The sequence below is a fragment of the Cupriavidus sp. PET2-C1 genome (assembly GCF_054515855.1).
Window position 1 is genome coordinate 2,491,496 of sequence record NZ_CM137259.1, and the last position, 114,769, is coordinate 2,606,264.

Annotated in this window: 99 protein-coding genes, 3 tRNA genes and 3 rRNA genes (2 of these 105 cut by a window edge); 32 read left to right on the forward strand and 73 right to left on the reverse strand. The window is 64.4% G+C overall.

Features of this window, described 5'->3' with window-relative positions:
- Nucleotides 1-391: the 3' portion of a D-2-hydroxyacid dehydrogenase gene (locus ACX12D_RS11270; protein ID WP_459371211.1), read on the forward strand. The gene continues 587 nt to the left of window position 1, outside the view; the window shows 391 of its 978 coding nt (coding positions 588-978); the start codon falls outside the window, past its left edge; the stop codon is at nt 389-391.
- Nucleotides 392-613: 222 nt separating this feature from the next.
- Nucleotides 614-1,258 (forward strand): hypothetical protein, encoded by a 645-nt coding sequence (locus ACX12D_RS11275; protein WP_459371212.1) that lies wholly within the window; start codon nt 614-616, stop codon nt 1,256-1,258.
- Nucleotides 1,259-1,307: 49 nt separating this feature from the next.
- Here the strand turns inward: ACX12D_RS11275 and ACX12D_RS11280 are convergent, their stop codons facing one another.
- The 4 genes from ACX12D_RS11280 to ACX12D_RS11295 form a co-directional block, all read right to left on the reverse strand.
- The gene (locus ACX12D_RS11280) at nt 1,308-1,631 is read right to left on the reverse strand and encodes an FmdB family zinc ribbon protein (RefSeq protein ID WP_441630138.1); all 324 of its coding nucleotides are present in this window, start codon (nt 1,629-1,631) and stop codon (nt 1,308-1,310) included.
- Between the two features lie 106 nt (nt 1,632-1,737).
- On the reverse strand, nt 1,738-2,970 hold the full coding sequence (fmdA, locus tag ACX12D_RS11285) for a formamidase (protein WP_459371213.1): 1,233 nt from the start codon (nt 2,968-2,970) through the stop codon (nt 1,738-1,740).
- Between the two features lie 138 nt (nt 2,971-3,108).
- The gene (locus ACX12D_RS11290) at nt 3,109-3,621 is read right to left on the reverse strand and encodes an AmiS/UreI family transporter (protein ID WP_174427428.1); all 513 of its coding nucleotides are present in this window, start codon (nt 3,619-3,621) and stop codon (nt 3,109-3,111) included.
- Nucleotides 3,622-3,839: 218 nt separating this feature from the next.
- Nucleotides 3,840-5,072: a helix-turn-helix transcriptional regulator gene (locus ACX12D_RS11295; protein ID WP_459371214.1), complete on the reverse strand. Its 1,233-nt coding sequence runs from the start codon at nt 5,070-5,072 to the stop codon at nt 3,840-3,842.
- Between the two features lie 316 nt (nt 5,073-5,388).
- Here ACX12D_RS11295 and ACX12D_RS11300 point away from each other — a divergent pair, with 316 nt between their 5' ends.
- Nucleotides 5,389-8,139, forward strand: a complete 2,751-nt coding sequence (locus ACX12D_RS11300; protein WP_459371215.1) for an ATP-binding protein — start codon at nt 5,389-5,391, stop codon at nt 8,137-8,139.
- Nucleotides 8,136-9,434 carry an EAL domain-containing response regulator gene (locus ACX12D_RS11305; protein WP_459371216.1) on the forward strand — a complete coding sequence of 433 codons (1,299 nt, stop codon included), beginning with the start codon at nt 8,136-8,138 and terminating at the stop codon, nt 9,432-9,434. Before ACX12D_RS11300 ends, ACX12D_RS11305 begins: the two co-directional genes overlap by 4 nt.
- Before the next feature lie 149 nt (nt 9,435-9,583).
- Here the strand turns inward: ACX12D_RS11305 and ACX12D_RS11310 are convergent, their stop codons facing one another.
- The 4 genes from ACX12D_RS11310 to ACX12D_RS11325 form a co-directional block, all read right to left on the reverse strand.
- A complete protein-coding gene (locus ACX12D_RS11310; protein ID WP_459371217.1) occupies nt 9,584-10,846 on the reverse strand; it encodes a serine hydrolase domain-containing protein in 1,263 nt (420 codons plus the stop codon).
- A 306-nt stretch (nt 10,847-11,152) separates the two neighbouring features.
- Nucleotides 11,153-12,142, reverse strand: a complete 990-nt coding sequence (locus ACX12D_RS11315) for a Bug family tripartite tricarboxylate transporter substrate binding protein (RefSeq protein WP_459371218.1) — start codon at nt 12,140-12,142, stop codon at nt 11,153-11,155.
- 69 nt (nt 12,143-12,211) lie between these two features.
- Nucleotides 12,212-13,366, reverse strand: a complete 1,155-nt coding sequence (locus ACX12D_RS11320; RefSeq protein WP_459371219.1) for a CaiB/BaiF CoA transferase family protein — start codon at nt 13,364-13,366, stop codon at nt 12,212-12,214.
- Nucleotides 13,356-14,336, reverse strand: a complete 981-nt coding sequence (locus ACX12D_RS11325; protein ID WP_459371220.1) for a hydroxymethylglutaryl-CoA lyase — start codon at nt 14,334-14,336, stop codon at nt 13,356-13,358. The genes ACX12D_RS11320 and ACX12D_RS11325 overlap by 11 nt, the downstream gene beginning before the upstream one ends.
- Before the next feature lie 285 nt (nt 14,337-14,621).
- Here ACX12D_RS11325 and ACX12D_RS11330 point away from each other — a divergent pair, with 285 nt between their 5' ends.
- The 3 genes from ACX12D_RS11330 (at nt 14,622) to ACX12D_RS11340 (ending at nt 19,665) form a co-directional block, all read left to right on the forward strand.
- Nucleotides 14,622-15,524, forward strand: coding sequence for a LysR family transcriptional regulator (locus tag ACX12D_RS11330; RefSeq protein ID WP_459371221.1), 903 nt, complete (start codon nt 14,622-14,624; stop codon nt 15,522-15,524).
- A gap of 423 nt (nt 15,525-15,947) precedes the next feature.
- Nucleotides 15,948-18,677, forward strand: coding sequence for a UPF0182 family membrane protein (locus ACX12D_RS11335; RefSeq protein WP_459371222.1), 2,730 nt, complete (start codon nt 15,948-15,950; stop codon nt 18,675-18,677).
- Between the two features lie 124 nt (nt 18,678-18,801).
- Nucleotides 18,802-19,665, forward strand: a complete 864-nt coding sequence (locus tag ACX12D_RS11340) for a cytochrome c (RefSeq protein WP_459371223.1) — start codon at nt 18,802-18,804, stop codon at nt 19,663-19,665.
- 43 nt (nt 19,666-19,708) lie between these two features.
- On the opposite strand, the gene ACX12D_RS11345 is transcribed toward ACX12D_RS11340, so the two are convergent.
- The 5 genes from ACX12D_RS11345 to ACX12D_RS11365 all read right to left on the reverse strand — a co-directional run bounded on the left by ACX12D_RS11345 (nt 19,709) and on the right by ACX12D_RS11365 (nt 24,588).
- Entirely contained in the window at nt 19,709-20,833 is a 1,125-nt protein-coding gene (locus ACX12D_RS11345) for an AAA family ATPase (protein ID WP_459374001.1), read from the reverse strand.
- 77 nt (nt 20,834-20,910) lie between these two features.
- Nucleotides 20,911-21,621: an RNA ligase family protein gene (locus ACX12D_RS11350; RefSeq protein WP_459371224.1), complete on the reverse strand. Its 711-nt coding sequence runs from the start codon at nt 21,619-21,621 to the stop codon at nt 20,911-20,913.
- A 467-nt stretch (nt 21,622-22,088) separates the two neighbouring features.
- A complete protein-coding gene (locus tag ACX12D_RS11355; protein ID WP_459371225.1) occupies nt 22,089-22,487 on the reverse strand; it encodes an OsmC family protein in 399 nt (132 codons plus the stop codon).
- Between the two features lie 157 nt (nt 22,488-22,644).
- The gene (locus ACX12D_RS11360; protein WP_459371226.1) at nt 22,645-24,291 is read right to left on the reverse strand and encodes an NRAMP family divalent metal transporter; all 1,647 of its coding nucleotides are present in this window, start codon (nt 24,289-24,291) and stop codon (nt 22,645-22,647) included.
- Between the two features lie 66 nt (nt 24,292-24,357).
- Nucleotides 24,358-24,588 (reverse strand): hypothetical protein, encoded by a 231-nt coding sequence (locus tag ACX12D_RS11365; RefSeq protein ID WP_459371227.1) that lies wholly within the window; start codon nt 24,586-24,588, stop codon nt 24,358-24,360.
- Between the two features lie 585 nt (nt 24,589-25,173).
- On the opposite strand from ACX12D_RS11365, the gene ACX12D_RS11370 reads away from it, so the two are divergent.
- Complete coding sequence (locus ACX12D_RS11370) at nt 25,174-25,536, forward strand: hypothetical protein (RefSeq protein WP_459371228.1); 363 nt, start codon at nt 25,174-25,176, stop codon at nt 25,534-25,536.
- A 175-nt stretch (nt 25,537-25,711) separates the two neighbouring features.
- Here ACX12D_RS11370 and clpB read toward each other — a convergent pair whose 3' ends face one another.
- The 11 genes from clpB to ACX12D_RS11425 all read right to left on the reverse strand — a co-directional run bounded on the left by clpB (nt 25,712) and on the right by ACX12D_RS11425 (nt 39,810).
- Nucleotides 25,712-28,300, reverse strand: a complete 2,589-nt coding sequence (gene clpB, locus ACX12D_RS11375; RefSeq protein WP_459371229.1) for an ATP-dependent chaperone ClpB — start codon at nt 28,298-28,300, stop codon at nt 25,712-25,714.
- 196 nt (nt 28,301-28,496) lie between these two features.
- Nucleotides 28,497-29,426, reverse strand: coding sequence for a MaoC/PaaZ C-terminal domain-containing protein (locus ACX12D_RS11380; RefSeq protein WP_459371230.1), 930 nt, complete (start codon nt 29,424-29,426; stop codon nt 28,497-28,499).
- Nucleotides 29,426-31,588 (reverse strand): D-(-)-3-hydroxybutyrate oligomer hydrolase, encoded by a 2,163-nt coding sequence (locus ACX12D_RS11385; protein ID WP_459371231.1) that lies wholly within the window; start codon nt 31,586-31,588, stop codon nt 29,426-29,428. The genes ACX12D_RS11380 and ACX12D_RS11385 overlap by 1 nt, the downstream gene beginning before the upstream one ends.
- 121 nt (nt 31,589-31,709) lie before the next feature.
- Complete coding sequence (locus tag ACX12D_RS11390; RefSeq protein WP_459371232.1) at nt 31,710-33,257, reverse strand: acyl-CoA synthetase; 1,548 nt, start codon at nt 33,255-33,257, stop codon at nt 31,710-31,712.
- A 62-nt stretch (nt 33,258-33,319) separates the two neighbouring features.
- Entirely contained in the window at nt 33,320-34,396 is a 1,077-nt protein-coding gene (locus ACX12D_RS11395) for a branched-chain amino acid ABC transporter permease (RefSeq protein ID WP_043347191.1), read from the reverse strand.
- Between the two features lie 17 nt (nt 34,397-34,413).
- The gene (locus ACX12D_RS11400) at nt 34,414-35,445 is read right to left on the reverse strand and encodes a branched-chain amino acid ABC transporter permease (protein ID WP_441630102.1); all 1,032 of its coding nucleotides are present in this window, start codon (nt 35,443-35,445) and stop codon (nt 34,414-34,416) included.
- A 72-nt stretch (nt 35,446-35,517) separates the two neighbouring features.
- Nucleotides 35,518-36,273 carry an ABC transporter ATP-binding protein gene (locus ACX12D_RS11405; RefSeq protein WP_459371233.1) on the reverse strand — a complete coding sequence of 252 codons (756 nt, stop codon included), beginning with the start codon at nt 36,271-36,273 and terminating at the stop codon, nt 35,518-35,520.
- On the reverse strand, nt 36,266-37,111 hold the full coding sequence (locus ACX12D_RS11410; protein ID WP_082054893.1) for an ABC transporter ATP-binding protein: 846 nt from the start codon (nt 37,109-37,111) through the stop codon (nt 36,266-36,268). Before ACX12D_RS11410 ends, ACX12D_RS11405 begins: the two co-directional genes overlap by 8 nt.
- Nucleotides 37,111-38,295: a substrate-binding domain-containing protein gene (locus ACX12D_RS11415; protein ID WP_459371234.1), complete on the reverse strand. Its 1,185-nt coding sequence runs from the start codon at nt 38,293-38,295 to the stop codon at nt 37,111-37,113. The genes ACX12D_RS11410 and ACX12D_RS11415 overlap by 1 nt, the downstream gene beginning before the upstream one ends.
- A gap of 136 nt (nt 38,296-38,431) precedes the next feature.
- Nucleotides 38,432-39,208 carry an enoyl-CoA hydratase/isomerase family protein gene (locus tag ACX12D_RS11420; RefSeq protein WP_441630096.1) on the reverse strand — a complete coding sequence of 259 codons (777 nt, stop codon included), beginning with the start codon at nt 39,206-39,208 and terminating at the stop codon, nt 38,432-38,434.
- Complete coding sequence (locus tag ACX12D_RS11425; protein ID WP_441630094.1) at nt 39,205-39,810, reverse strand: TetR/AcrR family transcriptional regulator; 606 nt, start codon at nt 39,808-39,810, stop codon at nt 39,205-39,207. The genes ACX12D_RS11420 and ACX12D_RS11425 overlap by 4 nt, the downstream gene beginning before the upstream one ends.
- 229 nt (nt 39,811-40,039) lie before the next feature.
- Between ACX12D_RS11425 and ACX12D_RS11430 the strand changes: the two genes are divergently transcribed.
- Complete coding sequence (locus ACX12D_RS11430; protein ID WP_459371235.1) at nt 40,040-40,936, forward strand: alpha/beta fold hydrolase; 897 nt, start codon at nt 40,040-40,042, stop codon at nt 40,934-40,936.
- Here ACX12D_RS11430 and crcB read toward each other — a convergent pair.
- The 7 genes from crcB to ACX12D_RS11465 all read right to left on the reverse strand — a co-directional run bounded on the left by crcB (nt 40,918) and on the right by ACX12D_RS11465 (nt 47,594).
- Entirely contained in the window at nt 40,918-41,298 is a 381-nt protein-coding gene (gene crcB / locus ACX12D_RS11435; protein WP_459371236.1) for a fluoride efflux transporter CrcB, read from the reverse strand. The genes ACX12D_RS11430 and crcB overlap by 19 nt on opposite strands.
- A complete protein-coding gene (gene moaE, locus ACX12D_RS11440) occupies nt 41,298-41,807 on the reverse strand; it encodes a molybdopterin synthase catalytic subunit MoaE (protein WP_459371237.1) in 510 nt (169 codons plus the stop codon). Before moaE ends, crcB begins: the two co-directional genes overlap by 1 nt.
- 1 nt (nt 41,808) lies before the next feature.
- Nucleotides 41,809-42,066 carry a molybdopterin converting factor subunit 1 gene (gene moaD / locus ACX12D_RS11445; protein WP_459371238.1) on the reverse strand — a complete coding sequence of 86 codons (258 nt, stop codon included), beginning with the start codon at nt 42,064-42,066 and terminating at the stop codon, nt 41,809-41,811.
- Nucleotides 42,067-42,080: 14 nt separating this feature from the next.
- On the reverse strand, nt 42,081-43,322 hold the full coding sequence (locus ACX12D_RS11450; RefSeq protein ID WP_459371239.1) for a molybdopterin molybdotransferase MoeA: 1,242 nt from the start codon (nt 43,320-43,322) through the stop codon (nt 42,081-42,083).
- Nucleotides 43,323-43,539: 217 nt separating this feature from the next.
- The gene (gene thrC, locus ACX12D_RS11455; RefSeq protein WP_459371241.1) at nt 43,540-44,988 is read right to left on the reverse strand and encodes a threonine synthase; all 1,449 of its coding nucleotides are present in this window, start codon (nt 44,986-44,988) and stop codon (nt 43,540-43,542) included.
- Between the two features lie 8 nt (nt 44,989-44,996).
- Nucleotides 44,997-46,307, reverse strand: a complete 1,311-nt coding sequence (locus tag ACX12D_RS11460; protein ID WP_267603511.1) for a homoserine dehydrogenase — start codon at nt 46,305-46,307, stop codon at nt 44,997-44,999.
- A gap of 54 nt (nt 46,308-46,361) precedes the next feature.
- Nucleotides 46,362-47,594, reverse strand: coding sequence for a pyridoxal phosphate-dependent aminotransferase (locus tag ACX12D_RS11465; RefSeq protein WP_174427399.1), 1,233 nt, complete (start codon nt 47,592-47,594; stop codon nt 46,362-46,364).
- A 318-nt stretch (nt 47,595-47,912) separates the two neighbouring features.
- Here ACX12D_RS11465 and ACX12D_RS11470 point away from each other — a divergent pair, with 318 nt between their 5' ends.
- The 5 genes from ACX12D_RS11470 to ACX12D_RS11490 all read left to right on the forward strand — a co-directional run bounded on the left by ACX12D_RS11470 (nt 47,913) and on the right by ACX12D_RS11490 (nt 52,384).
- The gene (locus ACX12D_RS11470; RefSeq protein ID WP_441630077.1) at nt 47,913-48,293 is read left to right on the forward strand and encodes an Mth938-like domain-containing protein; all 381 of its coding nucleotides are present in this window, start codon (nt 47,913-47,915) and stop codon (nt 48,291-48,293) included.
- Between the two features lie 146 nt (nt 48,294-48,439).
- Nucleotides 48,440-48,904 (forward strand): peroxiredoxin, encoded by a 465-nt coding sequence (locus ACX12D_RS11475; RefSeq protein WP_150983651.1) that lies wholly within the window; start codon nt 48,440-48,442, stop codon nt 48,902-48,904.
- A gap of 371 nt (nt 48,905-49,275) precedes the next feature.
- A complete protein-coding gene (locus tag ACX12D_RS11480) occupies nt 49,276-50,997 on the forward strand; it encodes a PhoH family protein (RefSeq protein ID WP_459371242.1) in 1,722 nt (573 codons plus the stop codon).
- 212 nt (nt 50,998-51,209) lie between these two features.
- Entirely contained in the window at nt 51,210-51,632 is a 423-nt protein-coding gene (locus ACX12D_RS11485) for a hypothetical protein (RefSeq protein ID WP_459371244.1), read from the forward strand.
- A gap of 74 nt (nt 51,633-51,706) precedes the next feature.
- Complete coding sequence (locus tag ACX12D_RS11490; protein ID WP_459371245.1) at nt 51,707-52,384, forward strand: C40 family peptidase; 678 nt, start codon at nt 51,707-51,709, stop codon at nt 52,382-52,384.
- 93 nt (nt 52,385-52,477) lie between these two features.
- On the opposite strand, the gene ACX12D_RS11495 is transcribed toward ACX12D_RS11490, so the two are convergent.
- From ACX12D_RS11495 to ACX12D_RS11530, 8 genes are all read right to left on the reverse strand, one after another.
- On the reverse strand, nt 52,478-53,488 hold the full coding sequence (locus ACX12D_RS11495) for an inorganic phosphate transporter (RefSeq protein ID WP_459371247.1): 1,011 nt from the start codon (nt 53,486-53,488) through the stop codon (nt 52,478-52,480).
- 13 nt (nt 53,489-53,501) lie between these two features.
- Nucleotides 53,502-54,128, reverse strand: coding sequence for a DUF47 domain-containing protein (locus ACX12D_RS11500; protein ID WP_043347240.1), 627 nt, complete (start codon nt 54,126-54,128; stop codon nt 53,502-53,504).
- Between the two features lie 211 nt (nt 54,129-54,339).
- Nucleotides 54,340-55,731: a replicative DNA helicase gene (locus tag ACX12D_RS11505; RefSeq protein ID WP_043347242.1), complete on the reverse strand. Its 1,392-nt coding sequence runs from the start codon at nt 55,729-55,731 to the stop codon at nt 54,340-54,342.
- A gap of 264 nt (nt 55,732-55,995) precedes the next feature.
- A complete protein-coding gene (gene rplI / locus ACX12D_RS11510) occupies nt 55,996-56,448 on the reverse strand; it encodes a 50S ribosomal protein L9 (RefSeq protein ID WP_150983655.1) in 453 nt (150 codons plus the stop codon).
- Nucleotides 56,449-56,479: 31 nt separating this feature from the next.
- Nucleotides 56,480-56,758 carry a 30S ribosomal protein S18 gene (gene rpsR, locus ACX12D_RS11515; protein ID WP_006163606.1) on the reverse strand — a complete coding sequence of 93 codons (279 nt, stop codon included), beginning with the start codon at nt 56,756-56,758 and terminating at the stop codon, nt 56,480-56,482.
- 3 nt (nt 56,759-56,761) lie between these two features.
- Entirely contained in the window at nt 56,762-57,061 is a 300-nt protein-coding gene (gene priB, locus ACX12D_RS11520) for a primosomal replication protein N (protein WP_043352030.1), read from the reverse strand.
- A gap of 74 nt (nt 57,062-57,135) precedes the next feature.
- Complete coding sequence (rpsF, locus tag ACX12D_RS11525; RefSeq protein ID WP_006163598.1) at nt 57,136-57,510, reverse strand: 30S ribosomal protein S6; 375 nt, start codon at nt 57,508-57,510, stop codon at nt 57,136-57,138.
- Between the two features lie 101 nt (nt 57,511-57,611).
- Nucleotides 57,612-58,610, reverse strand: coding sequence for an asparaginase (locus tag ACX12D_RS11530; RefSeq protein ID WP_459371249.1), 999 nt, complete (start codon nt 58,608-58,610; stop codon nt 57,612-57,614).
- A gap of 258 nt (nt 58,611-58,868) precedes the next feature.
- On the opposite strand from ACX12D_RS11530, the gene lexA reads away from it, so the two are divergent.
- From lexA to ACX12D_RS11545, 3 genes are all read left to right on the forward strand, one after another.
- A complete protein-coding gene (gene lexA / locus ACX12D_RS11535) occupies nt 58,869-59,525 on the forward strand; it encodes a transcriptional repressor LexA (RefSeq protein WP_006163593.1) in 657 nt (218 codons plus the stop codon).
- Between the two features lie 108 nt (nt 59,526-59,633).
- The gene (locus ACX12D_RS11540) at nt 59,634-59,804 is read left to right on the forward strand and encodes a hypothetical protein (protein WP_170301734.1); all 171 of its coding nucleotides are present in this window, start codon (nt 59,634-59,636) and stop codon (nt 59,802-59,804) included.
- 105 nt (nt 59,805-59,909) lie between these two features.
- Nucleotides 59,910-59,985, forward strand: a tRNA-His gene (locus ACX12D_RS11545).
- 453 nt (nt 59,986-60,438) lie between these two features.
- Here the strand turns inward: ACX12D_RS11545 and ACX12D_RS11550 are convergent.
- The 7 genes from ACX12D_RS11550 to ACX12D_RS11580 form a co-directional block, all read right to left on the reverse strand.
- On the reverse strand, nt 60,439-60,717 hold the full coding sequence (locus tag ACX12D_RS11550; RefSeq protein WP_459371250.1) for a hypothetical protein: 279 nt from the start codon (nt 60,715-60,717) through the stop codon (nt 60,439-60,441).
- Between the two features lie 68 nt (nt 60,718-60,785).
- Nucleotides 60,786-61,391, reverse strand: a complete 606-nt coding sequence (locus tag ACX12D_RS11555; RefSeq protein ID WP_459374002.1) for a class I SAM-dependent methyltransferase — start codon at nt 61,389-61,391, stop codon at nt 60,786-60,788.
- 474 nt (nt 61,392-61,865) lie between these two features.
- A 5S ribosomal RNA gene (gene rrf, locus ACX12D_RS11560) occupies nt 61,866-61,978 on the reverse strand.
- 128 nt (nt 61,979-62,106) lie between these two features.
- Nucleotides 62,107-65,079, reverse strand: a 23S ribosomal RNA gene (locus tag ACX12D_RS11565).
- A 303-nt stretch (nt 65,080-65,382) separates the two neighbouring features.
- Nucleotides 65,383-65,458: transfer RNA gene (locus ACX12D_RS11570), tRNA-Ala, on the reverse strand.
- A 48-nt stretch (nt 65,459-65,506) separates the two neighbouring features.
- Nucleotides 65,507-65,583: transfer RNA gene (locus ACX12D_RS11575), tRNA-Ile, on the reverse strand.
- 61 nt (nt 65,584-65,644) lie between these two features.
- Nucleotides 65,645-67,176, reverse strand: a 16S ribosomal RNA gene (locus tag ACX12D_RS11580).
- The 16S, 23S and 5S rRNA genes sit together here with 2 tRNA genes alongside, the layout of an rRNA operon.
- A 1,222-nt stretch (nt 67,177-68,398) precedes the next feature.
- Here ACX12D_RS11580 and ACX12D_RS11585 point away from each other — a divergent pair.
- On the forward strand, nt 68,399-68,698 hold the full coding sequence (locus ACX12D_RS11585; protein ID WP_459371251.1) for a hypothetical protein: 300 nt from the start codon (nt 68,399-68,401) through the stop codon (nt 68,696-68,698).
- A 180-nt stretch (nt 68,699-68,878) separates the two neighbouring features.
- On the forward strand, nt 68,879-69,028 hold the full coding sequence (locus ACX12D_RS11590; RefSeq protein WP_441641413.1) for a hypothetical protein: 150 nt from the start codon (nt 68,879-68,881) through the stop codon (nt 69,026-69,028).
- Nucleotides 69,029-69,573: 545 nt separating this feature from the next.
- On the opposite strand, the gene dusA is transcribed toward ACX12D_RS11590, so the two are convergent.
- The 5 genes from dusA to ACX12D_RS11615 form a co-directional block, all read right to left on the reverse strand.
- Nucleotides 69,574-70,611 (reverse strand): tRNA dihydrouridine(20/20a) synthase DusA, encoded by a 1,038-nt coding sequence (gene dusA, locus ACX12D_RS11595; protein WP_459371252.1) that lies wholly within the window; start codon nt 70,609-70,611, stop codon nt 69,574-69,576.
- A gap of 652 nt (nt 70,612-71,263) precedes the next feature.
- Entirely contained in the window at nt 71,264-71,512 is a 249-nt protein-coding gene (locus ACX12D_RS11600; RefSeq protein ID WP_441641416.1) for a hypothetical protein, read from the reverse strand.
- A 297-nt stretch (nt 71,513-71,809) separates the two neighbouring features.
- Complete coding sequence (locus ACX12D_RS11605) at nt 71,810-72,055, reverse strand: hypothetical protein (protein WP_459374072.1); 246 nt, start codon at nt 72,053-72,055, stop codon at nt 71,810-71,812.
- Nucleotides 72,056-72,120: 65 nt separating this feature from the next.
- Complete coding sequence (locus tag ACX12D_RS11610) at nt 72,121-72,342, reverse strand: hypothetical protein (RefSeq protein ID WP_459371253.1); 222 nt, start codon at nt 72,340-72,342, stop codon at nt 72,121-72,123.
- A 107-nt stretch (nt 72,343-72,449) separates the two neighbouring features.
- The gene (locus ACX12D_RS11615) at nt 72,450-72,770 is read right to left on the reverse strand and encodes a hypothetical protein (RefSeq protein WP_459371254.1); all 321 of its coding nucleotides are present in this window, start codon (nt 72,768-72,770) and stop codon (nt 72,450-72,452) included.
- 532 nt (nt 72,771-73,302) lie between these two features.
- Here ACX12D_RS11615 and ACX12D_RS11620 point away from each other — a divergent pair.
- Both ACX12D_RS11620 and ACX12D_RS11625 read left to right on the forward strand, forming a co-directional pair.
- Nucleotides 73,303-73,590 (forward strand): hypothetical protein, encoded by a 288-nt coding sequence (locus ACX12D_RS11620; RefSeq protein WP_441641420.1) that lies wholly within the window; start codon nt 73,303-73,305, stop codon nt 73,588-73,590.
- A gap of 115 nt (nt 73,591-73,705) precedes the next feature.
- Nucleotides 73,706-74,476, forward strand: a complete 771-nt coding sequence (locus ACX12D_RS11625) for a PP2C family protein-serine/threonine phosphatase (protein ID WP_459371255.1) — start codon at nt 73,706-73,708, stop codon at nt 74,474-74,476.
- 61 nt (nt 74,477-74,537) lie between these two features.
- Here ACX12D_RS11625 and ACX12D_RS11630 read toward each other — a convergent pair whose 3' ends face one another.
- From ACX12D_RS11630 to ACX12D_RS11660, 7 genes are all read right to left on the reverse strand, one after another.
- On the reverse strand, nt 74,538-75,839 hold the full coding sequence (locus ACX12D_RS11630) for a sigma-54 interaction domain-containing protein (protein ID WP_459371256.1): 1,302 nt from the start codon (nt 75,837-75,839) through the stop codon (nt 74,538-74,540).
- A gap of 85 nt (nt 75,840-75,924) precedes the next feature.
- Nucleotides 75,925-78,984, reverse strand: a complete 3,060-nt coding sequence (locus ACX12D_RS11635) for an ABC transporter transmembrane domain-containing protein (RefSeq protein ID WP_459371257.1) — start codon at nt 78,982-78,984, stop codon at nt 75,925-75,927.
- Nucleotides 78,985-79,004: 20 nt separating this feature from the next.
- Complete coding sequence (locus ACX12D_RS11640) at nt 79,005-79,757, reverse strand: peptidylprolyl isomerase (protein ID WP_441641424.1); 753 nt, start codon at nt 79,755-79,757, stop codon at nt 79,005-79,007.
- Between the two features lie 109 nt (nt 79,758-79,866).
- Nucleotides 79,867-81,249: an HlyD family efflux transporter periplasmic adaptor subunit gene (locus ACX12D_RS11645; protein WP_174428604.1), complete on the reverse strand. Its 1,383-nt coding sequence runs from the start codon at nt 81,247-81,249 to the stop codon at nt 79,867-79,869.
- Nucleotides 81,218-83,806, reverse strand: a complete 2,589-nt coding sequence (locus ACX12D_RS11650; protein WP_459371258.1) for an FHA domain-containing protein — start codon at nt 83,804-83,806, stop codon at nt 81,218-81,220. Before ACX12D_RS11650 ends, ACX12D_RS11645 begins: the two co-directional genes overlap by 32 nt.
- A gap of 216 nt (nt 83,807-84,022) precedes the next feature.
- Nucleotides 84,023-85,426 carry an efflux transporter outer membrane subunit gene (locus ACX12D_RS11655; RefSeq protein ID WP_459374003.1) on the reverse strand — a complete coding sequence of 468 codons (1,404 nt, stop codon included), beginning with the start codon at nt 85,424-85,426 and terminating at the stop codon, nt 84,023-84,025.
- 305 nt (nt 85,427-85,731) lie between these two features.
- Complete coding sequence (locus ACX12D_RS11660; RefSeq protein ID WP_459371259.1) at nt 85,732-85,992, reverse strand: hypothetical protein; 261 nt, start codon at nt 85,990-85,992, stop codon at nt 85,732-85,734.
- A gap of 101 nt (nt 85,993-86,093) precedes the next feature.
- Here ACX12D_RS11660 and ACX12D_RS11665 point away from each other — a divergent pair, with 101 nt between their 5' ends.
- Nucleotides 86,094-86,333, forward strand: coding sequence for a hypothetical protein (locus tag ACX12D_RS11665; RefSeq protein ID WP_459371260.1), 240 nt, complete (start codon nt 86,094-86,096; stop codon nt 86,331-86,333).
- A gap of 85 nt (nt 86,334-86,418) precedes the next feature.
- Here the strand turns inward: ACX12D_RS11665 and ACX12D_RS11670 are convergent, their stop codons facing one another.
- Together ACX12D_RS11670 and ACX12D_RS11675 are read right to left on the reverse strand one after the other, a co-directional pair.
- Entirely contained in the window at nt 86,419-86,859 is a 441-nt protein-coding gene (locus tag ACX12D_RS11670; protein ID WP_459371261.1) for a DUF4399 domain-containing protein, read from the reverse strand.
- A gap of 44 nt (nt 86,860-86,903) precedes the next feature.
- Nucleotides 86,904-87,329 carry a DUF4399 domain-containing protein gene (locus ACX12D_RS11675; RefSeq protein ID WP_441641583.1) on the reverse strand — a complete coding sequence of 142 codons (426 nt, stop codon included), beginning with the start codon at nt 87,327-87,329 and terminating at the stop codon, nt 86,904-86,906.
- A 430-nt stretch (nt 87,330-87,759) separates the two neighbouring features.
- Between ACX12D_RS11675 and ACX12D_RS11680 the strand changes: the two genes are divergently transcribed.
- Nucleotides 87,760-89,778, forward strand: coding sequence for an SUMF1/EgtB/PvdO family nonheme iron enzyme (locus tag ACX12D_RS11680; RefSeq protein WP_459371262.1), 2,019 nt, complete (start codon nt 87,760-87,762; stop codon nt 89,776-89,778).
- A 25-nt stretch (nt 89,779-89,803) separates the two neighbouring features.
- Here ACX12D_RS11680 and ACX12D_RS11685 read toward each other — a convergent pair whose 3' ends face one another.
- Entirely contained in the window at nt 89,804-91,885 is a 2,082-nt protein-coding gene (locus tag ACX12D_RS11685) for a serine/threonine protein kinase (RefSeq protein WP_459371263.1), read from the reverse strand.
- 433 nt (nt 91,886-92,318) lie between these two features.
- Between ACX12D_RS11685 and ACX12D_RS11690 the strand changes: the two genes are divergently transcribed.
- The 4 genes from ACX12D_RS11690 (at nt 92,319) to ACX12D_RS11705 (ending at nt 93,654) form a co-directional block, all read left to right on the forward strand.
- Entirely contained in the window at nt 92,319-92,576 is a 258-nt protein-coding gene (locus tag ACX12D_RS11690) for a hypothetical protein (protein WP_459371264.1), read from the forward strand.
- Between the two features lie 58 nt (nt 92,577-92,634).
- Nucleotides 92,635-92,892 carry a hypothetical protein gene (locus ACX12D_RS11695; protein WP_459371265.1) on the forward strand — a complete coding sequence of 86 codons (258 nt, stop codon included), beginning with the start codon at nt 92,635-92,637 and terminating at the stop codon, nt 92,890-92,892.
- Nucleotides 92,893-92,992: 100 nt separating this feature from the next.
- Nucleotides 92,993-93,256, forward strand: coding sequence for a hypothetical protein (locus ACX12D_RS11700; protein WP_253933418.1), 264 nt, complete (start codon nt 92,993-92,995; stop codon nt 93,254-93,256).
- A 179-nt stretch (nt 93,257-93,435) separates the two neighbouring features.
- Nucleotides 93,436-93,654, forward strand: a complete 219-nt coding sequence (locus ACX12D_RS11705; protein WP_459371266.1) for a hypothetical protein — start codon at nt 93,436-93,438, stop codon at nt 93,652-93,654.
- A 130-nt stretch (nt 93,655-93,784) separates the two neighbouring features.
- Here ACX12D_RS11705 and ACX12D_RS11710 read toward each other — a convergent pair whose 3' ends face one another.
- The 3 genes from ACX12D_RS11710 to ACX12D_RS11720 form a co-directional block, all read right to left on the reverse strand.
- A complete protein-coding gene (locus tag ACX12D_RS11710; protein ID WP_441641133.1) occupies nt 93,785-94,345 on the reverse strand; it encodes an NADPH-dependent FMN reductase in 561 nt (186 codons plus the stop codon).
- 132 nt (nt 94,346-94,477) lie between these two features.
- Nucleotides 94,478-95,554 (reverse strand): enoyl-CoA hydratase/isomerase family protein, encoded by a 1,077-nt coding sequence (locus tag ACX12D_RS11715; protein ID WP_459371267.1) that lies wholly within the window; start codon nt 95,552-95,554, stop codon nt 94,478-94,480.
- Nucleotides 95,555-95,642: 88 nt separating this feature from the next.
- Entirely contained in the window at nt 95,643-97,205 is a 1,563-nt protein-coding gene (locus tag ACX12D_RS11720; protein ID WP_459371268.1) for a methyl-accepting chemotaxis protein, read from the reverse strand.
- 242 nt (nt 97,206-97,447) lie between these two features.
- Here ACX12D_RS11720 and ACX12D_RS11725 point away from each other — a divergent pair, with 242 nt between their 5' ends.
- On the forward strand, nt 97,448-98,344 hold the full coding sequence (locus ACX12D_RS11725; RefSeq protein ID WP_459371269.1) for a sterol desaturase family protein: 897 nt from the start codon (nt 97,448-97,450) through the stop codon (nt 98,342-98,344).
- A gap of 128 nt (nt 98,345-98,472) precedes the next feature.
- Here ACX12D_RS11725 and typA read toward each other — a convergent pair whose 3' ends face one another.
- Nucleotides 98,473-100,293 carry a translational GTPase TypA gene (typA, locus tag ACX12D_RS11730; protein ID WP_174428207.1) on the reverse strand — a complete coding sequence of 607 codons (1,821 nt, stop codon included), beginning with the start codon at nt 100,291-100,293 and terminating at the stop codon, nt 98,473-98,475.
- The gene (locus ACX12D_RS11735) at nt 100,290-100,472 is read right to left on the reverse strand and encodes a hypothetical protein (protein ID WP_459371270.1); all 183 of its coding nucleotides are present in this window, start codon (nt 100,470-100,472) and stop codon (nt 100,290-100,292) included. Before ACX12D_RS11735 ends, typA begins: the two co-directional genes overlap by 4 nt.
- 44 nt (nt 100,473-100,516) lie before the next feature.
- On the opposite strand from ACX12D_RS11735, the gene ACX12D_RS11740 reads away from it, so the two are divergent.
- From ACX12D_RS11740 to ACX12D_RS11755, 4 genes are all read left to right on the forward strand, one after another.
- Complete coding sequence (locus ACX12D_RS11740) at nt 100,517-100,996, forward strand: MarR family winged helix-turn-helix transcriptional regulator (protein WP_441641138.1); 480 nt, start codon at nt 100,517-100,519, stop codon at nt 100,994-100,996.
- A gap of 89 nt (nt 100,997-101,085) precedes the next feature.
- Nucleotides 101,086-102,606 (forward strand): efflux transporter outer membrane subunit, encoded by a 1,521-nt coding sequence (locus tag ACX12D_RS11745; RefSeq protein WP_459371271.1) that lies wholly within the window; start codon nt 101,086-101,088, stop codon nt 102,604-102,606.
- Between the two features lie 72 nt (nt 102,607-102,678).
- The gene (locus tag ACX12D_RS11750) at nt 102,679-103,926 is read left to right on the forward strand and encodes an HlyD family secretion protein (RefSeq protein WP_459371272.1); all 1,248 of its coding nucleotides are present in this window, start codon (nt 102,679-102,681) and stop codon (nt 103,924-103,926) included.
- A gap of 2 nt (nt 103,927-103,928) precedes the next feature.
- Nucleotides 103,929-105,533 (forward strand): DHA2 family efflux MFS transporter permease subunit, encoded by a 1,605-nt coding sequence (locus ACX12D_RS11755; RefSeq protein WP_459371273.1) that lies wholly within the window; start codon nt 103,929-103,931, stop codon nt 105,531-105,533.
- Nucleotides 105,534-105,705: 172 nt separating this feature from the next.
- Here ACX12D_RS11755 and truB read toward each other — a convergent pair whose 3' ends face one another.
- The 7 genes from truB to scpB all read right to left on the reverse strand — a co-directional run.
- The gene (truB, locus tag ACX12D_RS11760; protein WP_459371274.1) at nt 105,706-106,653 is read right to left on the reverse strand and encodes a tRNA pseudouridine(55) synthase TruB; all 948 of its coding nucleotides are present in this window, start codon (nt 106,651-106,653) and stop codon (nt 105,706-105,708) included.
- Nucleotides 106,654-106,770: 117 nt separating this feature from the next.
- Nucleotides 106,771-107,139, reverse strand: a complete 369-nt coding sequence (rbfA, locus tag ACX12D_RS11765; protein WP_006162086.1) for a 30S ribosome-binding factor RbfA — start codon at nt 107,137-107,139, stop codon at nt 106,771-106,773.
- Between the two features lie 63 nt (nt 107,140-107,202).
- Entirely contained in the window at nt 107,203-110,103 is a 2,901-nt protein-coding gene (gene infB / locus ACX12D_RS11770; protein WP_459371275.1) for a translation initiation factor IF-2, read from the reverse strand.
- A 94-nt stretch (nt 110,104-110,197) separates the two neighbouring features.
- Nucleotides 110,198-111,673 (reverse strand): transcription termination factor NusA, encoded by a 1,476-nt coding sequence (gene nusA, locus ACX12D_RS11775; protein ID WP_043347317.1) that lies wholly within the window; start codon nt 111,671-111,673, stop codon nt 110,198-110,200.
- Nucleotides 111,670-112,158, reverse strand: a complete 489-nt coding sequence (gene rimP / locus ACX12D_RS11780; RefSeq protein WP_043347318.1) for a ribosome maturation factor RimP — start codon at nt 112,156-112,158, stop codon at nt 111,670-111,672. Before rimP ends, nusA begins: the two co-directional genes overlap by 4 nt.
- Before the next feature lie 330 nt (nt 112,159-112,488).
- Nucleotides 112,489-114,462, reverse strand: coding sequence for a 23S rRNA pseudouridine(2605) synthase RluB (rluB, locus tag ACX12D_RS11785; RefSeq protein WP_459371276.1), 1,974 nt, complete (start codon nt 114,460-114,462; stop codon nt 112,489-112,491).
- A 5-nt stretch (nt 114,463-114,467) separates the two neighbouring features.
- Nucleotides 114,468-114,769: the final stretch of an SMC-Scp complex subunit ScpB gene (scpB, locus tag ACX12D_RS11790; RefSeq protein WP_459371277.1), read on the reverse strand. 775 nt of this gene lie beyond the right edge of the window; the window shows 302 of its 1,077 coding nt (coding positions 776-1,077); the start codon falls outside the window, past its right edge; its stop codon occupies nt 114,468-114,470.

Here is a 114,769-nt window from a genome sequence, read left to right on the forward strand (position 1 = left end):
CTTCGCGGACATGCTGCGCCTGAGCGACATCATCACGCTGCACTGCCCGCTGACCCCCGCCAACGTGGGGCTGATCGGCCGCGAGGAGTTCGCGCAGATGACGCGCCGCCCGCTGCTGATCAACACCGCGCGTGGCGGGCTGGTCGACGAGGCGGCGCTGGTCCAGGCGCTGCGGCAAGGACAGGTGTCCGGGGCCGGTTTCGACGTAGCCACCCAGGAGCCGCCCGGCCCCGGCCACCCGTTCCACGCACTGCGCGACCACCCCGCCTTCCTGCTCACGCCGCACGTGGCCTGGGCGAGCCGGGAGGCCATGCAGGCCCTGGCGGACCAGTTGATCGACAATATCGCGGCGTTCGCGGCTGGCTCGCCGCGCAATGTGGTCGCGGGCTGAGTCCTGTCCTACCCCGTCCCACCCTACCCTGCCATGCCCCGTCCGATTCGCATGGGACACGCCAGCCGCAGCGGCCGCCGGCATGCACCCCGGCGTCTGGCCGGGCAACAACCAAGGCGCTCGGGCGACGCCAGGATCCGTGCCGGATAGCCGCTTCGCGTCTATATTGTTTCTGTTCGGGATCACGACGGAGGGAGCATGCGTGCGCAATGCTGCAGGCTTGTGCTGGCGGCAGCGGCTGCCTGCGCGCTGGGCCTGGCCCTGAATGTCGCGCCGTGCTTCGCCCAGGCCGGTGGGGGCGAGCAAGCGCCTTTCGTGCAAATCAGGCTCGCCAGGCAGATTGCCGTTCAGGTTCCCAGGGACTGGACCATCCTGTCCGGCGCCCAAGGCCGGGCCCACGGCACTATCGCGGACGCGGTGGGGGGCGTCTCCATCGTCCCGGCGCCGCCGGGCCAAACGGTCAACCTCCTGCATGCCGTATCCAATGTGCGGAATCCGTACGCGGCCGTGATCGTCAACTCGATGGCGCAAGGGCCGGTCACGCCCGAGCAGGTCCGCCGGTTCGACAGGTCACTGCTTCTGGCATATGGCGCGAGCTTCGAGCGCAGGATGCGCGACTCCCTGAAGACATCGGGCAGGGAGATGCTCTCCATCGACGAGCCCCGCATCGAAAAAATCGGTGGCTGGCCGGCGATTGCAATCAACTACGTGCGCACCGGCGCGCAAGGCACGATCTTCGTCCAGCATTTCGACATCTATACGCCGGACCAGGAACTGCTGCTCATCCTCTCGTGCCGCGACACGGCGCGCGGCGCATGGCTGCCGCTGCTGGACCGGGTGCGCGGCTCGATCGTCGTTGACGAATAGCCTGGATGGCGATCGGCCCGGCTCCCATCGGGCCATCGGGCTGGTTCCCCTAGTGGCTGATCATCCAGGGCCGCGTGCCGGGAAAGGACTTGGCCGCGCCCGGCTTGCCGGCCAGGCCGACGCTGCCGCCCGAACAGCCACAACCTGGCCCATGGCGGTGCCCCTGGGAACTCAATGGCGCGTGGGCGCTGCGCTCGTTGCCCGCATGCGCGGCGCGGCGGGACGATGGCATCAGGGCCAGCATGGTCGCGGTGACCTGGCGCCGGGCTGCGTGGCCGCAGCCGGGGCATGGCTGCGGCGCGTCGCGCTCGTCGATGCGGCGCACCGCGGTGAAGCTGCCGCACGCCTCGCAGGCGTATTCATACATTGGCATACAGGTCTCTCCGCTCAGTGGAAAGTGGCAAGCGCGGGCCCCCGAGGAAGGCGGGAGCCCGCGCCCGCCGTGACTTCACATCTCTGGCTGGCGCTCAGGTCGGCATTCAGGCCACATCCTGCGAAAGCAGGACGTCGGCACCGCCCTTGATATGCACAATGGGCCCATTGGCCTGCGGCCGGATATCGAAGTCGAAGATCTGCGTCGGTATCCAGAGCGTGGCGCAGGAGTTCGGGATGTCCACGACGCCGCTGATATGCCCCTGCACCGGTGCCGTGCCCAGGATGGCGTAGGCCTGCGCGCGCGAGTAGCCGAACTTGGTCAGGTATTCGATCGCGTTCAGGCAAGCCTGGCGGTAGGCGACGTTCACGTCGAGGTAGTGCTGCTTGCCTTGTTCATCCACCGAGATACCCTCGAAGATCAGGTAGTCGTTGTAGGTCGGCGTGATCGGGCTGGGCTTGAAGATGGGGTTCTTGATGCCGTACTTCGCCATGCCGTCCTTGATCACGTTCACCCGCATGTGCACCCACCCCGCCATCTCGATGGCACCGCAGAAGGTAATCTCGCCGTCGCCCTGGCTGAAGTGCAGATCGCCGACCGACAGCCCCGCCCCATCCACATACACCGGGAAGTACACCTTGGAGCCACGTGACAGGTCCTTGATGTCGCAGTTGCCGCCATGCTCGCGCGGCGGCACGGTACGCGCGCCCTCGGCGGCCGCCCGCCTGCCGGCGTCCCCAACGAGCTTGCCCATATGGGCGGTCGCGGCAAACGGCGGGTTGGCCAGCGGCGGCACGCGGTCGGGGTCGGTCTTGATCAGCCCTGTCTCGCGTTCGTTCCAGGTATGGAGCAGCTTGGGGTCGGGCAGGCAGCCGATCAGCCCGGGATGGATCAGCCCGGCGAACTCCACGCCGGGCACATGGCGCGAAGTGGTGTAGACACCATGGAAGTCCCAGATGGATTTCTGCGCCAGCGGGAAATGGTCCGTCAGGAACCCGCCGCCGTTCTGCTTCGAGAAGAAGCCGTTGAAGCCCCACTGGCTTTCTGGCTTGGCGCCTACGTCCAGCAGGTCGACCACCAGCAGGTCGCCCGGCTTGACCCCGTGCACGCCCACCGGCCCGGAGAGAAAGTGGACGATGGACAGATCGATGTCCCGCACGTCATCCGCCGACTCGTTGTTCTTGATGAAGCCTCCGGTCCAGTCATAGGTTTCCAGGATGAACTCGTCGCCGGGGTTGACCCAGCAGGCCATGGGAATGTCCGGGTGCCAGCGGTTGTGGACCTGTTCGTTCTCGTACGCCGATTGCGCGAGATCGACCTTGATCAGGGTATCTGCCATATGCCTGTCTCCTTGGTGTGTGTCCGGTCAATCGCCGGATTGCGGCCGTGAAACGATGCAGCCGCCTTGGCTGCATGCCTGGATCAGCGTTGGTCGCGTGCGGCTGCCCGCCGCCGCTTTGGGGTCTATCGTTGGGGTCTATCTGAATGATTCGCTCAGCAGCAGATAGCCTGGCAGCCAGCCGGTGGCGATGCCTGCCAGCACAGTGGCAACGCCGGTGAACTTGAGGATCGGGCGCTGCATCGCCAGCAACAGGAAGTACAGGAACCACAGCACGCCCCAGCCGACCCAGCACCAGGCGAACCAGGTATCCCAGACGGAGTTGGCATGGCGCAGCGCATCAATGGCGACAGGAATCACCGTGACCGACACGAACAGGCTGAACCAGCCCAGGCCACGCCCGTCCGCACCGTTGAAGCGGTTGAGCGCAACCCACAGGTAGGTGAAGGTAAACAGCAGCGTCAGCGCACCGGCCTTGATGGATGCGCTATCCGCCTCGCCGCCGAAGATCAGCCGCAGCGACACCAGCATCGTCACCCCGCCGGCAAAGATATTGACGACCCAGATCTCGCGGTCGCCAATCTTGCCCAGCAACCACAAGCCGTTCAGGCACAGCACGGCTCCTACGTAAAGCAACGTCAGGCCTAGCATGGCGTATCTCCTCCGTGACGGATTCTGGTTGTTCTTTTTCTGTTGGCGCCGGCTGCCTCGCGGCACCGCGTGGCGACGGGTCAACTATAAGCAGGCCCGCGCGGATGCGAATCCTTCACGGCGAGGATTCCGCGCGTCATGCGGCTGGGTGAGGCTGCCTCACCCAATTGGATGAGCCGACGGATAAGGTGGCGGCGCGATGGCCAGGTGAGGGATGTTCAGGCCGGCGGGCAATGCTGCGCGTGCAGGCGCACCAATTCCATCTGGCCATGGGTGTTGGTCTTCTGGAAGATCTGCTTGAGGTGGCTGCGCACCGTGTTCTCGGACACGTGCAGTACCTGCGCCAGGCTGGCAATGGAGTGGCCGGCGAAGACCAGCGCGTTGACCCGCGCCTGGGCCTCGCTCAGCTTGAACTGGCGCGCGAACAGGCAATCGTGGTGCGCATGCTCCGCGCCCTGCCGGCGCGCGCTGACCACCACCAGCGCGCGCTCCTCGCCCAGCCCGTTGCGCATGGATGCGCCGGCGGGCTGCAGCGTGAGCGTCGTGGGCAAGGCAAAGCCGGGCGCGGAAACCGACAGCACCTGCGTGGGCACCAGCGCGGCCTGGCCCGGGTGGGCGTCGCGCGTGTCGCCGGCGTTGGGGGGAAGTCCTTGGGCAGCCCCGGCCAGCGTGGCCAGCATCTCGTGCAAGGTGCGGTGGTCGGTCGGCATCACCGCGGCAAGATACTCGCCATCCCGGTACAGGCCGCTGCCCTGCCCGCACAGCGCCTGCGCGCTGCGGTTGCAGTAGACGATGCGCCCATCCTGCTCGACCAGGAAGGTCGCGTTAGGATGGCCGTCGATGACGCACATCAGCGCCTGGCTCAGGTCGGCGGCGCTGTGGCGGTGCCAGCGGTTTTCCAGCGACAGCGCCATATGCGCCAGCAGGCCGCGGAACTCCGCCTTCTCCTTGCTGGCAAAGCGCCGCTGGTCTTCGCGCCGGTACAACTCAAGGTAGTAGACGACATCCGCCTCGCGCGCCACCACCCCGCACAAGCGATGCAGATAGCGATGGGGCCGCAGCAACGCCTGGTAGTAGTCCGTGCGGACCAGGTCGCCGCTGCCCAGCATGTCGTCGCCGCTGATCACCTGCAGGGGCTGGTAGGCCGTGCTGGAGAGGAACCACGGGTTGCGCGCGGAGTACTGCGCAAAGGTGCGAAAAAACGCCGGGTCCTCCGGGGCGCCGTGCAGCACCGCGCCCTGGCCGCCGGCCAGGTGCCGCCGCGCCAGCACGGCCATGCCCGCGGCGAACTGATCGCGCACCAGCGCAACCACGCCACGCCAGCCATCGTCGTCGCGCGCGGCGTGGATACGGTAGATCAGCTCCCCGGCCTGGCTATTGGGGCTATTGGGGCTATTGGGGCTATCGGCGCTATCGGCGCTATCGGCGCTATCGGTATTCTGGGCGGGCAACCGCGCATTCTCCTTGGCATCGGGCACAGCGGATTCGGGCAACAGCGAGCGCGATGCCGGCGGCTCCCGGCCTCTTCGATATGAGGACTGCCGGCCAGTGTTTGCGCTGGCACCCTAAATGTCAAGGCGCCGCGCCATGCTGCCGCGCAGCATCCCCGCGGCAGGTTGCGGCGCGCTTCGGCCCCTTCCAGCGCAGCGCGCATGTCATTGCGCGAGGGGCGGATTCAGACAATAATCGGAGCGCCCGCTGCCAGCCATCCCGACCCGGATCGCACCCCCCCTCCCGGAGCCGCATCGCACCCGACGCCACCACGCCATGCGCATCAAACGAGAATATCAATCCTGGGTCGCGAACGAAACGCTGGAGGATTACGCGCTGCGCTATGCGGCACGCTCTTACCGGCGCTGGTCGCCGTTCACGCTGGCCAACACGGCCATCGGCGGCGTCTCCTTCCTGGCGCTGGAAGCCATCGGCGCCAGCGTCACGCTCAGCTTTGGCTTCCAGAACGCGTTCCCGGCCATCCTGCTGGTCTGCGCGCTGATCTTCCTGATCGGGCTGCCGGTGGCATACCACGCCAGCGTGGCCAACGTGGACATCGACCTGCTCACGCGCGGCGCGGGCTTCGGCTATGCCGGGTCCACCATCACCTCGCTGATCTACGCGTCCTTCACCTTTATCTTCTTCGCGCTGGAGTCGGCCATCCTGGCCCAGGCGCTCGCCATTGCCACCGGCCTGAACCTGACAGTGGGCTACCTGGTCTGCTCGCTGGTGATCGTGCCGATGGTGTTCTTCGGCGTCACGCTGATCAACAAGCTGCAGATGTGGACACAGCCACTGTGGGCGGTGCTGCTGGTGCTGCCCTTCGCCTACATCCTGCGCCACGATCCGGGCGTGCTGGCGCAATGGGCGGCATTCACCGGGCGCGACGCGGCCTCGCCGGCGTTCAATGTGCTCGCGTTTGGCGCCGCCACCGGCGTGCTGTTCTCGCTGATGGGCCAGATCGGCGAGCAGGTGGACTACCTGCGCTTCCTGCCCGACCGCACGCCACAGAACCGCTGGAGCTGGTGGAGCGCGCTGCTGCTGGCCGGCCCGGGCTGGATCGTGATCGGCGGCCTCAAGGTGCTGGCGGGCAGCCTGCTGGCGGTGCTCGCGCTGCAAGCCGGCGTGCCCGCCAGTCGCGCGATGGAGCCGATCCACATGTACGTGTGGGCATACGGGCAGGTATTCGATCGGCCCGAGGTGGTGCTCGCGGTGGCGATGCTGTTCGTGCTCGTGTCGCAGATCAAGATCAACGTGACCAATGCCTATGCGGGCTCACTGGCCTGGTCCAATGTGTTCGTGCGGCTGGCGCACTACCATCCGGGCCGCGTGGTCTGGCTGGTGTTCAACGTGCTGATCGCGCTGTTGCTCACCCTGCTGGGCATCTTCAGCACGCTGGAGGCCGTGCTGAGCGTGTATTCCAACCTGGTGATCGCCTGGCTCGGCGCCCTGGTCGCTGACCTTGTCGTGCTCAAGCCGCTGGGCATCAGCCCGCGGCACATCGAGTTCCGCCGGGCCTACCTGCATGCGTTCAACCCGGTGGGCTGCGGCGCCATGCTGATCGCCTCGCTCGCCGGCATCGGCGCTTACTCCGGCTTGCTTGGCGCGCTGGCGCAAGCCTATTGCGCCTTTATCGCGCTGGGCGCTTCGTTCGCCAGCGCCATCCTGATCGCCTATGCGACCCGCGGCCGGTACTACATCGCGCGGGAGGACCCGCATCCGCTCGACAAGCACACCGACGAGCCGATCCGCTGCTGCATCTGCGAGCGCGACTACGAAGCGCCGGACATGGCGCACTGCCCCTTCTATGCGGGGCCGATCTGCTCGCTGTGCTGCGGCCTGGACAACCATTGCCACGATGCCTGCAAGGCGCCCGGCACCGCCGCGCAAATGCAGGCCGCGCCGTGGCAAAGCAGTTTCCTGCGGATACTGCCGCCGCATTTCCTGCGCAGGCTGGCGCGCTTCCTCGGCCTGTTCGTGATTGCCGCGGCGGCCATGGGCGCCGTGTTCCTGCTCGCCTACCGGCTGATCGGCGAAGGCCATGCCGCCCACGCCGACGGCATCGGCGGCCTGCTGCTGCGCGTGTATTCGGCCACCCTGCCGCTGCTGGCTTTCGGCGCGTGGTGGATCGTGCTGTCACACGAAAGCCGCGAGCTGGCACAGGCGGAACTGATGGAGTCGCTGCGCCATCTCGAGTCCGCGCGCAAGAACCTGGTGGACGCGGAAAAGATGGCCTCTCTCGGCGGACTGGTCGCGGGTGTCGCGCACGAGATCAACACGCCGGTGGGCATCGCCGTCAGCGCCGCCTCCTACCTGCAGGACCGCACCAGCGCCACGCAGGCGCTGGTGGCAAGCAACAGGCTGGCACCAGAGGCGCTGCAGCGCTACCTGTCGGATGCCGCGCAATCCGCCCGTTTGCTGTTGTCCAACGCCAACCGCGCGGCGGAGCTGGTGCAGAGCTTCAAGCAGATGGCGGTCGACCAGACCAGCGAGAAACGGCGCGGCTTCGACCTCGGCGACTATATCCGCGAGACCGTGGTCAGCCTCGATCCGCGCCTGCGCGACACGCACGTGCAATTGCTGATCGACTGCCCGGCCGGCATCGCCATGAACGGCTACCCCGGCGCGATCGCGCAGATCCTCACCAACCTGGTCATGAACTCGCTGGTGCACGCATTCGGCAGCGGCGACACAGGCCCTGTGCGCGGCACCATCCGCATCGCCGCCCGGCTCGCCGCCGGTGACGAAGTCGTGATCCGCTACGCCGACGACGGCAGCGGCATTCCCGATGCCCTGCATGAGAAGATCTTCGAGCCCTTCTTTACCTCGCGCCGCGGCAAGGGTGGCAGCGGCCTGGGCCTGCATCTGGTCTACAACCTGGTGACCCAGCGCCTGGGCGGCACCATCGCCGTGGGCCATGCGGGGCGTGCCGAGGGCGGCGGCACCGTCTTCACCCTGCGCATGCCCCGCATCACGCCCTCGGCGAAGGCCACCATCCCGATCGTATCCACCAGGACTCTGCCATGAACGCCCCCTTGTCGATGCCCGCGTGGCAGGTCCTGCTGGTCGATGACGACCCCGACGTGCACGAGATCACGCGCCTGGTGCTGATGGACCTGACCTTCTCCGGGCGCAAGATCCAGTTCCACAGCGTCTATTCCGGCGAAGCCTGCAGGGCCCACCTCGCCGCTCACCCCGATACGGCGCTCGTGCTGCTCGATGTCGTGATGGAAACCGACGATGCCGGCCTGGCCACGGTGCGCTACATCCGCGAGCAACTGCGCAACCCCGACCTCCAGATCGTGCTGCGCACCGGGCATCCCGGCATGGCGCCGGAGCGCGAGGTGGTGACCGGCTACGAGATCAATGGCTACTTCCTCAAGACGGAGATGACCGCGCAAAAGCTGACCTCCGTCGTCATCGGCGGCCTGCGCGCGTACCAGTACGTAAAGGCTTTGCAGCAAGCCCATGCCCTGCCCCAGCCGGCCCCGCACACGCAAGGCGCGCCGTGCGCGCCTGGGCGCCCAGCCACCGAGGCAGGTAGCGGCGCGCAGATCGAAGCTGCCATAGAACAAGCGCTGCACAGCGGCCAGTACCGGCTGCAAGCCGTCTCCCAGTTCGACCTGGGCTCCGCCGCCATCGCGGCCATCGCGCTGCTGCCGGCGTGGCCGGGCCCCACCGGCTGGATGCCGCATGCCGAGATCGCCAACCACGTGCGCAGCCCAAGCCTCATTGGCGCGATCAATGCCGCGCTGCTGCGCCGCGCCTGCGAACTCGCGCTAGCCTGGCACACGGATCCGCAAGCCGCCCTATCCAGCCCGGCCCGCGTCAGCGTCCCCATCCTGCTGCCGCTCATGGCCGGCGCCGAGGAGTCCGAATTGCTGGCGTTGCCGGAACTGCTCCGCCAATACCTGCGCGAGACCGCCCAAGCCGGCAACGTGCTCGACCTGCAGTTGCCGGGCATCCTGCTGGGCACCGCCACCGAAGCCGCCCGCCTGGCCTGCGCCCGCATCCAGGAGCAAGGCGCATCCGTCACGCTGGCCGACGTTGGCAACACGCCCATCTCGCTGGCCAACCTGCAGCGCTTGCTGCCCGACCGGCTGCAGATTCCCCAGGACTACGTGCGTAACGTGGCAACCGATGCCAAGCGCGCTGCCATCGCGCGTGCCGTGATCGCGCTGGCGCACACGCTCGGCATGCAGGTACTGGCCAATGGCCTGGCCAGCTCGGAAGAGCTGCAGTTCTTCAAATGGGAGGGTTGCGACGTTGGGCAGGGGGACGTGCTGGGCAGCGTTCGGGAGGCCACGGAGTGGAAGGCTTGAGGCGGTCCGGGCGCGGTGGCGCCGGCGCCGCCATCCACGCATGACGCCTGCTATCCGAGGCAGGTCAAAGGCCAACGTTGCGCGCCGCGTGCAATTGACCTTGCCCGAGCCTGGACATACCGACTCAGGCTTCACGTCCCGTGTTGCGCTTAGCGTGCCGCGGCACCCGGCTCGGTGATGGCGCTGTAGACCAGCGTGCGCAACTGGCGGCGCACCGGGTAGGCGGACGAGGGCAAGAGCTGGGTCAGGAACAGTCCGATCAGGTCCTCCTGCGGATCGACCCAGAAGAAGGTGCTGGCCGCGCCGCCCCAGAAGAAGTCGCCGGCGCTGCCGGGAATCAACGTGGTCGCCGGCGTCACCGTCGTGGCGAAGCCGAGCCCGAAGCCAACACCATCATAGGTGGCTTCGCTGAACATGGAGCGCGACATGCGCGGCAGGTCCACCCCGCCCGGCAGATGGTTGGCGGTCATCAGCGCCAGGGTCTTCGGCCCCAGCAGGCGCACCCCATCCAGCTCACCGCCTTGCAACAGCATGCGTGCGAAGCGCATGTAGTCAGCCGCGGTGGACACCAGGCCGCCGCCGCCGGAGATGAAGCTGGGCGGCTTCAGGTAGGGGCTGGTGCGGGGATCGTCCTGCAGGACCGGCGCGCGCGCGGATACCACCTTCGAACCGAGCGAGCCGACGGCGTAGCAGGCGCAAAAGCGCGAGGCCTTGTCTTCCGGCACGTGGAAGGCAGTGTCGACCATGCCCAGCGGATCGAATATGCGTTCCTTCAGGAAGGTCTCGAAAGGAATTCCGCTGATCTTGCCGACAAGGTAGCCCAGCACGTCGGTGGCGACCGAGTAGTTCCAGGCCTCGCCCGGCGAGAACTCGAGCGGCAGCTTGGCCAGCTTCTCGATCATGTCGTCCAGCGTGCCGCCGGTGGCGAGTTCGCCCAGCATCTGCTTGCGGTAAGCGGCGTCGACGTTGGTGTTCTGCTGGAAACCATAGGTCAGGCCGGACGTGTGGCGCAGCAGGTCGACCACCAGCATCGGGCGCGCGGCCGGGCGCGTCTGGAAGCTCTCCATGAAGCCCCCGGCGTAGACGCCCAGGTTTTCCCATGCCGGGATGTACTTGCTGACCGGATCGTCCAGGGCGATCTTGCATTCCTCGACCAGCATCATGACCGCCACCGAGGTGATGGGCTTGCTCATCGAGTAGATGCGGAAGATCGAATCCTCGGCCAACGGCACCTGGCGCTCGCGGTCAGCCAGGCCCAGCACCGAGTTCAGGACCAACTCGCCGCGCCGCCACACCTGGATGAGGGTGCCGGGCAACTTGCCGGTCGCGACATAGGCGTCGTCGATGAACCGTTCGACCCGCCCAAGCCGCTCGCCGGACATCCCCTGCGTTTGCCTGCCTTGCATATCCATGTCTCCTCATTGTCATTGCATTGATGCCCGCACCGCCAGCGCATGGCCGGGGCAGCCTCCCGATGTCCCGAACCGGCAGGGCACGGCGATCTTGGTCGCGCCTACCGTGCCGACCCAAGGATACCGTAGGTGAAATGCCGGCTCGCCATCATGACATCGGCGCCTCCCCACGCCAAGCGGGCTGCACGGGCTGGGCAACGTTCGATGAAACCGGAGAGGCAGTGAACGCCACGGCGTGGGCCGGCGTCTACCGCACGGATTGCCTCGATGCACCGAACAATGCGATGCGCTATGCGGCCTCTACCCTTACTCCAGGGTCACATTGGCCTTCTTGACCAGGGCCGCATAGCGCGCCGCTTCGCTCTGGAAGAACTTCGCGGCGGCCTCCGGCGTGCCGGGATTGATCATGTTGCCCTGCTTCTTCATCGCTTCCAGCACGTCCGGGCTGGTGAATGCCTTGGCGAACAACGTGTTGAGGCGCTTGACCTCGGCCGGCGGCAGCCCTGCGGGACCCACCACGGCAAACCAGCCCTCGACCGCGTAGTTGGGCGGGCCCTGTTCGGCGATCGTGGGAATCTCCGGTGCGGCGGGTGAGCGCGTCGCGCCGCACAGTCCGATTGCACGTAGCATGCCGCTCTTCAGATGCGGCGCCACGGCATTCAAGGCCACGACACCCATCTCCACCTGGCCCGCGATCAGGTCGGTCATCATCGGCCCGGTGCCTTTGTAGGGCACATGGCGAGCCTTGACATGCGCCTCGTCGAGGAACATTTCAGCGGCGAGCTGCAAAATGGTGCCGTTGCCCGACGATGCATAGTTGAGCGAATCGGGCTTGGCCTTGAGCAAGGCAATGAGCTCCTGCACGTTCCTGGCGGGAACCTTGGGGTTGACCACCAGGACCAGCGACGTGAAGCCGATCACGCTGATGGGCGTGAAGTCCTTGATCGCGTCGAACGGCATCTTCTTGTACACGCTCGGGTTGATCACATGGTTGTTGGAGAACAGCCCCAGCGTGGTGCCATCGGGTGGCGCCTTGGCCACCACCGCCGCGCCGGTAATGCCGCCGGCGCCGGGAAGATTCTCGATCACCACCGGCTGGCCCAGGCTCTTGCCCAGCGAAGGCCCGGCAGCGCGTGCGATCGCGTCCACGCCCGAGCCAGCGCTGATCGGCAGGATCAGGCGCACCGGCCGGCCCGAGCCTTGGGCCAGCACGGTGCCGGCCGGCAAGGCAAGCGTGAGTGCGATCGCCGAAGCGGCCATGCCGAGCGCGGCCCGGCGCGAAAGGAGGAATGCCATGTCTGTCTCCGTATGTTTATCGTTCTAGTCCGCGTGGCCGTCCGAAGCCACGTGGCAAAGCGCGAAGCTTCAGTCCGGGATATGCGCGCCCAGGCCGGACAGGATTTCGTCGTTGTGCTCGCCAATGGCCGGCAGCGGCATGCGCACGCCAGGCCTGCGCCCGCCCATCAACAGCGGCAGCAGCACAACGTCCGTGGTGCCGCCGTCCTCGGTCTGCATCGGCACCAGGCCACCGCTTGCCTTGAGGTGCGGATCCTCCAGCAGTTGCTCCGGACGCATGATGGCCGCGTAGGGAATGCCCGCGGCTTCGAGCTTCGGCGAAAGCGCTTCCACGCGATGGTCCTTGAGAATCTCGCCCAGCCGCTCCAGCAATGCCGGACGGACCGCAACGCGCATGGCGTTGGTGGCAAGTGCCGGATCGGCCGCCAGGTCGGGACGTTGCAGCACGTCGCACAAGGTGTTGAACTGCTTGTCGCTGACGGCCCCGATGAAGAGCTGCTCGCCTTCGGCCAGCGTGAACACGTCGTAGACGCTCCAGGCGGACACGCGCGACGGCATCGGCGGCGGCGGCTCGCTGGTCATCGAGAACTGCTGCATATGCTGGGACGACAGGAACACGCAATTCTCGAACAGCGCGCTCTGCACTTCCTGTCCCTTGCCGGTGCGGTCGCGTTCCCGCAAGGCAGCCATCACGCCGATGGCGCCGAACATGCCGCCCATGATGTCGTTGACCGAGGTGCCGGCGCGCAGCGGGCGGCCCTTGGGCCCGGTCATGTAGGACAGGCCGCCCATCATCTGCACGACTTCGTCGAGCGCCAGGCGGTGTTCATAGGGCCCGGGCAGGAAGCCCTTGTGCGAGACGTAGATCAGCCTGGGAAACCTGGCGGACAGCGTGGCGTAGTCCAGCCCGCATTTCGCCATCAGCCCCGGGCGGAAGTTCTCCAGCAGCACGTCGCACTGGCCAGCCAGCTCCGCTGCCGTGGCCTGCCCTTGCGGGGTGGTGATATCGATGACGACGCTCTTCTTGTTGCGGTTGAACGAGCGGAAAAAGCCAATGCCAAGGCCGGGCAGGTTGCGGGTCTTGTCGCCACCGGGCGGCTCGACCTTGATGACTTCGGCGCCCAGGTCCGCGAGGATCATGCCGCAGGTCGGGCCCATCACCATATGCGTGAACTCAACCACGCGGACGCCGGCGAGCGGCAAGGAAGCATGTTCAGTGTGCATTGTTCTCTCTCAGGCGGAACGCCGCATCGGCAACTGACGCGGGAAATGTCTTGGGCAAGCCGGCGCGCCACAACGTGCCGTGCAGGGTTTCATGGGTCAGCCAGCCGGCCACGCGCTCGCGCAGCGCCAGCAGCCGGCCGATATCAATGCCGGTATCGAAGCCCATGCTGCCCAGCAGGTAGGCCAGGTCTTCCGTGGCGACATTGCCGCTGGCGCCGGGCGCGTGCGGGCAGCCGCCGATGCCGGCGAGGCAGGCATCGAAACGGGTCACCCCGGCTTCCAGGGCAGCATGGACATTGGCCAGGCCAAGCCCGCGCGTGTCGTGGAAGTGGCCGCACCAGAAACGGTCGCCGGCAATTGCCGTGGCGCGTTCGAACAGGCGGCGGACCATGGCGGGGTCGGCATAGCCCACCGTGTCGGCCAGGCTGACGCGATCCGCGCCGGCATCCAGCAGGGCCTGCATCAGGCGCAGCACCTCGTCCGAATCCACATGGCCCTGGATCGTGCAGCCGAAGGCCGTGCCCACGCCACCTTCGATCAATGTCTTGGAGCCGGCCGCGTCACGAGCGGCACGGATCCTCGCGACCTCAGCCACCACGTCGTCGGGTGTCTTGCGCAGGTTGGCCAGGCTATGCGCATGGCTGGCGGAAAGCGGCATCAGCATCAGGTCCGCGCCGCTGGCGATGGCGTTCTCCGCGCCTCGCAGGTTCGGCACCAGGACCGAGACGAACAGCCCCGGCAGCGACTTGGCAAAGTCCACGAGTTCCGCGGTATCGGCAAGTTGCGGCAACAGCTTCGCCGGGACGAAGGAGCCCACTTCGATCTCCCGCTGGCCTGCCGCGTAGGCCGCCTGGATCCACTCGCGCTTGGCGGAAGTCGGCAGGATGGTGGCGATGCTTTGCAGCCCGTCACGCAGCCCGACCTCGCGGATCACGGCTTGGCGCGGTGCCGATGGCGTGTGCGTTGTCATTGGATCTGTGTCCCCTCGGAGGTTGGTGCTTTGGTTTGGCCTATGCACTCTATGTTGTTCCGGCCTGAGCCAGAAGCGGTAATCAAGAAGCGCCAGCATTCCGGATTGGAACTTCTAAGCGAATCACCCCGATGCATGCCCAAGCCAGCGGCCCGCCAGCTGCCGCGCACGAGGTGCCAAGTGCCGCCGCTTGCGGCCATCCCGGGGAATTTCCGGTTATGACAAAAAACGTTAAGATAACCGCACTAAATTTCCAGATTGGAAATCCTCTGTTGAAGGCTCTCGATGCGTGATCTAGACCTCACCTCCCTGCGCCTGTTTGTTGCGGTTTGCGAGACACGCAACATGGCGCGCGCCGGCGAACAGCAGCACATCGTGGCTTCGGCCATCAGCAAGCGGCTGGCGCAACTGGAAGACACGGTGGGCGTCACGCTGTTCGAGCGGCGCAGGCGCGGCGTGATCCCGACCGCGGCGGGTGAGATCCTGCTTGAGCACGCTCGCGCCATGCTGGCCGCGGCTGATCGCGTGGAGCGCGACATGGCCGACTACGGCACCGGCGTCAAGGGGCAGGTCCGCTTGCTGGCCACCGTATCGTGCATGGCCGAGTCGCTGCCCGACGATATCGCGAGCTTCCTGCAAGTGCCCGCGCATCGGGACATCCGCGTCACCGTCGAGGAAAGCCTCAGCCGCGATCTCGTCCGCTCGTTGCGTGAAGGATCCGCATCGCTGGGTATCTGCTGGGATGCCGCGGATCTGGAAGGATTCCAGACCCGGCCCTATCGCAGCGATACCCTGGCGGCCATCGTGCATCCCGAGCACCCGCTCGCTAGCCAGGCGGATTGCACGTTCGAGCAAACGCTGGCGTTCGACCACATCGGGCTGCCCGGGCAGACGGCTGTGCACACCATGCTCGCGCGCGCCGCGGCCATCATCGGCAAGCCGATGGCGTACCGCGTGGTGGTTTCCTCGTTCGATGCGTCCCTGCGCTGCGTGCGCGCGAATCTGGGTCTTACCATCGTACCCCGCGAGGTGGTTGAGCCCATGTACGCCAGCTTTGGCGTACGGGTGATCCCGCTCACCGATCGCTGGGCGCAGCGCCGCTTCGCGATCTGCTTGCGCGACGAGGCAAGCCTCTCGCCGGCGGCAAGACTGCTGGTGGACTACCTGGAACAAAAGGCGGCAGGCTGACAGCCCGCCGGTCCTTCATCCCAGGCTTCATCTCAAGCTTCATCCCAGGCTTCAGCGCATGGCGTTGCGCAGTCGGCGCAGGCTGGATTCACGATGACAAGGCGTACAACAAACCGAGGGCCAGCAGGCATCCGGTCAGTTTCAGGTAGTACCCGCCACCGTGATGAAGTTGGCCTGTGCGTGGTGCATTGCGGCTGTGCGGCATCATGTTGCTCACCGGATTGGACAACCCACAGGTTAAGAACTCGTCCATGCAAATGGCGTAGAAAGCTATCAGCCAGGCATAAACAGCCCGTAAATGTCCATCAGCCGCCAGATGATTCCCCACCTACAATGAATTGTCGGGCGGGGCCGGCTTGGACCTTTGCCTTGTTGCGGGCAGCCGCAGGCCACGGATGACGGTCCGGCAAAGGAGCATGATCGATGCGCTCGCCAGGGATATCCGGCCTGCGCCTGAGGCGCATTGCCGCCAGGGTTGCGGTTGGCATCATCGGCCTGATCGTCATCGGCCGCCTCACCGGCATGCTGATCGACTGGCTGTGGTTTTCCTCCATCGGCTATGTCAGCGTTTTCTGGACGGTCCTTGTCACCAAGGTGCTTCTGTTTGCCGCCGTCTTCGCTGCGTCGGCGGGCGCGATCTGGGTATCGGGATCGCTGGCGCACCGCTATGCGAGCCCGCCTGGCTCCTGGAAGGCGGAGGTCTTGAGCGAGCTGGTCGGCGAAGTCGCGCCGCACCTGCCCTGGCACGCCGCCATCGCCGGTGCCGCCGTCCTCCTGGGCCTGCTCCTCGCCACCAGCGCAATCCCGGACTGGGACCTCGTGCTTCGCTACTTCAACCAGGTGCCCTTTGGCAAGGCCGATCCGATCTTCGGCAAGGACATCGGCTTCTATCTCTTCTCGCTGCCTGCCTATCTTGCACTGAGGAACTGGCTGCTACTGCTGCTGTGCTGCAGCGCGGCGGCCGCCGCCGTGGTGTACGGGATGCGCGGCGACATCGCCTGCATGCGCTCGCCGCGCGGGCTTTCGCCTGCGGCCGCCGTCCACGGCTCGGCCCTGCTGGGCTTGTTCTTCCTGCTGCAGGCCTGGTCCTACTGGCTCGACCGCTTTCTGCTGCTCTATGGGGACAACGGCGTGGTGGTGGGCGCCAGCTATACCGATATCCATGTGGGCCTGCCAGTCCTGTGGCCGCTGATCGGCCTGGCCACCGCGGCCGCAGCCGCTTCATGGGCCAATATGCGCTGGCGGGGCTATCGCATTCCTGCCGCCTCGGCACTGGCCGTGTTCGGCAGCGCATTGGTACTGGTGCTGATCTACCCGGCGCTGTTCCAGCGTTTCTATGTCAAGCCGAACGAACTGCAGCTGGAGACGCCCTATATCGCCCACAATATTGCGCTGACGCGCGACGCCTATGGCCTGGCGCAGATAGCGGTAAAGCCGTTTCCCGCCGACCAGAACCTGGATCTCGCCGCGCTGCAGGCCAATCGCCCGACCATCGACAATATCCGCCTGTGGGATCTGCAGCCGTTGCGGGATACCTACGCGCAGTTGCAGGAGATCAGGACCTATTACAAATTCCTGGCGACGGACATCGACCGCTACCGGTTCGACGCCCGTTACCAGCAGGTGATGCTCTCGGCGCGGGAGTTGGAACCGTCGCTGCTTCCTGCCAATGCCCAGACCTGGGTCAACCTGCATCTGCTGTTCACCCACGGCAATGGCGTCGTGATGTCGCCGGTCACGGAGAAATCCACGGAAGGCCTGCCTACGCTTTACCTGAAGGATATTCCGCCCGTCTCCAACGGCGGCCCGCGCATGGTTGAGCCGCGCCTGTACTTTGGTGAAGGCGGCAAGGGCTATGTGATCGTCAACGGCAACGCCCCCGAATTCGATTACCCCAAAGGCGATGAGAACGTCTATACGACCTATCACGGGCGCGACGGCATCGCGATCGGCAGCCTGGCGCTGCAGGCCCTCTTCGCCTGGCAATTCGACGATCCCAACATCCTGGTGACCAGCTACATCACGCCCGCGAGCCGAATCCTGCTTCATCGCAATATCCAGGACCGGGTGCGCACGATCGCCCCGTTCCTCAGCCTCGACCATGACCCCTACATTGTCGTGAGCGGCGGGCGGCTTTTCTGGATCCAGGATGCCTACACCACCAGCCGGTGGTTCCCGTACTCCCAGCCTGGCACCGGTGACGGCGACAATTACATCCGCAACGCGGTCAAGGTAGTGATCGATGCGTACGACGGGACTGCCGATTTCTACGTCAGCGATCCGGCCGATCCCGTCGTGCGGACGTACCAGCGCATCTTCCCGGGCCTGTTCAAGCCGCTGGGCGCGATGCCGCAAGACCTGCAGTTGCATATCCGCTACCCCGAAGACCTGTTCCTGATCCAGGCGCAGGTCTACCGCGCCTATCACATGGAAACGCCGGAAGTCTTCTACAACCGCGAGGATCTCTGGCAGTTCCCGCGCAAACAGGCCGACATCGATGCGGGCACCGGCCCTGGCTCGCCCATGACGCCCTACTACATGATCGTGCGGCTACCCGCGCAGCCGCGCGCCGAATTCGTGCTGATGCTGCCGATGGTGCCCAGCCAGCGCGAGAACATGATTGCGTGGCTGGCGGCGCGTTGCGATCCGCCTGACTACGGCAAGCTCGTCGTCTATGCCTTTCCCAAGGACAAGCTGGTCTATGGGCCATTCCAGATCGAGGCGCGCATCCAGCAAAACACCGAGATCTCGCAGCAGATTTCGCTGTGGAACCAGATGGGTTCGCGCGTCATCCGCGGCCACCTCCAGGTCGTGCCCATCGACAACTCGATTCTCTACGTCTCGCCGCTCTACTTGCGCGCGGAGTCCGGCCAGCTGCCCGAGCTGAAACGGGTGATCGCCGCCTATGGCGACCATGTGGTGATGGAGGAATCCTTGGGCGCGGCCCTGGCGGCGCTCTTCAAGGAAGCGGCCCCGGTGGCGGCCGCGCCCGGTGGCGCGCCAGACGGCCGCGCCCGCGAGGCACTCGCCCACTATGAGCGCGCCATGGAGCGATTGAAGGCAGGCGACTGGGGCGGCTTTGGCGCGGAACTCGATGCACTGAAGCCACTGCTCGAAGCGCTCGGCGCCAGGCGCGCCGATGCGCAGAAATGACGAACGATCATGCAAACGACCGCGCCGGCCGCCACGCCGGCGATAAAGCCGACGCGCGCTTGCAACGGCTAGAATGAGCGGCTACGACCGCCGCACAATGTTCGCTTGCTCTGGAGGAAGACCCATGAAAGCCTGGATCGCAATGGCCGTTGGCGCGCTTGGCTGCGCAATGGCGTTCCTGGCGGGTCCGGCTTGCGCCGCGGACACGGCGACGCTGACCATTGCCGCCGGTGCGCAACAGCGCAACTACACGCGGGATGCGCTGCTGAAAGACCGTCGCCTGACCGACGTGACGGTGGACGACGACAACCTGAAACGCCGCCTGACATTCAAGGCGATCCCCTTGGCCGCCTTGCTGCGCGGCATGCCGGTGACGGCCGACGCGAGCGCGACGACCGCAGCCAGCGATGGCTATGTCTCTCACCTGCCGACGCGCCTGTTGCTGGCCGAAAGCGCCGACGAGCCGCGCGCCTGGCTCGCGGTGGAAAATCCTGCCGCGCCGTGGCCGACGCTCAAGGGCCAGGACATCGGGCCGTTCCGCCTGATCTGGACAGTGCCGGCGGGCCGCGCCGCTTCCCTTGTCAACGAGAGCCTCTGGACGTACAGCATCGTGCGCATCGACATCACCACGCCGCCGGCGGAGCGCTTTGCGGCCATCCGGCCCGCCCCCGGCCTGCCGGCGGACGGCGCGGTCATGCGCGGCTTCGCGACATTCCAGCGCGTTTGCTTCTCGTGCCACTCCCTCAACCGGGTCGGCGACGCGCACCTTGGCCCCGACTTGAATGTGCCGCACAGCGCCGTCGATTATCTGGGCGACGACAAGCTGGCCACGCTGATCCGCGACCCGCAGTCGCTGCGCTGGTGGCCCAACGCGCGCATGTCGGCGATCGACGAAAAAACGCTGTCCGACGCGGATCTGAAGGACTTGCTGGCGTATCTGCATCACATGTCTGGACGCAAGGCGGCGGCGCCTGCGGCGGGTTCCTGAGCCCTGCTGCACCCGTGCCGGATGGCACGGTCCGGCATCCGGTTCAATTGGCGATGTGATAGATGACCGAGTGCGCCTCAACCGGCGACACCACCTCCCACCTGTGGAGCATTCTCCCGATGGCCGCGTTGGTCAGCGTGGTGTCGCGCTTGCGGTTGCGCGACAGGATGGTCTGCTCCGCGGCCTCCAGATAGACGACATTGACTTCGGCGCCGTACGCGAACAGCAAGTCGAGGGTTTTCGCGCGCATCTGCCGGCTCAGGTGCGTCGCGTTCCAGACGAACGGCCTGCCCTCGCGCAGCAGCGCTTTTGCCTGGTCGACGGCAAAGTGCATCGCCGCGCCCTCGTTCTTCCCGTACTTCAGCCCGAGGGCCTCGCGTGCGTCGTCAAACCCCACAACCGGCAGACCGGCGCAGCATGTCTTGATCCAGGTGCTCTTGCCTGTGGCCGGCAGGCCGCTCAGGACCGTCACGGTGGAGCCCGCCTCGCGGTGGTAAGCATAGTCCGGATGGACGTCTTCTCCCCGGAGGTAGCGCATCCGAGTCCAGCGGTCCGCGAAGGCGCGCGGCTGGCCGTAGCATCCCTCCTCGCGCGCCAGCTCGCGAAACAGCGCGATGTCGACCAGCACGTCTTCGCTGTCGGCGCAAACCCGCCCACGCATGTCGGCCTCGGCCAGCGCCGCCAGCTCGCGTATATCGAGTTCCAGCGACAGGCGCCGCACCACCATCTCCGCGGACTCGCCGGACCGGCTTCCCCGGATGGCATAGAACGGCAGCTGATGCACGTGGATCAGCCGGCAAACCGCTTCGCGCAAGGCAAAGGGCACACCGCTGCGCCACAGCAGCACGCGGGCATCGACAGCGCCGCGCGCCGAGTGGCCCGGCTGGCCAATCGCCCCGGTTTGCGGGTCTACCCGCGTGGTGGCGGGCTTTGCGATGTCGTGCAGCAGCGCCGCATGGAACAGGACGAAACGGCGCTCGGGCGTGGCCATCGCATAGTCATCCAGCCCCACCAGGGACTGGACCACCAGCTTTGTATGGGTCCAGACGTCGCCCTCCGCGTGATAGCGCGGATCCTGCGGCGTGCGGCGCAACGGCTCCAGGCATGGGAGTGCCGCCATCAAGGCCTGCCAGTCCGGGTCAACGCCCGGGGCAGGCACAAGTGCCATCAGGCTCGCGTAGGCAGACGCCCGCAGCACGGATGCCGTGCGCAGCGATTGCAGGTTCGCTGCGGTCAACAGCTCGGTCATTTCCATTGCGGCTCTCCTGCGTGTTCACGCATGTGGTTCTGCTCGAACGCGTGGTTGTGCATCCAGTGCGCGTCCGTCTGCACATGCCCGCTGCGCACGAACTTCGCCACGCAGCGTTTGAAACCGGCATAGGGAAACTCGCCCGCGATCCGGACCACATAGCCCTCCATCCGCTCGCGCTCACGTTCGCGCCAGAGGGCCTGGATCGCCGCGGCGTCGAACACGCCGTCGTAAAGCACCGGCACCGGCTCGATACCGAGCAGGGCAAACCACTCCAGCGTTTCATCCCAACCGAGGCATACGTTGCGCGCGTTCCAGATCGAGAACCCAAGGAAGAACGAGGCCAGCTCCCGGTAACGGATCGAATGCGTGGCGAACAGGTTCTCGCCGCAGACGCGCCAACGCTGCGGGATATCCATGCGCATCGCGCCCCAGAATCCCTTGAGCCAGTCACGGCTTGGATGATGGCGGCTGTCCAGGCTCCTGGCGTGCATGCCCGTGCGGTAGAGCGAGGTGTTTTCTCCGTCCATCTTGGACGTGACAATCACACGGCAGCCCTGGAAGGCATCCAGGGACTCGATCCTCCGGTCATCGTCGCTAAGTCCTGGCGACCACGGCAAATGCGGCGTGCGCGGATATTTCACGCGATCGGCAACCGGGTCGGCAGGGTTGGTTTCCCGAAGCACTTCGGGTTGTTGCATAGTCATTTCGAACTCCAGAAGACATTGGAGCCGACGATGGGATGGCGCGTGGCGGTATTGGTGGTGCCGGCAGGCAACTCAGGCCTGGGACAGCGTAAGCGCTTGAGGCAAGCACAGCAGGCGAAGAGCGCGGGCGCGCCATCGGCACTCTGCGTGTGCAGGTGTCGTCGGCATCAGAGGGTGATGGCGAACATGCGGGGCACTTTGCTCTCCAGGAACAAGGGGGGAACGATCAGCAGCACAGGCGCTGCAGGTGCCGGATATTACACAGGCGGCGCGGCTGCGTAAATCGTGCGTTGTTCGCTTTCCACACCACGCACGCCCGGACCTGCGGCCCGATTGGCGCTTTGCAGCGGGGACAGTCGTTCATGTTTTGCGCAGGCTCGTATAGGTATCTCTTGCCGATGATGCCGCGATTGGCCGTGCGGCTACGCACGCAGGCAACCGCCGGCACGTGTCTTCTGGTCCTTACACTACTGGAAAATCGTTTCTATGCTGGTGGTGCCTTTCAAGAACAATGTCACTGGCGTTTGCTCACAGACTTTAGCGAGCTGGGCACGTTCAGCTTCACCGAGTTCGCTGCCCACCGCGACCTCTCTGAGGATGAAGCGCACGTGGCCGAGTGTCTCGAACGTGGCATAGACGCGTATCTGTCCAAGGTCCCACTTCTTATGCTCCGCAAACATCTTCAATGTGGTTGCGGTGCACGCGACGAGCCCGGAAAGGATGAACGCAAAAGGCTCGGGGCCACGGTCCCCGCCTCCACGCGTCGCCGATTCGTCGCCAGTGAGAACGTGCGTGTCTACCTGCAGATTAACTAGATAGTTGGGGGCGCCGGCTTCAATCGTGGCGATTGCTTGCGTGGTATGCATAGCCTATCTCCCAAAAGCATCATTGCGCATTTCTTGTGGGCTGTGGCATTCCAATAGGATGCGCCCGGTTTCGCCAGTAGTCCATGGGCAGGCATCGCCAGGCCCAAAGAGCGCGTAGCCGTGACGCACCTTCGCGGAAATCGCACCACCAGTCGCACTATGCTGTTACCAGCGTGACAATACGCACGAGTACCAACCCAGCCGCGACAAGCAGATAACCGCGCAAGGCTAGCATCCATGTGCGATTCAGCAGGGTGAGTTTTAGCGCCGGTAGCTCGGCTAGCGGCGGCATCGCCCACGCTGCCTTGTCGGTCACCGATGGTGGCGCCGATGGCAGTGGCATGAAGAGACGGCGCTTCTCATAGAGCATCACAAAGAGAGAGAGCACCAGCGCGAGGACCGTTCCGCCTAGCAGGATGCCCAGAATCTCCCGCTCGCCCATCTGCGGGAACAGGACCGATGCCGTCAGGATGATGGAGAGCATGACGAGGCCTGCCACCACCGTTCCCGTGAACAGGTTTGTCCAGCGCCCATTCACCCACGGTCCAAGGACAGCCTTGTCATTGCAAAGCAACAGCAGGAATACCGTGGCACTGGGCAAGAGAATGCCAGCCAATGACTGGACCGCGTTGGTTAGCAGCCCAAGCGGCATTCCTGGCGTCAGTACCAGTCCTGCCGCCAGCATGGTCAAGCCGAAGTAGACCGCATAGAAGCCTTTGGCTTCAGTTGGCTTGCGGTGCAGGGAATGGCGCACGGCAAAGACATCCCCCAGCGCATACGCCGTTGACAGGGAGACGGCGCAGGCGCCAATGATGCTTGCGTCCAGCAAGGCGATGGCGAACAAGACGCCGCTCAGCCGTCCCGAATGTTTCTCGAGCCCGACCGCCGTGCCAAGCGCATCGGTGTAGTTGCCAAATTCCGCCGTGCCGCGGAACGCTTCGGCGCTGAAGGCAATCATGGCCACTGCGCCAGCAATGACGAGCGCAATGCCCAGCCAGAGGTCAGCCTTCTCATAGCGAATGAAGCGTGTCGTAATCCGCTTGTCGATGACGTAGCTCTGCTGGAAAAAGAGTTGCCACGGTGCCACGGTAGTGCCGGCGATAGCGATGATGAGCAGCATGACCTCGCTGAGCGGCGCATGCGCAGGCATTGCGGGTGCAAAAAAATCCCGGGCGACCTGGCCCAGGGGCGGATGGACAAGGAGGAAGACAGGAATCAGTGTGAGGCTCCCGACCACGAGTCCCATGGCGAACCGCTCAAAGCGCCGAAAATCTCCGGTCGAGGCGGCCAGCATCACCAGCAGCGCCGAAGCGCACACGCCCCAGTGACGGGGGATACCCAGGTACTCCAGCGCGAGGCTGATGCCGATGAACTCGGTCACCAGCGTCAGCGCATTGACAAGAAACAGGTCAATGACGCTGAAGCTGCCCCATAGCTTGCCAAAGCGCTCAAAGATGAGGCGCGCATGGCCCACCCGGGCCACGGTGCCAAGCCGCACCACCATCTCCTGATTGACGTAGAGCACGGGTATCAACAACAGGAGCGTCCACAACAATGTCGTACCGTAGTTTTGCCCCGCCTGCGTGTAGGTGCCAAAGGCGCCGGCGTCGTTGTCCCCGACCATGACAATGAGGCCGGGGCCAACAATGGCGAGCAGAGTGCTGAATCTCTGGCGCCATCCAGTGCGAGGGCCGGTGTCGTGCTGGGCGATGGTGCCCAGCGCGCCTCGAATGTCGCCAACGTGCGCCTCATCAAGCCCGCCATGTTGTGGTGGCCCTGCCAATTCCGTCGTAAGGTTTGCCATTTTGTTCTCCTCGCGGTCTTTGTATGTGCTCTTTCGTCATAGCGGCATTGAGGCGTGCAAAGGCAGTTACCAGAGCGTCCGAGATAACCGGATGGCGGCGTCGGCAAATTCCCGGTTGGTCCGTGGCGCATGTGCGTCCCGATTCCGCAAATCCAGGTCTTTTGTTGGCGCCATGCTGGCGGTGCCTGGTTCAATCCGGTGCAGGAATGGGGATGCCAGCCGCGCGGCGAGGGCCGTGAGGGCGGAGAGGGCGGTGAGGGCGGTCATCCAGCTGGATGGCATGAGAATCTTACGCATGCTTGACTCCTCGCCGCCCTGTAGCGCGGTTCGCAGGACAGCACGGCGCCAGACGGTTCTGGCGAGATAACACAAAGGAGCGGAGCTGGCCGAATGGCCGGATGACACCGCTGCCTTACCTGTCAGGCAAGACAGCGGTCGGAGAACGACTGATGGCTTGCCTAGAAACGATACAAAGGTCGACTAGAACAACTGTCCACTTGAATCCCTCTTTCGGGTCGCAAAGCCAAGCCCGGGTCGCCTGAAGGAGCGCGAACCCGCACTTAAGGTTTGACGTCTATGGCGTCTCAAAATTCCCCATGGAATTGCATGCCCACGAATTTCGCCGGACCCCGGCCACGGTTGTAGCCGGGGTTCTGGATAAGCTGAAAACCGGGACTCAGCATCTTCCGGCGGGTGGAAAGCAAATCGGCCTCAGACGCTTGCGTCAGGGAGCTGATGCCCCTGTGCCGCCTCACCAACGAGCGCTCGGCCTGATGCCCCCTTGCGTCCGGTACGCCGTGAAATATCGTTACAGTTGTAATCCCCGGCAGTGCGGCGGCATGGCTAGAGTCAGCTTATTGCGACTGCAAGAAGAGGATCGACATGCAGCAAGGTAACTTCTACGCGCTGGGGCTTGGCGCATTTGTCCTGGCGCTCGCCCAGCCCGCATTGGCACGCGTCGATGTGGACCTGAACGTCGGCGTGCCTGCGCCGGTGGTGGTAGCGCCGGCCTACCCCGCGCCCGTGTATCAAGCGCCGCCCGCTTATCCCGCGCCCCCGCCGCCCGCGGCCTATCCTGCGCCGGCTCCGGTCTATGGGCCGCCTCCCGGGTATGTCGGATATGGGCCGCCAGTGGTAGTGGCGCCGGCGGTGGTGATCGGTTGGCACGGTGAGCGCTACTGGGATGGAAGGCGCTGGTGGGGCCGCCGCGACTGGTATGCCTACCATCACCCCTACCGGCGCTGACAAGCGGATGTCCGGGATGCGCGTGATGCGTGTGATGCGTGTGATGCGTGTGATGCAGACGTGACCTGAGGGTGGCGCGGATGCAACGGCCCGGCCCGCATTTTATTAACGTTGATTACAAAGAAAAACCGCCCCGGCAAAGGGGCGGTTTTCCGTTTTGGCGTGATGCCGTGCCTCAGTGGCCTTTCGGGCCGAAGGTGTACTCCCCATCGTGGTAATCCACCGGCACCACATCCTTGGCGGCGAACTTGCCTTCGAGGATGAGGCGCGCCACTGGGTTCTCGATCTGTTGCTGGATCGCGCGCTTGAGCGGACGCGCCCCGAACACCGGATCGTAGCCAGCACTGGCGATCTTGGCGAGCGCTGCCTCGCTCACCTCCAGCGTCATGTCCATGCGCGCCAGCCGTGCCGTCAACCGCTCCAGCTGGATGCGGGCGATCGACTCGATATGCTGCTGGTCGAGCGAATGGAACACCACCACCTCGTCGATACGGTTCAGGAACTCGGGCCGGAAATGCGTCTTCACTTCCTGCCATACCGCGCCCTTGACCGCTTCGTGCGGCTCGCCGGCCATCGCCTGGATGATGTGCGAGCCCAGGTTCGAGGTCATCACGATCACCGTGTTCTTGAAGTCCACCGTGCGGCCCTGGCCGTCGGTCAGGCGGCCATCGTCCAGCACTTGCAGCAGCACGTTGAAGACGTCCGGGTGGGCCTTCTCGACTTCGTCGAGCAGGATCACGCTGTACGGCTTGCGGCGCACGGCCTCGGTCAGGTAACCGCCCTCTTCATAGCCCACGTATCCCGGCGGCGCGCCGATCAGCCGGCTCACGCTGTGCTTCTCCATGAACTCGCTCATGTCGATGCGGATCAGGTGGTCCTGCGAATCGAACAGGAACTCGGCCAGCGCCTTGCACAGCTCGGTCTTGCCCACGCCGGTGGGGCCGAGGAACAGGAACGAGCCGTAGGGCTTGTTCTCGTCCGACAGGCCGGCACGCGAGCGCCGGATGGCGTCCGACACCAGGCGCACGGCCTCGTCCTGGCCCACTACGCGGCGGTGCAGGTAGTCCTCCATCTGGATCAGCTTCTCGCGCTCGCCCTGCATCATCCGGGACACCGGGATGCCGGTCGCGCGGCTTACCACTTCGGCGATCTCCTCGGCGCCCACCTGCGTGCGCAGCAGCTTGTTGGGCTGCTTCTGCTCGCTGGCTTCGGCAACCGTGGCGGCCTTGAGCTTGCCTTCCAGTTCAGGCAGCTTGCCGTACTGCAGCTCAGCCACTTTGTCGAGCTTGCCTTCGCGCTGCAGGCGCGTGATCTCCAGGCGGATCTTGTCGATCTCCTCCTTGAGCGCGGCCGCGCCCTGGGCGGCACCCTTCTCGGCCTTCCAGATCTCTTCGAGGTCGGCGTATTCCTTCTCCAGGCGGCCGATTTCCTGCTCGATCAGTTCGAGCCGCTTCTTCGACGCCTCATCGGTTTCCCGCTTGACGGCCTCGCGCTCGATCTTGAGCTGGATGGTGCGGCGCTCGAGCTTGTCCATCACCTCCGGCTTGGAGTCGATTTCCATCTTGATGCGCGCACCGGCTTCGTCGATCAGGTCGATGGCCTTGTCGGGCAGGAAGCGGTCGGTGATATAGCGATGCGACAGCTCCGCCGCCGCGACGATGGCCGGGTCGGTGATTTCCACGCCGTGGTGCAGCTCGTACTTCTCTTGCAAGCCGCGCAGGATGGCGATGGTGGCCTCCACGCTGGGTTCGTCGACCAGCACCTTCTGGAAGCGGCGCTCCAGCGCGGCGTCCTTCTCGATGTACTTGCGGTACTCGTCCAGCGTGGTGGCGCCGATGCAATGCAGCTCACCGCGCGCGAGAGCCGGCTTGAGCATGTTGCCGGCGTCGATGGCGCCCTCGGCCTTGCCGGCGCCGACCATGGTGTGTAGCTCATCGATAAAGACGATGGTCTGCCCTTCGTCCTTGGCGATGTCCGACAGCACGGCCTTGAGGCGTTCCTCGAACTCGCCGCGGTACTTGGCGCCGGCCAGCAGCCCCGCCATGTCGAGCACCAGCACGCGCTTGCTCTTGAGGCTTTCCGGCACTTCGCCGTTGACGATGCGCTGGGCCAGGCCTTCCACGATGGCGGTCTTGCCCACGCCCGGCTCGCCGATCAGCACGGGATTGTTCTTGGTGCGGCGCTGCAGGATCTGGATGGTGCGGCGGATTTCGTCGTCACGGCCGATCACCGGGTCGAGCTTGCCGATGCGGGCGCGCTCGGTGAGGTCCACGGTGTACTTCTTCAGCGCTTCGCGCTGGGTTTCGGCATCGGCGCTGTTGACCGAATCGCCACCGCGCACGGCTTCGATGGCGGTCTCGAGCGATTTGCGCGAGAGGCCGTTTTCACGCGCGATGCGGCCGGCCTCGCCCTTGTCATCGGCCACCGCGAGCAGGAACAGCTCGCTGGCGATGAACTGGTCGCCGCGCTTGATGGCCTCTTTCTCGGTGGCGTTGAACAGCGCGCTGAGTTCGCGCCCGACCTGGACCTCGCTGGTGCCCTGCACCTGCGGCAGGCGCTTGATGGCAGCATCCAGCGCGGTGGTCAGGCCGCCGACGTTGACGCCGGCACGCGCCAGCAGCGCGCGGGCGGCGCCGTCGTTCTGCGCCAGCAAGGCGCGCAGCACGTGCAGCGGGTCGATGTATTGGTTGTCGTTGCCGATCGCCAGGCTCTGGGCATCGGCCAGCGCTTCCTGGAATCGGGTAGTCAGTTTGTCAAGTCGCATATAGGAGCCCTCTTTTTCGGATGAGTGCCCGATGCGGTAGGCAGGGTGCTTGCGCCCCGGCCTGCCGATCCCGCCACGCGGGCCGGACACTGGTGTCTGATCGAAAGATAAGGCTTTGCGCGTGCATTTCAAGGCCTGACTGCACGGCCCTTGATGTGGCGCAGGAAATACGTTGCGCCTTGGCCGCCACGCGGCCTCAGGCGGCCGCCAGCGACCGCTTGTCTTCCAGGTTGCGCACCAGCACCAGCGCCTCCCCGGCCAGCACCACGCGGCCATCGTCGCCGGTGACCACCGTGGCCAGGTTGACCAGGTCCTTGTCGCTGCGCAGGCGCACGATGCGCACCGATGCGGTCAGCAGCTCGCCCAGCCGCGCGGGCGAGCGCAGCCGCAGCGACTGCTTCATCCAGCCAGTGCCGCGGCCCGGCAAGCGCGTGCCCAGCAGATCCGAGAACATACCGGCCAGCAACGGCAGCGGCACGATGGTGCCCTCGAAGCCGCGGCTGTGGGCGAACACCGGGTCGGTATAAAAGGCATTGCCATCGTCGGTCAACGCCACGTATTCATCGATATCGCCCGCACTGAAGCTGCGTACCGCCGAAGCCTCCTGGCCCACGCTCAGGTGATAGAGCGTACGGTCGCCGGCGGGCTGCACCACACGGTGCCCGGCGGATTGCCCAGCTTCGTCGGCATCCTGGCGCTGGGCCTCGGCCAGCGATTCCGCGCTGGCATCGACCAGCAGCACCGCGTCGCCATGTGCCGTAATCTGCTCATCGGTGACGGGCGTGCGATTGCGCCCGCGCTGCACGCAGCGGACCGAAGTGTCCAGCGCGATCCGGTCCCGCCCGGGCGTTTCATTCAACACCAGCACGGCGGCCACACCATCGCCGACAAAGGTGGGACGCGGGAACATCAGCGTTTGCGCGATGGGCAGCACCGGCCGGGGGTTGCTGCGCTGCATCTGCGCGCACAGCAGCGAGAACAGGAACATGCCATGCGCGACCGTGGCGCCGAAATGCGTCGTGCGGGCGAACGCCGGATCGCAGTGGATGGGGTTGTCATCGCGCGAGAGCGAGGCGAAACGGTCGAAGTCTTCTTGCGTCAGAACGCGTGGGCGGGATGCCTTCATCAGTTGGGTACCTCTACGGTGCTGCCGTTGACCGTGATCCGGTCCGCATCGGCGGGCGTTGCGGCAAACGGCGGCAGATTGGTGGGCAAGATGGTGGGTGCCGGCGACGCGGTGCCGCCGCGCGCGACCGTGCGCACCACCTGCGAGGGTGGCAGCGCGCGGCCGTTGGCGAGGTTGTCGTAGACCGCGTCGAGCGCCCGGTTCAGGTAGACGTGGAGCGGGATGAAGCGGTTGTCGTAGCCCGCTACCGCGCCGATGAAACTATCGAAATGCTGGCCATTGGTGACTTCCATATAGGACAGCTTGCTGGCGCTGCCCTCCTGGAGCCGGTTGTAGCCGAGATACGGCCGCGACGTATGGTTGACCGGCAGCAGCGCATCGCTGCGCCCATGCACGATGATGGCCGGCTTGCCGTGCAGGTTGCCCGAGCGCAGGGTCTGGGCCAGGCCCGCCTGCAGCGCCTGGGCCTGCGCGCCGGTGCCGGTGAGCAGCCCGCGCAGGCAGCGCGCGCCGTCAAGGTTGGCGTCGGCCACATTGCTGCCCGGCGACTGGGAATAGATGTCGCGCAGCGGGCCACCGGGATTGTTGTCGTTGATCAGCTGCACACCGGCCGCCGGCGGCACGCCATTGCCAGTCGCGTACAGCACATTGAGCGTAGCCGGCGCAATCGCCGCCGGGGTCAGGACTGCCGTGCCGGTCGCGGCAAAGCTGAAGCCGCACAAGCGATCCGCCACGCCGGCCCGCGCGAGCGCGTTGGCAAAGGTCACCGAGACCGCATTGGCCACCTCGAACAGGGCCAGCGACGGATGGAGCGCATCGGACTCGGGCTCCCAGCCAAAGGCGTGCAGCGCCTGCAACGCGCTGGCGGCCTGGCTGGCGGCATCCGGCCCGGTCACCAGGCCCGCGTTGGCCAGCGACTGGCAGCGGTTGAGCGCCGGCTGCGCCAGCCCGACGGTGGGCAGCGCGTACAGCGCCACACCCGGCGCATTCACCAGCGCGGCCGCCTGCGAGGTGCACAGCTGCAGCAGGTTGGCCGTGGTGGTGTAGTCATACAGCGGGCGCCCGGACAGGCTGACCGGCACGCCGCCACGGGTGACGGTGACGCCCGTGTTGCTGGGCAGGTTGAGGTTCGGCTCGCCCACCGCCACGCCGTCGATCAGGCCCTGGGTGTCCTGCTCCGCCGCGGCAATCGCCGCGCCGCCGCCGTTGGACACGCTGGACGCGATCACCACGACCTTGTCCGGGCCCAGGCTGAGCTGGCGCGTGCCATCCGGGGCCACGTTGCCAAAGCGGTCGTTGATGGCCCAGATGGCGAAACTGGCGGCCTGCAGCGTGAACGTGCCCCAGTCCTTCTCGGGGTTGCGCTGCGAGTGCGCGTGCTTGAACGCCAAGCGGTGCGGCGCCAGCGCATTGAACGCGGCCAGGCTGGTGTTGGGAAATGGCGCGGCAAACTGCGCGTTGGCGCCGGCCGCGGCGCGGCTGGCGCGCGTGCCGTCGATCAGCGCAACGGTGTCGGTGTCCAGGTCGTGCGGCGCGGCGCCGGTGCCTTTGTCCGTGTAGGCAACGGCGCAGCCGCGCTTGAGTGCCCACTCGCCGGTGGAGATCGCGCCATAGGCGCCGCGCGAGCCGGACGACGTGGCAGTGATCAGGCACGGCTTGGCCACATTGAAGCTGTCGGGAATCTGCACCAGCATGGTTACGTTCTGCTGGCCGCTGCCATCGTCGGAGAAGGCCAGGTACTCGCGCCCGGCGACCTTGCCCTGCCCCGTCGTGATGTTGCCTTGCGCGTCCACATTGGGGCCATACAGCGAGCCATAGCCACCGCCCGCCGTGGTGTCCACCAGCGCGCGGTAGTTGGTGTAGATGGCGTAGCGGCGCAGCTCGGCCGCCGTGGGCGCGGCCGGATTCAGCGGCAACGGCGCGGTGGCGGAGCCCAGGCCATCCTTGCCGAGGCCAGCGGTGAGCAGGTCGTCCGTGTTGCCGTCGTAGGTCTTGATCGTGACCGTGCCGATATTGGCCGGCTTGGTATTCGGATTGGTGCTGCTGCTGGTGTTGTGATCGCCCGAGCCGCACGCCGCCAGCAACAGGCCCGCTGCTCCTGCCAGCGCCAGGCGCGCGCCGTATCTGGTCAAATCGCTATGCCCTGCAAGTCCGCGCAACATGTTGTGCTCCCTTATTGCATGCCGGCCCGGCATGCTGGATCGATCGGAACGCAATACAGAAACGGCAGAAACAAGATTTTCACGAGACAGCCACTGCATGACTTCACACTGCGCGCCGCCCTCACTGCGGCTGGAAGCGCGCGCGCAGCTTGTGCTTTTCCACCTTGCCCGACGGCGTGCGCGGCAGCGCCTCGATCATCCGCACGTGGCGCGGCACCTTGTAGCTTGCCAGCGCGGCGCGGCAATGCGCGAGCACGCCTTCGGCATCGAGCGCCATGCCGGGCTTTGCCACCACCAGCGCCATGCCGACCTCGCCCCAGCGCGCATCGGGCACGCCGATGACGGCGGCCTCGGATACGGCAGCAAGCTGAAACAGCACATTCTCCACTTCGGCCGGGTAGACGTTCTCACCGCCGGAGATATACATGTCCTTGGCGCGGTCGACGATGTAGTAGTCGCCCTCCTCATCCATGTAAGCGATATCGCCCGAGTGCAGCCAGCCGCCACGGATGGCAGCGCCGGTGGCCTCGGGCAGGTTCCAGTAGCCGGGCGTGACGCCGGGCCCCTTGATCAGCAGCTCGCCGCGCTCGCCGGGCGCCACGTCGCGGCCCTGCGGATCCACCACCCGCGTCAGCATGGAGCCGACCGGCTTGCCGATGGTGCCGATCTTGCGGCGCGCCGTGGCTTCGTCGCACACGAACACGGTTGGCCCGGTCTCGGTCATGCCAAAGCCGAAGCAGATCGTCACGCCCTTGGCCAGGTAGGCCTCCAGCAGCGGCCGCGGCACCGCGGAACCGCCCGCGGCCATATTGCGCACACGGGAAAAGTCCGCCGCCGCGAAGCCGGCATGCTGGCTCAGGAACAGGTAGACCGCGGGCACGGCGAAGAACATGGTGATGCCCTCCCCGGCACTGGCATCGAGCTTGCGCAGCGTCACCTCGGCGTCGAACTGCCGCATGATGTGCACGGTGCCGCCGGCATGCAGCACGGGATTGGCGTACAGGTTCAGCCCGCCGGTATGGAAGAACGGCAGCACGTTCAGGAACACGTCGTCGCGCGTGATCTTGTTGGCCAGCATGGCGTTGACGGCATTGAAGAACACCATGCCGTAGGTCTGGATCACGCCCTTGGGCTGTCCCGTGGTGCCCGAGGTGTAAAGCAGGTGCCAGACCTCGTGCTCGTCGCGGCACGGCATCTCGATGACGCGCCCGGAACTACCCGCCAGCATCGCCTCATACTCGGTCCAGCCGCCCGGCACGTCCGCGCTCTCGTCGTCGGCCAGGTGCAATACCGCGCGCAGCGGCAAGGCGTCGGCAAGCGCGGCAGCGGCGGCGAGAAAGCCGTCGCCGGCCACCAGCACGTCGGGCGAGCAGTCGCGCAGGATCGGCAGCAGCTCCGCCGCCGCCAGCCGCCAGTTCAGGCAGACCATCACCATGCCGGCCTTGGCACAGCCATAGAGCATCTCGAAATAGTCCGAGCTGTTGTGGGCCAGCACGGCCACGCGGGCCCCGGGCGCCAGCCGCAGGCGCTCGCCCAGGTATTCCGCGAAGCGGCTGGCGCGCTCGTCGAATTGCCGGTAGGTCACCGTGCGGCCGCTCTCCACGTCGACCAGCGCGACTTTGTCCGGCATATGGAGGGCATTCTTGTGCAGCCAGTCGACTACGTACATGGCCTGGAATCTCCGCTTGTGGATGTTCTTGTTATCTTGCTAGCTTTGTATCGCATGCAGGTCTACGACGCCACCTCGTGCTCGGCGCGGTCGCCGCGCAGCCGCCCGACAATGCCTTGCGGGAAGTAATACACGCTGAGGATGAACAGCAGGCCGAGCCACAGCAGCCAGCGGTCCGGATGCAGCAGCCCCGACAGCAGCGGGATCGCCGCGGTGGCATCGCTCGCCAGCTTCATCACGTCCTGCAGGTAGGTCTGCGCCACCAGGAACAGCGTGGTGCCGATCAGCGCGCCATACAGCGTGCCCATGCCGCCGATCACCACGATCAGCAGGATGTCGACCATGATCTCGAAGGACAATGACGTGTCCGGGCCGTTGTAGCGCAGCCAGAGCGCCATCAGCACCCCGGCCAGCGTGGCAAACCCGGCCGACAGCACGGTGGACACGGTACGGTACACCACAGTGCGGTAGCCGATGGCCTCGGCCCGGAAATCGTTCTCGCGGATCGCCTGCAGCACCCGGCCGAACGGCGAGTTCACCACGCGCAGCAGCAGCAGGAACAGCACCAGCGCGCTGGCGAACACGAAGTAATACGAAAACAGCTTGCCGTTGAGCGGCACGCCAAGCCACTCGGCGTCGCCCAGCGAAAAGCCCGGCGTGAACACCTCCGGCACCTTGAAGCTGATGCCATCCTCGCCGCCGGTCCACTCGGAGAGCTGCGACACCAACGTGGCAAAGGCGGTGGCCACCGCCAGCGTGATCATGGCAAAGAAGATCGCCCTGACCCGCAGCGAGAACAGCCCGATCAGGAAGGCCAGCAGCATCGACACCAGCAGCGCGCCCAGCGTGCCGAGCGCCAGCGCGCCCCACCCCGGCTCCAGCCGCGACATGGCGATCGCCACGCCATAGCCGCCAATGCCGAAGAACATGGTGTGGGCAAAGGAGACGATGCCGGTATAGCCGAGCAGCAGGTCGTAGCTGGCCACCAGCACCACGAAGATGCAGATCTTGGCCGCCATATTGAGCGCGCGCGCACCGGGAAACAGGAAAGGCGCGCACGCCAGCGCCAGCAGCATGGCCACCAGGATCACGGTCAGCACGCGGCTTCGTGGCAGGTCGCCGGAAAGCAGTCGGGTCATGGTATTTTCCTGGGCGCTCAGCGCTTGGCTACCGGGTAAAGGCCCTGCGGACGCCACAGCAGGATCATCACCATCAGCAGGATGTTCGAGAACAGTGCCACCTTGGGAAACAGGAAGCCGGTGTAGTTGGCCATCAGGCCCACCAGCAAGGCGCCGACAAAGCAGCCGGTGGTGGAGCCAAGCCCGCCGATGATGATCACGATAAAGATCAGCACATTGACCTGGGCACCGATGGACGCGGTAATGTTCTGCTGGTACAGCCCCCACAGCACGCCGCCCATGCCGGCCAGCCCTGCCCCCACCACGAACACGCCGATGAACAAGAGCCGGATGCGGTAGCCGAGCGACTCCACCATCTCGCGGTTCTCCACCCCGGCGCGGATCAGCAGGCCGATGCGCGTGCGGTTAAGCACCAGCACCATGGAGATAAAGATCACCAGCCCGAGCACCACGGCGATGAGCCGGTACTTCTCGATGGCCGCGTCGCCCAGCAGCACCGCGCCGCGGAAGGTGGTGGGCACCTGCAGCGCGATGGTCTCGGCACCCCAGATCGCCTTGATCAGCTGCTCGGCCACGATCATGCCGCCCATGGTGATCAGGATCTGCTTGAGGTGCTGGCCGTAGACCGGGCGCACCACGATGCGCTCGAACAGCAAGCCGATGGCGCCCGCCGCCGCCATCGCCGCCAGGATGGCCAGGCCAAACACCGCCAGGTTGAGCCACAGGCTGTCTGCCTCGACCCAGGCGCCCAGCGGCAGCAGCACGGATGCTGCCACATAGGCCCCCAGCGCGATAAACGCGCCGTGCCCAAAGTTGAGCACGTCCATCAGCCCAAACACCAGCGTCAGGCCCGACGACACCACGAACACGATCATGCCCATGGCAAGGCCGGCGATGGTCAGCGTAAGCCAGGTCGAACCGCTGCCGATCAAGGGATAGGCCAGCAGCATCAGCAGCGGCGCCAGCGCCAGCGGGGTCCAGTCGAGCCGGACCTTGGGCAGATCAGCCGGCGTTGCCGGGGTGGTGGGTAAGGAGCTTGTACTCGCCATTGTCTCGGTCCTGACGATATCTTGTTATGTGTCTTGTCTTGCTGGCCGCTATCGATGCGCACCGATGACGCGCTACTGGTGCGCCGCCAGCGACAAGCCGAGCAGCCGCTGCTGCAGGCTTTCGTCCCCCGCCAGCGCTGCCATCGTGCCCGTATGCACCACGCGCCCGTCATCCATCACGGCAACGGTGTCCCCCACCGACTTTGCCATGTGGAAGTTCTGCTCCACCAGCAGGATCGATACGTCCGTCTGCTTGAGCTCGCGGAACACCGTGATCATGTTCTGGATGATGGCAGGCGCCAGGCCCTTGGTCGGCTCGTCCACGATCAACAGCTTGCGCGGCTCGATGATGGCGCGCGCCACCGACAGCATCTGCTTCTGCCCGCCGGACAGCACGCCGGCGCGCTGGTGCCAGAAGATCTTCAGCGCGGGAAACATGCGGAATACCCAGTCAAGCCGCTGCCCGTCGATCGCGCCGCTGCGCGCGGCCAGCCGCATGTTCTCGGCCACCGTCAGCTCGGAGAACACGCTCATGTTCTCCGGCACATAGGCGATGCCGGCCTGCGCGATGGCGGGCGTGCCGCGGCGCGTGATGTCGGCCCCGTCGAACACGATCCGCCCTTCGCTAGCCAGCCACAGGTTCATGATGGTGCGCAGCGTGGTGGTCTTGCCCGCGCCGTTGCGCCCCAGCAGCATGGTCACGCCGCCGCGCGGCACGGCAAAGCTCACGCCGTGCAGGATGTGATACGGCCCGATATGCGTCTGCACGCCATCCAGGCTCAGGATGGCTGCTGCGGGTGCTGCGGGTGCTGCCGGTGCTTCAGCCATGACTGCCCTCCTGCTGCGCGCTTTCGTCGCCGGCAGCGATTCCCAGGTACGCCTGCTGCACGATCGGCGAGGCGATCACCTCGGCCGGATCGCCGTCGGCCATCAGGTTGCCGTTATGCAGCACGATGATGCGGTCGGCCAGCGAGCGCACCACATCCATCTTGTGCTCCACCAGCAGCACCGTCTTGCTCTTGTCGCGCTTGATCTCCTGGATCAGGCCCAGGATCACCGGCACCTCGTCCACGCTCATGCCGGCGGTCGGCTCGTCGAACATGAAGATGCGCGGCTGCAGCGCCAGCAGGATGCCCACCTCCAGCTTGCGCTGGTCGCCGTGCGGCAGAGAGGCCACCGGCAGGTGGCGCTTGTCGGCCAGGGCCACCCGTTCGAGACAGTCCTCGGCCTGCTCGCGGACCGCGCGGTTTGCGCTCCACACGCTCCACAGATCCAGCCCGATGCGCCGGCGCGACTGCACCGCCAGGCGCACGTTCTCGAACACTGACAGATTGGGAAACAGGCTGGTGAGCTGGAAGGCGCGGCCAATGCCGCGCAGCGCCTTGTGCGGCACCGGCAGGCGCGTCACGTCCTCGCCGCCGAGCAGGATCTGCCCGGCGCTGGGCGGCAACTGGCCCGAGATCAGGTTGAAGTACGTGGTCTTGCCGGCCCCGTTGGGGCCGACGATGCAGGTCAGCTCGCCAGGATGAAACGCGCAGGACACCGCGTTGACCGCCACGTGGCCGCCAAAGCGGATGGTGAGATCCCGCGTCTCGAGCGCGGGCGGCCCCGCCACCGCCCGCGAGAGCGCTGCCGTTGTATCGATGGAAGCGGCGCCCACTGTCATCACCGCTTGTTGCGGATCGGCACGTTCATTTCTTCCGGCTTGATCTCGCGGACCAGCTCGGGCACCCCCCAGGCGAACGCGGGATCGACCTTGATCTTGAAGTGGTACATCGACTGCAGCGCCTGGTGGTCTTCCTTGCGGAAGGTCATCTTGCCCTTGGGCGTCTCGAACGACATGCCCTCCATCGCGCCGATCAGCTTCTCGGTGCTGGTGTCGCCATTGGTCTTCTTGAGCGCCTCGACCAGCGCGATGCCAGCCGTCATGCCGCCGGCGGTGAAGAAATCGGGTGGCGACTTGAACTTGGTGTAGTGGTTGGACACCAGCCACTCGTTGGCCTTGTTCTTGGGAATGCCGAAGTAGTAATACGTCGCGCCTTCCATGCCGGGGAAGTTCTTGTAGTTGCTCATGGCGGGCAGGATATTGCCGCCGGTGGCGATCTCAATGCCATAGCGCTTGGGATCGAGGTCGGCAATCTTGAACGGGTTGCCGGCGCCCGCCCAGATGATGAAGATGATCTTGCGGCCCGGCTTGTCCTTGAGCGAATCAAACAAGCGCTGCGCCCCGGCGGTAAAGTCCGTCGTGTTGGTCGGCAGGTATTCCTCGTGGACGATCTTGGCGTTCTTGAGCGCGCCCTTGAAGGCCTTCACGCCGTCACGGCCGAAGGCGTAGTCCTGCGCCAGGGTGGCGATCTGCACGCCGGGCTTGTCCAGCGCCACGGCGTTGGAGATGGCATCCTGCGACGAATTGCGGCCCGTGCGGAAGATATAGCGGTTCCACTTCTCGCCGGTGATGGAATCCGCCACGGCGGGCTCGACCAGCAGGATCTTCTTGTACTCCTCGGCCACCGGCAGCATCGCCAGCGCCGTGCCGGAGGACGTCGGCCCCACGGCGATGTCCGCGCGATCGTCGCTATACGCCGCGGCAAGCTGGGCCTTGGCCACGTCGGGCTTGCCTTGGGTGTCCTTCTCCATCACCACCAGCTTGTTGCCGTTGACCATCATGGTGCCGTTGGTGGCGTAATCCAGCCCCATCATCAGCCCGGTCTGGGTCTGCTTGGCGTAGGCCTCGAGCGCCCCGGTCTTGTCGTAGACGTGGGCGATGCGGATATCCTTGGCAAGGGCGCCGCCGGCGGCCAGCAGGCTGGCCAGTGCGATGACGCCAGCGGCTTGGTGCTTGAATTGCATTCTTGTCTCCTCTAAGGGTGTCGCTTGTCGTTGCAAGTGCAGATCCTGCCTGCTTGTTGCTGCTTCGCTTTCCTGTACTCTTTCCTGCGCTCTTTCCTGCGCTCCTTCCTGCCGTCCTGCCTTTCCGTTTGCAGCCTTAGCCTGGCCCATCGCCAAGGAAGCGGCGCATGCCTGCCGCCGCCTCGGCGCTCGTTACCTGCGCCACGAACGCCACGCGCTCGCGCTCAAGCCCAGCGGCCAGCGCATCGGCATCCCAGCGCAGCAGCGCGCGCGTATGCGCCACGCTGCCGGGCACCTTGTCCTTCAGGCCGGCCGCCAGCGACAGCGCCATCGCCTCGGCCTCGCGGGCTGGCGCGAGATGCGTCGCCAGGCCCAGTGCCACGGCCTGGCTGGCCGTCAGCGTGGTGTTCTCAAGCTGGATCGCCCGCGAGCGCGCGGCGCCGATCAGTTGCGGCAGCATCGCCGTCCAGCCACCGTCCGGGCTGAATCCCACCACAGTGTAGTAAGGCGCAATGCGCGTGCCCTCGCCCAGCACCGTCATGTCGCAGGCCAACACCAAACCCAGCGAGCCCCCCGTCAGCCAGCCCTCCACCGCCGCGATCACCGGGCAGCGCAGCGCCGCCAGGCGCAGGATGGCTGCATTGAGCAGGCCGAGCAGGCGCTGCGCATACTGCGCCAACTCCGCGCTTTGCGGCACGAAGGCGGCAAAAGCACCGACATCGCCGCCCGTGGAGAACGAGCGCCCCGCATGGCTCAGCACCACGGCGCGCACATCCGGGTCCGCCTCCGTGCGCGCCAGCGCGGCCAGCAGCGCTTCAAGCAGTTCCGGCACCAGGCTGTTGTGCCGCTCGGCGCGATTGAGCCGGAGCACGGCCGTGCTGCCAACACGTTCGACCAGCACCAACGCGCTCATCGCGCCGCCAGCCCGTGCGAGATCATGTCGAAGGCCGTATCGACCACCTTGTCCATCGACGCCGGCCGTTTCCACAGCGCGTAGCGCATGCCCAGGAAATTACTGATGCCGATCAGGCACCACGCCCGCACTTCAGCGTCGCCCGGCGAGATCTCGCCCTGCTCCTCGGCCTTGCCCAGGCGCCGGCTGTAGACGTCGGCAAACACCTGGAAGTAACTGCTGTAGATGGTCTCGTCAACCGAGTAGGAATCGAGCACGATGCGGTACAGATTCTTGTGGCGCGCGACAAAGGACAGGAAAGCCTTGAGCCCGAGCCGCTCGGCCTCGATCTGCGTCTGCGCCGGCCCCACGTGCTTGCGCAGGTGCGCCCGCACCAGTTCCAGCATGTGCTGCACCAGCGCGCGGAAGATGTCTTCCTTGTCCTTGAAATAGAGATAAAAGGTGCCCATGGCCACCTCTGCCTCCTGCGTGATCTCGGAGATCGAAGCCACGTAGTAGCCCTTCTCGCCGAACACTTTCTCGGCGGCGCGCAGCAGCGCTTCGCGGGTCTTCTGGCCGCGCGCGGTCTTGGGCTGGCTTACGCCGGATTCGGTAAGGGACATCGGGGCTCCGCAGTGGCTGGTCAGGCCGGAAAACAGCAGTCAGGCAGCGGTATTGCACCGCGGAAACTGCCTCCTCCGGCGACCCTCAAAACATGATAACTGATTCATGTTTCATGATATAAAGTTAGCGATCCGTATGTCAACACATGGCTTACCCGGAGCCTTGGCCACACACGTGGCCAGGCCCGATGCCCAGACTGCAAGTTCGCCATTGGATGCTTCGCACGCGATGACTAACGCCGAGCCCGCCCCCGCCTTCGATAGCCACCCTGCCTGCGGTTCGCGGCCCGGCTGGCGGGAGGCCGGCACTGGCCGGGCACTGCTATTGCTGCATGGCTGGTCGCTATCCGGCGAGGCGTTCGACGGCCAGCGCGCGCTGGCGCGTGACGGCTATCGTGTCATCGCCCCGGATCATGCGGGGCATGGCTTGTCTGCTGCACTGCCGCACGCCGGGCAAGCCAGCCTGGCGCAGCTTGCCGCCGATGCCGCCGGGTTGATCGGGCACCTGGGGTTGCGGGACGTGGTGGTGATTGGGTGGTCGATGGGCGCCATGGTGGCCTGGGAATTGATGCGCGGGGACCCCGCCCTGCCGCTGGCGGCAATCGGCGCCATCGACATGACACCGCGGCTGGCCAGCGCGGCGGACTGGCCGCATGGCCTGCATGCGCACTACGACACCGCGCAGGCAGCCCACATGGCCGCGCATGTGCGCCGGGACTGGCCGCGCCTGATCGATTCGGTGCGCGCCGGCTTGTGGGCCACCGGCAGCAAGCCCGATGCGCGCGAGACAGGCCGCATCGCCCGCATCATGCGCCAGTGCGCGCCGGATGCGCTTGCCGCGTTGTGGGAAGACATGGCCCGCCAGGATTACCGCCCGGCATTGCGCCAGGCTCGCCTGCCTTTATTCCATCTGGTTGGGGAGCGCAGCCGCCTCTACGCGCCGGCGGTGGGACAGGCCACGCTGGCACTGCAGCCGGCTGCCCGGCTTGTCACCCTCGACGGCACCGGCCATGCCCCGCACATGGAACGGCCGGCCGCCTTCAACGCCGCGCTGGCGGAGATGCTTGCGTGGCTGGATTCATTGGATTCATTGGATTCAACGGGCGTTCAGGCCAGCAGCCGGTAGGTCCACAGGCCCAGCACGGTCAGCAGCAGCGAGCCGCCAAGGTGCGCCAGCAGGTGCACCGCTGCCCAGCCATAGTCGCCAGCCATCAGGTTGCCCACGACCTCGCTGGAGAACGTGGAGAACGTGGTCAATCCGCCCAGGAAGCCAGTCACCGCCAGCAAGCGCCATTCGGGCGACAACTCAACATGCGCGCCGAAGAATCCCACCGCCAGCCCGATCAGGTAGCCGCCGACCAGGTTGGCCGCCAGTGTCCCATAGGGCAATGCCGGGTTGGCGGCATTCCACAGCACAGAGAACGCCCAGCGCAGCCAAGCCCCCGCCGCGGCCCCGACCCCGACCGCCACAAAACCAAGCGCGCCCATCAGCGCTTGAGACCCGAGGGTTCCGCCGGCTCCGCCTCGCCGCTGGCATTGAGCGAGCGAATGCCCCATCGCGCCAGCGCGGACGCGTCGGTCACGCGCGCGTCGACCCAGCGCGCGCCCTCCGGCGTCTGCTCCTTCTTCCAGAACGGTGCTTCCGACTTGAGGTAATCCATGATGAATTCGCAGGCGGCAAAGGCATTGCCGCGATGAGCGGAGGCCACCGCCACCAGCACGATCTGGTCCAGCGGCATCAAGGGGCCAACGCGGTGCACGATGGTGACGCCAAGCAGCGCCCAGCGCTCCCGCGCCACCGCTTCGATCCGGGCCAGCGCCTTTTCGGTCATGCCGGGATAGTGTTCCAGCTCCATCGCGCTGACCGCGCTGCCGTCGTTCATGTCGCGCACCGTGCCAACAAAGCTGGCCACCGCGCCCACGCCTGGCTGATCACGGCGCAGCGCCGCCACCTCGGCGCCCAGGTCGAAATCCTCTCGCTGTACTCTGACGCTCATCTCAGCCTCCGGTCACGGGGGGGAAAAACGCCACTTCGCAGCCCTCGGCCAGCACGCTGTCCGCACTGGCCACCTCATGGTCCACGGCCATGCGCAAGGCACGGCCCTCGGCCAGCACCTCGGCCCAGGCGCCGCCGCGGGCGCCGAGCCAACGGCGCAGGTCCGCCACGGTAGCCACCTCGGCCGGCACCGCGACGCGCTCCTGCCCCAGGCCCAGCTGCTCGCGCACGCTGGCAAAAAAACGGAGTTCGATGTTCATGGCGGTCTCGCTCCTCATGCCAGCAGGCCGTCGAAGCCGATGAACTGCACGGTATCGCCCCGCGCGATCGGCTGGTTGGGCGGGTTGTCGACCAGGCCCTCGCCCCACACCGTGGAAGTGAGCACACCCGAGCTCTGGTTGGGGAACAGGTCTAGCCCGCCGGCCTGGTTCAGGCGCACGCGCAGGAACTCGTTGCGGCGGTCGCCCTTGGGCAGGTCGAAATCGGCACGCAGCGGCAGCCGGCGCGGCATCACGTCCTGCACGCCTTGCAGCCGCAGGATGAAAGGCCGCACGAACAGCAGGAAGGTGACGAAGCTCGAGACCGGATTGCCCGGCAGCCCCAGGAAAAATGCCGGCGCCTGCTCACCGCGCGCCACCTCGCCGAACGCCAGCGGCTTGCCCGGCTTGATAGCGATCTGCCACAGGTTGAGCCGGCCTTCGGCCTCGACTGCCGGTTTGATATGGTCTTCCTCGCCCACCGAGACGCCGCCCGAGGTGATGATCAGGTCGTGCCCCTGGGCGGCCCGGCGCAGGGTGTCTCGCGTGGCAGCCAGGGTGTCGGGCACGATGCCGAAATCGCTGACCTCGCAGCCGAGGTTTTCCAGCAGCCCGCGCAGCGTGAATCGGTTGGAGTTGTAGATGGCGCCCGGCTTGAGCGGCTCGCCCGGCATGGCGAGCTCGTCGCCGGTAAAGAACACAGCCACCTTGACGCGCCGCACCACGTCCAGCGACGCCTGCCCCACCGAGGCCGCCAGACCCAGCGCCTGCGGCGTCAGCCGCGTGCCGGCAGGCAGGATCACGCTGCCGGCGCGGATGTCCTCGCCGGCCCGGCGGATCCACTCGCCCGGCTGCGGCATGTGATTGACGATCACATCCTCATCCTGCGCCACGCACTGCTCCTGCATGACCACCGCGTCGGCCCCCGGCGGAATCAGCCCACCGGTAAAGATGCGCGCCGCCGTGCCGGCCGCCAGCGCCGTGCCGACATGGCCGGCGGGGATGCGCTGGGCCACCCGCAGGCGGGTGCCGGGCGCCGCCAGGTCGGCGCTGCGCACCGCGTAGCCGTCCATCGAGGTGTTGTCAGCCGGCGGCACGTCCAGCGTGCTCGACACCGGCGCGGCCAGCACGCGGCCATTGGCATCGAGCGTGGCGATGCGCTCTGCCTCGGCGAGCGGGCGGGCGCCAGCCAGCAGGGCTTCGAGGGCCTGAGCCATGGTCAACATTGGGGGATGGGCGGGCGCGGCGGCTTGGGTCATGAGGAAAACGGGTAAGTGAGACAGCGTAGTCAGCGTAAGCAGCGTAGGCAGTGTCAGACCGCAAACCCATGACCATGCAGCGCCCATGGGAAACGGCCCGCGTACCGCCCCCGATACATCCGGAGCAATGCGAGGGCCGTGCGATTTCTGCTCGGCAAGTCTGATTGTAGCGAGTTGGCGCGCTGCCGGCAGGAACACCGCCGGCAGCGGCCGGGGCTTAAAGGCCGGTGTGGCCGGCGATGTAGGCCTTGATCCGGTCGGCATCCGCCGGCATCACCTCGAAGCGCTGCGGCAGGTTTTCGATGCCTTCGAAGGCTGCCGGACGCTCCGGCTCATGGCCAAGCGCCTCGCGGATGGTATCGGCGAACTTGGCCGGCAGCGCGGTCTCCAGCACCAGCATCGGCACGCCGGGCGTGAGATGCTCGCGCGCGACCTTGATGCCATCGGCGGTGTGCGTGTCGATGGTGATACCGTAGCGCTCTGCCAGGTCGCGGATGGTGGCGAGGCGATCTTCGTGCGTGCTGCGGCCCGAGACAAAGCCGAAGGCGCGGATGCGCTCGAATTCCGGCGTGCCGGACAGGTCGAAGCCGCCCTTGGTGTCGACGTCTTCGCGGAACATCTTGGCCAGCTTGTCGCCATCGCGGCCCAGCAGGTCGAAGACAAAGCGCTCGAAGTTCGACGCCTTCGAGATGTCCATGCTCGGGCTGGAGGTGTGATACGTCTCGGCCGACTTGCGCACGCGGTAGGTACCGGTGCGGAAGAACTCGTCGAGCACGTCGTTCTCGTTGGTGGCAACCACCAGCTTGTCGATCGGCAGGCCCATCATGCGCGCGATATGGCCGGCGCAGACGTTGCCGAAATTGCCCGACGGCACGCAGAACGAGACCTTCTGGCCCGGTCCGTCGGTCGCCAGCAGCCAGCCCTTGAAGTAGTACACCACCTGGGCCACCACGCGCGCCCAGTTGATCGAGTTGACCGTGCCGATCTTCTGGCGAGCCTTGTAGCCGAGGTCGTTGGAAACCGCCTTGACGATGTCCTGGCAGTCGTCGAACACCCCTTCCACCGCCAGGTTGAAGATGTTCGGGTCTTGCAGGCTGAACATCTGCGCGGTCTGGAACGCGCTCATCTTGCGGTGCGGGCTGAGCATGAACACGCGAATGCCGCGCTTGCCCCGCATGGCGTATTCCGCCGCGCTGCCGGTATCGCCGGAGGTAGCGCCCAGGATGTTCAGCTCCTGTCCGGCACGCGCGAGCGCGTACTCGAACAGGTTGCCGAGCAACTGCATGGCCATGTCCTTGAAGGCCAGCGTGGGGCCGTTGGACAGGCCCAGCAGCTGCAGCTGCGTGCCGCCCTCTTCGCCCAGCGTGCGCAGCGGGGTGATGTCGGCGGTGTTGTCGCCGGGGCGGGCGTTGCAGTACACCTCGGCGGTGTAGGTCTTGCGCGTCAGGGCGCGCAGGTCCTCGGCCGGGATGTCGTCGCAGAAGCGGGACAGGACTTCGAAGGCGAGATCGGCGTATGACAGCTTGCGCCAGGCTTCCAGCTCGTCGGCCGTGACCTGCGGGTACTCCCGGGGCAGGTACAGGCCGCCGTCCGGCGCCAGGCCGCCCAGCAGGATCTCGGAGAAGGTTTGCGGCATCTCATGGCCGCGCGTCGACTGGTATTTCATCGGTGCGTTCAGTTCAGTTCTTCCATGCGCAGGCGCGTGACGGCCGACAGCACGGTCGGCAGCGCCTCGATCTTGGCGATGGCGGCGTTGACCTGCTTCTCGAGCGTGAGGTGCGAGAGCATGATGATGTCGGTCTGCGGCTCGCCTTCGCGCGATTCCTTCTGCAGCATGGCATCGATGGAGATGCCGGCATCAGCCAGGATGCGGGTGATGTCGGCCAGCACGCCGGTCTCGTCCGCCACGCGCATGCGCAGGTAGTACGAGCTGGTGACTTCCTCGATCGGCAGCACCGGCACGCTCGACAGCGCATCCGGCTGGAACGCCAGATGCGGCACGCGGTGCTCGGGGTCGGCGGTGTGCAGGCGGGTCACGTCGACCAGGTCGGCGATCACGGCCGACGCGGTCGGCTCGGCGCCAGCGCCCTTGCCGTAGTACAGCGTGGCGCCCACGGCGTCACCTTGCACCAGCACGGCGTTCATGGCGCCTTCCACGTTGGCGATCAGGCGCTTGGCCGGCACCAGCGTCGGGTGCACGCGCAGCTCGATGCCGTTTTCGCGGCGGCGCGTCAGGCCCAGCAGCTTGATGCGGTAGCCCAGCTCTTCCGCATAGCGGATATCCACGGCCGACAGCTTGGTGATGCCTTCCACGTAGGCCTTGTCGAACTGCACCGGCATGCCGAAGGCGATCGAGCTCATCAACGTGATCTTGTGCGCGGCGTCGATGCCTTCGATGTCGAAGGTGGGATCGGCCTCGGCATAGCCCAGCGCTTGCGCTTGCTTGAGCACGGTGTCGAAGTCCAGGCCCTTGTCGCGCATTTCCGACAAGATGAAGTTGGTGGTGCCGTTGATGATGCCGGCGATCCATTCAATGCGGTTGGCGGTCAGGCCTTCGCGCAGCGCCTTGATGATGGGGATGCCACCGGCCACCGCGGCTTCGAAGGCGACGATCACGCCCTTCTTGCGCGCGGCTTCGAAGATCTCGTTGCCATGCACGGCCAGCAGCGCCTTGTTGGCGGTGACCACGTGCTTGCCGTTCTCGATGGCCTTGAGCACCAGCTCGCGGGCGATGCCGTAGCCGCCGATCAGCTCGATCACGATGTCGATCTCGGGGCGGGTGACGACCTCGTTGGCGTCGGCCACCACCTCGACCTGCCCACCGGTCAGCTCGCGGGCGCGCTCGGTGTTGAGGTCGGCCACCATGGCAATCTCGATGCCGCGTCCGGCGCGGCGGCGGATTTCTTCCTGGTTACGTTGCAGCACATTGAACGTGCCGCTACCGACGGTACCGATGCCAAGCAGGCCTACTTTGATGGGATTCATGGACGATCTGACTCTGAGTTGCTGAAAAATGGATTGCGCCGCAAGCGTGCCGGCTCAGGCCGCGCGGCCGTGGCGTTTGCGGTAGGTCTCGAGGAAGCGCCCGACGCGGCTGATGGCCTCGCGCAGGTCTTCCTCGTGGGGCAGGAACACGATACGGAAATGGTCGGGCTTGCCCCAGTTGAAGCCAGTGCCCTGCACCAGCAGCACCTTGGACTCCTGCAGCAGCTCATAAATGAACTCCTGGTCGTCCTGGATCGGGTACATCGACAGGTCGAGCTTGGGGAACAGGTACAGCGCGGCCTTGGGCTTGACGCAGGTGACACCCGGGATCTGCGTGATCAGCTCATGGGCAAGATCGCGCTGGCGGCGCAGGCGCCCGCCTTCGCCCACCAGGTCATTGATGCTCTGGTAGCCGCCCAGCGCGGTCTGGATGGCCCACTGGGCCGGCACGTTGGCGCACAGACGCATCGAGGACAGCATGTTCAGCCCCTCGATATAGTCCAGCGCGGGCCGCTTGTCGCCCGACACCACCATCCAGCCGGCGCGGTAGCCGCACGAGCGGTAGTTCTTGGACAGGCCGTTGAAGGTCACGGTCAGCACATCGGTCGACAACGCGGCGATGGACGTATGGCTATGGCCGTCATACAGCACCTTGTCGTAGATCTCGTCGGCAAAGATGATCAGGCCGTGTTCGCGCGCGATCGCCACGATGGACTTGAGCAGCTCATCCGAATACAGCGCGCCGGTGGGGTTGTTCGGGTTGATGACGACGATGGCCTTGGTATTCGGCGTGATCTTGGCGCGGATATCGTCCAGGTCGGGCATCCACTCGTTAGCCTCGTCGCACACATAGTGCACCGGGGTGCCGCCCGACAGGCTCACCGCCGCGGTCCACAACGGATAGTCCGGCGCTGGCACCAGCACTTCGTCGCCGCTGTTGAGCAGCGCGTTCATGGACATCACGATCAACTCGGAGGCACCGTTGCCGACGTAGATGTCGTCCAGGCCCACGCCCTCGATATTCTTCTGCTGCGTGTAGTGCATGATCGCCTTGCGCGCGGCGAAAATGCCCTTGGAGTCCGAATACCCGGCCGAATTGGGCAGGTTGCGCATCATGTCCTGCTGGATCTCTTCCGGCGCATCGAAGCCGAAGACGGCCAGGTTGCCGATGTTCAGCTTGATGATCTTGTGGCCTTCCTCTTCCATCTGCTTGGCCTTCTCCAGCACCGGGCCGCGGATGTCATAGCAAACATTGTTGAGCTTGTTGGATTTCTGGATCGGTTTCACGGCGATGTTGGCAGGAGGCAAGCGCCACCGGGTAGCGGCGGCTATCTAGGGAATCTGGGTGGAAATGGAGCGGCCCGGGTAGCCTGTGCGCTGCGTTGCAACGCAAAACGTGGCAGGCAGGGAGGCAAAAGCTATAATTTATCGGATTATGACAGACTTCGGCAGGGATTCTTGCATTGCAGCGTACGCCGCCGGTACCACGGGGCCGCAGCAAAGCCGCCCGGCCCGCCTGCCCCAAAATGCTCTCAACCCGCCCTGCGCTGCCCCGGCCGAGTCGCCGCGCGCGCCGCGAAGGGCAGCGCCAGATAAGGTTCGCCCTTGAAACTCCACGCTGACCAGCCCAATGCCCTGAATACGGTAACGTCGTACGGCCCGGGCTATATCGAAATCAATATGGTGCGCCACACGGAATCCGTGCTGGTCATGCCCGAAGGCGAGATCCGGCCCTGGCCGGTGCAACGCTTCGAAGACCTGGAACCCGCGCATTTCGAGAGCCTGCTGGCGCACTCGCCCGAGGTGGTGCTGCTGGGCACCGGCAGCCGCCTGCGCTTCCCACACCCCCGGCTGACCGCCTCGCTGGCGCGCCTGCATGTCGGGGTGGACGCCATGGATCTGCAGGCCGCCTGCCGCACATACAACATCCTGATGGCTGAAGGGCGCAAAGTGGCGGCCATCTTGCTGCTGGAGGAGCCTGCCTGAGCCCGCCCGGGCGGCCCGGGAGGCCGGTTCGCGCAAGTTAAGCACACGCCTCGCTTGAAGTTGGCCACCCCGCCCCCATCTGCCGCCACCATGGTGGCCGCACTCACGCAGCCACCCCCTTCCTGTCCCTCCCAGGAGCCATAAGAATGACAACAGCCAGTCTCAGCCAGCCCGTACCCGATTTCAGCGCGCCCGCCACCGGCGGCACGTTCAGCCTTGCCGCCCAGCGTGGCAAGACCGTCGTCCTGTATTTCTACCCCAAGGACAACACCCCGGGCTGCACCACCGAAGCCATGAACTTCCGCGACCAGCATGACGATTTCGTCAAGGCGGGCACGGTGGTCTTCGGCATCTCGCGCGACAGCCTGAAGTCGCACGAGAACTTCAAGGCCAAGCTGGAACTGCCCTTCGAGTTGATCTCCGATGGCGATGAAGCCGTGTGCCATCTGTTCGATGTCATCAAGATGAAGAAAATGTATGGCAAGGAAGTGCGCGGCATCGAGCGCAGCACCTTCATCATCGACGGCAAGGGCATCCTGCGCCATGCGCTGCGCGGCATCAAGGTGCCCAACCACGTCGACGAGGTGCTGGAAATCGTGCGCGGACTCTGATCCGGGGCGTGATCCACGGTGATTCGGCCCGGCGCTTTAATGCGGCGCAGCAACACCTTCAAAAGTCCTCTCGGCAAGCGATTGCAAAAGAGAAAACCTTCGGATACATTGGCCTTTAATGAGTTCAAGATCCGGATGCCACGCTGCTTCATCGTCCCGGCCCAGGCGCACCCTGCCACAGGCCGGTAGCGGACCTGCCGTGTCTCCGGTCCGAAAGAAAGCCGCCAAACCTGCTACCCAGGTTGGCGGCTTTTTTGTTTGTGTGTTTTGTACGCACAGGACACGATCCCCATGTACGCGGCGCCATGCGGCCGCGCCAGTGTCCTGCGCCGTTTTCCAGCCGTCTTCTCCCCCTGAAAGGAAAGCCTAGCATGCCGCTGCCGACCATGCCCGCCAAGCCTGCCCAATTGCTTGACCCGAGCGAATTCGCCCCGGTGACCAAGCTGACTAAGGCCAAATCAGCGTCGCAGGGTAAGAAACCTGTGCCGGCGCTGGAGCGAGTGGCCTTGCTGGAAACCGGAACTAGCAAAGCGGAGAATGCGCCGGCCGTGGTGGCCAGCGCCAGCGGTTCGACGCGAGCGCGCACCAAGGATGCGCCGCCGTCCGCGCTGAAGTCCGTGCCATCGCTGGCCGCCGTGCCCAAGGCTCCCGCCAAGGCCCCCGGCACGACCAACCGTCGCCTGCAGAAACACACCGGCCCCAGCAAGCTGTTCGTGCTGGACACCAATGTGTTGATGCACGACCCGTCCTCGCTGTTCCGCTTCGAAGAGCACGACGTCTATCTGCCGATGATGACGCTCGAGGAGTTGGACAACCACAAGAAGGGGATGAGCGAAGTCGCGCGCAACGCCCGCACCGTCAGCCGCACGCTCGATGCGCTGGTGGGCGGCACCGACGGCGTGCTCGACGACGGCTTGCCGCTAGCCAAGCTGGGCAACCGCGACGCGCAGGGCAAGCTGTTCCTGCAAACCAGGCTCAATGAGATCAAGCTGCCCGACGGCCTGCCGCAGGGCAAGGCGGACAACCAGATCCTGGGCGTGGTCAGCGCCCTGCAGCAGCAGTTCCCGGAGCGCCAGGTCGTGCTGGTGTCGAAAGACATCAACATGCGCATCAAGGCGCGCGCGCTCGGCCTGCCCGCCGAGGATTACTTCAACGACCAGGTCCTCGAGGACAAGGACCTGCTGTACTCGGGCGTGATGCTGCTGCCCAACGACTTCTGGGCCAAGCATGGCAAGGGGGTGGAAAGCTGGCAGGACCCGAAGTCCGGCGCGATGTTCTATCGCCTGACGGGCCCGCTGGTGCCCTCCTTCCTGGTCAACCAGTTTGTCTTCCTGGAACCCAGCGACGGCAGCCTGCCGCTGTACGCCCAGGTCAAGGAGATCAACGGCAAGACCGCGCTGCTGCAAACGCTCAAGGACTACACGCACCACAAGAACAATGTGTGGAGCGTGACCGCCCGCAACCGCGAGCAGAACTTCGCGCTCAACCTTCTGATGCATCCGGAGATCGACTTCGTCACCTTGCTGGGCCAGGCCGGTACCGGCAAGACCCTGCTGGCGCTGGCTGCCGGCCTGGAGCAGGTGCTCGACCAGAAGCTCTACAACGAGATCATCGTCACCCGCGCCACCGTGCCGGTCGGCGAAGACATCGGCTTCCTGCCGGGCACCGAGGAAGAAAAGATGCAGCCCTGGATGGGTGCCTTCGACGACAACCTGGAAGTGCTGCAAAAGAGCGACGACAGCGCCGGCGAGTGGGGCCGCGCCGCCACCCAGGAACTGATCCGCTCGCGCATCAAGGTCAAGAGCATGAACTTCATGCGCGGACGCACCTTCGTCAACAAGTTCGTCATCATCGATGAGGCCCAGAACCTGACGCCCAAGCAGATGAAGACGCTGGTAACGCGTGCCGGCCCCGGCACCAAGATCATCTGCCTGGGCAACATCGCGCAGATCGATACGCCTTACCTGACCGAAGGATCGTCCGGCCTTACCTACGTGGTCGACCGGTTCAAGGGCTGGAGCCACAGTGGCCATGTGACGCTGGCGCGCGGCGAGCGCTCGCGCCTGGCCGACCATGCGGCGGACGTCCTTTAAGGAGGGGCGCATCGTCGCCAAAGACCAAGCCGTCGCAACCTCTGGAACCGTCGGATGCCTTGTAGGACCACGACCGGCAGATTTGCCTGCCGGCGTGGCCTAGCATCAAGGCATCCGGAGCGCCCGCCATTTCGGCATCTCGCGTGCCGGCGCTTGGCGGGCGCTTTTTTTTGCCCCCCGCCCCCCGGCTTGTTGGATCGATGGAGACATTGATGGACAACCACCTGCACCACACACCGTTGCGGCTCGCGCTGGCCAGCAGCGTCGCGATTGCCGCGGCCTCGCTGCTTGCGGGTCCCGCGCTCGCCGCCGACGAAATGGTGATCCGCACCATGGGCCCCGTCAGCTACGTCTGCGGCGGCATTGGAGCGGACGAACTACAGCAACTGGCCGCGCAGCAGAAGAACTTCAACATCGGCCTGCTGTTTACCCAGGGCGAGCGCGGCGAATTCCTTGCCGACGTAGCCGTCAAGATGACGCGCGAAGGCCACGAAGTGGCCAGCTTTACCGCTTCCGGGCCCAAGTGCCTGATCAAGGCCCCGCAAGGCAGCTACAATATCGAAGCGACTTATAAGGGACAGGCCAAGTCGGTCAACGTGAGCACGGGCACCTACAACGCGCAACTGCGCTGGTAAGGCGCCAGGGCAGCCCCCTCGCCGGGCGGCTCCCCTCACGCCACGGCTCCTGGCCCGGGATCGAACCGAGAAGGATGCCTCTGCGCCAGATAGCCCCTGCCGGAAAACATGCGCCCAGCCCGGCCCACGTCTTCCACACTGCCCGCCTGCCCCTGCTTTGCGCGGCGGCATTGCTGCTCGCCGCCTGCGCCTCGACGCCGCCTGGGCGCTATAGCGCCCAGCCGCGTCCGGCAGGCACCCCCATGGTGGATCCCAGCGCCGGGCTGGAAGAAGTCTCCATCCAGGCAATGTCGCTGGTGGGCACGCCCTATCGCTACGGCGGCAATACGCCTGACTCGGGCTTCGACTGCAGCGGCCTGGTCCGCTATGTGGTGCTGCGCGCCGCCAACGTCAACCTGCCACGCACCACCGAAGCCATGGGCGACCGCGGCGTCTCGCTGGAGCGCAGCCAGGTGGCCTCGGGCGACCTGGTTTTCTTCAATACCACCGGCCGGGCCAATTCGCATGTCGGCATCTATGTCGGGCAGAACCGCTTTGTCCACGCCCCCTCCACCGGCGGCACGGTACGGCTCGAAGACATGACCAAGTCATACTGGGCTTCCCGGTACAACGGCGCGCGGCGGGTTGCGTCGGGCATCAACCAGGCGCCGGCATCGGCCGCACCTCCGGCGGCACCAGCAGCACCGCCAGCTTCCGTTGCGCCCCCGGCCCCCGTGGATGACGATCCGATTGCCGCGTTCGCCAACCGATAGCCATCGGCTCCGGCCTTCCCAACAAGCAAAAAGCCAGGCATTGCGCCTGGCTTTTTGTTGGCTTGTCGAACGAGAATCCGATGGCCCGGAGGCTTAGAGGATCTGCCGGCCAATCCACCATGCGATGGCGGCCATGAAGGCGGATGCGGGAATCGTCAGCACCCAGGCCCAGACGATGTTGCCGGCCACGCCCCAGCGCACCGCCGACATCTTCTGCACCGAGCCCACGCCGACGATGGCGCCGGTGATGGTATGGGTGGTCGATACCGGCACGCCCAGCGCCGAGGCGATGAACAGCGTGATGGCGCCGCCCGTCTCCGCGCAAAAGCCGCCTACCGGCTTGAGCTTGGTGATCTTCTGGCCCATGGTGCGCACGATGCGCCAGCCGCCAAACATGGTACCCATGCCGATCGCCACGTAGCAGGAAACGATGACCCAGATCGGCGGTTCCGCACCGCCCTGCGCCACGTGGCCGCTGGCGATCAGCAACATCCAGATGATGCCGATGGTCTTCTGCGCGTCATTGCCGCCATGGCCCAGGCTGTACAGCGATGCCGAGATCAGTTGCAGCCGGCGGAACCAGCGATCGACCCGCGACGGCGGCGTACGGAAGAATGTCCAGGCTACGATCACCATCATCAGCGAGCCGAGCAGGAAGCCCAGCAGCGGCGAAATGACGATAAAAGCCACGGTCTTGAGAAGACCGCCGCCCACCAGGGCGCTGGTGCCGCTCTTGGCCACCGCAGCCCCAACCAAGCCACCGATCAGCGCGTGCGAGGACGACGAGGGAATGCCGTAGTACCAGGTGATCAGGTTCCAGGCAATGGCACCCATCAGGGCACCGAAGATCACGTAGTGATCGACGATGTTGACGTCGATCGTGCCAGTGCCGACGGTTGCCGCCACCTTCAGGTGGAAGATGAAAATCGCCACCACGTTGCACATGGCCGCCATGGCCACCGCGTGGTGCGGCTTGAGCACGCCCGTCGACACCACCGTGGCAATCGAGTTGGCGGCATCGTGAAAGCCGTTCATGAAATCGAACAGCAGGGCGAGAGCCACCAGCAGGCCAATGACCCACAGGCTCATTTGTATTGTTTGCATGCCGATTTGTGCCTCAGGCGTTTTCCAGGACGATGCCTTCGAGAATGTTGGCGACGTCCTCGCACTTGTCGGTAATGGTTTCGAGCTGCTCGTAGATCGCCTTCAGCTTGATCAGGCGCTTGACGTCCGTTTCGTCGCGGAACAGCTTGGACATGGCGGCGCGCATCACGCGATCGGCCTCGGACTCGAGCTGGTCGATCTGCTGCGCCGTCTTCAGGATGGCACCGGCATTGCTCATGTCCTCGAGCAGGCCGACCGCGATCTTGACCTGGTCGCAACACTGCACGCAGATCGAAGCCAGCTTGCGCGCCTCGTCGGTCAGGCTGGTCACGTCGTACAGCGAGATGGTTTCAGCCACGTCTTCCATCAGGTCGAGGATGTCGTCCATGGTGGTGATGAGCTTGTGGATCTCATCGCGGTCCAGCGGCGTGATGAATGTCTTGTGCAGCAGGTCGATCGTGTCGTGCGTGATGCGATCGGCTTTCTTTTCCGTGGCTTGCACGCGGCGGGCGTGGGCCTCGGCATTGGGCAGGTCGTTGACCAGCACTTCCAGCTCGCGGGCGGCGGTCACCGCGCAATCCGCATGCTGGTTGAAGTATTCGAAGAACTTGCCCTCAGTGGGCATGAATCGGCCGAACATGGAATGTTCCTTGTCGAAGCGCGGGGGCGCCGCGGGTAGTTACTGAATCAGGCGGATACGCATTAAACGACAGCCGCCCGAGGGCGGCTGTCATCAAAACGCAATATTTTACAGGTTTGTGCGGCGATGCCGGGGGACTTTGACATGCGGCAAGCACGATCAACTGTGGCCACCGAGCCACGATGCCCGGCAAGCCGCGCCAAGACTGGCTTCAGTTGTCGTTGTCGAAGAAGGCGGGGCCACCGCTGAAGTTGTCGAACTTGGTGAACTGGCCCAGGAACGTCAGCCGTACGGTGCCAATTGGGCCATTACGCTGCTTGCCGATGATGATCTCGGACGTGCCCTTGTCCTGCGAATCGGGGTTGTAGACCTCATCGCGGTAAATAAACAGGATCACGTCGGCATCCTGCTCGATAGCGCCGGATTCGCGCAAGTCGGACATCACCGGGCGCTTGTTCGGGCGCTGTTCCAGGCTTCGGTTCAGCTGCGACAGTGCAATCACCGGACAGTTGAGTTCCTTGGCCAGGCCCTTGAGCGAGCGCGAGATTTCCGAGATTTCGGTAGCGCGGTTTTCACCGCCGCCCGAGCCCGACATCAGCTGCAGGTAGTCGATGACGATCAGTCCGAGCTGGCCGCACTGGCGCGCCAGCCGGCGCGAACGGGCGCGCAGCTCCATCGAGCTCAGCGCCGGTGTTTCGTCGATGAACAATTGCGCATCGTTCATGCGCTGGATGGCGTGCGTGAGCCGCGGCCAGTCTTCGTCGAGCAGACGGCCGGTACGCAGGCGGTGCTGGTCAAGCCGGCCGACCGAGCCCAGCATACGCATGGCCAGCTGCGTGCCTGCCATTTCCATCGAGAACACAGCCACCGGCAGGCCCTGCTCCACCGCCACGTGCTCGCCGATATTCAGCGAGAAAGCGGTCTTACCCATGGAGGGGCGCCCCGCCACGATGATCAGGTCGCCGGCCTGCATGCCACTGGTCATGCGGTCCAAGTCGATAAAGCCGGTAGGCACGCCGGTGACGTCGGTGCTCGAGTCACGGTGGTACAGCTCGTCGATGCGCTCGACCACCTGGGTCAGCAGCGGCTGGATTTCCTGGAACCCCTTCTGCCCGCGCGAGCCTTCCTCGGCGATGGCGAACACCTTGGATTCCGCCTCGTCGAGCAGTTCCCGCACCTCGCGCCCTTTGGGGGCGAAGGCCGCCGTAGCGATATCGTCGGCCACGGTCACCAGCTTGCGCAGCACCGAGCGCTCGCGCACGATCTCCGCATAGCGGCGGATATTAGCCGCGCTAGGCGTGTTCTGCGCCAGGGAATTCAGATAGGCCAGGCCGCCCACCTCTTCCGCCTTGCCAGCGCCTTGCAGCGACTCGTAGACGGTGATGACGTCGGCGGGCTTGGTGGCGGCGATCAACCGGGAGATGCTCTGGAAGATCATCCGGTGATCGAAGCGATAGAAATCGGCTTCGTTCAGGAAGTCGGCGATACGGTCCCAGGCGGCGTTGTCCAGCAGCAGGCCACCCAGCACCGATTGCTCGGCCTCGATGGAATGCGGCGGTACCTTGAGATTGTCTAGTTGGGGGTCTGCGACAGGCGCGTTCATAGGGGGGGATTATAACGGTCGGCGCCAGCGAGCCGGCGGAGAATTCGCAGCCGGCTGCTGGGGCATCCTGCCATGTGATGGCGGGACAACCGGCCCCGCCCTGTAGCAATCAGCCAATACGCCGATCAGGCAAGCAAGGGGCGCGGCCAAACAAAAAGGCAGGAGCGCGATGCTCCTGCCTTTTTGTTTGGTCAAGCAAGCGGCGCTGGCATCCGGCTCCCACCAGCCCGAAGGACAAGTGGGAACCGGCAGCAAGGCCGATGCTTAGGCGTGTTCGCCCAGGACGGAAACCGTCACGTCGACCAGCACGTCGGTGTGCAGCGAGACGCTGACCGGGTGGTCGCCAACAACCTTCAGCGGACCATTCGGCAGGCGCACTTGCGCCTTCTCGACCTTGAAGCCTTGGCCAGCCAGAGCTTCAGCGATGTCGGCGTTGGTCACCGAGCCGAACAGGCGGCCGTCCACACCCGACTTCTGGGTGATCTGCACGGTCAGGCCATTCAGCTTTTCGCCTTCGGCTTGCGAAGCTGCCAGCTTTTCAGCGGCTGCCTTTTCCAGTTCGGCGCGCTTGACTTCGAACTCGCTGATAGCGGTCTGGGTAGCGCGGCGGGCCTTCTTGTTCGGGATCAGGAAGTTACGGGCGTAGCCGTCCTTCACGCGAACGATGTCACCCAGGTTGCCCAGGTTGATGACTTTTTCAAGCAGAATAATTTGCATCGTGTTTTCTCCTTAACGGACCTAAGGCCGATCAGTTCTTGTGCAGGTCGGTGTAGGGCATCAGCGCGAGGAAACGCGCGCGCTTGATGGCCGTGTCGAGCTGACGCTGATAGTGCGCCTTGGTGCCGGTCAGGCGGGCCGGCGTGATCTTGCCGTTGTCGCCGATGAAATCCTTCAGGGTGTCCAGATCCTTGTAGTCGATCTGTTCCACGCCAGCCACGGTGAAGCGGCAGAAGCGCTTGCGCTTGAACAGCGGGTTTTGCTGTTGGAAGCGCTTCTTGTTCTTGTTGTCACGTTTGACGAATGCCATGATTCAATCCTTTTCGAATGCTTTACATCCAGTGATGTGAAAGACGAGAGCCTTGCTGTTGCGGTGCCTGCGGGCCAGGAATCCTTCGCAGTCGAGCATCGCGCCGAGCGGGGTACGCTCAAGCCGCTGGCCGATCTGACCAATTCCCATGGCGGCGATGGCGAACTCCACCTGCCTGGGCGTTTGCGCCTCGACCGTCTCGCCCGCGTACTGCAAGATGCAGTTGACCACGGGGACCCCGGCCGGGGTGTAACGCAAGGCATCGCGTTCCGCGAGCGTTGCGCAGAGCCTTAACTGGTTCAACGCACTCTCCCGCACCGATGCCCGCACTTGCCGCCGCGGCGATCAACGCCGGCGGCAACCACAACAGTCCGCACTTAGGCGGCCTGGACTTCGCTGGTCTGTTGCGCGGCCTTGCGAGCTTCTTCGCGCTGCACTTCCTTCATCATCGGGGACGGTGCGGTTTCAGCCTTCTTGGTCTGAACGATGAGGTGGCGCAGCACTGCATCGTTGAACTTGAACGCGTGTTCGAGTTCAGCCAGGGTTTCCTTGCCGCATTCGATGTTCAGGCAAACGTAATGAGCCTTGGCCAGCTTCTGGATCATGTAGGCCATCTGACGGCGACCCCAGTCTTCCACGCGGTGGATCTGGCCTTCCTGGGACGTGACCAGCGTCTTGTAACGCTCGATCATGGCCGGGACTTGTTCGCTCTGGTCCGGATGGACGATAAATACGATTTCGTAATGACGCATTGACGCTCCTTTTGGATAAGCTGCCCGAGCGCCATGTCCGGTGCAGCAAGGTTGAATAGCCTTAGAGTATAGCGTGCTTTTGCTATCGGGAGCAAGCCGCCTCAGTTTTCGGTGAATAGCGCCTGCAGCGCCGCCGGATCCTTTGCCAGTCCTGGCTCCGCGGCCAGAGCCAGCGCCAGGAGCACGCGCGCTTTATAAGGATTGAGGTCGCCGGCCGAAACAAAAACGCCCGCGGCCGGCTTGGGAGGCGCTGGAATCGCCACATGCCCCGCCCCGGTGCGCGAACTGCGCACCACTGCCACGCCGGCGCTGGCAGCATCAGTTAGCGCCTCCACCAGCGACTGGTGGACCGACCCGTTGCCAGCGGCCGCCACGACCAGGCCCGACACGCCCGCCTGCGCCAAGGCATCCACCACGATCCGGCCCGGTTCCGCATAGCTAGCCACGATCTCGACCTGCGGCCATGCACCTGGAACCGGCCAGGCCTTGGCCGGCAAGCGGCCGGGGGTGCGCACAAAGCGCACGAGGTTGTCCTGGACAAAACCAATCGGCCCGGTTACCGGCGACACAAACGCATTCACCGCCGACGTGTGCGCCTTCATCACATCGCGCCCTGCGTGAATCTCCTGATTGATCACCAGCAGCACGCCCTTCGCCGTCGCGCCGGCATCCGCCGCTACGCGCACCGCATCCAGCAGGTTCAACGGACCATCCGCCGACAACGAGGTCGACGGCCGCATTGCAGCCGTCAGCACAACCGGCACCGTACCCACGCAAGCCAGGTGCAGCAGCATGGCCGTCTCCTCCAGGGTATCGGTGCCGTGCGTAATGACAATGCCCGACACATCGGGCTGCGCGGACCAGTACGCCACGCGCCCCACCAGCCTGGACCAGAGCGCGAACGACATGTCCTTGCTATCCACCTGCGCAACCTGCTCGGCCTCGATCCGCGCCACCGCCCCCAGCGCCGGCACCGCGTCGAGCAGCGCCGTCACCGGCACCGTCGCCGCCTGGTACTTCGCGCTGCTGGCTGGGTTGGACGACGAACCGGCAATGGTGCCACCGGTAGCGAGCACGACGACACGAGGCAGGAGAGACATGGCGGGAAAGTGGGAAAGTGGGAAAGTGGGAAAGTGGGACCGTGGCCGGGAGCCAGAAAAGTTGAACAGTACGCAACGCAAGACGCTTCAGTGCCGCGGATTGTAACCCTCCGCCCACCCGCCACGGCACGCGCCAAGACCCGTGGGACGCACCTGTCAATGCGCAAACTCCCAAAAATTCCGCTTGCACTTCACTCGATACTGTATAAAATCACAGCATACTGTTTAAACATACAGTGCTTTCAAACACCGGCGACCATGGCGACCCTGACACCGCGACAGCAGCAGATTTTCGACTTGATCCGCAGCAGCCTCCAGCACACGGGCTTCCCGCCCACGCGCGCAGAGATCGCCGCCAAGTTCGGCTTCTCCTCACCCAATGCAGCCGAGGAACATTTACGTGCCCTGGCCCGCAAAGGCGTGATCGAGCTCACCCCCGGCGCCTCACGCGGCATTCGCCTCAAGGTCTCCCGCAGCGACTCCGAGCTACCCGACCAGTTCTCGCTGCCTATGGCGGGCGTCATGCAGCTAACCCTGCCATTGGTAGGGCGCGTCGCAGCCGGCAGCCCGATCCTCGCCGCCGAACACATCGACCGCCAATACCAGGTCGACGCCTCGGTGTTCGACGTGCAGCCCGATTACCTCCTGCGGGTGCGTGGTCTCAGCATGCGCGACGCCGGCATCCTCGATGGCGACCTGCTCGCCGTCAAGCGCGCCAGCGAAGCCGCCAACGGCAAGATCGTTGTAGCGCGCCTGGGCGACGACGTCACCGTCAAACGCCTCAACCGCCGCGGCGACACCATCGAGCTGATCGCCGAGAACCCCGACTTCCCCAGCATCATCGTGCAAGCCGGCCGTGAAGAGTTCTCACTAGAAGGCATCGCTGTCGGTCTCATCCGCCCCGGCGCCTTCTGACGAGTGCGGCTGAGGCGGGCGAACCCCGTACAAGCCGACACCCGATTGTGCCAACGCACCCGCGTAGCGGGTACCGCTAACTGTTGTTGCAAGTCACCAGGTGTAGCCATGCTGCCAGCCAACCGCCTCTCCGCCCGCCGCCCCGTCAAGCCCGTGCCCTTCCGCCAGTCCAAAGGCGTACGCATCTACCAGGGCGCACAACGACGCACCATGGTTGGCAGCATGGCCGCCATCTGCCGAATGCTCGAGTTGGAGGAATCCTCCAAGCTGGCTGGTTAAGCAGGTGGCACTGAAAAAAATTTGTGCAGAGTACTAGCCATCCTGCTCTTGGCATTGTATGATCTTGTTCTTCGTCGTTCGGCACCAAGCAGAACGACATCGACGGTGGCTGTAGCTCAGTTGGTAGAGTCCAGGATTGTGATTCCTGTCGTCGTGGGTTCGAGTCCCATCAGCCACCCCAAGAATTTTCTTTACAAAACAGCGACTTAGCCAAGTCGCTGTTTTTGTTTGTGGACTCAACGCACGTTGAAAGGTCCCGCAGCGGTAATTCGGATCAAGGGCATTGCGACCCAAGCTCGCAACGCAAGCAGAGGTATCGCTATGCCGGGCCGCCCATGTGCGCCGCGCGCTCCTACCCTCCCCCCGCAATCCCATCACACGTTCTTGCCCGGCGAAACCATCCGTTGACAATTCGGCGCTCTGCTTTCTACGCTCGCATTCGGATTCACTGCGAATCCGCACAGTAGCTGTGCACTGCAATGCCCCCGCCCGATACTCGTTGCCTGGAGACGTGAGTGATGCACTGACTCTTGGGCGCGCCGGCGTGTCCAGCAACGAATATTGGCATCGAATTTGGATAAAGATATTTTAATTCTGCCTATAAGGCCTTCATTGCCTCAAAGTGAAAAACCAACTAATCGGCAAGAGGGAAGCCAAAGACATCCTGCAGCAGGTCTTGCTCGAACGCCGCTATCCACGAAGACCCCGCCCCGTCTGGATAGCGCCGAACTTCGCTTCCGATTACACGGGTGACGGTGATTTCCCGCAGCGTGTGATTCAGGCTGTCGGCCAGCGGAGTGCCCTCCTCTGCTGCGACATCGAAATCCTCTGGTACAAATCCGTGCCGCGCGCAAGCGGACTCGAAATTCTCACGCTCGTCCGCGGGTAGTTCGTAGAATAACTTTTGAACCATGGCCATCTCCCAGAGCCTCGCTGAGATCCTAACATGGCCAATCCGCGCATCCCTGAGCAGTTCGTCGGCTACCCCATCTGCAATGCAATCACGCTCCAGGAGACCGAGTCGCGGCCCTGCGTATCCTTGCGCTGCCCGATATAGCGTTCAACCAAGCCGATCGCTCGGCCAAGTTCCAGCGTCTCATCGGCAGACACGTCAAACATCCTTCGACCATGGGGAATAGGCCCATGTCTGAGCGACATGATGACACTAGCGCCCGGCGCCAGCAGTTCCGCGATGGCACGCATTGCAATCGCTCGCTCAGCCGCGTCAAGATGCATCCATACGGCAGTTAGCAATATGAGATCAAAATGCTCACGCCTGGCTCGCATCGCCGATAGGCACGGCAGCGCGTCATCCACCCATTCAATGGGCAAAGCCGCGTGAATACGCTGCCCCTCTTGACGCAGTTCAAGGGTGGGTTCCAGAGCCACAACGCGATGTCCCAACCGAGTAAGCGCGGCTGCATCGCGGCCCGATCCAGCGCCGATGTCCAGAATGCCGCTGGGCGTATGTGGAAACAGGTGCAGAACGTCGCGATGGACATCCTCGAACAGAATGTGCTCGTATTGTTGCGCCAACGCGAGTGCGTTGGCGCTATAGCCTGCGGTACCCGCCACTGTTCTACGCATGTGGATCCCTGTTTTCACCCCACCAACGGCGTATAGGAAGCTTCCGCGCCCCTTGGCATATTGCAATTGCTCGTTGACTGACCCCGACGAGACTTCCCGTAGACCGCCTTGCCATCGCGCCGGCGGCCTTCTTTTTTGCCGGACGCCGCGGTTGCCTTGATGTTCATCCGGAACGGCCGGACTGACCATGGCCTGCATCGAAGGCGACGCCTGTGGCACAGCATCGTGCGTGCCACCTCGGCGTGAAGAGACACGCGTTTTAACCTGCGGAGCTGTGGATATGGCCGGCACCAGCCTGCTTCTGCTGATGTCACGGCTGTGGTCGCCGTTGCAAGACTTGGAACGCGGACCCTGCGGCCGTCGACGGAATAGATCCACGCTTGTCTTCTGAAGCCGTTCTAAATCGTTGCCACAAACCGCAGCCATAAAAGCAAAACCCCCCAGTACTTTCGTACTGGGGGGTTTCAAGGGAGAGCCTGGCGATTACCTACTTTCACACGGGTATCCGCACTATCATCGGCGTGGAGTCGTTTCACGGTCCTGTTCGGGATGGGAAGGGGTGGTTCCAACTCGCTATGGTCACCAGGCATAAACGGTGGCCGCGCTGAGGAATGCTCAACGCAGCGAATAGGGATGTAGTAGGGGTTGTGCGTATCGGCCTAGCTGCTGGGCAGCGGCACGCGACACTCACACCAGGTAGAAACACACTGGTTATAGGATCAAGCCTTACGGGCAATTAGTACTGGTTAGCTTAACGCATTACTGCGCTTCCACACCCAGCCTATCAACGTCCTGGTCTCGAACGACCCTTCAAGGAGCTCAAGGCTCCAGGGAATCCTCATCTTCAGGCGAGTTTCCCGCTTAGATGCTTTCAGCGGTTATCTCTTCCGTACATAGCTACCCTGCGATGCCTCTGGCGAGACAACAGGTACACCAGCGGTACGTCCACTCCGGTCCTCTCGTACTAGGAGCAGCCCCCGTCAAGATTCCAACGCCCACGGCAGATAGGGACCAAACTGTCTCACGACGTTTTAAACCCAGCTCACGTACCTCTTTAAATGGCGAACAGCCATACCCTTGGGACCGGCTACAGCCCCAGGATGAGATGAGCCGACATCGAGGTGCCAAACACCGCCGTCGATATGAACTCTTGGGCGGTATCAGCCTGTTATCCCCAGAGTACCTTTTATCCGTTGAGCGATGGCCCTTCCATTCAGAACCACCGGATCACTATGTCCTGCTTTCGCACCTGCTCGACTTGTCGGTCTCGCAGTTAAGCACGCTTTTGCCATTGCACTTTAGGTACGATGTCCGACCGTACCAAGCGTACCTTCGAACTCCTCCGTTACACTTTGGGAGGAGACCGCCCCAGTCAAACTGCCTACCATGCACTGTCCCCGATCCGGATTCACGGACCAAGGTTAGAACCTCAAACAAACCAGGGTGGTATTTCAAGGACGGCTCCACGCAGACTAGCGTCCACGCTTCAAAGCCTCCCACCTATCCTACACAGATCGGTTCAAAGTCCAATGCAAAGCTACAGTAAAGGTTCATGGGGTCTTTCCGTCTAGCCGCGGGGAGATTGCATCATCACAAACACTTCAACTTCGCTGAGTCTCGGGAGGAGACAGTGTGGCCATCGTTACGCCATTCGTGCAGGTCGGAACTTACCCGACAAGGAATTTCGCTACCTTAGGACCGTTATAGTTACGGCCGCCGTTTACCGGGACTTCAATCAAGAGCTTGCACCCCATCATTTAATCTTCCGGCACCGGGCAGGCGTCACACCCTATACGTCCACTTTCGTGTTTGCAGAGTGCTGTGTTTTTATTAAACAGTCGCAGCCACCATTTTATTGCAACCCCTTCACCCTCCTGGCGCAGGCCAGTCAAGCTACAAGGGCGTACCTTATCCCGAAGTTACGGTACCAATTTGCCGAGTTCCTTCTCCCGAGTTCTCTCAAGCGCCTTAGAATACTCATCTCGCCCACCTGTGTCGGTTTGCGGTACGGTCTCGTATGACTGAAGCTTAGAGGCTTTTCTTGGAACCACTTCCAATTGCTTCGCAGCACTAGGCCGCTCGCCCCACATCCTTGAATTCCGCGCCCGGATTTGCCTAAGCGCCTTCTCCAATGCAGGGACCGGGACTTCCAACACCCGGACAACCTTCCGCGATCCGTCCCCCCATCGCATCATACGACGGTGCAGGAATATTAACCTGCTTCCCATCAGCTACGCATCTCTGCCTCGCCTTAGGGGCCGACTCACCCTACGCCGATGAACGTTGCGTAGGAAACCTTGGGCTTACGGCGAGGGGGCTTTTCACCCCCTTTATCGCTACTCATGTCAGCATTCGCACTTCTGATACCTCCAGCATCCTTTACAAGACACCTTCACAGGCTTACAGAACGCTCTCCTACCATGCGTGCACTCCTTTAAATCCACTCTACTTGCATCCCAACGATCTCTGTTGGGCGCTTTGTCGATGCGCAGCATCGACAAGCAAGGTGCACTTAAAGGAATGCACGCATCCGCAGCTTCGGTGACTGGCTTAGCCCCGTTACATCTTCCGCGCAGGACGACTCGATCAGTGAGCTATTACGCTTTCTTTAAAGGATGGCTGCTTCTAAGCCAACCTCCTGACTGTTTTAGCCTTCCCACTTCGTTTCCCACTTAGCCAATCTTAGGGACCTTAGCTGGCGGTCTGGGTTGTTTCCCTCTTGACACCGGACGTTAGCACCCGATGTCTGTCTCCCGTGATTGCACTCTTCGGTATTCGGAGTTTGCTATGGCGGGGTAATCAGCAATAGACCCCCCAACCATGACAGTGCTCTACCCCCGAAGGTGAGACACGAGGCACTACCTAAATAGTTTTCGGAGAGAACCAGCTATTTCCAGACTTGTTTAGCCTTTCACCCCTATCCACAGCTCATCCCCTAACTTTTCAACGTTAGTGGGTTCGGTCCTCCAGTACGTGTTACCGCACCTTCAACCTGGCCATGGATAGATCGTCTGGTTTCGGGTCTACACCCAGCGACTGAACGCCCTATTCGGACTCGCTTTCGCTACGCCTTCCCTAATCGGTTAAGCTTGCCACTGAATGTAAGTCGCTGACCCATTATACAAAAGGTACGCCGTCACCCGTTTCCAGGCTCCGACTGTTTGTATGCATGCGGTTTCAGGATCTATTTCACTCCCCTCCCGGGGTTCTTTTCGCCTTTCCCTCACGGTACTGGTTCACTATCGGTCGATCACGAGTATTTAGCCTTGGAGGATGGTCCCCCCATCTTCAGACAGGATTTCACGTGTCCCGCCCTACTTGTCGTACACCTAGTTCCACAACGCTGTTTTCGCATACAGGGCTATCACCTGCTAGGGCCGGGCTTTCCATCCCGTTCTGCTAACAATGCTGCTAAAGAGTACAAGGCTCTTCCCATTTCGTTCGCCACTACTCTGGGAATCTCGGTTGATTTCTGTTCCTGCAGCTACTTAGATGTTTCAGTTCGCCGCGTTCGCTTCCCTGACCTATGTATTCAGTCAGGGATGACCCATTCGGGCCGGGTTTCCCCATTCGGACATCTCCGGATCAAAGCTTGTTTGCCAGCTCCCCGAAGCTTTTCGCAGGCTACCGCGTCCTTCATCGCCTGTGATCGCCAAGGCATCCACCACATGCACTTGTTCGCTTGACCCTATAACGAGTGTGTCTCAAACTTGCGTTCAAGCCGTGCTCGCTACAGGATGAGTTCTCGCATTTGTGCCGTATTCCAAGTCATCTTTCGATCACTTAAATACATTTCGGTTGATACAATCACAACCCGGTATCGTGTTTTTACTACAGCGTCTCATCAACGCTCACGACACCTTTACTACATCCCATATTGTTAAAGAACAGCCGTGCGAGACTTGGTCTCGCAACGTCTTGGCCAAGGCCAAAGGCAAACGCTCAATCCTAAGCGCTTGCCTTTGACGACCAATCCAAGGTACCAGGTAATTGGTGGAGGATGACGGGATCGAACCGACGACCCCCTGCTTGCAAAGCAGGTGCTCTCCCAGCTGAGCTAATCCCCCAAATACTACTGACGCCGGAAGCTCAACATCGAACCACCGTCTATAACTTGGTGGGTCTGGTAGGACTTGAACCTACGACCCCCGCCTTATCAAGACGGTGCTCTAACCACCTGAGCTACAGACCCTTGGCTGTAACAGCAAACAAACCGATAAGTGTGAACGCTCGACTTAAGATGCACGCTCTTGAAAGGAGGTGATCCAGCCGCACCTTCCGATACGGCTACCTTGTTACGACTTCACCCCAGTCATGAACCCTGCCGTGGTAATCGCCCTCCTTGCGGTTAGGCTAACTACTTCTGGCAAAACCCACTCCCATGGTGTGACGGGCGGTGTGTACAAGACCCGGGAACGTATTCACCGCGGCATGCTGATCCGCGATTACTAGCGATTCCAGCTTCACGTAGTCGAGTTGCAGACTACGATCCGGACTACGATGCGTTTTCTGGGATTAGCTCCCCCTCGCGGGTTGGCAACCCTCTGTACGCACCATTGTATGACGTGTGAAGCCCTACCCATAAGGGCCATGAGGACTTGACGTCATCCCCACCTTCCTCCGGTTTGTCACCGGCAGTCTCTCTAGAGTGCTCTTGCGTAGCAACTAAAGACAAGGGTTGCGCTCGTTGCGGGACTTAACCCAACATCTCACGACACGAGCTGACGACAGCCATGCAGCACCTGTGTCCACTTTCCCTTTCGGGCACCTAATGCATCTCTGCTTCGTTAGTGGCATGTCAAGGGTAGGTAAGGTTTTTCGCGTTGCATCGAATTAATCCACATCATCCACCGCTTGTGCGGGTCCCCGTCAATTCCTTTGAGTTTTAATCTTGCGACCGTACTCCCCAGGCGGTCAACTTCACGCGTTAGCTACGTTACTGAAGAAATGAATCCCCAACAACTAGTTGACATCGTTTAGGGCGTGGACTACCAGGGTATCTAATCCTGTTTGCTCCCCACGCTTTCGTGCATGAGCGTCAGTGACGTCCCAGGGGGCTGCCTTCGCCATCGGTATTCCTCCACATCTCTACGCATTTCACTGCTACACGTGGAATTCTACCCCCCTCTGACATACTCTAGCCTTGCAGTCACAAGCGCCATTCCCAAGTTGAGCTCGGGGATTTCACGCCTGTCTTACAAAACCGCCTGCGCACGCTTTACGCCCAGTAATTCCGATTAACGCTCGCACCCTACGTATTACCGCGGCTGCTGGCACGTAGTTAGCCGGTGCTTATTCTTCCGGTACCGTCATCCCCCCGCCGTATTAGGGCAGGGGATTTCTTTCCGGACAAAAGTGCTTTACAACCCGAAGGCCTTCTTCACACACGCGGCATTGCTGGATCAGGGTTGCCCCCATTGTCCAAAATTCCCCACTGCTGCCTCCCGTAGGAGTCTGGGCCGTGTCTCAGTCCCAGTGTGGCTGATCGTCCTCTCAGACCAGCTACTGATCGTCGCCTTGGTGGGCCTTTACCCCACCAACTAGCTAATCAGACATCGGCCGCTCCTATCGCGCGAGGCCTTGCGGTCCCCCGCTTTCACCCTCAGGTCGTATGCGGTATTAGCTAATCTTTCGACTAGTTATCCCCCACGACAGGGCACGTTCCGATGTATTACTCACCCGTTCGCCACTCGCCACCAGGATTGCTCCCGTGCTGCCGTTCGACTTGCATGTGTAAGGCATGCCGCCAGCGTTCAATCTGAGCCAGGATCAAACTCTTCAGTTTAATACCTGTGTGGTTCCGAAGAACCTCGCTCTTTCGAGCGGTCGCTCACTCTCAGAAAACTGACTGGTTACGTCCGAAGACATAACCAACATGTTTTACTGTGCGAGCACTTTATAACTTGTAAGCTAAAAGACCGAAGTCTTCCGCATCCGCTATCAAGCGCCCACACTTATCGGTTGTTTGTTTGTTAAAGAACTGGCCACGGTTCGCTTTGCTTACCGCGTCGCTGCGTTTGCTGCAGCAGAGAAACGAGATTATGAAGCGTGATCATCGTTTCGTCAACAGGTTTTTTTCCTTCAGTTTGCTGCGCCATCCGCGCCGCCAACCACCCCTGCCGACCCCGCAACCCTTGTCCCGTCTGCTTTGCAGCGGTGTTTCGTGTTGCGAGGGGGCGAATCATAGGCGCCGCCCTCGGCCTTGGCAAGCGTTTTCTTGAGCGAATCTTTCGAGAGGAATAAAGTTGATCATAAGTAACATCCAAGATCAAATCCGCTCGTATGCCTACGCTAGCAAAGCATCACAACTCACAAACAATGAGATAGCCGGGATGACGCGGCCCCGTCGCGTGGCCCACACGAGTTCGCTCAAATCGTCTATTCAGGGTTGCGGCGGGCCTTGTGCCGCTCGCAGCAGAGGCACCCGAACGCCAGCAAGGCACCCAGCACAAGCACGCCAATGGCCAAGCCCTTGGCGGCACACCCCCCTGCGGAACATTCCCCATCCAAATCACACTTTCCCATAACCATCTCCTCAAACCCGTGCCAGGAAGATCTGACGGTTCCATGCTAGATCACAGCAAAGGGAGATCAAAGTGCACACCACCAGTCATCAGCCGCGCGGTGTAACTGGCCAGCGCACGGAGTCTTGGTGGCCTCCGCCGGCCCCCAGCATCCAACGCAGGACGTCTTCCGCAATGACGCCCCCGCCACAAACCGTACTCCAGTGCACCGCCCCACCGCTTATGCGCCCTAGCGTCGAATCTGGGCCAAGAAACGGCGGAGGGTGACAACATGCTTGCACCGACCCGGCCACGCAAAACCGCAAACAATTGCATACGCCGCCAAGTGCGCTGTCAGCCGCCTCGATTCGACTTAATTCTGACTTAGAAAAGTCTCAGTCGGTTTGGGTGCAGTTTGCGCTATTTTCACAAACATTCTTGGCATGCGCCGAGCGCCCTACCCGGCACACCGTGGGGCTCACAATCCAAGTGGAAAGAACAACGATGCGGTCCTTCAGCACCAAACTCACCCTCAAGCTAGCCGCCACGCTTTGCCTGGTCGTCCTTCTGTTCGGGAGTGCGTACGGACTCTTTGGCCCGCATAGCGGAAGCGAAGTGTCGCAGGCCACGAACGCCGACCACGCCGATACCCTGCTTTCCTTGCTGATGCATATCCTTGGTCCGATTGCGGCCATCCCCGCCCTGATCGGTATGTGGTCGCAACGATTCCCCGCACTGGGCGGACTGGTCCTCGCCTGCCCGGCCATTGCGACGTTGCTGCTACACCGATTTGTCATCGGATAAGCCAGACGTCCGACGCTCGCAAGGCAGCAACCCCCTCCTCCTCCCCGCCTCTTTTCGCCTAGTTTGTCCGCAAGAGCTCGCAGCCGCTGGTTTGCATCGGTCACCTCCGGACAGGAACTAAACCCGGCGCCGGATACCCAATGGAGAATGCTGTTTCCGCGGCAACACCGGGAAAGGACCATGAAACAAACGTTGTGGGGACTGCTGGCGGGATGCGCGCTGCTGGTGGCCCTTGTTGGATGCGCCAGCCAAGGGGCCGATGGCCGCGAGGCAAGCATCACCACATACGGCACCATTGATGTCGGCGTCTCGCGCACCAGCGACAAGTAGTGCGCAGTGCCTGCCAAAGCGGCCAGCGGCAACAGGCGAAAAAAGCAAAAAAAAGAACCCGCAGCGCGGGTTCTTAAATTAGCGATCTCAATTGCCCTGAAGGCTTTGGTAATCTAACTGTCGTTTGCCGTTCGTACCATCCGGGTAAACCGAAGTCGACCACGCAGTCGCAGCTACCATGATAAAAAAAAGCCCGCACTAGGCGGGCTGAACAATCAGTTGAAGAAAGCCCTGTATTCGAGGGCAAGCACAGTGTAAGAACTTGCGGCTCCCTGACTAATTAGGGGAATCCCTTTGCCATGGCGGGAAAGCGGCCCGCCACAACGATCAAGTGCGCATCACAGCCCCCCGCGGCTCCCTCGCATAAAAAGGGCATTCGAAGTTAGAGGAAATATTCCAGCTGACGCCACAGCAAGCGTTCAACACCCATTATGCTCAGAGTGCGCAAATGCGATCCATTCGCAATCAAGGCCTGCTTGCTGGCCGCGCACGCGAACACTTCCCGATAATCCGGAATCCCCCCCGCCAACCCTAGCGGATCTTGTTCAAGCCGCCTCGAGGGATGGCGCGCCTCCCTGCAGCAGATGCGCCCGCGCCTCTTCAAACATGGCGTCGACGGCTGCGCGTGTGCGCACCGCGTGCATGCGGCGCGCATCCGACAAAACCCGCCGCCAGCCGCGGCCACCATGGATACCACGATGCAGGCCCAGCATATGGCGTGTCACCGCGCCCATATAGCCGCCCTTCTCGACGATATCCCCAATATAACGCTGCATCGCCAGCTCGACGTCCAACCGTGATGGCACCGGGGTCTGCGCGGCGTAGAAACGTCCATCCATTTCCGCCAGCACGTAGGGCTGGTGATAGGCCTCGCGTCCAATCATGACGCCATCCACATGTGCCAGGTGTGCGTCCATCTCGTCGTGCGTGACGATGCCGCCATTGATCAGGATCTCGAGATGCGGGAATTCCTGCTTAAGTTGGTAAGCCACTTCATAACGCAGCGGCGGGATCTCGCGATTTTCCTTTGGACTCAAACCCTTCAGGATCGCATTGCGCGCATGCACGATAAAGGTCTCGCACCCCGCATCGGCCACGGTGCCAACGAAGTCGCGAACAAAGTCATAATGTTCGATTGTGTCAATGCCGATGCGATGCTTGACGGTCACGGGAATCGATACCGCGTCGCGCATCGCCTTCACGCAATCCGCCACCAGCTCCGGCTCCGCCATCAGGCAAGCGCCGAATGCACCGCGCTGCACCCGCTCGGAAGGGCAGCCGCAGTTCAGATTCACCTCCACGTACCCCCATTGCTCGCCCAGCTTCGCCGCGGCGGCCAGGTCAGCAGGCTCGCTGCCGCCGAGTTGCAGGGCCACGGGTTGCTCAGCGGCGTCGAAGTCGAGATGACGAGCCACATCGCCATGGAGCAGCGCGCCGGTGGTCACCATCTCCGTGTACAGCCAGGTATGGCGGCTCAGTTGCCGGTGAAGCATGCGGCAATGACGATCAGTCCAATCCATCATCGGTGCCACAGATACCCTACGAGCGCCCGTAGCAGCCATTTTTCCTTTTAAATCAGTCATTTCTTGTCGAATCGGCTGGACCGATCCTTACCAATAACACATCACATTTACCGTCATTTCTGCTTCGATTGCTACGAGATTGCTACACGCACAGGACGGAAAGTGGCTTCCATCATCAAGATAGGGGACAAGTGGCGCGCTCAGATAAGACGCAAGGGCCACCCCACAATCACGCGCACCTTCGACTAAAAGGCGCTGGCAGAACGCTGGGCTCAGCAGGTAGAAATCGACGTGCGGAACGGAGGGTTCGCCGACGATCGGAGATTAAGCGAGTTTACCATCGGGGCACTAATCACGAAGTACGAGGAAGAGGTTGGAAAGCTGCGCCCGATTGGTCGTAGTAAGGCTGGATCGCCAGGCCCAAGCGCTGCGGCTAGTCGTCGCAGTCAACGCTGATCTGATCAATCTCGCGTTTCGCAACTCGATATGCATCATCGATCGCGATCTCTTCCGAGGCCGCAGGCTCCCGAGTGTTTTGCCTGTGTCCGTGCCCACGGATGACATACGACCAGTCCCACCGATTGCTCGCGACCTCTCGCGTCTGGATGGAGATATCCCGGCCTCTGTACTTGAAGTCCATATGTGCCTCCCCTGATTTCGGAAGACCGTAGCACGCAGTGTGGTTGACCCGGATGGGGGTACGGTGCGCGGATCAGTGAGCGCCTGGGTCCGCCCGGCCTTCGTCTATCAGCTTCTCGGCATAGTCGCGTGCATGCTGCCAGGCCTCGCCTTCGGAAAAGTATTGCCCAGGCACGGGTTCGTGCTCGAAGATCTTGATCGAGCTGCCGTCCGCTGCCTTTGCACAGATCGTCACCTCACCATGCCAGGGCCCACCGGTTGGGGACGCCGCGGAAGCCTCGTACCAGTGATCCTTGTAGTACGTGAAGCCTTGGAGATCCATAGCTTTCTCCAGTTGTTCAAGAGAATCGTAGCACGGCCCAAGGACCTACTCTTCATCCTGGCGGCGCGCTACGACGGCCGTGTGCTGCTCAATCTGGACGATGTATGCGACGCCCTCGGCAGCGGGAAGCGGTACGCCGGGAACACCAGGCTGCGCTCGCCCATACGTAAGGCAACTCATGTAAGGCAACTCATCCGGAAGTTACCTGTGCCCCCCTTTCGTATATAACCGGCCCTAATAAGCCTTATGAGGAAACGGTCCACGTGTACGACAAGACGGACATCCAAACCGCACGATTCATCGCATGCAAGGCGACCAAGTGAGGTGGGAGTCAGGCTCGGTGCGGCACTCGGTGACCTCGGTCACGAAGTGATAGAAACAGGTCGGCAGGAAGATGATGAACAGATAGCCCACCTTGGCGAGCAGCAGCGCCACATCGGGCTGCTCGGCCTGGAACAGGAGCCCAGGTCCCCTGCCAGGCAAAGTCGGCGCGCCCGGACGGGCGTCAGGCCGACCAGCAGCCGCCATTTCAAGTCGCAGCAAGCGCACCTGTGCAACGTCCCGCTAATGACGGCCCTGCACGTTATTGAAGGCAGGGGCCCGCCCGGCTAGTTCACCTGCCCGGCGTCGATGGTCCGCATGGCCGAGGCTTCCGCCAGGGCAATCGCGGCTTCCGCCGTGTCAGCCACGCCGGCCTCTTCCTCGAATGAAGGCTGCGGCGCGTCGCCGAAGGCGTCGGAAATGATAACCGTTGCCGTATAGCCGCCACCGGCCAGTGCAGCCGCACGTGCTACCACGGCATAACCGCCGTACTCGAATCGTCGTTCCATCGCGCGGCTCCTCGTCGCTGGGGATGAAGCCATGATAGATGGACACATCGCTGCGTGGCCAGGAGAAGGCATTGAGCCCGCATGCAGCGTGGCGCGGGTCAAGCACCTCAGCCCACCCTGAGCGCTGGCGGGAATACGCACCAGCACCCATCGTCATGGCGGAAAAAGAACATCGACAACTGCCCCGACGGGCGGGCCACATCCACCCGGATACAGCCGCTGCGGCAAGCCCGCGGACTGCGCACGCGGGTGATCCGCGCGGGAGCCGCCAGGTTGGAGCCGAGCCATTTGTCGATCAGCCCACGCAGGGATATCTTGGCGGTTTGCATGCCGTGGTGGGCATAGCCACGGCGCTCCGTGACCAGGTGCGCGCCTAGGGGAAGGTCGGCATCGATGGCCTTGTCTTGTTGTTGGTGTTGGTGGTTCATGGCTGCCTCTGATCTGTTTGCTTGCTGCAGGCATTGCCTGCTGGTTGCCACACCATTCGCATCAACCGTGCCAACGCCGCAGCCCCAGGCAGATCAAGGGATTACGGCGTTTTCAACCGGCCAGGCAGGGGATAAGCGTCTCCGGCCAGCCAACAGTCTGATGCCAGTAGTGTTGGCGGCACGCCATCAGGGAGTTCCGCGAGACCGTGGAAGCCATGACGAAGCGGACGTGATGGCAGTGGCAGTGGCAGCGGCAGTGCGCTGCCGGGCGGCGAGCCCGAGTCAAAACGGTGGGTTTCCCCCACCATGCCGGTGGAGGATGTTGGCGTTGCGCCAACGCTTATGGCCCTGCCGCGAAGTCCGAGATCGGCCCGGCATCGCCAGCAAGAAGGGGAAACACAGCAAATTCAGGCACTTGCGGCGCCGCATCGGGCCAGCCACATCACTGGCATGCGCTTTGCTCTATAGACGCATGGCAAGAAGCCACGGACCGCAACACAGCCCCTACCCATCCCACGCACCGGAGACCATCATGGCGGCGCTCACCATCAACGACCTCTACACCAACCGCACGCTGGATGGCCAGGCCATGGCTGCCATCCGGGGTGGCGGGGCGCCCTGGGTATTCGGCTGGATCCAGCCCTATTCCCCGCCCCGGCAAAGCATTGGGCCCGTCGTCAACTTTTACGAGATCAACAACAGCTTCTATGCTGATCAGATGGTTAACCAATTCCAGAACATCGACGTTCGCAATACGGCGCCCGGCGCGAACATCAATGTGCAAGCGGGACAAGGGGCAAGGAACGACGGCCGGATGTAAGCCGGTTCGCGCGCAGCCCGCACGGTCCGGCCATGCGCCGCCCGCCACGCCAATGCCGCCCAGGCGCTGGCGTGGCGTTGTCGCGTTCTGGCTCGCCCGAACACCGGAGATGATCGTGACCTGTGCATCGCAATTCCGCTGGACTTCAGCCGCTCGCACCGATGTCGGCCTGGTACGGGAGCGCAATGAGGATGCCTGTCTCGACCAGCCGGAGCGCGGGCTCTGGGTGGTGGCGGATGGCATGGGCGGCCACGCGGTTGGCGACTATGCCAGCAATCTGGTCGTGGAGACGCTGTCCCGGCTGGCCCTGCCGCACAGCCTCGAAAGCTTGCTCGACGGGGCCCGCATCGCCTTGCAGGAGGTCAATCGCGAATTGCTGGAGGAAGCGGCACGCCGGCAGGTCCGGCGCATTGGCAGCACGGTGGTGGTGCTGATGGCGTGCGAACGCTTCTGTGGCTGCCTGTGGGCGGGCGACAGCCGCATTTACCTGTACCGCGACGCGCACCTGACCCAGTTGACCCGAGACCACAGCCGCGTGGAAGAACTCAAGGCGCGCGGCCTGATCACCGCGGAAGAAGCTGTGCATCACCCTGCGCACAACACCATCACCCGCGCGGTCGGCGCGAACACGGCGCTGGAACTGGACCAGACCTGGGTGGAAGTCGCGGATGCCGATATGTTCCTGCTCTGCAGCGATGGCCTGAGCAATGAGCTGCGGGACCCGGAGATCGCCAGCGTGCTGGCCTGCGGCGATTGCGAGCTGGCTGCGCAGGCACTGGTGACCGCGGCGCTGGGCCGTGGCGGTCACGACAACATCTCGGCGGTGGTGGCGCGCGCCGAGGATCTCTACGCCTCGGACAAGACCATGGTGAATCCCGCGCTGTAGGCTGGCGTGCGGCTTAGCGCCCCTCTTACCGCCCCCTACAGCCCCCCTACAGACAGCCCTCCTATCGCGCCTTGCCGCCCTGCACCGCGCCCTGGTTGCGAAAGTCCTTGGAATGGATGCCGTGCTTCTTCAGCAGCATCTGCAGGTGCGAGCGATTCATGTCGAAGCGCCTGGCCAGCTCCGCCACCGTGCCGCCGACCTCCTGCAATCCCCGCTCGAGAAATGCACGCTCGGCTTCATCGCTGGCAGCGCGCTTGGCTTCGCTGAGCGAGGTGGCGGTGGACGCATCCACCACGAGCGGTGCCACGGCGCCACTGGCTGCCGGCGCCGATGGCCTGGGCCGCAGATCCTGCGGAAGATGCTCCAGATCGGCCGTGTCGCCGGCGAGGCAGGAGGTCCGGTACATCAGGTTGCGCAACTCGCGGATATTGCCCGGATAGGCGTAATTCATCAAGAAGTCGCGCAGGCGCGGGGTGAGCTTGATGGGCCGGCGCTTTAACGCGCCGGCGGCCTCGTCGCCGAAATACGCCACCAGCAAGGCGATTTCGTCGCGCCGCTCGCGCAGCGGCGGCAGCGTGACGTGGATCACACTGAGGCGGTAGAACAGGTCTTCGCGGAACTTGCCCTCCTCGCTCAGGCGCCGCAGGTCCCGGTTGGTGGCTGCCACGATGCGCGTGTCGACCGAAATCGTCTCGTCGGAGCCGACCCGCTGGATCTCGTGCGACTCCAGCACGCGCAGCAGCTTGACCTGCCCGGTGAGTGGCAGTTCGCCAATCTCATCGAGGAAGATGGTGCCGGTATGCGCGCTCTCGAACTTGCCGCGGCGATCGTTGGCCGCGCCCGTAAAGGCGCCCTTCTTGTGGCCGAACAACTCCGACTCCAGCAGGTTCTCAGGGATGGCCCCGCAGTTCACCGAGATATAGGGCTTATCCGTCCTGGAGCCGTTGGCATGGATCACCTTGGCCATCAGCTCCTTGCCCGTGCCGCTCTCGCCATCGATCAGCACCGGCAGATCGGTCGGCGCCGCCTTCTCGGCGATCTCCAGCGCCTCCAGCAGCTTGGGGTTGTCGCCAAAAGTGCCCTCGAAAATAAAGCTGCGCTCCAGCAACGCCTGGCGGCGCTCGCGCGGCGCCAGGTCGGCCGGCACCGGTTCCGCCACGGCTGCCTGCACAAAGCGCTCCTTGTGCGATAGCTGCATCACCTCGTCGCGCAGCGTAGTGGCCTGCTTGAGCAGCTTCTCGATCTCCGTGCGCTCGAGCTTGGAGGCCCAGCGCAACGTCGAGCGCAGGATCTCGATCTTCTCGATCAGCCCGGCATAGGAGATGGCCGACCCGACGGAGCCACCCTGGTTGAACAGCTTCATGTCGCGCTCCCCCATGCGTCGCGATACAGCAGATATGCCAGATGCGCCATTGCTGCCCGGCGGCACCCGGGCCGTGCGAAAGCGCTCACTCCGAGCTCAGCTGCTTCTGCACCAGCTGGTAGTACATGCCCTTGCGCTCCAGCAGTTCCTCATGCCGCCCTTGCTCCACGATGGCCCCTTCGTACAGCACCAGGATCTTGTCCGCACGCATGATGGTGCTCAGGCGGTGCGCGATGATCACGGCCGTGCGGCCCTGCAGGATCTCCTGCATGTTGCCAAGGATGTTGCTCTCCGATTGCGTGTCCAGCGCCGAGGTTGCCTCGTCGAAGACCAGCAGGCGCGGATCGTGATAAAGCGCGCGGGCAATGCACAGGCGCTGGATCTGCCCGCCGGACAAACCCACGCCGCGCTCGCCCACCACTTGCTCGTAACCCAGCGGCAGCTTGCTGATGAACGCGTGGGCATCGGCCATCTTGGCGACTTCCTCGATATGGCGGCGATCCGGGCTGTCGTCGCCGCAGGCGATGTTCTCGGCGATGGTGCCTGAGAACAGCAGGTTGCTCTGCATCACGTAGCCGATCTGCGCGCGGTAATACTCTTTGTCGATCACGCCGAGGTCGTAGCCGTCCACGGTGATCTTGCCTTCCGTGGGCACGTAGAACCCCACCAGCATCTTGGCTAGCGTGGTCTTGCCTGATCCGCTGCGTCCCACGATGGCCAGCAATTCTCCGGGCTTGATGCTGAAGCTGATGTTCTCCAGCACGTAGGGCGTTTCGGCGCCGCCGTAGCGGAAATAGACGCCCTCCAGGTTGATCTCGCCTTGCAGGTCCGGCAGCATCACGCGCGACGCCAGCTCCTCCGGCTTTTGCTCCGGATCGAGGTCCAGCACGTCGCCCAGGCGCTCCATCGCCACGCCGGCATCGTTGAGCTGGCCCCACAATGCCACCAGCCCCATCAACGGCGCCAGCACGCTGCCCATGAAGGCGTTGAAAGCAATGAGCTGGCCAACGGTCAGCTCGCGCTGCAGCACCAGGTTGGCGCCCACCCATAGCACCGCGATGGTGGTCGCGGCATTGAGCAACTGGCTGGCCAGCCCAACCAGGATATGGAACGCCTGCGCCCTGTACTGGACCTCCAGCGCCTTGGCGTACTTCTTCTCCCACTTCAGGCGCACCGGGCGCTCGATTCCCATGCCCTTGACCGTTTCCACCCCGCCCAGCGCCTCCATCAGGTAGGACCGCGCATCGGTCGTGGTGGTGAACACCTCGCGCGCGAAGGCCTTGACCTTTGGCGTTGCCACGATCGTCAGGATCGCGATAGGGATCACGAAGGCGATCAGCACCAGCGTCATCTTGACGTTGTAGAGAAACATGATGGTGAAGTAGATAAACACCATCAGCAGATTGAGCGCCGTCGTCACCGTCGACTCGGTCAGGAAGGCGCGGATGGTCTGGTTCTCCTGGAAGCGCGCGAAGATGTCGCCCGTCTTGCGCTTGGCGAAGAAGGAAAATGGCAGCGACATGGTGTGCTTGAAGAAGTGCGACATCATGGCGAAGTCCATATTGCGCACCATGAAGTTGGCGAGATACGCTCGCACCGAACTCATCAGTTGCGAAAACACGCTGGAAACGATCAACCCAAGTATCAGCAGGTTCAGCAGGCCCATGTTCTGGTGCACGACCACCCCGTCAAGGATGTTCTGGATGATCAGGGGCGGCACCACGCCCAGCACCTGGATCACGAAGGTCGCCATGAACAGGTGCGCAAGGATCCGTTTGTACGGCGCCAGGTAGCCGATGAAGCGCAGCCAGGGCGAGCGCGCCACCGCCAGTTGCGCCATGCTTTCGCCGGAGGTGAAAAGCAGGCAGGTGCCGCTCCACCCGCGCTCGAACTCCTCCACGCCCATCTTGCGAAAGCCGAGCGCTGGGTCAGCCACCCACACCCAGCGCTTCGATACGCCGTAGACCACCACATAGTGGTAGCCCTCCCAGTGCACGATGAACGGCAGCTCGAAACCCAGCAAGGAATCATGCGTGCACTGCACACCGCGCGTGGTAAAGCCGAGCGACTCGCCGGCGCGGGCCAGGCTGTCCAGCGTGGCGCCCTGTGTGGTCACGTTGGCCAGCTCGCGCAGCTTGCCGAGTGTCATGGGGATGCCGTGATGGCGGCAGATCATCGCCAGGCAGGCAGCGCCGCAATCCATCTCCTCGGCTTGCTCGACCAGGGCGAAGCGGCGGATCACCCGCTCGCCGAACTCCGGCTTCGAGCGCAGGTCGAGCATCACCGGATGCTTGCGCCGCTCGGCCATCTTCTTTTGCCGGTGCAGCTCCCGGTCGATAAAGCGGATACGCTCTTCCAGCACCTCGCGCAGCTTGGGATTGCGCTCCAGGATCAGCTGCACGGTCTTTTCCGGAATCACCAGCAGCCGCGCATCCGTGCCGGCGATGGCCGACGCAATCTGCTCCTGGCGCATCACGCAGGCGCGCTCGCCAAAGATGTCGCCCTGGCGCAGGGTCGCCAATGGATACTCGACGCCCTCCTCGGTCCGCACAATGCGCACTTCGCCCTGGCGCACCACGTACAGGCGGCGGTCCTCCCGTGCATCCTGCTTCAGGATTTCCTTGCCGGCGGAAACGCGCTTCACCCCCACGCTGCGCACGGCCTCCTCCAGCTCACTCTTGTCGAGCTTGCCGCGCAGGTCGAACAAGCGGGCGACAAAGCCGCCGGCCGAACTGATCGCCACATAGCTGGCGACAAAAGCCATCGCCTCCGGATTCTGCGCAATCATGGGCTCGGTCACGCTGCGCGGAATAAAGAGCAGCTCGGTCTTGGCGGACGAGCGCACCGAGGATTCATGCCGGTACTCACGCAGCATGGCAATGTCGGCGAACACCTCGCGCGCCTTACGCACGCCCAGGCTGACTTCCTTGCCATGATCTTCATTGAAGATGCGCACGGACCCCGACTTGATGATGAAGAGCCCGTCTGCCGCCTCGCCCGCATTGCAGATGGTCTCGCCAAAGCCGTACGAAAGCGCTTGCGCATGCTCCGCCAGCCGCTCCATTTCCTCGCGAGAGAACGGCGAGAGTATTTCCACGCCAGCCAGGAAGTCGGCGAGCGGATGCAGTTCGGGGCTGGCTTCCATATGCGTCTGGGCGCTAGCGGCTAGCGCGCTTCGATGACGTGTTCCTGCGCCCTGGCCATCAGCCAGTCTTCGCGCAGGAGTCGGCGCACCTCCGCCGCCACGTCGGCATCGAGCGCGGCAGGATGCTTGGCGCTTACCATGAAGATCTCGAAGAAGGAGCGGTCCTGGGACGGGAACGGACCGAGCAGGTCGCCGGTGGCGGCGTTGAACACCTTGGCTTCAATATCCGTCTTCAGCGAACCGCGCAGGACCTTGCCGATCGCGCCGCCCTGCTCTTTCGTGTCCGCGATGGAGTGCTCGCGCGCCATCTCGGCGAAGCTGTCGGGATCGTCCCGCAGATAGGAGATCAGCTCCTTTGCCTTGCCCTCGGCGTCCACCACGATATGACTCACCTCGATGCTGTCGAATTTCGGCGAGTGCAGCTTGAAGTAGGCCTCGACGGCCTTGTCGCTGGCCACCTCGGCAAGCATCTTTTCCTGGTAGAGGCTATCGGTCACGAACGCTTCAAACTCGTCCAGGCTCACACCGAGCACGTCGAGATAATGGTTCATCTCCGTCGCGCGGTGCAAGCCCTGCACGCGCCGGAACTGATCGGCACGTTCCTGGATTTCCTCCGGCGCCACGGTAATGCCCTGCTTCTTTGCCGCGTGCACCGTGAGCTTGTCCCTGACGATCTGCTCGACCAGTCCTTCGAACTGGCCCGTGAGCTTCAAGACCCGGATGAATTCCTCGACCCCGATGACTTCATCGTCGACCCGCACAATCGCTGTCATCTCGTCAGCTCCTTGTTAGTTTTCCATTCGCCAAAATCCGCCCGCACGCCGGTGCGGGCCGCCGATGCATCCCTGGCCACCTTCCAGGTGTTGCCGCTATCCGCTGGCTTCAGCCCGCCACCTGCCGGAACGGATCCAGCCCCAGGTCGATCAGGCGCCGCTCGCGCACCACGATTTCGGCCGTGGCGGTCATGCCGTAGCGCAGCGGGTACTTGTTGTCCGCCACCGTGTAGTAGTCTTGCGCCAGCCGGACGCGCCCCTCGTACACCGGCTGCTTGTTCGGCCCCGCCAGCTTGGTCGCTGGCGAGATGTACTCGAGCGTGCCGGCAATCAAGCCATAGCGCTGGTAGGGAAAGGCGTTGAATTTCAACTTGACCGGCAAGCCCTCGCGCAGGAAGGCACGATCGCGCTCGGCAATCTCGATCTTGAGCACGGGGCGCGCGTTCTTGGGCGCGATGCCGCCCAATGGCGCATTGGCCAGGACCTTGTCACCGCGCTGCGTGGAGCTCACATCGGTAATCACGCCCGCCACGGGCGCCAGGATCAGCAGGAAGTTATCCTTGTCGATATTCTCGAAACGGATGCGCGCCGCCGCCTCGGCAACCAGCCGCGCGGTCTGCACCTGCAGGCGCAGCTTGTCTTCCGTATTGGCAATCTCGCGCAGCGCGGCGTCGTACTGGATGCGCAGGTTGGTCAGCTCCTGGCTGCTGCCTTCGAGCTGCACGGTGGCCTGGTTGAATTCCTGGCTCAGCTTGGAGTCCAGCTCGGCCAGCCGCGACTGGGCAATCTGCAGCGCGTTCTCCGCTTCCACGGCGGCAATCCGCTTGCTCTCCACCTGCGATTGCGAGACCCCGCCGCCGCCCGGCAGCGCAAACAGGCGGGCATAGCGGTCCTGCTCCTGGCGCGCGAATTCACGCGTGCGCCGCGCGCTGTCCAGGTTGCTGCGCGCCTGCTGCAGCTGTGCCCGCTGTTGTTCCGCGAGCCGGGTCGTGCCCTCCGCCGTACGGTTCTCGTGCAGGCGCTCCGCCACATCGATCTGCTGCTTCAACGCTGCCGCCTTGCGCTCCATCAACAGCTTCTTGTCGGGAAACTGCTTCCACTCGCGCTCGGAATCCTGCAGCTTGAGCTGCGCCTCCAGCGCATTGGTGGCAGCCTCGATCGCGCCACGCGCATTCAGCCGCGCCAGCACGTCGTCCTTGTTCACCGGCTGGCCCTCGGCCACATAGAGATCCGCCAGTTCACCGTCCACCGGCGCATAGAACCGGCGCACTTCCGACTCCGGGGCGAGGGTGCCGTCCGCGGACACGATCACATCCGCATGGCCCACGAACGACCAGACCAGCGCGCAGACGACCAGCGACACCATGACCAGCACGGAGATCTGCATCAGCTTCCAGGGCTCCGCGCTGAGTATGGCAATGCCCTCAGCGCTGTGGTCCTCAAGCGCCTCGGACAGCGGCTTAAGGCGATTGTCTCGGCTGTCGTCCTTCATCACCCTCCCCTCCAATCAATGCCAGCTTGGACTTGAGCAGCGCCGGGCTGAGCACCATGCGCAATTCCTGCAGGGAACGCCGCTGCAGCTCCGTCTCCGAATCGATATCCTCCCGGACCTGGCTCCATTGCGCCGTGTCGCCGACCTTCAACTGCGCGTAAATGCGCATACCTTGGCGCGCTTGCGCGCTGGCATTGGACAGCAGGCGTGCCTGCGCGCGGAACTTGGCGGAGATGTCGGACTCCAGCCGCTGCTCGCCGCCGATGGCGCCATCGCGGCGATACTGGCGCCACGACGCAAGCGCGGCGTTCATCAGTTCCTGCGCACGCCGGATCGCCGCGTCGTGTATCGCCGCCACATCGGGCTCGACCGCCTTTAGGAAGTAGGCATCCTCGGCGGGATCGAGCATGGCGTAGAACGACAGCAAGGCGTCCTCATCGCTCTTGCCGCCGCGTGCCTTCTGCAGCTCGACAAACTGCGCGGCGACCGCCTGCTTGCGCGCAAGGTCCCTGGCCGCGGCCTCGGCCCACGGCCCCGTCTTGATCGCTTGCAGCCCGGCGAACGCCTTGGCGCTGTCCCCCGTGCGCCAGGCCTTGTCCACCTCGGCGTACTGGCGTACCAGTTCCGGCGCCGGCAGGCGCCTGGCCGCCAGTTCGCGAAAGCGCGCCTGGAAGGGCGGTGTGGAAAAGCTGGCCTTGGCCATCTGGGCCATCAGCGGGCCCAGCGTGGCTGCGCGCGCCGCGCTGTCCAGCGCAATGTACTGCCGCAGGTCTTCCTTGATGCGATCCATGCCGGCGAGCCTTGGATATTTCTCCGCGTAGTCCGCCAGCACGGCCTGCAGCGCTTCAGGATGGTCGCTCGCCAACCCGCTGGCCAGCGATGCATTCAAGCGGTCGATGGCGGCCAGATAGACCGAGTCGTCGCTCTGCAGCTTGCGCACATAGCTGAGCGCATCGGCATATGGCTCCCTGAATTGCGGCACATAGGCGGCGATGCGGTCCAGCGCCCGCTGGTGCGCGGGCGTGTCGTCATTCCAGTGCTTGAGCAGCGCACGGATGCCGGCTTCATCGGTGAAGATGCGGATCGGCGCATCCACGCCGCCCCGGCCGGCCACGAAGCGGTTCAGCCGGCCGATCCAGTCGAGTTCATCCAGCGCGCCGCGCGCGTCGGCATTGTGCGCGCCGAGGGTCTTCATGCGCGCCAGTGCCGTCTCGGCGCCATTGAAGTCGCGCGCCTGCAGCTTGCCGATCCATCCCGGCACCTGGTCGCGCAGCAGCGCCTCGGTACCCATCGCGCGAAACTGGGCATGTTCCGGGTGGCGTTCCAGATACGCGTCGGCCACGGCAGCGGCGCGGGCGTAGTTGCCGCCGGCCATCAAGGACCGCATCTCGCGCTCGGGCGCGCCGCGCAAGTACAGGAAGAGCAGCAACGCCACGACCGCCACGGCGACGGCACCGCCCCAGCGCGCCGCGCGCTTCAGGCCAGCGCGCTCCGAAGCGCCAAAGCTGCTGCCTAGCCTGCCCATGACGAGTGCGAACTTGCCCTGCGCGCGCGCCTTGTCCGTCGCGCCGCCATCGCCTTCCGGCTGGGGCAATGCCTCCTGATTGACCTCATCCTCCTGCTGGGCGGCATAGTCGACGCAGAAGATATCCAGGAAGGAGCCCGCCGCGGCGACAAACGTGGTCTTGTCGGGATCGTGCGCCGGCGTGGCGGGTGCTGGCACCGCGGCGGGTGCCGGTGCCGACGGGGCCGAGACTGAAGCCGCCCGCTCCTGGGCGGGCACGCCGGCGGCATCGGGCGGCGGCAGCTTCGAACTGGTCAGGGTTGCGTCGGCGGCGGCCTGGTTGCATATGCCAACCCGATAGACAAAATGATTGCCACCGAACGCAAGAAGATCTCCCTCGCCGAGTGCGACCGCGTGTTCATCCACCCGCTTGCCGTTGACGAAGGTTCCGTTGGTACTGCCGAGGTCTTCGACAAATGGATCGTTCCCTTTCAGGAAGATGTGCGCATGACGGCGCGAGATATAGTTGACCTGGTGCGGATAGCTCTCCTTGTAACGGGAGAAAGACGCATCCGCCTTGCTGATCAGGAAGGGAAAGCCAGCCACCTCGATCGGCTGCAGGCCAAGATCGTCGCGCTCGGGCACGAGCGTCAGCACCATTGGCGCCTGGCTTGGCGCCTGGACCGGCGCGCGCGCGCGCAGCCGCACCAGGTAGGACAGCGCAGCGCCAAAGCGCAATTCATCGCCGTCGCGCAGCCTGGCCGGCTGCTGTGCCACGGCCGCGCCATTGACGGTGGTGCCGTTCTTGCTGCCCAGGTCAGCGATATAGGCCACACCATGCTCGGAAAAGATGCGCGCATGGCGACGCGAGAGCACGGCGGATACATTGGGCGGGTATGCGGCGAAAGGCGCTTCCGCGCGGCCCACGGCGAACAGGCTCTCGTCGATGCGGATCTCGCCGAGCTCAGGGTTGGAGATGGGCTCGAGCACGATATCGAACGCCTGCCCCACCTTTGCCCGCATCTCGACAATCAGAGCTTCGTCTGGAGCCATGTTTCGATACCACCAACAGCGCGTGCCACGACGCATGCGCCAGCGGCAAGCCATGTTTCATGGCGACGGCGCGAGCCGGTGCGGCCCGCTGCGTCGTGAACGTGTTGACTAAGGACATAGTAGGCCACGCTTGCCGGTAGTCAAACGTCCACCGGTGGCGCACTTCGCGCCTTGCCGGGCGTGCCCGGCTTCTCGTGCGCTACGGGTTGCAGCCCCCTACTTCGACACCTGCTGCGAAGTCTCTTTGGGCGCGTTGCTCACCTCGGTGCTTGGCCACCCGCCCCCCAGTGCCTTGTAGAGGGTGACAGTGTCGGCCAGGATCTGTTGGTGGTTGGCCAACAATTCCTGTTGCGCGCTCAGCAGCGATCGCTCGGTCTCGAAGACATCGAGCTGGGACACCACGCCCTCCTTCAGCTGGGCCTCGATCTGCGCCGACACCACGCGCAATTGCGCAACCTGCTGCTGCAGTTCCACGCGCTGCTTCTTGTGCGCGTCGACGTTGACCAGCGCGTTCTCCACTTCCTCGAATGCCGTAATCACGGTGCGGCCGTATTCGCTCTCGGCGACCTTGGTCTGCGCCTCGCTGGTCTTCACCCGGGCACGCACGCCCGGGTCCAGCATGGGCAGATTGATGCTCGGCATGAAGCCGAAGGTGAAGGACTTCAGCAGGTCGCTCAGCGCGAAACTCGCCGTGCCGCCGCGGCCCGTCAGGCTGACGCTGGGCAGCTGTGCCAGGCGCGCCTGGCCGACCAGGTTGACGGACTCGAGCACGCGATACTCCGCCGCCACGATGTCAGGGCGCCGCGAGAGCAATTGCGACGGCAGCCCCGCCGGCACCGCCGGCAGTTGCACGCGCTCTTGCAGTCGCCCGGCCGGCACCTTGAACACGCCGGCAGGCACCCCCACCAGCGTGCCCAGCGCGTTCTCGGAAATGTCGCGCGAGCGGCGCAGCTCCAGCAAGTCCTTGGTGAGCCGGTTGATCTCGGCCTGCTGCTGCATCACGCGGATCTTCGGGATCAGGCCGTTCTGGAACATGGCCTGGTAGGTGGTGAGGATCTGCTTGTTCCTCGCCAGCGTTTTGCTCTGCTGATCGATCTGTTCGTCGAACTGCAATATCTGGAAGTAGGTGGTGGACACATCCGAGACCAGGGTGAGGTAGCCGGCACGCCAATCCGCTTCGGTTGCGTTGAATTCGGCGGTCTGGGCCTGCACGCCCTTCTCCACCTTGCCCCATATATCGATGTCCCAGTTGACCTGGGTGCCGAGGTTGTAGGTCTTGACGAGCGACGTGCCCGTGCTCTTCTCGAAGCTTGCCCCTGCCCCCACGTCAAAGACCGGCAGCGCGCCGGCCTTGACCTCGGCGATCTGCGCGCCCGCCACCTTGATGCGTGCGGCCAGCACCTTGATGTCGTAGTTCCCCGCAATCGCCTTGTCGACCAGTCCATCCAGGTACGGATCCCGGAACGCCTGCCACCAGTTCGGCACGATCGTTTCCGCCGGCGAAACCGTGATCGATCCCTGGCGCGCCCAATCCGGCTTGGCCGGCGTTTCGGGCCGCTGGTACACCGGCGGACGAAAGTCGGCGCAAGCGGCCAGCACCAGCAGGCAGGCGCCTGCCATCAGGCACCGCCGCAAAGTGGTGCGCGCACCATGCACGATGAACGGGGTGAAAGGGTCTGGCACGATCGCCTCCTGCGAGCGTCGGCGGGCTGAAGAGGCCACGGCGGGCACTGGCCCCCGTCAGCCGCATCGCCGGCGCCATCGGCGCCGGGTCAGTCATGGCCCGGATGCAAAGGAGCCGCGCCATCAACACGCCCTGCATGCATTGTGTATCCGCTAGCGGCGCGATCCAACCTGTAAATAAAGGCCCTGCGGCAAAAAAAAAGGGCCGCCCTGCCCGGCACGCCGGGAGGGCGGCGGTGGCTTCAACGATAGATGTTGTTGCTGGCGTTCTGCGTCGACGTCACGTGGGACTTGATGTCATCGGCAAAGGCCGTGTTGTTGCCGTTCATGTTGACGACGTTTTGCGTCTGCCCGATCAGTTGCTGGGCATTGAAGGTCGAGTCGATCTTGGTCAGGCTGAAGACGGGCATGAAGGGCACGAAGCCGCCGCGCACGGCGCGCATGGCGCGGGTGTCGAGTTCTTCGGTGACCGACAGGTCCTTGATGGCGAGGGTGGTAGTCATGGCAGTTCTCCTTGGGAGCGATTGGGACTTGGGTTCATTTGGGTTGAGCATCTGTGCTGCGCTCGGGAGGTACAAACGCATGGAGTGTGCCAAGGCGGGCCATGCCATCGCAGATCGCCCGCAAACGCAGGCTGGGCCTGGGGCAAAAATGGATCGCGCCGGAAAAGACGTGCCAGCAAGCGCGCCGGGGCGGCCTGGATCTGATGGGCGGCGGCCAACACAACAGACACCATGTGTTTGCTCGCTGGCGACAAACGCCCGCCGCCTGCGGCGGGCACGGCCGGTGCGATGAAGACACGAGGGCGTTGTGCGGCGAGCGCCGCCTGGCAAGCGCGCAATGAGATCCGCGGCGATGCGCGAGCGGGACGCGTCATGCGCCGCCGCGCAAAAAGTGCGAACCCGAATGAACGACCTGAACGACCGGAGTTACTTCACGTAGATCGTGATCTTCTTGGAGTAGATCGGCGGGTTGTGCGGAATGTGCTTGTCGTCGGCCATCAGCAGTTGCAAGGTATGTTTGCCGGGCGGCAGCTCGATCGTGGTCTCCGTCTCGCCGGCGCCGAAATGCAGATGGTTGCGGTCGTTCGGGATTTCCTTGTCCATGGGCGGCAGGTCGGTATCGATCAGCAGATGGTGATGGCCGCTGTTCGGAAACTTCACGCCGCGTGGCGCTACGCCCATGCCGCGCAGCCCGAACCACACCTTGATCGGCTTGCCCGCCGGCAGGACCTGGTTGTTGTTGGGAAAGCCGATATACAGGTAGGCATGGGCGGGCGCGGGCGTGGCATCCGCGATTGCGCCGCTCGGCGTGCCACCGATCAGAAGCAGGCTGGCGGCAAGCGCAGCAGCCGGAATGAGCTTACGCATGGACTGTCTCCCGTATCGTGCCGCCGGCCCGGCGGCCCGGGGCCTTATCGAACGGTGATGGTGATCTTCTTGGAGTAGATCGGCGGGTCGTGGGGCTTGTGATCCTTGTCGCCAAGCAGCAACTGCAAGGTGTGCTTGCCCGGCGGCAGTTCGATCCGCGCCTCGGTCTCGCCAGCGCCGAAGTGCAGGTGGTTCCGGTCATTCGGAATCTCCTTGTCCATCGGCGGCAGGTCCGTGTCGATCAACAGGTGATGGTGGCCGACGTTGGCCATGTCGATGCCCTTGGGGGCGATCCCCATATTGCGCAGGCCCATGCGCACCCAGAATTTGCCACCATCGATCACGGCGCCATCGGGCGGCCAAATGATGTAGACCTCGGCATTGGGTGGGGATGTCGTGGATAACGAGATCGAAGGCAACGGAGCCAGCAGCGACGCTGCCAATGTGCCGAGCACGGTTCGCCTGTGCATACGTTAGCCCTCCCGAACAGCTTGTCTCGAACGCGGTGAATTCTTGCTATTTGTGTTTGGCTTTTTGGCTTTTTGGCGGATTCGTCGATTGGCTTCAGGCCGGCACGCTGCATTTCGTCATCCAATTTCGTCATTCAGCTTAGAACGGAAAACGGCAAAAAGATACTTGGCGATACCCTGCGCCGCGTCGGCGCCGCGCGGATGTGAGCTTGCTACGCCACCCGGTGTTGCGAAGCACCTCCGGATTCACAATCGCTGTGCTATGGTTAATTGAGCCAGCCCAGTGCCGCTAGCGCTGCATCACGTCAGCGCAAAGGACAAGGCGGGCCGGCCAGGTGATGGCCGGGCATCATCGCTCTCGCGTGCGGCGTGACGCCGTTGGCACGTGGACCGCCGATGCACTTCGGCGCCGTACGAACAAGGCCTGCATATGTGGCGAAAATTCCTTGTCGTGTGCCTGCTCGGGTTGGCTGCGGCCGTGCGCGCCGAAGCCGGTATCGACACGCCAACCCTCCCCCCCGAAGCAAGGCACCCGGCCGCCGCCCACGCGAGCGCTCCGGGCAGGCGCCTCGCCCTGGTCATCGGCAACGGCGCCTATGTGGACGAGCCGCTGCCCAACGCCGCCAATGACGCCCGGGCAATGCGTCGCACCTTGGCCGCGCTCGGCTTCGACGTCATGCTGCGCGAGAACCTGGACCGGGAAGGCATGGCGCGCGCGCTTGCCGAATTCCAGCAGCGCCTGCAGGCCGGCGGCACAGCTTTATTCTATTTCGCGGGACACGGCATCGAGGTCGCGGACAGCCCGGTGATGATTCCCGTCGATACCGGCAGCCGCACGCCTGGCCGCTTGCTCACCGCGGGCACCGAGCTTGACGCCGTACTGGCCAGCATGTCGGCGCAAAGGCCGGACATGCTTAACGTGGTGATCCTCGATAGCTGCCTGGACAATCCCTATCGCGGCAGTGCCATCGAGCCGCCCGCCGCCCCCGCGAACACGCTGATCGCCTATGCCACGGCCCCCGGCGCCGTGGCAGCCGAGGGGGCGCGGCACGGTGCGTTCACTGGCGCCCTGCTGCGCACGATGCGCATGCCCGGCCTTGATGCCGAGGCCGCCCTGCGCCGGGCTGGTGATATCGTGAGCCGGCAAACGGGGCGGCGGCAGCAACCGTGGATCTCCTCGTCGTTATCCGCCCCGCTCCGATTCGCGGCGAACGCCTCGGCCACCAGCGAAAACGTCAACGTCGACGACAATGACAACGACAACGCAGCCTTCACGCACGCACACAGGCAAGCCGATGCGCTGATCCTCGCGCAGCATCGCGGCATCCTTCCCAAGGACAGCGACGAGCAGTACGAACTCAGTTTCTGGGACTCCATCAAGAACAGCAATTTCGCAAGCGACTACGAGGCCTACCTTAAGGCCTATCCGAACGGCCGCTTTGCGCCTCTGGCGCGCGCCAGGATCGAGCGGCTGCGCGCGGCCGGGCCGCAGGCCGGGGCGCCTGCCGAGCGTGCTCGCACGCCAGGCACCTCATCCGGGCCAGCCACCGCGCAAGGCACCGTCACGCCGCCGCCAGCGCGCACCCAGTCCGGCAAGGTGCAGGCGCCGCCTGCCGCGCCCTCGCCAACCGCACCATCCGCACCTGCCGCATCCGCTCCACCCGCACCGGCCGCAAGCGCACCCGCCACGCAACGAGCTGCCGTGGCCGGCGCCGTGACAGTCGAGATCAGGCCGGGCGAGGTCAAGGACTGCCCGGCCTGTCCCGTGCTGCACAGCCTGGCGGCGGGCAGCTTCACCATGGGCAGCAGCGGCGGTGACCCGACCGAGAAGCCGCCGCATCACGTCACCATCGGCCAGCCCTTTGCCATCGGCAAGTACGAAGTCACGGTGGAACAATGGAGCGCCTGCGCCGATGCGGGGGCATGCCAGCGCATCGCCACTGTCGCCAGCGCACCCAGGAACGCCCCAGTGCGCGATGTGAGCTGGGACGATGCCCAGCAGTACGTCGCCTGGCTGAGCAAGGTCAGCGGCAAGCACTACCGCCTGCCGACCGAAGCCGAGTGGGAATACGCCGCCCGGGGCGGCACCGCAACGCTCTACTGGTGGGGCGACCAGATGCGCAAAGGCACGGCCAACTGCAAGGACTGCGGCGAACCGTGGAATGCCGACGCGCCCGCCAACGTTGGCTCTTTTGCCGCCAACGGCTACGGCCTCCACGACATGAACGGCAGCGTGTGGGAATGGGTCGCCGACTGCTGGCACATCTCCTACAAGAACGCGCCTGCCGACGGACGTGCCTGGGACGAGCCCGGCTGCAGCGTGCGCGTGATCCGTGGCGGCTCATGGCATGAAGGCGCGAGCTACATGCTCTCCTCCACCCGTTTCAAGTACAGCGCGAGCGTGCGCCAGTCGCAAAACGGATTTCGCGTCGTGCGGGACCTGAAGTAGCCGCTGCCAATGTCGCCCTGCCTGGCTAGCGCGCGTTGGTAGTTATCTGCACCATGTCGGCACCGATATGGCTTTCTCCGCGCTTGGCCGCCATTGGACCCAGTTGCCGGTCGAGCGCGCGCAGGTAGTCCTGCCTGGACTCCGACTCCGGGCGCAGCGCGTCGAACAGCGGCGCAGGCGTGGTGATCAGCACGATCAACTCGGTGCCGAACGGCTTCGAGATCACCCAGTCCCCGAGGCTGCCCACGGCAGCGGTGTAGCTGGCGGGTGCCTGGTTGGCCTTGGCACGCTGGCTTGGCACCATATGCACGACCTTGCCATCGGCCATGTAGTAGTCGACGTAGACATAGGTGTCATAAGCCGGCGTGGTGATGTCCACGATCAGCGGCGTTCCCTCCGTGAGTTGCGCGCCGGGTGCCCGGGTGCGGATCGTGGTCAGCGCGGTTGCGCTGCGGCGCCCCGACCAGTAAGGCGAGATCAGCTTGATCACGTCGCACTTGTCATCGCCCAGCGTCTGCACGTCCAGGTTCAGCGTCCGCACGCCGGGTACTGCGCTCAGCTCGTCTTTCAGCCGCTTGATGCCAAGGCGCTCCGCCACGTAGCCACGCACCTGCAGTACATGGTCCTGCCCGGAGGCCGACAGCAGCGAGCAAGGCGCGCGCGCCAGCACCGGCGCCACGGCCTGCATGGAGAGCATGCGCTCGGGCCGGGCTTCCTCGCTCGGTTGCGCGGGCGGCGGCGAGCCCGGCGCGGCGGACGGCGTCACTGCGGCTTGGGGAGTGGCGGATAGCACCGCGCTTGCCGAGGATTGCGCCGCAGGCTGCTGGCCCTCCTGCGCGGTGCGCGCGCGCCACACGTAGTAACCCAGCCCGCCGGCCAGCAGCACGCCGGCCACGGACGCGGCGCCCAGCTTGGCCATTGGCATGCCACCATGGCGCTCGGTGCCCATCTCGGCCAGGAAGCGCGCCACGGTAGGCGTGCGCGTTGCGCGATCGAAAGACAGCGCTGCGCGCAGCGCGCGCCACTGCCCGCGGCTGAGCACCTTGGGACGCTGTGGCTTGAGGCCGGCGCCGCGCGCCTGGTTGGCCGACAGCCGCTCATAGGGGTGCCTGCCAGTCAGCAGTTCATAGGTCACGCAGGCCAGCGCGTAGATGTCGTCGCGCGGATCCGGCTCGCGATGCTCGAACATCTCGGGGCTGGCATAGGCGGGGGTCATGCCGCCGAGCGTGCCCGGGTCGAATACGGTCGGGTCCGCGTCGTCCGCCGGTTGCTGGAAGACGCGCGCGATGCCGAAATCGATCACCTTCACTTCACCGCTATCGGTGAGGAAGACATTGGCGGGCTTGAAGTCGCAGTGGACGAAGCCACGCTCGTGCGCATAGGACAGGGCCCGGCCCATGCCGGTGATGATCGGCAGCGCCTTGGCATAAGGCATGCCGGCAAAGTCTGGCGCGCGCAAGACACGATTGAGCGACTTGCCCGACAGGTACTCCATGGTCAGGTAGACCACCGAGCCATCACGGTCGAAGTCATAGACCGTCACGATATTGCGGTGCGCCAGCGTCTGCGCCTTGCGCGCCTCGCGCTGCAGCGCGATCAGCGATTTCGGATGACCGCGGAACTGCACGTTGAGGACCTTGATGGCGATGTAAGGCTTGCGATCCGAGGCCTCGAGCTTGCGCAGGTCGAGCGCCTTGTAGACCGTCCCCATGCCGCCCACACCCAGGCACTCCTCCAGCACGAAGCGGCCATTCAAGGTATCGCCCACCCCTTTGGTCTGCTCCGCGCCGGCAATCGCCTGGTCGCTCGCGGGCGGCTGCGATGGCGAGGATGGCGCGGACGCCATGCCGGCGTGGCCAGTCTGCACGCGGGTTTCCTCGCCGCCATCCTCGAACTGGGTTGTCCCGCGGCGCTCGATGCGCTGCAACACCTCTTCATAAACGCCAGGCGGCAGCGGAAAGCGGGTGTTCTCCTCGCTGAGCATGTCCGCTAGCTGCGTGGCGCTTGCCTGGTCCACGGCCAAGGTGCTGTCAATGCGGGCCAACAGCTCGTCGTGCGACAGACCACCGCTTTGGAAGGTACGTATCAGGTCTGGAATGCTAGGCATCGATGCAGCCACGACGTGATTGCGCAAAGTTGCGCATTGAGCGCCCACTCGCCCTTCTACAGCGAGTACCTGCCCACGATGGATACTAGTGCGCACTCACGCCAATCGCAAACCCCTCGTGCTTTGCATCAACGCCGGCAAGCCACGCCAGCGGCACGACGGTGCCACACGAGCCGCTGCCTGTCGCGCATGCGCGAACACCCGGTGTTGTTGTGTTGGCCGCCGCCCATCAGATCCAGGCCGCCCCGGCGCGCTTGCTGGCACGTCTTTTTCGGCTCGATCCATTTTTTCCCCAGGCCCAGCCTGCGTTTGCGGGCGATCCGCGATGGCATGGCCCGCCTTGGCACACTCCATGCGTTTGTACCTCCCGAGCGCAGCACAGATGCTCAACCCAAATGAACCCAAGTCCCAATCGCTCCCAAGGAGAACTGCCATGACTACCACCCTCGCCATCAAGGACCTGTCGGTCACCGAAGAACTCGACACCCGCGCCATGCGCGCCGTGCGCGGCGGCTTCGTGCCCTTCATGCCCGTCTTCAGCCTGACCAAGATCGACTCGACCTTCAATGCCTCGCAGCTAATCGGCCAGACCCAGAACGTTGTGAACATGAACGGCAACAACGCCGCCTTCGTGGCCGACATCAAGTCCCATGTCGACTCGACGCAAAACGCCAGCAACAACATCTACTGAGCCGCGGGCCACGCCTCAAGCTGAATTCGCAAACGACTGAATACCCCGGAGAACTGCCATGACTACCACCCTCGCCATCAAGGACCTGCCGGTCACCGAAGAACTCGACACCCGTGCCATGCGCGCCGTGCGCGGCGGCTTCGTGCCCTTCATGCCCGTCTTCAGCCTGACCAAGATCGACTCGACCTTCAATGCCCAGCAACTGATCGGGCAGACGCAAAACGTCGTCAACATGAACGGCAACAACACGGCCTTTGCCGACGACATCAAGTCCCACGTGACGTCGACGCAGAACGCCAGCAACAACATTTATTGAATGGTCACGGCACCGGCAAGAGGCGGCGCCGCCGCCTCCGCTGCCGGCCAGTAGCCGCCATGTCCAGCAATCAAGTCAAGTGAAGTCTAGGAGAACCATCATGTCATCCATCATCGTGCGCGACCTCGCCCTGAACCAAGACCTCGACAGCAAGTCCCTGGCCGCGGTGCGCGGCGGCAATTCCTGGTTGCAAGGACTGGGCCCGGTGGCCAACGTCAATGTCAACGTCAACCAGAACATCGCCCAGTTGCAGAGCATCAACGTGAACACGCTCAACAACGTCGGCGTGATCGGCTCCGGCTTTGGCCCGCTGAGCATCGACGTCAACCCGTCGCAGTGGGCCGCCACGCACGCCGCGGTCTGAGCGAGATGCGCCCCGCTCCGTGGAAACCCAAGGGTTTCCACGGCTGTTGCGCGCGAGCTGGCACTGCCCCGGAGGTAAAACCCGTGGCCTATACTGATCTGGCTGGGCTTGCCGCATCGCGCGCACCCACCCGGCGAACCCCGGCAGAGCCGGCCTTCGCCACCCTGCAGGAGGAAGTCATGGCCGTCATCGTCATCAAGGATTTGCCGGACAGCGTGGATCTCGACAGAGAAGCCATGGTGGCAATCACAGGCGGCGCGAGAACGCGCGCCGGTCATGCATGGACGTCGCGCAAGCTCGGGGGAGCCTTGCGCGTCATCAGCTATCCGGAGGGCTTTCCAGGCCAACCGCTGGCAGGCACGCAGTCGCAGCCGGCCGGGGACATCAAGCGCAAGTAAGTCGAATCAGAAGCGCAAGGCAGCGATATTCTGCCCTCCGCGCCCGTTGCCCTGTCGGCAACGGGCGTCAGTGTTTTTGGGGGATGGGTTTTGGGAGCTTTAGCGGTGACTTTGGCGGTTGCTTTGCCGGCTAACGAGCCGCGTTGCGCTCGATCCAGGCGGCATAGGTAGCCAGGTATTTGCCCAGGAAGCCGCGAGTGGACTCGCTGGCGATACCGCCCTGCTCGTCGAAGAGCTTGTCAACGCCGCTGATGTAGGCCTCCGGTTGCTGAAGGACCGGGATATTGAGGAAGACGAGCGACTGGCGCAGGTGGTGGTTGGCGCCGAAGCCACCGACAGCACCGGGCGAGGCGCTGATGACGCCGCCGGGCTTGCCGTCCCAGGCGCTCTGGCCGTAGGGACGCGAGCCGACGTCGATGGCGTTCTTGAGCGCGGCCGGCACCGAGCGGTTGTGCTCGGGTGTCACGAAGAGCACGGCGTCGGCGCGCCGGATGCGGTCGCGAAAGGCGACCCATGGTGCGGGCGGGCTGGTGTCGTCGTCCTGGTTGTACAGGGGCAACTGGCCGATTTCGACGATGTCGAGCTTGAGCCCGGCGGGCGCCATCGCGGCCAGCGCGAGTGCCAGCTTGCGGTTGAAAGAGTCTTTACGCAGGCTGCCTACCAATACGGCTACATCACGTGGAGTACTCATCGCAATTCCTTTCTCGTTCACAGCACTATGGGTGGGCGGAGCCGGCGCTCGCGCGCCGCATTGCTGCGCCGCGGCGGCCGGTCCAAGCGTCACTCTAATCCATTTGTGCGAAAGGAGCCGCCAGTCGCCCGCCTACAGCGCCGCCAGCGGATGCTCGCCGTGCGCCCAGGGGCTGTCGAAAAACGCGTGCACGCGCTCGCGGGTGACCTCATCGAGGCGCGCGGGCTGCCACTTCGGCGCGTGGTCCTTGTCGACTGCCAGCGCGCGAATGCCTTCGACGCCGTCGCCATGGCGGAACACGTAGTACATCATGTCCAGCTCCATGCGCAGCTCGTCGTTCAGCGCCATGGTGCGGGCACGGCGGATCTGCTCCAGCGTGACGTTGAGCATCAGCGGCGAACGCGCGCGCAGCATGGCGGCCGTCTGCGCGGCCCAGTCGGAGCCGGCATCGCTCACCGCTGCCACGATCCCGGTCACCGAGGCGCCGGCAAACAGGCCGTCGATCTGGTCCTGCAGCTTGGCCAGCTGGCTTTCGCCCGGCGGGCAGGCGGCGCGGTGCGCCGCGGTGGCCTCGTCGATGCAGGCGAGCACGGCATCGCCATCGGCAAACTGACGCGCGCGCAGCACCTCCACCAGTTCCGCCATGGCATTGCCCGGCAGATAAGCATCCGCCAGGCCTGCGTACAGCGCGTCGGCAGCATGAATCATGGCGCCGGTCAGGCCCAGGTATTCGCCCAGGCGACCGGGCGTGCGCGACAGGAACCAGCCGCCGCCCACGTCCGGGAACAAGCCGATATTGGTCTCCGGCATTGCCATCTTGGTCCGCTCGGTCACCAGACGACGGCGTGCGCCTTGCGAGATGCCCATGCCGCCGCCCATCACCACGCCGTCCATGAGCGCGATGTAAGGCTTGGCGTAGGTATGGATCAAGTGATTGAGCGCGTATTCCTCGACGAAGAACTGATCGAGCGCCGGATCGCCGGCAAGCGCGGCCTTGTGGAAGAAGCGGATGTCGCCGCCAGCGCAAAAAGCCTTGCCGCCCGCGCCGGCAATGACCACGGCCGCCACTTCGGGCGCCACCGCCCATGCATTGAGCGCCTGGGTGATGGCGCGAATCATCTCGAGCGACAGTGCGTTGAGCGCCTGAGGCCGGTTCAGCGTCAGGTAGCCGATGCCGCCCCGGATCTCGCTTGTGACCAAGTCAGTCATGTCTCTTTTCTCCGCGAATGCAACCCGCAACTTTACACCAGCCAAGCTGCGCTCCGCACCCCCCTGAGCGGCGTCCGAGGCACTGCCTTCAGGCCACCCGAAATGCCGACATCAGCCCGGTGAGCCGCTGCGCCTGGTCCTCCAGCGAAGCCGCAGCCGCAGCGGCCTGCTCGACCAGCGCGGCGTTCTGCTGGGTCATGCCGTCCATCTGCGCCACCGCCTGGTTGACCTGCTCGATGCCGCGCGATTGCTCATCGGACGCCGAGCTGATGCCGCCCATGATGCCGCTCACGCGGCGCACCGCGCCCACCATTTCCTGCATCACCTGCCCTGCTTGCTCGACCATCTCGCCGCCGGCGCGCACGCGCGACACCGAGTCGCCAATCAGCGTGCGGATCTCCTTGGACGCGCCCGCGCAGCGCTGCGAGAGATCGCGCACATCGCCCGCGACCACCGCGAAGCCTCGTCCGTGCTCGCCGGCCCGCGCGGCTTCCACCGCCGCGTTGAGGGCGAGGATATTGGTCTGGAACGCGATCTTCTCGATCACGTCGATGATGTCGACGATCTTGTTGGCGCTGGCGTCGATCGCCTGCATGGTGCTGGCGACGCGCGCCACCGCGTCGCTGCCACGCTCGGCCAGGCCGGTGGCGCTGCTGGCCAGGTCATTGGCCTCGCGCGCGCTGTCCGCGTTCTGGCGCACCGTGCCCGTGAGCTCCTCCATGCTGGATGCCGTCTCCTCGAGCGACGCGGCCTGCTGCTCCGTGCGTTGCGACAAGTCGCTGTTGCCGCTGGCAATCTGCTTGCTGGCAGCGGCAATGGAATCGGCCCCGCCGCGCACGTCGCTCACCATCGCGGCCAGGCTCTCTTGCATGTGCCCGAGCATGGCAAGCATGCGGCCAGTCTCGCTGCGCTCTGCCTCGGCGCCCGAGCCGGCGCCATCCGCCTTCGCGCCCAGATCGCCGGCGGCGATACGCTCGAAGCGGGCGATGGCGGTATCGAGCGGCCCCACGATGGAGCGGCGCAGGCGCCAGGCCACCACCGTGCTGAAGCACAAGCCAAACCCCAGCACGCCGATCGACAGCGAGCGCAGCGTGGTGTAGCGCTCCTGCGACCCGTGATAGACCTCCAGCGCGCCGGCGAGCTGCAGCTTGCCCAGCTCGGTATTGACGGCGGTGAAAGCGATGTCGAGCTTGGGAATGGTTTCCAGCACGGCGCGCATCACCGCCTCGCGGTCGCCTTGCTTGAGCGCTGCGATCATCGGCGACACACCTTGCGTGAACAACGCCTCGCGCTTGGCGGCGACGTCCGCGGCCGCGCGGGCTTCTTCCGCCGAACGCGGCAGCGCCAGATAGGCCTTCCAGGCCGCATCGGACTGGCGCGCGAACCCCTCCGCGGTATCGGCGCGCGCACGGGCGTCGGCGGGATCGGCGGCGAAGGTGGCCTGGTCGAGCAAGACCCGCACGAGCAACTGGTTGGAACGCGCCTCGGCCAGGTTGACCGCGGCGGAGAGCTGATGCTGGTAGATCTGCCGCGTGGCGTCATTGCTGCGCGACATGCCAAGCCAGCCTACGGCACCGACAATCAGCAACAATGCATTGGTGACGATAGTCAGAATCCACAATCTTGTACCGATAGTCGTGTTGCGAAACATGAAGGCTCCCCGTTGGTTTTAGCGCTGATGCGGCTCCGTTTTTGGCCGCCCCGCTATAACGGCGCCCCTCACCGCTCCTTGACCCCGCGCATGTGGATATTCAGTCGTGCAAAATGGTCAGGAATGCGAATGTGCGTAGTAGGCGGTTTTGGGTGCCTCAGCGTGCGCATTTGGCAACACCGCACGACCGTATAGAGGATCGCCTCCAGGCAAAACCGACAGAATCGGGCAACACTTTGCGCATGACACCGTCAACAATCGATCCCGGCCTGATCCTGCTGGCATTTGCGCCGGTCTTCGTGCTGACCATCGGCGCGGAGGCCTGGTACTGGGCACGCCGTGACCCCGCCATCTACAGCCTGCGCGATACCGCGTCCAATGCCGCGCTGGCGCTGATGCACCAGGCGTCGGACGCGTTCTTCCTGTGGCTGATGGTGCGCACGGTCTACACATGGAGCTACCAGCATGGCCTGAAGGCGATGCCGCAGACGGTCTGGTCGTTCCTGCTCTTGCTGCTGCTGCAGGATTTCCTTTACTACTGGTTTCATCGCGCCAGCCATCGGGTGCGCTGGATGTGGGCTTCGCACGTTACCCATCATTCCTCGGAAGGCATGAATTTCTCGACGGCGTTCCGCCAGAGCCTGACGTATCCGCTCTCGGGCATGTGGCTGTTCTGGATTCCGCTGGCGCTGATCGGCTTCACGCCCGACTGGGTGATCCTGGCGGTGGGGTTGAACCTGGCCTTCCAGTTTTTCGTGCACACCCGGCTGGGCGGCCGCTGGCACCGGCTTGAATGGCTGTTCAATACGCCGTCAGTGCACCGGGTGCACCATGCGCGCAACCCGCAGTACATCGACCGCAACTATGCGGGCGTGCTGACCGTGTGGGACCGCATGTTCGGCTCCTTCGTGCCTGAAGAAGCGCCGCCCGAGTACGGCATCACGCGTCGCATCGCCAGCCATAACCCGATCACGCTCACCTTCCATGAATGGCGCGGCATGTTCGCCGACGCGTGGCGTCATCGCGACCTGCGGCATCTCTGGAAGCCGCCCGAGTGGCGTCATCCGCACGATTCGGCAGCCGGGGATGCGCCGCTGGCCGGCATCCCATCTGGGACGGATCGCAGCCAGGACGCATGATGGCTGGATAGCCTGGATAGGCTGGATCGGCTGGATCGCCAAAACAAAAGTGCCAAGAAAGACAGGCAACAAAAAACCGCGCACAAGGCGCGGTTTTTTGCTGGCAAAGTAGCCTGGGACGAAAACGCTTACACGGATTCGCGCGAAGCACGCTTACGCTCGTGCTCCTTCAGGTGACGCTTGCGCAGACGGATGCTCTTCGGCGTGATTTCCACCAGTTCGTCGTCGGAGATGAACTCCACGGCGTATTCCAGCGACATCTGGATCGGCGTGACCAGGCGCACGGCTTCGTCGGTACCCGAGGCACGCACGTTGGTCAGCTGCTTGCCCTTGATCGGGTTCACAACCAGGTCGTTGTCGCGGCTGTGGATGCCGATGATCATGCCTTCGTACAGCGCATCGCCCGGCTTGACGAACATGCGGCCGCGATCCTGCAGCTTCCACAGCGCGTAGGCCACTGCATCGCCGTCGTCCTGCGAGATCAGCACGCCGTTGTGGCGCTCACCCAGGCCGCCTTCGCGCAGGGGCGCGTAGTCGTCGAAGATGTGGCTGATCAGGCCGGTGCCGCGGGTCAGCGTCAGGAACTCGCCCTGGAAGCCGATCAGGCCACGGGCCGGAACGCGGTACTCGAGGCGGGTACGGCCCTTGCCGTCGGACGCCATGTCGAGCAGTTCGCCCTTGCGGCGGCCCAGCTCTTCCATCACGCTGCCCTGGTGGCCGTCTTCGACGTCCACGGTCAGCAGTTCGTACGGCTCGTGCTTGACGCCGTCGATTTCCTTGAACACCACGCGCGGGCGCGACACGGCCAGCTCGTAGCCTTCGCGGCGCATGTTTTCCAGCAGGATGGTCAGGTGCAGCTCGCCGCGGCCCGACACTTCGAAGATGGTGTCGTCGCCGGTCTCGGCCACGCGCAGCGCCACGTTCGACTTCAGTTCGCGGTCCAGGCGTTCGCGCAGCTGGCGGCTGGTCACGAACTTGCCTTCACGGCCGGCCAGCGGCGACGTGTTGACGCAGAAGTTCATGGTCAGCGTGGGCTCGTCCACCTTCAGCATCGGCAGCGCGTCTTGCGCGTCCGGGGCGCACACGGTGCAGCCAATGCCCAGCTCTTCGATGCCGTTGATCAGCACGATGTCGCCGGCTTCGGCTTCTGCCACGATCTCGCGCTCCAGGCCCTGGAACTTCAGCACCTGGTTGATACGACCCTTGATGGGGTTGCCTTCCGGGCCGAACTTGACCACCACGTCTTGCAGCGAACGGGCGCGGCCACGCGAAATGCGGCCTACACCGATCTTGCCGACATAGCTGTTGTAATCGAGCGAGATGATCTGCAGCTGCAGCGGACCGTCCGGGTTGTCGTCACGGACCGGCACCTTGGCCAGCACGGTCTCGAACAGCGGCTTCATGTCGCCTTCGCGCACGTCGTCGGTCAGGCCGGCGTAGCCGTTCAGGCCGGATGCGTAGATTACCGGGAAATCGAGCTGCTCATCGGTGGCGCCCAGCTTGTCGAACAGGTCGAACGTCTGGTTGATCACCCATTCCGGGCGCGCGCCCGGACGGTCGACCTTGTTGATCACCACGATCGGCTTCAGGCCCAGCGCCAGCGCCTTGCGCGTGACGAAACGGGTCTGCGGCATCGGGCCTTCGACAGCGTCAACCAGCAGCAGCACGCCGTCAACCATCGACAGCACGCGCTCCACTTCACCGCCGAAGTCGGCGTGGCCAGGGGTATCGACGATATTGATGTGGGTGCCGTTGTATTCGACAGCACAGTTCTTCGCGAGGATGGTGATCCCGCGTTCCTTTTCAATGTCGTTCGAGTCCATCACGCGCTCGACCATTTGCTGGTTGTCGCGGAAGGTGCCTGCCTGGCGCAGGAGTTGGTCGACCAGAGTGGTCTTGCCATGATCGACGTGAGCGATGATGGCGATATTGCGGATGGCGCGGGTCATTGCAGCGTCTCGCTTTGGGGCTGAGCATCAAAAGATAACCCGAAATTATAGCATGCTGCGGCGCAAAACCCGAGGACGACGTTGGGAAGCTTCCCAAGCCGCCGCCCCGCCACAAACTCAATTATTGCGATATCCGCAATAGCAAATTGACGTCCTTGCAGATCGGCGAACGTGAACATATAGTTGCCATGGCAAACATTGCACCGACAAGCACCGAGCCGAGATGTCCGAGCAGAGCCAGCCCATTTCCGACGAAGCCTTCCCATTCGACCCGGCCGAGTACCGCATGGGCGAGAGCATCGGCTATCTGATGGCGCGCGCCAAGAGCTTGCTGTCGCACGGCGTGGAACAGGAGGTCGATGGCCTGGATATCACGCACGCCCAGGCCACCTGCCTGATGATGCTGGCCGCCGGACGTGGCAGCACGGTGACTGACCTTGGCCGGGAACTCAATTGCGATATGGGTTCGGTCACGCGCCTGCTCAGCCGCCTGGAAAAGCGCGGCCTGATCGAGCGCCAGCGCAGCGATGCCGACCGGCGCGTGGTCGACCTGTCGATCACGCCTGCCGGCCAGATCCTCGTGGACCAGTTGCCCCAGATCTACTGCCGCGTGCTGAACCGGCATTTCCGTGGCTTCTCCGAAGCCGAACTGCAGACCTTCCGCTCGATGCTGCACCGGATCATCGGCAACAACAGCGGGTAGCGGCCAGGCTTGGCGGCCAGCGGCGCCATTGGCGCCACGATCTCTCAAATACAAGAACAAACACTAACGCTCTATCGCAGGGCACCCAGATGAACCAAGCTCTCTCTTCTTTTTCCGCTTTGTCGCCGCGCGCGCGCGCGGAGGGCCGCCGGGCCGCCGCGCTGGTGCTGACCGCACTGGCGGCCGCGGTGCTGGCGGGCTGCGCCGCGTTCGGCAACTCGCACAGCACGCAGACCGTTACCGCGCCGGCCTCGCTCGCCAGCGCCCAGGCCCTTCCCTCGCAGCATGGCCAGTGGCCTTCGCTTGACTGGGTCGACCAGTTCAAGGACCCGCAACTGCGCGCCCTGGTCGACGAGGCGGTCAAGGACAGCCCCAACCTGCAAGCCGCTTTCGCGCGCGTGGAAGCCTCCCGCGCGATGGCGGACGCCACGCGCAGCGCGCTGTACCCGCACGTCGACTTTGACGGCAGCCTGGTGCGCCAGCGCTTCTCGCAAACGGACCTGTTCGAAGGCACGCCGCTGGCCGGCTCGTGGCAAAACCAGTCGCGCCTGCAGGCCGGGCTCTCCTATGATTTCGACTTCTGGGGCAAGAACCGCAAGGCGCTCGAAGCCGCGCTGTCCGACGACCGCGCCGCCGAGGCCGAAAGCCAGGCTTCGCGCCTGATCCTCACCACGTCGGTCGCCCGCGCCTATGCGCGCCTGGCCGCCTTGTACGCGCAACGCGACGTGGCCGAGCGCGCCATTGCCCAGCGCCGCGGCCTGAGCGACCTGTCACGCGACCGGCTCAACGCCGGCCTGGACACGCAGGTCGAAACCACGCAGGCACGCGGCACGGTGGCATCGGCACAGACCGACCTGCTGCGCGTGGATGAAGACATCCTGCTGGCGCGCAACCAGCTCGCCGCGCTGCTGGGCAAGGGCCCGGACCGCGGCCTGGCGATCCAGCGCCCGACCATCCTGGCGCAAAGCACGCCGCTGCTGCCGGACAACCTCACCATCGATCTGCTGGGCCGCCGCCCGGACCTGGTTGCCGCACGCTGGCGCGTGGAGGCCACCAGCAAGGATATCGAGGTGGCGCGCACGGAATTCCTGCCGGCCGTCACCTTGTCCGCATTTGCCGGCGTTGCGTCGCTGGACCCATCCAACCTGCTGATGGGCATCAGCCGGACCTTTGGCATCGGCCCGGCGATCAGCCTGCCGATCTTCGAGGGCGGCAAGCTGCGCGCCAACCTGAAGGGCAAGTACGCGCAATACGACCTCGCCGTGGCCAACTACAACCAGGCACTGGTCGATGCGCTGCGCGAAACCGCCGACACGGTGAGCAGCATCCGCAGCGTGGACACGCAGATCACGGCCCAGCGCGAGGCGCTGGCTCTCGCCGAGCGTGCCTACGCACTGTCCACCATCCGCTACAAGGCCGGGCTGGGCACCCAGCTCACGGTGCTCAATGCCGAAAGCAACGTGCTGCAGCAGCGCCGCCTTGCCACCGACCTGCAGGCGCGCCGCCTGGACCTGCAGATGGGCCTGATGAAGGCGCTCGGCGGGGGTTACCAGGAGCAAGCCGAAGGCGCCGGGACGGATGCGCAGAAGCCAGCCGAGGCACGCGGCTAAACGGTTAGGTGGCTACGGCAAAGCAGCCGGAAGAACAACGAGCAGTACCGACAGCATTCTTAAAAGACGATCATGAGCGATAACAAGCAAGCGGCCCAGACTCCCGCCTCCCCGGCGGCGCCCGTCAACAACAACGGCAAGCGCAAGCGCCTGCTGCTCTCGCTGACCGCCGCGGTAGTGGTGGCCGGCGTGGCCTACGGCATCTACTGGGGCGTGTACGCGCGCCACTTCGAGAGCACCGACGACGCGTATGTCGCGGGCAACGTGGTGCAGGTCACCCCGCTGGTCGGCGGCACCGTGATTTCGATCGCGGCCGACGACACGCAGCTGGTCACCGCGGGCCAGCCCCTGATCCAGCTCGACCGCGCCGACTCGCAGGTCGCCATGGAGCAGGCCGAGGCGCAACTGGCGCAAGCCGTGCGTGAAGTGCGCACGCTCTACGTCAATAACGGCTCGCTGGCGGCCAACGTGACCATGCGCGAAGCCGATGTGGCCAAGGCGCGTGAAGATCTCAAGCGCCGCGAGGCCATCGCCGGCTCCGGCGCGGTTTCGGGCGAAGAAATCTCCCACGCGCAGACCGCCCTCACGGCCGCGCAATCGGCACTGCTGGCCACGCGCGAGCAACTGGCATCCAACAAGGTGCTGACCGACCAGACCACGGTGGAGAAGCACCCCAATGTGCAGCGCGCCGCCGCCAACCTGCGTGCCGCCTATCTCGCGTTCGCACGCTCGACGCTGCCCGCGCCGGTGACCGGCTACGTGGCCAAGCGCTCGGTGCAGGTCGGCCAGCGCGTGGCCCCGGGGGCGCCACTGATGGCCGTGGTGCCGCTCGACCAGGTGTGGATCGACGCCAACTTCAAGGAAGTGCAGATCACGCATATGCGCGTGGGCCAGCCGGTCACGCTGGAGGCCGACCTGTACGGCTCCAAGGTGACCTACAACGGCAAGGTGGAAGGCTTCTCGGCCGGCACCGGCTCGGCCTTCTCGCTGCTGCCGGCGCAGAACGCCACCGGCAACTGGATCAAGGTGGTGCAACGCCTGCCGGTGCGCATCGCGCTGGACCCGCAGCAACTCAAGGACCACCCGCTGCGGGTTGGCCTGTCGATGAACGTGACGGTGGATGTGCGCAAGGAAGAAGGCGCGGCCATGACCAACGCCACGGTTGCGCGCCCGATGCAGACCGACGTCTATGAGAAGGTCGCGCAGGACGCCGACGCGCTGATCGCCCGCATCATCTCGCTGAACAACGGCGGCCGCCAGGCGGCCGAGCCCATGGCAGCACCAGTGTCGTCGGCCGGCGCCAAGCCCGCCAACACCTGAACATGGCTACCTCCCTCCCCGCGCGCGACGGCGCCTCGCCTGGCTCAACAGCGCCAGCGGCGCGCCCCGCCGCGCCAGTGCCGTTGTCGGGCGCAAAGCTGATCGTCGGCACGATCGCGCTGTCGCTGGCCACGTTCATGAACGTGCTCGACTCCTCGATCGCCAACGTATCGATCCCGGCCATCTCGGGCGACCTTGGCGTGGCGCCCAACCAGGGCACTTGGGTCATCACCTCGTTCGCCGTGGCCAATGCCATCTCGGTGCCGTTGACCGGATGGATGACCACGCGCTTCGGGGCGGTGCGGCTGTTCATCACTTCGATCCTGCTGTTCGTGATCTCGTCGTGGCTGTGCGGTGTCGCGCCCAACCTCGAAGTGCTGCTGGCCGCGCGCGTGCTGCAAGGCGCCGTGGCGGGGCCGATGATTCCGCTGTCGCAATCGCTGCTGCTGTCGAGCTACCCGCCGCAGAAGAGCACCATGGCGCTCGCCCTATGGGGCATGACCACGCTGGTGGCGCCGATCATGGGGCCGCTGCTGGGCGGCTGGATCTCGGACAACATGACCTGGCCGTGGATCTTCTACATCAACATCCCGGTGGGCCTGGGCGCCGCCTATGCGACCTGGTCGATCTACCGCGACCGCGAGACGCCGATCAAGATCCTGCCGATCGACCGGATCGGGCTGGCGCTGCTGGTGATCTGGGTAGGCTCGATGCAGCTCATGCTCGACAAGGGCAAGGAGCTCGACTGGTTCCACTCGACTTCGATCGTCGTGTTGACGGTAGTGGCCATTGTGGGCTTCCTGTTCTTCCTGATCTGGGAGAGCTACGAGAAGCATCCGATCGTCGATATCACCTTGTTCAAGGGACGTAACTTCAGCGCGGGGGTGGTGGCCATCTCGGTGGCCTACGGCCTGTTCTTCGGCAACCTGGTGATCCTGCCGCTGTGGCTGCAGACCATCGTCGGCTATACCGCGACGGATGCCGGCATCGTGATGGCGCCGGTCGGGATCTTCGCCATCCTGCTGTCGCCGCTGATCGGCAAGAACCTGCCCAGGATGGATGCGCGCTGGGTCGCGACCCTCGCCTTCGTCACCTTTGGCGTGGTCAGCCTGATGCGCTCGGGATTCACCTTGCAGGTCGATACCCGCACGCTGATGATCCCGACGCTGATCCAGGGCGCGGCGATGGCGATGTTCTTCATCCCGCTGACCTCGATCATCCTGTCGGGCCAGCCACCGGAGAAGATCCCGTCGGCCTCCGGGGTGTCCAACTTCGTGCGGATCACGTTCGGTGCGATCGGTGCGTCGATCTCGACCACCATCTGGGAAAACCGCACGGCGCTGCATCACGCGCAACTGGTTGAACAGGTCAACCCGTACAATGCGACCTATCTCGACCAGCTCAACCACCTGATGCAACTGGGCATGAGCCAGGCCCAGGCCAACGGCCAGATCGAGCGCAGCATTTCGCAGCAGGCGGCCATGCTGGGCGCGAACGATATCTTCTGGATCTCGGGCGTGCTGTTCTTCGTGCTGATTGTCTTTGTCTGGCTGACCAAGCCGAAGAAGGGGGGCGATCTGGACGCCTCCGCGGCCGGGGCACACTAGCTTGCATTAGCTGCACTAAGTCCACGCGCTGCACAGCGAGGCCGATGCCGTCACAGGCATCGGCCTCGTGCTTTCCGGCTCATCGTCAATATCAATAGCACCACGTAGCCCGGCTTTCTTGTCGGATGCAGCCGCATTGGCCGCATTAGCCGCATTAGCCGCATTAGCCGCGTTAGAGCTTGACCAGCCGCTCGGGCCGCAAGGCGCCTTCACGCATGCGCGCCACGCCAAGCAAGCGGCGCGGCTCGCCGCCATAGACACTGGCGAGTTCGTCTTCCGCCAGCGCCACGCCCGCCGGCAAATCACGTTGCGCGATGCGCTGGCCCTGCAGGAAGCGCGCCATCGCGGCCTCGTCGAGCGTCACCGCTACGCAGCGCTGCAACAGCGCATCGACCGGCGCAAGCATGCCGGGGCGCTCCTCGTCGGCGCGCTGCTCGATCTGCTCCAGCGTGACCGCGCCGTCCAGGCTCAGGTCGCCTACCGCCGTACGGCGCAAGCCGGTCAGGTGCGCGCCACACCCAAGCGCCTCGCCGATGTCCTCGGCCAGGGTGCGGATATAGGTGCCCTTGCTGCAGGTCACGCGCATGCTGAAGGTAGGCGCCTGCGGCAGCCCGCAATCGAGCAGCGTGATCTCGTGGATGGTAACGCGGCGCGCGGCGCGCTCCACGGTCTGGCCAGCACGCGCGTATTCGTACAGCGGACGTCCGTCCTTCTTCAGTGCGGAATGCATCGGCGGCACCTGCTCGATTTCGCCCGCGAAGCGCTGCATTGCAGTGCGAAGCGCCTCGATATCGCAGGTTACCGGACGCTCGGCGATCACCTCGCCCTCGGCGTCGCCGGTCGCGGTCTTGAGGCCCAGGCGCACGGTGGCTTCGTACGTCTTGTCGGCCTCTAGCAGGTCCTGCGAGAACTTGGTCGCCTCGCCAAAGCACAGCGGCAGCAAGCCGGTGGCCAGCGGATCGAGCGTCCCGGTATGTCCTGCCTTTAGCGCGCGCAGCATGCGCTTGGCACGCACCAGCGCGTCGTTGGACGAAAGGCCGAGCGGCTTGTCGAGCAGCAGCACGCCATGCACCTCGCGGCGCGGTTGCCGGGGCGGGCGATTGGTTTTGGGATGGGTCATGACGGGAAGCTATGTGACGCCGGCAAGGCTTTGGGGCCGGGCGCGACAGACAGGGACAAGGGAGACGCGAAGCAATCAGCGCGAACAAGAAAACGGCCCGTGGTTACGGGCCGTCTTTCAGTCTTCTTTTGCGCGTGTGGAGTTGGCTTCTTTGATCAGCTTGGACATCTCGATCGCTTGTTCCACCGAGGTATCGTGGAAGAAGCGCAGCGTTGGCACGGTATGGATATGCAGCCGCTTGTAGAGCAGCGAATGCAGGTAACCGGACTTTTCGTTGAGGATGCCCTCCACTTCCGCGGCATCAGCCGCCAGGACGGTGAAGTACACCTTGGCGTGCGCGTAGTCGGGGGTCAGCGTGACCGACTGCAATGTGACGAGCCCCAGGCGGGGATCGCGCAGCTCACGCTGGATCATCTCGGCCAGGTCGCGCTGGATCTGGTCGGAAATCCGGAGATTACGAGAGGAGATATTGCCTTTCTTGGCCATTCAATACGCTTGCTGTCGAGAAGGGCAGCGGCGGGCCAGTTGGCCCGCCGCCCGCAACACGCCTTACAGCGTGCGCGCCACCTCGGTGATTTCATACACTTCGAGCTGGTCGCCTTCCTGAACGTCGTTGAAGTTCTTGATCGACAAACCGCACTCGAAGCCTTGCTTGACTTCCTTGACGTCATCCTTGAAGCGCTTGAGCGAATCCAGCTCGCCGGTATGGATGACCACGTTGTTGCGCAGCACCCGTACCAAGGCGGTACGCTTGACCAGCCCGTCGGTGACCATACAACCAGCCACCGCGCCAATCTTCGGCACGCGGAAGACCTGGCGCACTTCGACCGTACCCAGCGTGACTTCGCGCTTTTCCGGTGCCAGCATGCCCGACATTGCCGCCTTGATCTCGTCTACCGCATCGTAAATGATGTTGTAGTAGCGAATATCGATGCCGTTGTTCTCGGCCAGCTTGCGCGCGCCAGCATCGGCACGCACGTTGAAGCCGATGATGACCGCCTTCGAGGCCGTAGCCAGGTTGACGTCCGACTCCGAGATGCCGCCCACGCCGCCGTGCACGATCTGTACGCGCACTTCTTCGGTGGAGAGCTTCTGCAGCGATTGCACCAGCGCTTCCTGCGAACCCTGAACGTCGGCCTTGACGATCAACGGCAGCGTCTGCACTTCGCCTTCGCTCATCTGTTCCAGCATCGTTTCCAGCTTGGCCGCCTGCTGCTTGGCCAGCTTGACGTCGCGGTACTTGCCTTGACGGAACAGCGCGATTTCGCGCGCCTTGCGCTCGTCCGGCAGCACCAGCACTTCTTCACCAGCCGCCGGCACTTCGGACAGGCCCTGGATCTCGACCGGAATCGAGGGACCGGCTTCCTTGGTCGGCTTGCCGGTTTCGTCCAGCATGGCGCGAACGCGGCCATAAGCGCTGCCAGCCAGCACCACATCGCCACGCTTGAGCGTGCCGCTGGTGACCAGGATGGTCGCGATCGGGCCCTTGCCCTTGTCCAGCTGGGCTTCCACCACCAGGCCCTTGGCCGGGGCGTCCACCGGTGCCTTCAGTTCCAGCACTTCGGCCTGCAGCAGCACTTGCTCGAGCAGGTCGTCGATGCCGGCGCCGGTCTTGGCGGAAACCGGAACGAACGGCGAATCACCGCCGTACTCTTCCGGCAGCACCTGCTCGGCCACCAGTTCCTGCTTGACACGGTCCGGGTTGGCTTCGGGCTTGTCGATCTTGTTGATCGCGACCACGATGGGCACGCCCGCCGCCTTGGCGTGGGCAATGGCTTCCTTCGTCTGCGGCATTACGCCGTCGTCGGCCGCGACCACCAGGATCACGATGTCGGTTGCCTTGGCACCGCGAGCACGCATGGCCGTGAAGGCCTCGTGACCCGGGGTGTCCAGGAAGGTGATCACGCCGCGCTCGGTTTCCACATGGTAGGCACCGATGTGCTGCGTAATACCCCCGGCCTCGCCTGCCGCGACCTTGGCACGACGGATGTAGTCCAGCAGCGAGGTCTTGCCGTGGTCGACGTGACCCATCACGGTCACCACCGGCGGACGCGGCAGCTGCTCGGCGTCGGTGTGGTCTTCACCACCCACGACCAGCAGCGCTTCCGGATCGTCCAGCTTGGCGGCAAACGCCTTGTGGCCCATTTCTTCCACCACGATCATGGCGGTTTCCTGGTCCAGCACCTGGTTGATGGTCACCATCTGGCCGAGCTTCATCATCTGCTTGATGACCTCGGAAGCCTTGACGGCCATCTTGTGCGCCAGGTCGGCCACCGAAATGGTCTCGGGGATGTGCACTTCGCGCACCACCGGTTCCGTCGGCGCCTGGAAATTCGTGCCGCGATCGTCTTGCTGGTGGCGGTTGCCACGACCGCGCGGACCGCCGCGCCAGCCGCCAACGCCACCCGACGAATCGCCGCGGGTTTTCAGGCCGCTGCCCTTCTTCTTCGAGCCTTCGTCCTGCCAGGTCGAGGAAGTCCCTGCCTTCACTACCTTGCCGGTCTTCTTGTCGACGGTGGTGGTAGCGGTGGCCGTGGTCGTTGCGGGCTTCTTCTCGTCTTTCTTGACTTCGGTGCCAGGCGGCTTGACCGGCTTGTGCAGCGTGCCGGTCTGCTCGGCCTTCTTTTCTTCAGCCTTGCGTTCCGACGGCGCCTTGAGCACGCGCGCCGGCGCATTCAGCATCTGCTGAATGGCACGGGCTTCGGCTTCGGCGGCCTCGCGGCGCTTGCGCGCTGCGTCCTGTTCGGCACGCGCCTTGTCGGCAGCCTGCTTGGCGTCGTCGGCGGCCTTCTGCGCGGCAGCGCGTTCGGCGGCCAGGCGAGCCTTTTCGTCTTCGGCCTTCTTGCGCGAATCGTCGTCTTCCGGCGCTTTGGCCGTAGCGGCGGCGCGCAGGGCGACAGCTTCCTCTTCCGCCTTGCGGGCGGCGAGCTCAGCCTGGCGGCGCTCTTCAGCCTCCAGCGCTTCCTGCTTGGCGCGACGCTCGGCCTCCTCGCGTTCGGCCGCTTCCTGGCGTGCCTTCGACTCGGCTTCCTGGCGTGCCAGCAACTCGGCCTGCTGACGATCTTCCTCGTCCTGGCGTGCCTGCTCGGCCGCATCGACCGGCATCTCGACCACTTCGTGGCCATCGGCGCCATCGGTGGAAGCCTCGTCGCGCTTGATCAGGACGCGCTTCTTGCGCACCTCGACCTGCACCGTGCGAGTCTTGCCGGTGGAATCAGCCTGGCGGATCTCGGAGGTCTCACGCTTGGTCAACGTGATCTTCTTGCGCGCGCTGTCATCGGCCGCCCCGTGGGAACGCTTGAGGTAATCCAGCAACTTGGTCTTGTCGGATTCGGTGATGATGTCGTCAGGCGTCACCTTGCCCACCCCAGCTGCCTGCAATTGTTCCAGCAGGGCAGCTGCGCTGCGGCTCAGTTCTGCGGCCAGTTGGGCAACTGTTGTGCTTGCCATTCAAACCCTTTCAATGCTCGGTTTATACGTCGGGACAATTGTGTGTGGAATGCGCGCTCAAGCAGCCTGGAAAAGCACTACGTGAGCGTGTCCCTCAGTTAAACCAATGTTCCCGTGCTTTCATGATCAGCGCGCGGGCATCATCCTCGCCAAGACCAACCATGTCGACGAGTTCGTCGACGGCCAATTCGGCCAGTTCGTCACGCGTGTGAATATTGCCTTCGGCCAGCTTGCCGATCAGTTCCGGGGTCAGGCCGTCGAGCGAGCGCAGATCCTGCGACACCTCTTCCACCTTTTCTTCCCGGGCCAGTTCCATCGTCAAGAGCGCATCGCGGGCGCGGTTGCGCAGCTCGTTGACGGTATCTTCATCGAAGGCGTCGATTTCCAACATCTCGCTGATGGGCACATAGGCCACTTCTTCCAGCGTGGAGAAACCTTCGTCGATCAAGATGTCAGCCACTTCTTCGTCCACGTCCAGCTTGGCCATGAACAACTTGCGCACCACGTCGCTTTCCTCGGCTTGCTTCTGTGCCGATTCTTCCTGCGTCATGATGTTGATCTGCCAGCCGGTCAGCTCGGACGCCAGGCGTACGTTTTGACCACTGCGGCCGATGGCGACGGCGAGGTTTTCCTCGTCGACCACCACGTCCATGCTGTGCTTTTCTTCGTCTACAACGATCGACTGTACCTGTGCCGGCGCCAGGGCGCCAATCACGAACTGCGCCGGGTCTTCCGACCACAGCACGATGTCAACCGCTTCGCCGCCAATCTCGTTACGGACCGCGGTCACCCGCGTGCCGCGCACGCCGACGCAGGTACCGATCGGATCGATACGCTTGTCATGCGCCACCACGGCAATCTTGGCGCGCACGCCGGGGTCGCGGGCAGCTGCCTTGATTTCCAGCAGGCCCTGCTCCATCTCCGGCACTTCGTTCTCGAACAGCTTGATCAGGAACTCGGGCGCGGTGCGCGAGAGCTCGATCTGCGGACCGCGTGCGGTGCGATCCACATTCAGGATATATGCGCGGACACGGTCGCCGGTGCGCAGGTTTTCCTTGGGGATGATCTGGTCGCGGGCCAGCAGCGCTTCCACGCGGCCGGACTCGACGATCAGGCCCTTCTTGTCGGCACGCTTGACCGTGCCGGTCATGACCTTCTCGCCACGATCAAGGTAATCGTTGAGGATCTGCTCGCGCTCGGCGTCACGGATCTTCTGCAGGATCACCTGCTTGGCGGCCTGCGCACCGATACGGCCGAACTCGACCGACTCGATCTGCTCTTCGACAAACTCATCCAGCTGGATGTCCGGATCCTGCTCGCGTGCCTCGAACATGAGGATTTGCTTGTCCGGCTCCTGCAGGCCCTGTTCATCGGGGACTACAAGCCAGCGGCGGAACGTCTCGTGCTCACCGGACTCACGATCGATGGCGACGCGAATATCCACGTCTTCCTCGAAACGCTTCTTGGTTGCCGAAGCGAGTGCCGCTTCCAGCGCACCGAATACCACATCCTTGTCGACGTTCTTCTCACGCGCAAGCGCATCGACGAGCAACAGAACTTCGCGGCTCATTGCTTGTTCCCTTTTTTCTGATTTCCTTTGAAGTCGATCACCGGCACCAGGCGTGCGCGATCAACATCGGATATGGTGAATTCCAGCAGCGCCGTGCCGTTCTGGCCTTCGAACTCGAGGCCAATCTGCTCCGCCCCCGGCTCACCGGTAGGCGTCTGCAGGATGCCGACGAAGTTCTTCTGCCCGTTGACCGGAAGGCGCAAGGTAACCCTGGCTTCCTGGCCCGCGAAGCGGACGAAGTCAGCCAGTTTCTTGAGCGGCCGGTCCAGCCCCGGCGAGGACACCTCGAGGCGCTCGTAGTCGATGTTCTCGACGGTGAGCACATGGGTAAGCTGACGGCTTACCTTCTCGCAATCCTCAATGACGATGCCGGTTTCAGGCTGATCGATATAGACGCGCATGAGTCCGCCTGGAGCGCGCTCGAGCTCAACCAGCTCGTACCCCATGCCGTTCAGGGTGGTTTCGATCAAATCTGCCAGATGCACTGTATTCCCGAATAATGGCCATCAATACCGTGGCAGACCCAGCCCATCGGCACGGCCGTCTTGATTGACGGCTTCAGCCAGCTTGCCTGCCAGTCATCCCGACCGGCGCGCCGCGAAACACGGCAAGCACACGAAACGGGCGAAGCAAAAAAAAATGGGCGCAATGCCCATCATTCGCCCACCCTTTTGCAGGATGACTTTTGAATAGACTTTGATTATACGCTGTCGCGGTGCAAAAGGCAAAGGCACCCGGCTTTGGCGCGGCAGGGATGCGGCCTGTGCCGCTCTTTCCCCCGCCAGGCCCGCCCAAGGCGCCCTGCCTCGCATCGCTCAACGATTGCCGTCGCGGCCACCGCCACGAGGACGGCGGTTGCCGTTGGGCTTGCCGGCCTGCGGCATCACATTCCCATTGGCTTCGCCGCCACCGCGGCGCTGGGAACGATTCTGACCGCCGCCCATGCCACCCATACCGCCCATGCCACCCATGCCGCCCATGCCGGCGCCACGGCCACCACTGCGGCCGCCACGGCCCGGGCCGCCCGGGCCGCGGGGGGAACCCGCCGCGCCACCGCCCAGCTTGGTGGTATGGGACGTCAGCAGGGTCGGGCCACCGATGTAGCCCATCGACGTTTGCATCGGATCCGGCTGACCGCGGCCAGCGCCGCTGCCGCGCGGGCCGTTGCCGCGGTTGACGCGCGGCAGGCCGTCCATGCCGGTCGGCATCGGCATGCCGGCAATGGCTGCCTCGGTGCGCTGCTGGCGGCCACCCACCTTGCTGCCGCCGCGGGGACCGCTATCCCCCTTGGACGGTGCCTTCAGGCCGATGGATGCCATCAGCGCGCGCACGTCGTCCGCCGCGAGTTCTTGCCAGCGGCCGCGCTTCAGGCCGCGCGGCAGCAGAAACTGGCCGTAACGGGTACGGATCAGGCGCGACACGGTCAGGCCGACGGCCTCGAACATGCGGCGCACTTCGCGGTTGCGGCCTTCAGTCAGCGCCACGTGGTACCAGTGGTTGATGCCTTCGCCGCCACCGTCCGCGATGCGCAGAAAATTAGCCTCGCCGTCGTCGAGCTTGATGCCATGCAGCAGGCGCTGGCGATCGGCCTCGGCCAGCTCACCCAGTGTGCGCACCGCATATTCGCGCTCCACGCCGTAGCGCGGATGCATGAACTTGTTGGCGATATCGCCCGAGGAGGTGAAGATCAGCAAGCCCTCGGTGTTGAAGTCGAGGCGGCCCACGGCCACCCACTTCCCCGCCTTGATACGCGGCAGGCTGTCGAACACGGTCGGACGGCCTTCCGGATCCGACTGGCTGACGATTTCGCCGGACGGCTTGTGATACAGCAGCACGCGCGGCGGCTTGGACGACACACGGCGGTGGATCAGCTTGCCGTTGACCCGGACCTGGTCGGCCGGCAGGATGCGCTGGCCGATGTGGGCAGGCAGGCCATTGACCGAAACCCGGCCCTGCAGGATCAGCTCTTCCATTTCCCGGCGCGAGCCCAGCCCACCCTCGGCGAGCACTTTGTGCAGCTTGGGCGCATCGTCGTCTGCAGACAGCTCACGCACCGGCTTGACCCGGGCCTGCGGACCGCTCGACTCTTCCTGGTCGTACTGACCGGAAATGACAAAGCGGAACAGGTCCTCACCGCTCGCGGCGGCGGCGGGCGCCTTCTCAGACACACCCGCGGCTGGGCGCTGCGTGCCGCCTTTGCCCTTGCTGCCCTTGCCTTGCTGGCGCGGGCCGCCCTGCTGCCCTTCAGCGCCGCCGCGGCGGGCGGCGCCTTGCGGCTGCTGGCCTTGCTGCGGCTTGCGCTTGCGGGCGCCATTCCCGTTCGGGTTAGCGCGGGTGCCATCGCGCTGGCGCTCGCCCGCGGCTTCTCCGCCAGCTTCGCTTGCGCCTTCGGCATTGTCGTTACTGAAGTTGCGGCGGCCTCGCGGCGCCGGGCGCTCGCCCTGCTGCTCGCCGGCCTGCACCGCCTCGCCTTCCGCGGGCTTGCGCTTGCCACGCGTACGTCCCTTCCTTGCGCCGTCGCCACGCGCGTCTTGCGCGGCGCCCACATCGGGGCTGCCAGCAGGGATTGCCGCCCCGCCGTCCGCGGCACGGCCGCCATCGCGGTCCTGCGCGGCCTGGCGGCGCGTGGCCACCAGATTGCGCAAGCCACGGCGCAGGCCCTTGCGGCGCGGCGCGCCATCGGTGCCGGCGCCGCCTTCGGCGCCATTGCCGGCATCGCCGGCCGGCGTATCCGCCTGGCGGACGTCTTGATCAGAATCGGACAAGGTATTCACATTCGGATGTTGCATGGTGTTCAGTTGGACACGCGCTGGTCGTGCTCGTCGTGCTCGCTGGGGTGCGCCGGATTCGTCGTGGACGCCCCCGGGACTTCGGACGCCTGCGCGCCGGAGGCCACTTGTACGTGGTAACCGTTGGCGGGCGTGTCCGTTTGCTCATTTGTTTCACCGTCTTCGACGGCTTGCTCCTCGGCTGTGTCGCCGGACTGCGCGCCGGCGGGGTCGGCGGACATCGGCTCGCTCGCCAGCTCACTGCCTGGCCCGGGCGTCGCCGGCACTTCCGACTCGGCCCCGGGCGCGGGTGTGAACCCGGCTTCCG

Bases quoted from the DNA above. Each gene is read 5' to 3' on its own strand.
- ACX12D_RS11655 (WP_459374003.1), bottom strand. From the start codon at position 85,426: ATGGCAGGCGCCTGCCTGCTGGTGCTGGCCGCTTGCGCCGACTTTCGT.
- truB (WP_459371274.1), bottom strand. From the start codon at position 106,653: ATGACCCATCCCAAAACCAATCGCCCGCCCCGGCAACCGCGCCGCGAG.
- ACX12D_RS11530 (WP_459371249.1), bottom strand. From the start codon at position 58,610: ATGTCTCTCCTGCCTCGTGTCGTCGTGCTCGCTACCGGTGGCACCATT.
- rplI (WP_150983655.1), bottom strand. From the start codon at position 56,448: ATGCAAATTATTCTGCTTGAAAAAGTCATCAACCTGGGCAACCTGGGT.
- ACX12D_RS11290 (WP_174427428.1), bottom strand. From the start codon at position 3,621: ATGCTAGGCCTGACGTTGCTTTACGTAGGAGCCGTGCTGTGCCTGAAC.
- ACX12D_RS11385 (WP_459371231.1), bottom strand. From the start codon at position 31,588: ATGTTGCGCGGACTTGCAGGGCATAGCGATTTGACCAGATACGGCGCG.
- ACX12D_RS11450 (WP_459371239.1), bottom strand. From the start codon at position 43,322: ATGACCCAAGCCGCCGCGCCCGCCCATCCCCCAATGTTGACCATGGCT.
- ACX12D_RS11300 (WP_459371215.1), top strand. From the start codon at position 5,389: ATGCGCATCAAACGAGAATATCAATCCTGGGTCGCGAACGAAACGCTG.
- ACX12D_RS11615 (WP_459371254.1), bottom strand. From the start codon at position 72,770: ATGAACCACCAACACCAACAACAAGACAAGGCCATCGATGCCGACCTT.
- ACX12D_RS11360 (WP_459371226.1), bottom strand. From the start codon at position 24,291: ATGGCAAACCTTACGACGGAATTGGCAGGGCCACCACAACATGGCGGG.
- ACX12D_RS11505 (WP_043347242.1), bottom strand. From the start codon at position 55,731: ATGAACGCGCCTGTCGCAGACCCCCAACTAGACAATCTCAAGGTACCG.
- ACX12D_RS11475 (WP_150983651.1), top strand. From the start codon at position 48,440: ATGACAACAGCCAGTCTCAGCCAGCCCGTACCCGATTTCAGCGCGCCC.
- ACX12D_RS11675 (WP_441641583.1), bottom strand. From the start codon at position 87,329: ATGCACAGGCGAACCGTGCTCGGCACATTGGCAGCGTCGCTGCTGGCT.
- rluB (WP_459371276.1), bottom strand. From the start codon at position 114,462: ATGCAACATCCGAATGTGAATACCTTGTCCGATTCTGATCAAGACGTC.
- ACX12D_RS11390 (WP_459371232.1), bottom strand. From the start codon at position 33,257: ATGTACGTAGTCGACTGGCTGCACAAGAATGCCCTCCATATGCCGGAC.
- ACX12D_RS11395 (WP_043347191.1), bottom strand. From the start codon at position 34,396: ATGACCCGACTGCTTTCCGGCGACCTGCCACGAAGCCGCGTGCTGACC.
- ACX12D_RS11715 (WP_459371267.1), bottom strand. From the start codon at position 95,554: ATGACTGACTTGGTCACAAGCGAGATCCGGGGCGGCATCGGCTACCTG.
- ACX12D_RS11635 (WP_459371257.1), bottom strand. From the start codon at position 78,984: ATGGAAGCCAGCCCCGAACTGCATCCGCTCGCCGACTTCCTGGCTGGC.
- ACX12D_RS11640 (WP_441641424.1), bottom strand. From the start codon at position 79,757: ATGACAGCGATTGTGCGGGTCGACGATGAAGTCATCGGGGTCGAGGAA.
- rbfA (WP_006162086.1), bottom strand. From the start codon at position 107,139: ATGGCCAAGAAAGGCAATATCTCCTCTCGTAATCTCCGGATTTCCGAC.
- ACX12D_RS11710 (WP_441641133.1), bottom strand. From the start codon at position 94,345: ATGAGTACTCCACGTGATGTAGCCGTATTGGTAGGCAGCCTGCGTAAA.
- ACX12D_RS11500 (WP_043347240.1), bottom strand. From the start codon at position 54,128: ATGTTCGGCCGATTCATGCCCACTGAGGGCAAGTTCTTCGAATACTTC.
- rpsR (WP_006163606.1), bottom strand. From the start codon at position 56,758: ATGGCATTCGTCAAACGTGACAACAAGAACAAGAAGCGCTTCCAACAG.
- ACX12D_RS11370 (WP_459371228.1), top strand. From the start codon at position 25,174: ATGCAGCAAGGTAACTTCTACGCGCTGGGGCTTGGCGCATTTGTCCTG.
- dusA (WP_459371252.1), bottom strand. From the start codon at position 70,611: ATGACTGATTTAAAAGGAAAAATGGCTGCTACGGGCGCTCGTAGGGTA.
- ACX12D_RS11585 (WP_459371251.1), top strand. From the start codon at position 68,399: ATGCGGTCCTTCAGCACCAAACTCACCCTCAAGCTAGCCGCCACGCTT.
- rpsF (WP_006163598.1), bottom strand. From the start codon at position 57,510: ATGCGTCATTACGAAATCGTATTTATCGTCCATCCGGACCAGAGCGAA.
- ACX12D_RS11305 (WP_459371216.1), top strand. From the start codon at position 8,136: ATGAACGCCCCCTTGTCGATGCCCGCGTGGCAGGTCCTGCTGGTCGAT.
- ACX12D_RS11590 (WP_441641413.1), top strand. From the start codon at position 68,879: ATGAAACAAACGTTGTGGGGACTGCTGGCGGGATGCGCGCTGCTGGTG.
- moaD (WP_459371238.1), bottom strand. From the start codon at position 42,066: ATGAACATCGAACTCCGTTTTTTTGCCAGCGTGCGCGAGCAGCTGGGC.
- ACX12D_RS11725 (WP_459371269.1), top strand. From the start codon at position 97,448: ATGACACCGTCAACAATCGATCCCGGCCTGATCCTGCTGGCATTTGCG.
- ACX12D_RS11350 (WP_459371224.1), bottom strand. From the start codon at position 21,621: ATGACTATGCAACAACCCGAAGTGCTTCGGGAAACCAACCCTGCCGAC.
- ACX12D_RS11425 (WP_441630094.1), bottom strand. From the start codon at position 39,810: ATGTCCCTTACCGAATCCGGCGTAAGCCAGCCCAAGACCGCGCGCGGC.
- ACX12D_RS11460 (WP_267603511.1), bottom strand. From the start codon at position 46,307: ATGAATCCCATCAAAGTAGGCCTGCTTGGCATCGGTACCGTCGGTAGC.
- clpB (WP_459371229.1), bottom strand. From the start codon at position 28,300: ATGCGACTTGACAAACTGACTACCCGATTCCAGGAAGCGCTGGCCGAT.
- ACX12D_RS11320 (WP_459371219.1), bottom strand. From the start codon at position 13,366: ATGCACACTGAACATGCTTCCTTGCCGCTCGCCGGCGTCCGCGTGGTT.
- ACX12D_RS11335 (WP_459371222.1), top strand. From the start codon at position 15,948: ATGCGCTCGCCAGGGATATCCGGCCTGCGCCTGAGGCGCATTGCCGCC.
- ACX12D_RS11340 (WP_459371223.1), top strand. From the start codon at position 18,802: ATGAAAGCCTGGATCGCAATGGCCGTTGGCGCGCTTGGCTGCGCAATG.
- typA (WP_174428207.1), bottom strand. From the start codon at position 100,293: ATGACCCGCGCCATCCGCAATATCGCCATCATCGCTCACGTCGATCAT.
- ACX12D_RS11680 (WP_459371262.1), top strand. From the start codon at position 87,760: ATGTGGCGAAAATTCCTTGTCGTGTGCCTGCTCGGGTTGGCTGCGGCC.
- ACX12D_RS11610 (WP_459371253.1), bottom strand. From the start codon at position 72,342: ATGGAACGACGATTCGAGTACGGCGGTTATGCCGTGGTAGCACGTGCG.
- ACX12D_RS11665 (WP_459371260.1), top strand. From the start codon at position 86,094: ATGCCATCGCAGATCGCCCGCAAACGCAGGCTGGGCCTGGGGCAAAAA.
- ACX12D_RS11410 (WP_082054893.1), bottom strand. From the start codon at position 37,111: ATGACAGTGGGCGCCGCTTCCATCGATACAACGGCAGCGCTCTCGCGG.
- ACX12D_RS11700 (WP_253933418.1), top strand. From the start codon at position 92,993: ATGTCATCCATCATCGTGCGCGACCTCGCCCTGAACCAAGACCTCGAC.
- ACX12D_RS11485 (WP_459371244.1), top strand. From the start codon at position 51,210: ATGGACAACCACCTGCACCACACACCGTTGCGGCTCGCGCTGGCCAGC.
- ACX12D_RS11345 (WP_459374001.1), bottom strand. From the start codon at position 20,833: ATGGCACTTGTGCCTGCCCCGGGCGTTGACCCGGACTGGCAGGCCTTG.
- lexA (WP_006163593.1), top strand. From the start codon at position 58,869: ATGGCGACCCTGACACCGCGACAGCAGCAGATTTTCGACTTGATCCGC.
- infB (WP_459371275.1), bottom strand. From the start codon at position 110,103: ATGGCAAGCACAACAGTTGCCCAACTGGCCGCAGAACTGAGCCGCAGC.
- moaE (WP_459371237.1), bottom strand. From the start codon at position 41,807: ATGAGCGTCAGAGTACAGCGAGAGGATTTCGACCTGGGCGCCGAGGTG.
- ACX12D_RS11315 (WP_459371218.1), bottom strand. From the start codon at position 12,142: ATGGCATTCCTCCTTTCGCGCCGGGCCGCGCTCGGCATGGCCGCTTCG.
- ACX12D_RS11690 (WP_459371264.1), top strand. From the start codon at position 92,319: ATGACTACCACCCTCGCCATCAAGGACCTGTCGGTCACCGAAGAACTC.
- ACX12D_RS11695 (WP_459371265.1), top strand. From the start codon at position 92,635: ATGACTACCACCCTCGCCATCAAGGACCTGCCGGTCACCGAAGAACTC.
- ACX12D_RS11650 (WP_459371258.1), bottom strand. From the start codon at position 83,806: ATGGCTCCAGACGAAGCTCTGATTGTCGAGATGCGGGCAAAGGTGGGG.
- ACX12D_RS11555 (WP_459374002.1), bottom strand. From the start codon at position 61,391: ATGCGTAGAACAGTGGCGGGTACCGCAGGCTATAGCGCCAACGCACTC.
- ACX12D_RS11490 (WP_459371245.1), top strand. From the start codon at position 51,707: ATGCCTCTGCGCCAGATAGCCCCTGCCGGAAAACATGCGCCCAGCCCG.
- ACX12D_RS11365 (WP_459371227.1), bottom strand. From the start codon at position 24,588: ATGCGTAAGATTCTCATGCCATCCAGCTGGATGACCGCCCTCACCGCC.
- ACX12D_RS11720 (WP_459371268.1), bottom strand. From the start codon at position 97,205: ATGTTTCGCAACACGACTATCGGTACAAGATTGTGGATTCTGACTATC.
- ACX12D_RS11330 (WP_459371221.1), top strand. From the start codon at position 14,622: ATGCGTGATCTAGACCTCACCTCCCTGCGCCTGTTTGTTGCGGTTTGC.
- ACX12D_RS11400 (WP_441630102.1), bottom strand. From the start codon at position 35,445: ATGGCGAGTACAAGCTCCTTACCCACCACCCCGGCAACGCCGGCTGAT.
- ACX12D_RS11415 (WP_459371234.1), bottom strand. From the start codon at position 38,295: ATGCAATTCAAGCACCAAGCCGCTGGCGTCATCGCACTGGCCAGCCTG.
- ACX12D_RS11420 (WP_441630096.1), bottom strand. From the start codon at position 39,208: ATGAGCGCGTTGGTGCTGGTCGAACGTGTTGGCAGCACGGCCGTGCTC.
- ACX12D_RS11405 (WP_459371233.1), bottom strand. From the start codon at position 36,273: ATGGCTGAAGCACCGGCAGCACCCGCAGCACCCGCAGCAGCCATCCTG.
- ACX12D_RS11280 (WP_441630138.1), bottom strand. From the start codon at position 1,631: ATGCCAATGTATGAATACGCCTGCGAGGCGTGCGGCAGCTTCACCGCG.
- ACX12D_RS11620 (WP_441641420.1), top strand. From the start codon at position 73,303: ATGGCGGCGCTCACCATCAACGACCTCTACACCAACCGCACGCTGGAT.
- ACX12D_RS11740 (WP_441641138.1), top strand. From the start codon at position 100,517: ATGTCCGAGCAGAGCCAGCCCATTTCCGACGAAGCCTTCCCATTCGAC.
- crcB (WP_459371236.1), bottom strand. From the start codon at position 41,298: ATGGGCGCGCTTGGTTTTGTGGCGGTCGGGGTCGGGGCCGCGGCGGGG.
- ACX12D_RS11480 (WP_459371242.1), top strand. From the start codon at position 49,276: ATGCCGCTGCCGACCATGCCCGCCAAGCCTGCCCAATTGCTTGACCCG.
- ACX12D_RS11645 (WP_174428604.1), bottom strand. From the start codon at position 81,249: ATGAAGGACGACAGCCGAGACAATCGCCTTAAGCCGCTGTCCGAGGCG.
- ACX12D_RS11550 (WP_459371250.1), bottom strand. From the start codon at position 60,717: ATGGTTCAAAAGTTATTCTACGAACTACCCGCGGACGAGCGTGAGAAT.
- ACX12D_RS11310 (WP_459371217.1), bottom strand. From the start codon at position 10,846: ATGGATATGCAAGGCAGGCAAACGCAGGGGATGTCCGGCGAGCGGCTT.
- fmdA (WP_459371213.1), bottom strand. From the start codon at position 2,970: ATGGCAGATACCCTGATCAAGGTCGATCTCGCGCAATCGGCGTACGAG.
- ACX12D_RS11670 (WP_459371261.1), bottom strand. From the start codon at position 86,859: ATGCGTAAGCTCATTCCGGCTGCTGCGCTTGCCGCCAGCCTGCTTCTG.
- ACX12D_RS11745 (WP_459371271.1), top strand. From the start codon at position 101,086: ATGAACCAAGCTCTCTCTTCTTTTTCCGCTTTGTCGCCGCGCGCGCGC.
- ACX12D_RS11600 (WP_441641416.1), bottom strand. From the start codon at position 71,512: ATGGATCTCCAAGGCTTCACGTACTACAAGGATCACTGGTACGAGGCT.
- ACX12D_RS11630 (WP_459371256.1), bottom strand. From the start codon at position 75,839: ATGAAGCTGTTCAACCAGGGTGGCTCCGTCGGGTCGGCCATCTCCTAT.
- ACX12D_RS11660 (WP_459371259.1), bottom strand. From the start codon at position 85,992: ATGACTACCACCCTCGCCATCAAGGACCTGTCGGTCACCGAAGAACTC.
- ACX12D_RS11735 (WP_459371270.1), bottom strand. From the start codon at position 100,472: ATGTTCACGTTCGCCGATCTGCAAGGACGTCAATTTGCTATTGCGGAT.
- ACX12D_RS11380 (WP_459371230.1), bottom strand. From the start codon at position 29,426: ATGAAGGCATCCCGCCCACGCGTTCTGACGCAAGAAGACTTCGACCGT.
- ACX12D_RS11355 (WP_459371225.1), bottom strand. From the start codon at position 22,487: ATGCATACCACGCAAGCAATCGCCACGATTGAAGCCGGCGCCCCCAAC.
- thrC (WP_459371241.1), bottom strand. From the start codon at position 44,988: ATGAAATACCAGTCGACGCGCGGCCATGAGATGCCGCAAACCTTCTCC.
- ACX12D_RS11755 (WP_459371273.1), top strand. From the start codon at position 103,929: ATGGCTACCTCCCTCCCCGCGCGCGACGGCGCCTCGCCTGGCTCAACA.
- ACX12D_RS11430 (WP_459371235.1), top strand. From the start codon at position 40,040: ATGACTAACGCCGAGCCCGCCCCCGCCTTCGATAGCCACCCTGCCTGC.
- ACX12D_RS11685 (WP_459371263.1), bottom strand. From the start codon at position 91,885: ATGCCTAGCATTCCAGACCTGATACGTACCTTCCAAAGCGGTGGTCTG.
- ACX12D_RS11750 (WP_459371272.1), top strand. From the start codon at position 102,679: ATGAGCGATAACAAGCAAGCGGCCCAGACTCCCGCCTCCCCGGCGGCG.
- ACX12D_RS11540 (WP_170301734.1), top strand. From the start codon at position 59,634: ATGCTGCCAGCCAACCGCCTCTCCGCCCGCCGCCCCGTCAAGCCCGTG.
- ACX12D_RS11495 (WP_459371247.1), bottom strand. From the start codon at position 53,488: ATGCAAACAATACAAATGAGCCTGTGGGTCATTGGCCTGCTGGTGGCT.
- ACX12D_RS11325 (WP_459371220.1), bottom strand. From the start codon at position 14,336: ATGACAACGCACACGCCATCGGCACCGCGCCAAGCCGTGATCCGCGAG.
- ACX12D_RS11705 (WP_459371266.1), top strand. From the start codon at position 93,436: ATGGCCGTCATCGTCATCAAGGATTTGCCGGACAGCGTGGATCTCGAC.
- nusA (WP_043347317.1), bottom strand. From the start codon at position 111,673: ATGAGCCGCGAAGTTCTGTTGCTCGTCGATGCGCTTGCGCGTGAGAAG.